At 70.6% G+C, this 114650-nt stretch carries 97 protein-coding genes, 1 tRNA gene and 2 pseudogenes (1 of these 100 only partly in view); 48 read left to right on the forward strand and 52 right to left on the reverse strand.

Going from position 1 to position 114650, the window contains the following annotated elements; genetic code table 11:
- The 7 genes and pseudogenes from ACZ68L_RS14040 to ACZ68L_RS14070 form a co-directional block, all read left to right on the forward strand.
- Positions 1-648: pseudogene (locus ACZ68L_RS14040) on the forward strand (hypothetical protein); the annotation flags it as partial.
- A gap of 173 nt (positions 649-821) precedes the next feature.
- A complete protein-coding gene (locus ACZ68L_RS14045; RefSeq protein WP_469576950.1) occupies positions 822-1181 on the forward strand; it encodes a DUF952 domain-containing protein in 360 nt (119 codons plus the stop codon).
- Positions 1178-2122, forward strand: a complete 945-nt coding sequence (locus ACZ68L_RS14050; RefSeq protein ID WP_469576952.1) for an NmrA family NAD(P)-binding protein — start codon at positions 1178-1180, stop codon at positions 2120-2122. Before ACZ68L_RS14045 ends, ACZ68L_RS14050 begins: the two co-directional genes overlap by 4 nt.
- Positions 2123-2178: 56 nt before the next feature.
- The gene (locus ACZ68L_RS14055; protein ID WP_469576954.1) at positions 2179-2802 is read left to right on the forward strand and encodes a nucleotidyltransferase domain-containing protein; all 624 of its coding nucleotides are present in this window, start codon (positions 2179-2181) and stop codon (positions 2800-2802) included.
- Positions 2803-3106: 304 nt separating this feature from the next.
- A complete protein-coding gene (locus ACZ68L_RS14060) occupies positions 3107-3778 on the forward strand; it encodes a HEAT repeat domain-containing protein (RefSeq protein WP_469576955.1) in 672 nt (223 codons plus the stop codon).
- A 3-nt stretch (positions 3779-3781) separates the two neighbouring features.
- A complete protein-coding gene (locus ACZ68L_RS14065; RefSeq protein WP_469576956.1) occupies positions 3782-4786 on the forward strand; it encodes a MerR family transcriptional regulator in 1005 nt (334 codons plus the stop codon).
- A gap of 26 nt (positions 4787-4812) precedes the next feature.
- The gene (locus ACZ68L_RS14070; protein ID WP_469577247.1) at positions 4813-5508 is read left to right on the forward strand and encodes a recombinase family protein; all 696 of its coding nucleotides are present in this window, start codon (positions 4813-4815) and stop codon (positions 5506-5508) included.
- A 53-nt stretch (positions 5509-5561) separates the two neighbouring features.
- On the opposite strand, the gene ACZ68L_RS14075 is transcribed toward ACZ68L_RS14070, so the two are convergent.
- Entirely contained in the window at positions 5562-6173 is a 612-nt protein-coding gene (locus ACZ68L_RS14075; protein WP_469576957.1) for a TetR/AcrR family transcriptional regulator, read from the reverse strand.
- Positions 6174-6274: 101 nt separating this feature from the next.
- Between ACZ68L_RS14075 and ACZ68L_RS14080 the strand changes: the two genes are divergently transcribed.
- The gene (locus ACZ68L_RS14080; RefSeq protein ID WP_469576959.1) at positions 6275-7804 is read left to right on the forward strand and encodes an MFS transporter; all 1530 of its coding nucleotides are present in this window, start codon (positions 6275-6277) and stop codon (positions 7802-7804) included.
- A 99-nt stretch (positions 7805-7903) separates the two neighbouring features.
- On the opposite strand, the gene ACZ68L_RS14085 is transcribed toward ACZ68L_RS14080, so the two are convergent.
- Entirely contained in the window at positions 7904-8383 is a 480-nt protein-coding gene (locus ACZ68L_RS14085) for a VOC family protein (protein WP_469576960.1), read from the reverse strand.
- A 461-nt stretch (positions 8384-8844) separates the two neighbouring features.
- Here ACZ68L_RS14085 and ACZ68L_RS14090 point away from each other — a divergent pair.
- Positions 8845-8963, forward strand: a tRNA-OTHER gene (locus ACZ68L_RS14090).
- 230 nt (positions 8964-9193) lie between these two features.
- Positions 9194-9607: a hypothetical protein gene (locus tag ACZ68L_RS14095; RefSeq protein ID WP_469576961.1), complete on the forward strand. Its 414-nt coding sequence runs from the start codon at positions 9194-9196 to the stop codon at positions 9605-9607.
- 408 nt (positions 9608-10015) lie between these two features.
- Here ACZ68L_RS14095 and ACZ68L_RS14100 read toward each other — a convergent pair whose 3' ends face one another.
- The 8 genes from ACZ68L_RS14100 to ACZ68L_RS14135 all read right to left on the reverse strand — a co-directional run bounded on the left by ACZ68L_RS14100 (position 10016) and on the right by ACZ68L_RS14135 (position 20316).
- Positions 10016-10585, reverse strand: a complete 570-nt coding sequence (locus ACZ68L_RS14100) for a DinB family protein (protein WP_469576962.1) — start codon at positions 10583-10585, stop codon at positions 10016-10018.
- Positions 10586-10632: 47 nt separating this feature from the next.
- Positions 10633-10914 (reverse strand): hypothetical protein, encoded by a 282-nt coding sequence (locus ACZ68L_RS14105; RefSeq protein WP_469576963.1) that lies wholly within the window; start codon positions 10912-10914, stop codon positions 10633-10635.
- A 171-nt stretch (positions 10915-11085) separates the two neighbouring features.
- Positions 11086-11310 carry a hypothetical protein gene (locus ACZ68L_RS14110; RefSeq protein ID WP_469576964.1) on the reverse strand — a complete coding sequence of 75 codons (225 nt, stop codon included), beginning with the start codon at positions 11308-11310 and terminating at the stop codon, positions 11086-11088.
- Positions 11307-11492 (reverse strand): hypothetical protein, encoded by a 186-nt coding sequence (locus ACZ68L_RS14115; protein WP_469576965.1) that lies wholly within the window; start codon positions 11490-11492, stop codon positions 11307-11309. The genes ACZ68L_RS14110 and ACZ68L_RS14115 overlap by 4 nt, the downstream gene beginning before the upstream one ends.
- Positions 11493-11715: 223 nt before the next feature.
- Entirely contained in the window at positions 11716-12237 is a 522-nt protein-coding gene (locus ACZ68L_RS14120; RefSeq protein WP_469576966.1) for a hypothetical protein, read from the reverse strand.
- A gap of 179 nt (positions 12238-12416) precedes the next feature.
- Positions 12417-18677: a DNRLRE domain-containing protein gene (locus ACZ68L_RS14125; protein ID WP_469577248.1), complete on the reverse strand. Its 6261-nt coding sequence runs from the start codon at positions 18675-18677 to the stop codon at positions 12417-12419.
- 312 nt (positions 18678-18989) lie between these two features.
- A complete protein-coding gene (locus ACZ68L_RS14130) occupies positions 18990-19346 on the reverse strand; it encodes an ASCH domain-containing protein (RefSeq protein ID WP_469576967.1) in 357 nt (118 codons plus the stop codon).
- Between the two features lie 511 nt (positions 19347-19857).
- A complete protein-coding gene (locus ACZ68L_RS14135; RefSeq protein WP_469576968.1) occupies positions 19858-20316 on the reverse strand; it encodes an ATP-binding protein in 459 nt (152 codons plus the stop codon).
- A gap of 104 nt (positions 20317-20420) precedes the next feature.
- On the opposite strand from ACZ68L_RS14135, the gene ACZ68L_RS14140 reads away from it, so the two are divergent.
- Together ACZ68L_RS14140 and ACZ68L_RS14145 are read left to right on the forward strand one after the other, a co-directional pair.
- Positions 20421-21746, forward strand: coding sequence for a helix-turn-helix transcriptional regulator (locus ACZ68L_RS14140; protein WP_469576969.1), 1326 nt, complete (start codon positions 20421-20423; stop codon positions 21744-21746).
- Positions 21743-22567, forward strand: coding sequence for a class I SAM-dependent methyltransferase (locus ACZ68L_RS14145; RefSeq protein WP_469576970.1), 825 nt, complete (start codon positions 21743-21745; stop codon positions 22565-22567). The genes ACZ68L_RS14140 and ACZ68L_RS14145 overlap by 4 nt, the downstream gene beginning before the upstream one ends.
- A 13-nt stretch (positions 22568-22580) precedes the next feature.
- Here the strand turns inward: ACZ68L_RS14145 and ACZ68L_RS14150 are convergent, their stop codons facing one another.
- From ACZ68L_RS14150 to ACZ68L_RS14165, 4 genes are all read right to left on the reverse strand, one after another.
- A complete protein-coding gene (locus ACZ68L_RS14150) occupies positions 22581-24275 on the reverse strand; it encodes a relaxase/mobilization nuclease domain-containing protein (RefSeq protein WP_469576971.1) in 1695 nt (564 codons plus the stop codon).
- Positions 24265-24840, reverse strand: coding sequence for a MobC domain-containing protein (locus ACZ68L_RS14155; protein WP_469576972.1), 576 nt, complete (start codon positions 24838-24840; stop codon positions 24265-24267). Before ACZ68L_RS14155 ends, ACZ68L_RS14150 begins: the two co-directional genes overlap by 11 nt.
- Positions 24841-25155: 315 nt before the next feature.
- Entirely contained in the window at positions 25156-26409 is a 1254-nt protein-coding gene (locus ACZ68L_RS14160; RefSeq protein ID WP_469577249.1) for a DUF3631 domain-containing protein, read from the reverse strand.
- Between the two features lie 565 nt (positions 26410-26974).
- Entirely contained in the window at positions 26975-27172 is a 198-nt protein-coding gene (locus ACZ68L_RS14165; RefSeq protein ID WP_469576974.1) for a helix-turn-helix transcriptional regulator, read from the reverse strand.
- 124 nt (positions 27173-27296) lie between these two features.
- On the opposite strand from ACZ68L_RS14165, the gene ACZ68L_RS14170 reads away from it, so the two are divergent.
- Both ACZ68L_RS14170 and ACZ68L_RS14175 read left to right on the forward strand, forming a co-directional pair.
- Positions 27297-27800: a helix-turn-helix transcriptional regulator gene (locus tag ACZ68L_RS14170; protein ID WP_469576975.1), complete on the forward strand. Its 504-nt coding sequence runs from the start codon at positions 27297-27299 to the stop codon at positions 27798-27800.
- Between the two features lie 21 nt (positions 27801-27821).
- A complete protein-coding gene (locus ACZ68L_RS14175) occupies positions 27822-28976 on the forward strand; it encodes a tyrosine-type recombinase/integrase (RefSeq protein ID WP_469576977.1) in 1155 nt (384 codons plus the stop codon).
- Between the two features lie 7 nt (positions 28977-28983).
- Here the strand turns inward: ACZ68L_RS14175 and sodN are convergent, their stop codons facing one another.
- Entirely contained in the window at positions 28984-29379 is a 396-nt protein-coding gene (gene sodN, locus ACZ68L_RS14180) for a superoxide dismutase, Ni (protein ID WP_327369805.1), read from the reverse strand.
- Positions 29380-29559: 180 nt separating this feature from the next.
- Between sodN and sodX the strand changes: the two genes are divergently transcribed.
- Positions 29560-30018, forward strand: a complete 459-nt coding sequence (gene sodX / locus ACZ68L_RS14185) for a nickel-type superoxide dismutase maturation protease (protein WP_469577250.1) — start codon at positions 29560-29562, stop codon at positions 30016-30018.
- On the opposite strand, the gene ACZ68L_RS14190 is transcribed toward sodX, so the two are convergent.
- Positions 29922-30551: a CGNR zinc finger domain-containing protein gene (locus ACZ68L_RS14190; RefSeq protein ID WP_469576980.1), complete on the reverse strand. Its 630-nt coding sequence runs from the start codon at positions 30549-30551 to the stop codon at positions 29922-29924. The two genes, sodX and ACZ68L_RS14190, sit on opposite strands and share 97 nt — an antisense overlap.
- Before the next feature lie 89 nt (positions 30552-30640).
- Here ACZ68L_RS14190 and ACZ68L_RS14195 point away from each other — a divergent pair, with 89 nt between their 5' ends.
- From ACZ68L_RS14195 to ACZ68L_RS14205, 3 genes are all read left to right on the forward strand, one after another.
- Positions 30641-31402 carry a class I SAM-dependent methyltransferase gene (locus ACZ68L_RS14195; protein ID WP_469576981.1) on the forward strand — a complete coding sequence of 254 codons (762 nt, stop codon included), beginning with the start codon at positions 30641-30643 and terminating at the stop codon, positions 31400-31402.
- A gap of 148 nt (positions 31403-31550) precedes the next feature.
- A complete protein-coding gene (locus ACZ68L_RS14200) occupies positions 31551-32039 on the forward strand; it encodes a sigma-70 family RNA polymerase sigma factor (protein WP_469576983.1) in 489 nt (162 codons plus the stop codon).
- The gene (locus tag ACZ68L_RS14205) at positions 32036-32815 is read left to right on the forward strand and encodes a hypothetical protein (RefSeq protein ID WP_469576985.1); all 780 of its coding nucleotides are present in this window, start codon (positions 32036-32038) and stop codon (positions 32813-32815) included. The genes ACZ68L_RS14200 and ACZ68L_RS14205 overlap by 4 nt, the downstream gene beginning before the upstream one ends.
- 65 nt (positions 32816-32880) lie before the next feature.
- Here the strand turns inward: ACZ68L_RS14205 and ACZ68L_RS14210 are convergent, their stop codons facing one another.
- The 3 genes from ACZ68L_RS14210 to ACZ68L_RS14220 are packed head-to-tail and all read right to left on the reverse strand — an operon-like array spanning position 32881 to position 35563.
- Positions 32881-33645 (reverse strand): amino acid ABC transporter ATP-binding protein, encoded by a 765-nt coding sequence (locus ACZ68L_RS14210; protein WP_361440895.1) that lies wholly within the window; start codon positions 33643-33645, stop codon positions 32881-32883.
- On the reverse strand, positions 33642-34592 hold the full coding sequence (locus ACZ68L_RS14215; RefSeq protein ID WP_469576987.1) for an amino acid ABC transporter permease: 951 nt from the start codon (positions 34590-34592) through the stop codon (positions 33642-33644). The genes ACZ68L_RS14210 and ACZ68L_RS14215 overlap by 4 nt, the downstream gene beginning before the upstream one ends.
- Positions 34593-34621: 29 nt before the next feature.
- Positions 34622-35563, reverse strand: coding sequence for an ABC transporter substrate-binding protein (locus ACZ68L_RS14220; protein WP_469576989.1), 942 nt, complete (start codon positions 35561-35563; stop codon positions 34622-34624).
- A gap of 523 nt (positions 35564-36086) precedes the next feature.
- Here ACZ68L_RS14220 and ACZ68L_RS14225 point away from each other — a divergent pair.
- The 5 genes from ACZ68L_RS14225 (at position 36087) to ACZ68L_RS14245 (ending at position 40886) form a co-directional block, all read left to right on the forward strand.
- A complete protein-coding gene (locus ACZ68L_RS14225; RefSeq protein ID WP_361440886.1) occupies positions 36087-37298 on the forward strand; it encodes an NAD(P)-dependent malic enzyme in 1212 nt (403 codons plus the stop codon).
- A gap of 325 nt (positions 37299-37623) precedes the next feature.
- On the forward strand, positions 37624-38589 hold the full coding sequence (locus ACZ68L_RS14230; RefSeq protein ID WP_469576991.1) for a zinc-binding dehydrogenase: 966 nt from the start codon (positions 37624-37626) through the stop codon (positions 38587-38589).
- Between the two features lie 32 nt (positions 38590-38621).
- Positions 38622-40070, forward strand: coding sequence for a cellulase family glycosylhydrolase (locus ACZ68L_RS14235; RefSeq protein ID WP_469576993.1), 1449 nt, complete (start codon positions 38622-38624; stop codon positions 40068-40070).
- A 31-nt stretch (positions 40071-40101) separates the two neighbouring features.
- Positions 40102-40311 carry a helix-turn-helix domain-containing protein gene (locus tag ACZ68L_RS14240; protein WP_351078602.1) on the forward strand — a complete coding sequence of 70 codons (210 nt, stop codon included), beginning with the start codon at positions 40102-40104 and terminating at the stop codon, positions 40309-40311.
- A complete protein-coding gene (locus ACZ68L_RS14245) occupies positions 40311-40886 on the forward strand; it encodes a Clp protease N-terminal domain-containing protein (protein WP_469576995.1) in 576 nt (191 codons plus the stop codon). The genes ACZ68L_RS14240 and ACZ68L_RS14245 overlap by 1 nt, the downstream gene beginning before the upstream one ends.
- Before the next feature lie 205 nt (positions 40887-41091).
- On the opposite strand, the gene ACZ68L_RS14250 is transcribed toward ACZ68L_RS14245, so the two are convergent.
- The gene (locus tag ACZ68L_RS14250; RefSeq protein ID WP_469576996.1) at positions 41092-42087 is read right to left on the reverse strand and encodes a PadR family transcriptional regulator; all 996 of its coding nucleotides are present in this window, start codon (positions 42085-42087) and stop codon (positions 41092-41094) included.
- A gap of 1 nt (position 42088) precedes the next feature.
- Complete coding sequence (locus ACZ68L_RS14255) at positions 42089-42946, reverse strand: DUF4097 family beta strand repeat-containing protein (RefSeq protein ID WP_469576997.1); 858 nt, start codon at positions 42944-42946, stop codon at positions 42089-42091.
- Positions 42947-43110: 164 nt separating this feature from the next.
- On the opposite strand from ACZ68L_RS14255, the gene ACZ68L_RS14260 reads away from it, so the two are divergent.
- Positions 43111-43959 carry a hypothetical protein gene (locus ACZ68L_RS14260; protein WP_469576998.1) on the forward strand — a complete coding sequence of 283 codons (849 nt, stop codon included), beginning with the start codon at positions 43111-43113 and terminating at the stop codon, positions 43957-43959.
- A gap of 106 nt (positions 43960-44065) precedes the next feature.
- On the opposite strand, the gene ACZ68L_RS14265 is transcribed toward ACZ68L_RS14260, so the two are convergent.
- The gene (locus tag ACZ68L_RS14265; RefSeq protein ID WP_003961784.1) at positions 44066-44248 is read right to left on the reverse strand and encodes a DUF6104 family protein; all 183 of its coding nucleotides are present in this window, start codon (positions 44246-44248) and stop codon (positions 44066-44068) included.
- 196 nt (positions 44249-44444) lie between these two features.
- Between ACZ68L_RS14265 and ACZ68L_RS14270 the strand changes: the two genes are divergently transcribed.
- From ACZ68L_RS14270 to fxsT, 8 genes are all read left to right on the forward strand, one after another.
- Positions 44445-45215: a CU044_2847 family protein gene (locus tag ACZ68L_RS14270; protein WP_469576999.1), complete on the forward strand. Its 771-nt coding sequence runs from the start codon at positions 44445-44447 to the stop codon at positions 45213-45215.
- Positions 45212-47323, forward strand: a complete 2112-nt coding sequence (locus ACZ68L_RS14275; protein WP_469577001.1) for a VMAP-C domain-containing protein — start codon at positions 45212-45214, stop codon at positions 47321-47323. The genes ACZ68L_RS14270 and ACZ68L_RS14275 overlap by 4 nt, the downstream gene beginning before the upstream one ends.
- A gap of 106 nt (positions 47324-47429) precedes the next feature.
- Positions 47430-48473 (forward strand): AAA family ATPase, encoded by a 1044-nt coding sequence (locus ACZ68L_RS14280; protein ID WP_469577002.1) that lies wholly within the window; start codon positions 47430-47432, stop codon positions 48471-48473.
- 112 nt (positions 48474-48585) lie between these two features.
- On the forward strand, positions 48586-52119 hold the full coding sequence (locus ACZ68L_RS14285) for an SAV_2336 N-terminal domain-related protein (RefSeq protein WP_469577003.1): 3534 nt from the start codon (positions 48586-48588) through the stop codon (positions 52117-52119).
- 140 nt (positions 52120-52259) lie between these two features.
- Positions 52260-52649 carry an FxSxx-COOH cyclophane-containing RiPP peptide gene (gene fxsA, locus ACZ68L_RS14290; RefSeq protein ID WP_469577005.1) on the forward strand — a complete coding sequence of 130 codons (390 nt, stop codon included), beginning with the start codon at positions 52260-52262 and terminating at the stop codon, positions 52647-52649.
- 232 nt (positions 52650-52881) lie between these two features.
- Positions 52882-54045 carry an FxsB family cyclophane-forming radical SAM/SPASM peptide maturase gene (locus ACZ68L_RS14295; RefSeq protein WP_469577251.1) on the forward strand — a complete coding sequence of 388 codons (1164 nt, stop codon included), beginning with the start codon at positions 52882-52884 and terminating at the stop codon, positions 54043-54045.
- The gene (locus tag ACZ68L_RS14300) at positions 54042-55433 is read left to right on the forward strand and encodes an aKG-HExxH-type peptide beta-hydroxylase (protein ID WP_469577007.1); all 1392 of its coding nucleotides are present in this window, start codon (positions 54042-54044) and stop codon (positions 55431-55433) included. The genes ACZ68L_RS14295 and ACZ68L_RS14300 overlap by 4 nt, the downstream gene beginning before the upstream one ends.
- Before the next feature lie 81 nt (positions 55434-55514).
- The gene (fxsT, locus tag ACZ68L_RS14305; protein ID WP_469577008.1) at positions 55515-58508 is read left to right on the forward strand and encodes an FxSxx-COOH system tetratricopeptide repeat protein; all 2994 of its coding nucleotides are present in this window, start codon (positions 55515-55517) and stop codon (positions 58506-58508) included.
- Positions 58509-58621: 113 nt separating this feature from the next.
- Here the strand turns inward: fxsT and ACZ68L_RS14310 are convergent, their stop codons facing one another.
- The 4 genes from ACZ68L_RS14310 to ACZ68L_RS14325 all read right to left on the reverse strand — a co-directional run bounded on the left by ACZ68L_RS14310 (position 58622) and on the right by ACZ68L_RS14325 (position 65427).
- Positions 58622-62443 (reverse strand): multifunctional oxoglutarate decarboxylase/oxoglutarate dehydrogenase thiamine pyrophosphate-binding subunit/dihydrolipoyllysine-residue succinyltransferase subunit, encoded by a 3822-nt coding sequence (locus ACZ68L_RS14310; protein WP_469577010.1) that lies wholly within the window; start codon positions 62441-62443, stop codon positions 58622-58624.
- A gap of 257 nt (positions 62444-62700) precedes the next feature.
- Positions 62701-63777: a HAMP domain-containing sensor histidine kinase gene (locus ACZ68L_RS14315; protein ID WP_469577011.1), complete on the reverse strand. Its 1077-nt coding sequence runs from the start codon at positions 63775-63777 to the stop codon at positions 62701-62703.
- Positions 63774-64511: a response regulator transcription factor gene (locus tag ACZ68L_RS14320; RefSeq protein ID WP_469577013.1), complete on the reverse strand. Its 738-nt coding sequence runs from the start codon at positions 64509-64511 to the stop codon at positions 63774-63776. Before ACZ68L_RS14320 ends, ACZ68L_RS14315 begins: the two co-directional genes overlap by 4 nt.
- A 220-nt stretch (positions 64512-64731) precedes the next feature.
- Complete coding sequence (locus ACZ68L_RS14325; RefSeq protein ID WP_469577014.1) at positions 64732-65427, reverse strand: spermidine synthase family protein; 696 nt, start codon at positions 65425-65427, stop codon at positions 64732-64734.
- Between the two features lie 329 nt (positions 65428-65756).
- Between ACZ68L_RS14325 and ACZ68L_RS14330 the strand changes: the two genes are divergently transcribed.
- Positions 65757-66611, forward strand: a complete 855-nt coding sequence (locus ACZ68L_RS14330) for a rhomboid-like protein (protein WP_469577015.1) — start codon at positions 65757-65759, stop codon at positions 66609-66611.
- Here the strand turns inward: ACZ68L_RS14330 and ACZ68L_RS14335 are convergent.
- Positions 66538-67377 (reverse strand): nucleotidyltransferase, encoded by an 840-nt coding sequence (locus ACZ68L_RS14335; protein WP_469577016.1) that lies wholly within the window; start codon positions 67375-67377, stop codon positions 66538-66540. The genes ACZ68L_RS14330 and ACZ68L_RS14335 overlap by 74 nt on opposite strands.
- A 190-nt stretch (positions 67378-67567) precedes the next feature.
- Positions 67568-68062, reverse strand: a complete 495-nt coding sequence (locus ACZ68L_RS14340; protein WP_469577018.1) for a DUF6328 family protein — start codon at positions 68060-68062, stop codon at positions 67568-67570.
- 527 nt (positions 68063-68589) lie between these two features.
- Between ACZ68L_RS14340 and ACZ68L_RS14345 the strand changes: the two genes are divergently transcribed.
- Together ACZ68L_RS14345 and ACZ68L_RS14350 are read left to right on the forward strand one after the other, a co-directional pair.
- Entirely contained in the window at positions 68590-69114 is a 525-nt protein-coding gene (locus ACZ68L_RS14345; RefSeq protein WP_469577019.1) for an AAA family ATPase, read from the forward strand.
- A gap of 287 nt (positions 69115-69401) precedes the next feature.
- A complete protein-coding gene (locus ACZ68L_RS14350) occupies positions 69402-69938 on the forward strand; it encodes a GNAT family N-acetyltransferase (RefSeq protein WP_469577021.1) in 537 nt (178 codons plus the stop codon).
- Positions 69939-70049: 111 nt separating this feature from the next.
- Here ACZ68L_RS14350 and ACZ68L_RS14355 read toward each other — a convergent pair whose 3' ends face one another.
- Positions 70050-70967, reverse strand: coding sequence for a DUF4232 domain-containing protein (locus tag ACZ68L_RS14355; RefSeq protein ID WP_469577023.1), 918 nt, complete (start codon positions 70965-70967; stop codon positions 70050-70052).
- Between the two features lie 524 nt (positions 70968-71491).
- Here ACZ68L_RS14355 and lon point away from each other — a divergent pair.
- On the forward strand, positions 71492-73924 hold the full coding sequence (gene lon / locus ACZ68L_RS14360) for an endopeptidase La (RefSeq protein WP_469577024.1): 2433 nt from the start codon (positions 71492-71494) through the stop codon (positions 73922-73924).
- Positions 73925-74214: 290 nt separating this feature from the next.
- Here lon and ACZ68L_RS14365 read toward each other — a convergent pair whose 3' ends face one another.
- On the reverse strand, positions 74215-74973 hold the full coding sequence (locus tag ACZ68L_RS14365; protein ID WP_469577252.1) for a polysaccharide deacetylase family protein: 759 nt from the start codon (positions 74971-74973) through the stop codon (positions 74215-74217).
- 226 nt (positions 74974-75199) lie between these two features.
- Positions 75200-76057 (reverse strand): lysozyme, encoded by an 858-nt coding sequence (locus ACZ68L_RS14370; RefSeq protein WP_469577025.1) that lies wholly within the window; start codon positions 76055-76057, stop codon positions 75200-75202.
- A 227-nt stretch (positions 76058-76284) separates the two neighbouring features.
- On the opposite strand from ACZ68L_RS14370, the gene ACZ68L_RS14375 reads away from it, so the two are divergent.
- On the forward strand, positions 76285-76782 hold the full coding sequence (locus ACZ68L_RS14375) for a MarR family winged helix-turn-helix transcriptional regulator (RefSeq protein WP_469577028.1): 498 nt from the start codon (positions 76285-76287) through the stop codon (positions 76780-76782).
- Between the two features lie 110 nt (positions 76783-76892).
- Here ACZ68L_RS14375 and ACZ68L_RS14380 read toward each other — a convergent pair whose 3' ends face one another.
- Entirely contained in the window at positions 76893-77678 is a 786-nt protein-coding gene (locus ACZ68L_RS14380; RefSeq protein ID WP_469577030.1) for a protein phosphatase 2C domain-containing protein, read from the reverse strand.
- Between the two features lie 364 nt (positions 77679-78042).
- Between ACZ68L_RS14380 and ACZ68L_RS14385 the strand changes: the two genes are divergently transcribed.
- From ACZ68L_RS14385 to ACZ68L_RS14405, 5 genes are read left to right on the forward strand one after another with little or no spacing between them, the layout of a single operon-like run.
- Positions 78043-81051 carry a sensor histidine kinase gene (locus ACZ68L_RS14385; protein ID WP_469577032.1) on the forward strand — a complete coding sequence of 1003 codons (3009 nt, stop codon included), beginning with the start codon at positions 78043-78045 and terminating at the stop codon, positions 81049-81051.
- Positions 81048-81527, forward strand: coding sequence for a roadblock/LC7 domain-containing protein (locus ACZ68L_RS14390; RefSeq protein WP_469577034.1), 480 nt, complete (start codon positions 81048-81050; stop codon positions 81525-81527). Before ACZ68L_RS14385 ends, ACZ68L_RS14390 begins: the two co-directional genes overlap by 4 nt.
- Positions 81524-81937: a DUF742 domain-containing protein gene (locus ACZ68L_RS14395; RefSeq protein WP_351077864.1), complete on the forward strand. Its 414-nt coding sequence runs from the start codon at positions 81524-81526 to the stop codon at positions 81935-81937. The genes ACZ68L_RS14390 and ACZ68L_RS14395 overlap by 4 nt, the downstream gene beginning before the upstream one ends.
- The gene (locus tag ACZ68L_RS14400) at positions 81918-82568 is read left to right on the forward strand and encodes a GTP-binding protein (protein ID WP_469577038.1); all 651 of its coding nucleotides are present in this window, start codon (positions 81918-81920) and stop codon (positions 82566-82568) included. Before ACZ68L_RS14395 ends, ACZ68L_RS14400 begins: the two co-directional genes overlap by 20 nt.
- A gap of 30 nt (positions 82569-82598) precedes the next feature.
- On the forward strand, positions 82599-83846 hold the full coding sequence (locus tag ACZ68L_RS14405; RefSeq protein ID WP_469577040.1) for a styrene monooxygenase/indole monooxygenase family protein: 1248 nt from the start codon (positions 82599-82601) through the stop codon (positions 83844-83846).
- Positions 83847-84015: 169 nt separating this feature from the next.
- Here the strand turns inward: ACZ68L_RS14405 and ACZ68L_RS14410 are convergent, their stop codons facing one another.
- The 5 genes from ACZ68L_RS14410 to ACZ68L_RS14430 form a co-directional block, all read right to left on the reverse strand.
- A complete protein-coding gene (locus tag ACZ68L_RS14410) occupies positions 84016-85197 on the reverse strand; it encodes a C40 family peptidase (protein ID WP_469577042.1) in 1182 nt (393 codons plus the stop codon).
- Between the two features lie 175 nt (positions 85198-85372).
- Positions 85373-87964, reverse strand: a complete 2592-nt coding sequence (locus ACZ68L_RS14415; RefSeq protein ID WP_469577044.1) for an outer membrane protein assembly factor BamB family protein — start codon at positions 87962-87964, stop codon at positions 85373-85375.
- A gap of 108 nt (positions 87965-88072) precedes the next feature.
- On the reverse strand, positions 88073-88339 hold the full coding sequence (locus ACZ68L_RS14420) for a hypothetical protein (RefSeq protein WP_469577046.1): 267 nt from the start codon (positions 88337-88339) through the stop codon (positions 88073-88075).
- A gap of 17 nt (positions 88340-88356) precedes the next feature.
- Positions 88357-89103, reverse strand: a complete 747-nt coding sequence (locus ACZ68L_RS14425) for a TetR/AcrR family transcriptional regulator (RefSeq protein WP_469577048.1) — start codon at positions 89101-89103, stop codon at positions 88357-88359.
- 145 nt (positions 89104-89248) lie between these two features.
- Positions 89249-90184, reverse strand: a complete 936-nt coding sequence (locus ACZ68L_RS14430) for an AurF N-oxygenase family protein (RefSeq protein ID WP_469577051.1) — start codon at positions 90182-90184, stop codon at positions 89249-89251.
- A gap of 177 nt (positions 90185-90361) precedes the next feature.
- Here ACZ68L_RS14430 and ACZ68L_RS14435 point away from each other — a divergent pair, with 177 nt between their 5' ends.
- On the forward strand, positions 90362-91483 hold the full coding sequence (locus ACZ68L_RS14435; protein ID WP_469577054.1) for a ferritin-like domain-containing protein: 1122 nt from the start codon (positions 90362-90364) through the stop codon (positions 91481-91483).
- A gap of 208 nt (positions 91484-91691) precedes the next feature.
- On the opposite strand, the gene ACZ68L_RS14440 is transcribed toward ACZ68L_RS14435, so the two are convergent.
- The 9 genes from ACZ68L_RS14440 to ligD form a co-directional block, all read right to left on the reverse strand.
- Positions 91692-92174 carry a DUF3291 domain-containing protein gene (locus tag ACZ68L_RS14440; RefSeq protein WP_469577057.1) on the reverse strand — a complete coding sequence of 161 codons (483 nt, stop codon included), beginning with the start codon at positions 92172-92174 and terminating at the stop codon, positions 91692-91694.
- Positions 92171-93238 carry an amidase family protein gene (locus tag ACZ68L_RS14445; RefSeq protein WP_469577059.1) on the reverse strand — a complete coding sequence of 356 codons (1068 nt, stop codon included), beginning with the start codon at positions 93236-93238 and terminating at the stop codon, positions 92171-92173. Before ACZ68L_RS14445 ends, ACZ68L_RS14440 begins: the two co-directional genes overlap by 4 nt.
- Before the next feature lie 4 nt (positions 93239-93242).
- Positions 93243-94700, reverse strand: a complete 1458-nt coding sequence (locus tag ACZ68L_RS14450) for a peptidoglycan D,D-transpeptidase FtsI family protein (protein ID WP_469577061.1) — start codon at positions 94698-94700, stop codon at positions 93243-93245.
- Positions 94701-94797: 97 nt separating this feature from the next.
- Complete coding sequence (locus ACZ68L_RS14455) at positions 94798-96177, reverse strand: FtsW/RodA/SpoVE family cell cycle protein (RefSeq protein ID WP_469577062.1); 1380 nt, start codon at positions 96175-96177, stop codon at positions 94798-94800.
- A gap of 117 nt (positions 96178-96294) precedes the next feature.
- Entirely contained in the window at positions 96295-97608 is a 1314-nt protein-coding gene (locus tag ACZ68L_RS14460; RefSeq protein WP_469577253.1) for an ATP-binding protein, read from the reverse strand.
- 32 nt (positions 97609-97640) lie between these two features.
- Positions 97641-98390, reverse strand: a complete 750-nt coding sequence (locus tag ACZ68L_RS14465) for a hypothetical protein (protein ID WP_469577063.1) — start codon at positions 98388-98390, stop codon at positions 97641-97643.
- A 159-nt stretch (positions 98391-98549) separates the two neighbouring features.
- Positions 98550-98891 carry a zinc ribbon domain-containing protein gene (locus ACZ68L_RS14470; RefSeq protein ID WP_469577065.1) on the reverse strand — a complete coding sequence of 114 codons (342 nt, stop codon included), beginning with the start codon at positions 98889-98891 and terminating at the stop codon, positions 98550-98552.
- Positions 98888-101068, reverse strand: a complete 2181-nt coding sequence (locus ACZ68L_RS14475) for a HEAT repeat domain-containing protein (RefSeq protein ID WP_469577069.1) — start codon at positions 101066-101068, stop codon at positions 98888-98890. Before ACZ68L_RS14475 ends, ACZ68L_RS14470 begins: the two co-directional genes overlap by 4 nt.
- Positions 101069-101482: 414 nt before the next feature.
- On the reverse strand, positions 101483-102379 hold the full coding sequence (gene ligD, locus ACZ68L_RS14480; RefSeq protein WP_469577070.1) for a non-homologous end-joining DNA ligase: 897 nt from the start codon (positions 102377-102379) through the stop codon (positions 101483-101485).
- 61 nt (positions 102380-102440) lie between these two features.
- On the opposite strand from ligD, the gene ku reads away from it, so the two are divergent.
- A complete protein-coding gene (gene ku / locus ACZ68L_RS14485) occupies positions 102441-103520 on the forward strand; it encodes a non-homologous end joining protein Ku (RefSeq protein WP_469577073.1) in 1080 nt (359 codons plus the stop codon).
- Between the two features lie 200 nt (positions 103521-103720).
- Here ku and ACZ68L_RS14490 read toward each other — a convergent pair whose 3' ends face one another.
- The 4 genes and pseudogenes from ACZ68L_RS14490 to ACZ68L_RS14505 form a co-directional block, all read right to left on the reverse strand.
- A complete protein-coding gene (locus ACZ68L_RS14490) occupies positions 103721-105985 on the reverse strand; it encodes a HelD family protein (protein WP_469577254.1) in 2265 nt (754 codons plus the stop codon).
- Positions 105986-106438: 453 nt separating this feature from the next.
- Positions 106439-106681, reverse strand: a pseudogene (locus tag ACZ68L_RS14495) (hypothetical protein); the annotation flags it as partial.
- Between the two features lie 327 nt (positions 106682-107008).
- Entirely contained in the window at positions 107009-108958 is a 1950-nt protein-coding gene (locus tag ACZ68L_RS14500) for a S53 family peptidase (RefSeq protein WP_469577074.1), read from the reverse strand.
- A gap of 210 nt (positions 108959-109168) precedes the next feature.
- Positions 109169-110641 carry a hypothetical protein gene (locus tag ACZ68L_RS14505; RefSeq protein WP_469577076.1) on the reverse strand — a complete coding sequence of 491 codons (1473 nt, stop codon included), beginning with the start codon at positions 110639-110641 and terminating at the stop codon, positions 109169-109171.
- A 444-nt stretch (positions 110642-111085) separates the two neighbouring features.
- On the opposite strand from ACZ68L_RS14505, the gene ACZ68L_RS14510 reads away from it, so the two are divergent.
- Positions 111086-112393: a serine hydroxymethyltransferase gene (locus ACZ68L_RS14510; RefSeq protein WP_469577255.1), complete on the forward strand. Its 1308-nt coding sequence runs from the start codon at positions 111086-111088 to the stop codon at positions 112391-112393.
- A 43-nt stretch (positions 112394-112436) separates the two neighbouring features.
- Here ACZ68L_RS14510 and ACZ68L_RS14515 read toward each other — a convergent pair whose 3' ends face one another.
- Positions 112437-112640 carry a DUF397 domain-containing protein gene (locus ACZ68L_RS14515; RefSeq protein ID WP_469577078.1) on the reverse strand — a complete coding sequence of 68 codons (204 nt, stop codon included), beginning with the start codon at positions 112638-112640 and terminating at the stop codon, positions 112437-112439.
- Positions 112637-113509, reverse strand: a complete 873-nt coding sequence (locus tag ACZ68L_RS14520; protein WP_469577079.1) for a helix-turn-helix domain-containing protein — start codon at positions 113507-113509, stop codon at positions 112637-112639. Before ACZ68L_RS14520 ends, ACZ68L_RS14515 begins: the two co-directional genes overlap by 4 nt.
- 186 nt (positions 113510-113695) lie before the next feature.
- Here ACZ68L_RS14520 and ACZ68L_RS14525 point away from each other — a divergent pair, with 186 nt between their 5' ends.
- The 3 genes in view from ACZ68L_RS14525 to ACZ68L_RS14535 are tightly spaced (each overlapping or abutting the next) and all read left to right on the forward strand, a layout consistent with a single transcriptional unit that may run on beyond the window.
- Positions 113696-114358 (forward strand): ATP-binding protein, encoded by a 663-nt coding sequence (locus ACZ68L_RS14525; RefSeq protein ID WP_469577082.1) that lies wholly within the window; start codon positions 113696-113698, stop codon positions 114356-114358.
- The gene (locus ACZ68L_RS14530) at positions 114352-114630 is read left to right on the forward strand and encodes a prevent-host-death protein (RefSeq protein ID WP_469577083.1); all 279 of its coding nucleotides are present in this window, start codon (positions 114352-114354) and stop codon (positions 114628-114630) included. Before ACZ68L_RS14525 ends, ACZ68L_RS14530 begins: the two co-directional genes overlap by 7 nt.
- On the forward strand, positions 114630-114650 hold the 5' end (the start) of the coding sequence (locus ACZ68L_RS14535; protein ID WP_469577084.1) for a type II toxin-antitoxin system VapC family toxin. The gene runs 354 nt beyond the window's last position; 21 of the gene's 375 nt are visible here — the first part of the coding sequence; the start codon lies at positions 114630-114632; the stop codon falls past the right edge of the window. Before ACZ68L_RS14530 ends, ACZ68L_RS14535 begins: the two co-directional genes overlap by 1 nt.

Below are 114650 nucleotides of genomic sequence, written 5' to 3' on the forward strand. Positions count from 1 at the left end.
CCGGACAAGCCGGGCCATGAGGGGCCGGACAAGCCGGGCCACGAGGGGCCGGACAAGCCGGGCCACGAGGGGTCGCAGAAGCCGGGTCATGAGGGGCCGGACAAGCCCGGCCACGAGGGGTCGCACAAGCCGGGTCATGAGGGGCCGGACAAGCCCGGCCACGAGGGGTCGCAGAAGCCTGGCCACGAGTGTTCGCAGAAGCCCGATCACGAGTGGTCGCACAGGCCCGGCCATGAGGGGCCGGACAAGCCGGGTCATGAGTGGTCGCACAAGCCTGGCCACGAGGGGCCGGACAAGCCCGGCCACGAGTGTTCGCAGAAGCCCGATCACGAGGGGCCGGACAAGCCGGGTCATGAGGGGCCGGACAAGCCCGGTCATGAGTGGTCGCACAAGCCGGGTCATGAGGGGCCGGACAAGCCCGATCACGAGTGGTCGCACAAGCCCGGTCATGAGTGGTCGCACAAGCCCGATCACGAGTGGCCGGACAAGCCTGACCACGAGTGGTCGGAGGACCCGGGGCACCGAGGCTCGCTTTCGAACACGGGTTCCTCGGGCGGCGAATGGATTCTCGGCGGTATCGCGGCGGTTCTCCTCGCGGCCGGATCGGCGGCCACGCTGATCGCCCGCAGGGCGCGTCGACGCGGCTAAGGGTCGTCCCGTAATCCCTGGCGGGCGCGCGACGACAGCTACGGCACCTCGCCCCGTTGTCGGAATGTCCGCATGCATTCAGTATGCGGACGTCCCTCCGCCTTGCGATGCACCGCATCTGACGCCGCGCGCTGATCCACCACGGATTGCGGGGCAGCCCTTAGCTTTGGCCCATGGCCGAACTGCTGCTGCACCTCACCGAACGCCCCTTGTGGGAGGCGGCCCGCGGGATCGGGACGTACGAGATGTCCACCCGCGGCCGCACCCTGCACGAAGAGGGCTTCATCCATTGCTCGTTGCCGCACCAGCTCGACGGCGTGGCCGAGATGCTGTACGGCGCCGGGAGCCGGGCCGGGGCCGGAGACCAGGATCTGGTGGTCCTCGTCATCGACCCCGCCCGGCTCCCGGCACCCGTACGGTACGAGTCCGTCGCGCCCGGCGGCGAGGAGTTCCCGCACATCTACGGCCCCGTCCCGGTGGACGCGGTCGTGGAGGTGCGCCCCTGGCTCCGCAAGGAAGGCGACCCCGTATGACCCCCGCACCCCCCACCGGCCCCACGGGTCGCACCGGCCCGGAGCGCGCCGGTACTCCCATCGTCGCCGTCACCGGCGCGAGCGGTGCGGTCGGCGGCCGTGTCGCACGGCGCCTCGCACGGGCCGGAGTGCCCGTGCGACTCCTCGGCCGCGACCCGTCCCGGCTGCCGGAGCTGCCCGGCGCCGTCGCCGCGCCGCCCGCCCCCTACGGCGACGGGGAGGCCATGCGCCGCGCCCTCGCCGGGGCGCACACCCTGTTCCTCGTATCGGCGCACGAGAGCCCCGACCGGGTGCGCCGGCACACGACGGCCGTGGACGCGGCGGTCGCCGCGGGCGTCGGACGCATCGTGTACCTCTCCTTCGTCGGCGCCGCGCCGGAAGCGACGTTCACCTTCGCCCGGGACCACTGGCACACCGAGGCGCACATCCGGGTCGCCGAGGTCCGATACACCTTCCTGCGCGACAACCTGTACCTCGCGGGGCTCCCGGCGATGACCGGCGCCGACGGGGTGCTGCGCGGTCCGGGCGGCGACGGCCGGGTGGCGGCGGTGGGACACGAGGACATCGCGGACGCCGCGACCGCCGTGCTGCTGGCCGACACCGAGACCGACGGCACCCGCCACGACGGGGTCACGTACGACCTCACGGGCCCCGAGGCGTTCACCCTCGCCGAAGCGGCCGAGGAGATCGGCCGGGCCGCCGGACGGACCGTCACCTATGTACCGGAGACCCGCGAGGAGGCCTATGCCTCACGGGCTCGGTACGGTGCCGAGGACTGGGAGGTGGCCGGCTGGGTGACGTCGTACGAGGCCATCGCCGCCGGCGAGATGTCCACGGTCTCGGACGCCGTGCCGCACCTCACCGGGCACCCCGCGACGAGCCTGGCCATGTATCTCAGGGAGAATCCGGAAAGCTACCGGCATCTGCTGAAGACGGACTGAGCTCCGGCGGACCGGGCGCACGGCGGGCGCCACCGCGGGAGGGAGAGCGGGCGGGCATGCGTACGGACACCCCGTGGGGCCCTTGGGACCCGCCCCCGCTCGACGAGGCCGCCCGCCTGTTCGCTCCGGTGCGCGTCCCCTGGTGGATCGCGGGCGGCTACGCGATCGAGCTCGCCGTGGGCCACACCTTCCGGGACCACGGCGACATCGACGTACTCCTGCTGCGCCGTGATCAGCTCACCGCCCAGCGCATCCTGGCGGGCTGGGATTGGTGGGCCGCCGATCCGCCCGGCACCCTGCGCCCCTGGCTCCCGGGCGAGGTGCTGCCGCCGCACGTCCACGACATCTGGTGCCGCCCCGGACCCGCCGAGCCCTGGCGCGTCCAGCTCATGCTCGACGACGCGGAGGGGGCCGACTGGCTGTTCCGCCGCGACCCCCGCATCCGCCTCCCGCTGGACCGGCTCGGCCGGACCTCGAAGGACGGCGTCCCGTACCTCTCTCCCGAGGTGCAGCTCCTGTACAAGGCCAAGTCCCCGCGCCCCAAGGACGAGCAGGACTTCGCGGCTGTGCTGCCGGCCCTCACCTCGGACCAGACCTGCTGGCTGACCGGGGCGATCGCTCTGGCCCACAGCGCCGACCACCCCTGGGCGGCACGTCTGCGCGCTCACGTGGCCGGCTGACGGTCTCTCACGGCTCCGGACTCCTACCTCTGTCCTCAGGGGAAAAGTAACCAGCGGGGTGGCTTTCGGGTAGTCAGGTGAGTGTCGAGCGGCCGGGCCGGATCGAGCGCGTCGTGAATGCGGCCCAGGCACGGGCGGAATGGCGTTCTGTGCCCGCACCATCGAGCGGCCGGACGAGGTGTGCGCCGGGCGGTTGCCGGCACCGGACTCGGTGGGCCGAGGGTGCCTGGCCCTCTCCCGGCCTGGCTCCGCTTGACCTTGACACAGTGACAAGGTCTTCACTGCAGCCAAGGAGGTGGTCCTCATGGCCATGCCGAAAGAGGACACGAACACGATGCGCGTTCTCCAGGGGCTGGAGAACAACAGCTCGTCGGTCCGGCTGCAGGCAGCGCTGGCGGTCGGCTCGACCCCGGCCCCGGGGTTCATCGGCAAGCTCATTGAGCGATGCGCGATCGAACCCGAGTTCCACGTGCGCGAAATGCTGACGTGGGCGCTCACCCGCCACGCGGCATCGATGACGATCCCGGGGCTTCTCGGCGAAGTCCGCTCGGAGCGTGCGCAGGCACGGAGCCAGGCGTTGCACACGCTGTCCAAGATCGGGGATCGGCAAGCGTGGCCGGCGATCACACCGGCGCTGCTGTCCGACGCCGACGACGAGGTGGCCCGGAGCGCCTGGCGGGCAGCGGTCGTGCTCGTGCCCGAAGGTGAGGAGCACGAGTTGGCCGTAGTGTTGGCGACGCAGCTCGGGCGCGGCGAACGCGAGACGCAGCTGAGTCTCAGCCGGGCGCTGATCGCGCTCGGGGAGGTGATGTTGCCGGCGCTGGGCGCCGCGACGACGGATCTCGACCCTCGCGTGCGCGCGCACGCGATCGCCACGGAACGGCTGTGGCGCGACCCGGATGCCGGATTCGAGTTCGCGATCGAGGAGGCGAAGCGCATCGCAGCCCTCGGCGGGGCCGGCCAGGAGGGGCGGTAGGCAGTGTTGATCGGTGATGTCGCGCGACGGGCCGGGGTCAGCGCCCGCATGCTCAGGCATTACGAATCGCTCGGCCTGGTGCGGCCGACGGGTCGTACCGGCTCCGGCTATCGGGAGTACTCCAGCGCGAACATCCGGCGAATCTTCCACATCGAGAGCCTGCGGTCATTGGGGCTGTCGCTGCACGACGTCAGGCGCGCGCTCGACGACCCCGGCTTCGCACCCGCGGGGCTCGTCGACGACCTCATCCGCCAGACGCGAGACCGCATCGCAGCGGAGACGGAACTGCTCACGCGACTCCGTCGGATCGGTGCCGCGGAACCCACCGGCTGGGAGGACGTCCTCCAGATCGTCGCGCTCCTCCAAGCGTTGGGGTCGACGAGCGCGGGGGCGCGGCAGCGCGCGGCCCTGTCCGCGGTCGAGGAAGTCCCCGTGCCGGTGGAAGCACTGGTCGAGGCCGTGCTGAGCGAGTCGGACCCGAACGTGGCCGGAGCCCTTCGTTGGGCTCTGGCGCAATCGGGCGAGGACGGGCCGGCACTGCTGGCGGAGGGCCTCGGCTCACCAGCGGCCGAGGTGCGGAAACGTGCCGTCCGGTCCATCGCCGAGATTCCGAGCGCTCAGGCGACCGCACTGCTGCAGGACGCCCTCACGAACCCCGACATCGTGGTCCGCAGGTACGCGGCTCTGGCGCTCGGGGCACGTGGGGTAGCCGACGCGGTCCCGACGCTCATCGACATGATCGTCGAGGAGAGGAACGACGCCGACGCCGCCGACGCACTGAGCACACTGGCGAGTGATCCCGCGTCGGCGGATCAGATCGCTACTGGGCTCATCGACTGCCTCGATAACAGCACCATGGGATCGTCTGCACGTCTACGGCTGACACAGGCGCTCGCGGACATCCCGGGGATCGCGACGTCACGTGCCCTCGCAGATCTGTCACTTGACGAAGACCGTGCCGTTGCGCTTACCGCGACATACATTCTCAAGCTGCGCGACGCACGATAGCGAAGCCCTCCTGGGGTGCTGTGCGAGTGGACCCCAGTTGTTGCTGGTCGCCGCCGACAGGCCCACGGCATCGCCGAGGCCCCCGGCTGTACGGAGCTTCACGCCACGCGGTACAGGCGTACCGCCCCGGGGCGGGCGGACACCCCATCGAACCCGCGGCGGTTCACCCGCCACTGCTGCCTGGCCGTCCTCCGCCGGATCACCGAAGCCGATCGGATCACTGGCTGTCCGCACGCGCCGACACGCGACCGGTCAACCTTCTCTGGCACACCGTGGCCCACCAGCGGGTGATCCTCACCGTCCGCGAGCTGCGGCGCCTCGGCCGCGGCGCCGCCGAACTCCTCACCATCGCCGAGGACCTGCGGCACTATGACATCCGGCTCGAACTCCTCACTGGCCCGCTCCAAGGCGGCTACGACCCGTCCGGGCGCGGCGCCGCCCTGTTCGCCTTCTTCGCCGGCGTGGCCGAGTCCGAACGCGAGTGCATCCGGGAGAAGTCCCTCGAAAGCCGAGCCTCCGCCCGCGAGCGCGGTCGGTACAGCGGGCGGGCCAAGGTCTTCGACGATGACATGAACGCCTACGCCCGCACCCTGCGGGCCAACGGCGTCCCCGTCCCCGAGATCGCCCGCAAACCTGTCATCCCGTCCGGCAAGGACAAAGGCGAGCACCCCTCGGTCGCCACCGTCTGCCGTGTCCTTGCCGAGGCGGATGGAACTGCCTGATCATCACACAGAGCTACTTTTCTCCTGGGGGCGGAGGCGGGGGTCCGGGCCCCTCACCTCACGTATGCGCCCGCCCGCGCCGCCGCGACCGCGGCTTCGGCGGCGCGGTCCGCCGCCGCCTCGTCGAGCGGGTCGCCGCTGGCCAGCAGCCGGTAGTAGAGAGGGGCCGACACGGCGCGGATCACCTCGTCCGGGTCCGTGCCCGAGGGCAGCTCGCCGCGCCCGACGGCGTCGGTGACGCAGCCGGACCACTCCTTGACACGGATCGCGTAGAAGCGGTGCAGCGCCTCCGAGGTGCGCGGGTCGCAGGTCGCCGCGGCGATCACGGACTTGAACAGGGCGCCCTGCCGCGGATCGCTGAGGGTGGTGACCACCAGCCGGGCGTTGGCCCTGAGGTCCCCGGCCAAGGAACCCGTGTCCGTGCGGGGTGAGGACTGCTCGGCCATGTCGTGGAGGAGGTCCGCGATCAGGCCGGTGGGCGTGGACCAGCGCCGGTAGACGGTGGTCTTGCCGACTTCCGCGCGGCGCGCGACATCGGCGAGGTCCAGGCGGTCGAAGCCGTGCTCGGCCAGGGCGTCGCCCGCGGCCCGCAGGACGGATTCGCGGACCCGGGCGGTACGGCCGCCGGGTCGGACGGTGCCGGGTTCCGCATCCTCGGGCGTCATAACGGGTCTCCAGTTCCATTAGTTGGTCCGACTCTGTTACGGTGACATTCATCTTAACGGAACCTGAGTTCCGTTACGCCTCCCATCGAGGAAGGGCCGTCATGTCCGCACCCAGCCATGCGCCATCATCCGACGCCACTGGCGTTGACGATGCCACCGACGTCGCCGGTACTGACGATGTCACCGATGTCATCGACGCCGCCGCTCCGGCCGCCCCGCCCTCGGGGATCCATATGACCGGGCGGCAGAAGCTCGTCCTGACTCTCCTCCTCGGCGCCCAGTTCATGATCGCCGTGGACTTCTCGATCCTGAACGTCGCGCTGCCGGCCGTCGGCGAGGGCCTCGGCTTCTCCCTCTCCCACCTGCAGTGGATCGCGACCGCGTTCGCGCTCGCCGCCGCCGGATTCACCCTGTTGTTCGGCCGCGTCGCCGACCTCGTCGGCCGCAAGCGGCTGTTCCTGGGCGGCATGGTCGTCCTCGGTCTCTCCTCCGCCCTGGGTGGACTCGCCACCTCGCCCGAAGTCCTGCTCGCCGCACGGGTGTTGCAGGGCCTCGCCACGGCCGCGGTCACCCCGGCCGGACTCGCCCTGCTGACCACGGCCTTCAAGGAAGGCCCACTGCGGGAACGCGCGCTGGGCCTCAACGGCGCTCTGATGTCCGCCGGATTCACCGCCGGGGCCATCCTCGGCGGCCTGCTCACCGATCTGCTCTCCTGGCGCTGGGCCTTCTTCATCAACGTGCCGGTGGCTGCCCTGGTGGTGGCTCTCGCCCCCGCCGTCATCACCGACTCGCGCCCCGCGCACCGCCCCCGGCTCGACATCCCCGGAGCCGTGACCGTCACCGGCGGACTGCTCCTGCTCGTCTACGGACTGACCCAGGCAGGCGAGTCAGGCTGGACCACGCCCACCACCCTGGCCGCACTCCTCGCGGGTCTCGTGCTCCTCGTCGGCTTCTGGCACGTGGAGAAGAGGGCCACCGCGCCGCTGGTTCCCGTACGCATCCTGAAGCAGAGCAGTGTCATCTGGGGCAACACCGCCGGTCTGATCGCCTTCGTCACCGAGACCTCACTGGTCTTCCTGCTCACCCTCTATCTGCAGGAGGTTCTCGGCTACTCACCGCTCGCCACCGGTCTCGCCTTCGGCGTCCTGGGCATCGGCACCGTGATCGGGGGCGCGTCCGGCGGCCGCGCGGTCGGCCGGTTCGGCAGCCGGACGACCATCGCCACGGGAGGCGTCATCCAGGCCGCCGCCACACTTTCCCTGGTGGCGCTCGGGACATCGGGGGCCTGGATCTGGCTCCTGCTGGTGGCCACGTTCATCGGCGGCATCGGCAACATGCTGATGATCGTCGGCTTCATGGTCACCGCGACCTCCGGACTCCCCGATGAGGAACAGGGCCTGGCCACCGGCCTCGCCACCATGACCCAGCAGGTCGGCATCACGATGGGCATCCCGCTGATGAGCGCCGTCGCCACCGCCCGGATGTCCGCCCTCGGCGACACCGGCCCCGAGGGCGTCCTGTCGGGCGTCTCGGTCGCGATCCTGGTCGACTCGGCCCTGGTTCTGGCCGGCGCGCTGCTGGCAGGTGCCTTCCTCGGCCCCCGTCGGGCGAGGGCCGGTTCGCGGCGGTGACACGGGACGCCTCCGCGGTGACACGGACCTGCTGCGTGGGCCCCCGCGGTGGCGCGAGGACGCCGGACGGATCGGTCTCCGTCCGGCTTCTCCGACCTGTCAGCCCTCGTCGTGCGCTCTCCGCAGCGCGGCGATGTCCAGCTTCTTCATGGCCATCATCGCCGCGGTGGTCCGGGCGGCCTTCGTCGCGTCCCGGTCGCCGATCAGATCGATCAGCGCCTCGGGGACGACCTGCCAGGAGATGCCGTACCTGTCCTTCAGCCAGCCGCAGGGCCCCTCTTCGCCCCCGTCGGTCAGACTGCTCCAGTAGTAGTCCACCTCGTCCTGGTCCGCGCAGTGGATCTGGAACGAGATGGACTCGTTGAAGGTGAACTGCGGTCCCCCGTTCAGCCCCACGAATTTCTGGCCGTTGAGCTCGAACTCGACCGCCATCGCCGACCCTGCGGGCCCGGGACCCGCTTCGGTGTAGCGGCCGATCCTGCCGAGGCGGGAGTTCCTGAAGACCGAGAGATAGTACTCCGCCGCCTCCTCGGCCTGCCCGTCGAACCACAGACATGTGGTGAAGCCCTCGGTGGTCATCGCTGTCTCCTGTCGTGAGCGCATGTCTGTCCGTCCTGCGCGCATGTCCACCCATACCGACTGATCCCGTCCCGGAAACTCGTCGGTCACATTTGGGGTATCGGCGACACCCCGGTCGGCGGCCGGCAGTCGCGGATCGGCGCGCGTCCGGTCCGGGCCGGGACCGATCCCGTCCTCCGCGTACGAAGAGGGCAATCAGTACCGTCCGGCTCCATATGGTCCCGGTGGGTGCGGCGAGAGCGACCGCCGGAGCGCACGACGACGGTGGCTGCATGGACGGTGACCGACAGCATCGCAGCTGGGAAGCGGACCGGCGCGACCGCCCCCGGTCCGGACGCGGAGCGGCAGGCTCCTGGTGACGGCGGAGACCGGTCCCGCCCCCGCATCGGACAAATGGCGGATATCCTAAGGGTGTTGACCCTACGCTCCTCGGAACGGGACCGCGCAGTCCCGCAGGTTGTGGGAGCCGTGGCAGAGCGGCCCACTGCAATCGGCGTGCGGAAGGTCCTCCGCACGCCGACTGAGGGGGTTCGGGCGGACGTGCCCTCCCCGTCCGCGGGTTCGCATCCCGCCGGCCCCGCAGCCGCTCGGCCGATCCCGTGCGATCGGCTCGGACGGTCCGACCCTCCGGGCTGTTCCCGGTGCCGCCCTTGGTGCGCCCCCTCGCGCAACGCGCAGCCGCCCGGCGGCAGTCGCATCCGGCGCTTCGGCAACGCCGCGTACCTGCCACCGACTTCGAACCCGGTCGAACGATTCCCGATGCCCAGGGTCGCTGTCCGATCGTCCTGGAGAGGCGTCTACCGTGTGGCCATGGACGCTTCCCCATTCGGCCGACGGGTCGGCAAGGCCTTGATCGTGACAGTGATCGCCACGGCCATATCCCATCTGCTTCTGTCCGATGGGTTGTCCGTGTCCTTGTGGAGCCAGGCGTCGGAGAACATGGGGGAGGCCGTGGCCTTCTCGGATGGTCAGGCGTTCACGATGGCGGTCCTCAACACCGTGATCGCCATGCCGGTCGTCCTCTGGGCCGGCATGCGACTGCTGCGCGAGCGACGCGTCTACCTGATGGTGCTCGTGGGCATCCTCGGCTGGTTCGCCACCGTCGGCCACGGCATCGACCGTATCGACGACCGCCCCGGCGCGCTGCTCTCCCTTGGCACTCTCGCCGCGTTCGCCGCTGTCACCGCGCTGTCTTCCCTCCTCCTGAGGCCCCGTCGCACCTGAGTGGCGCTCAGCCCACCTGCGACCGTACGAAGAAGACCACTCCCCGGTCCGTCATGGACGCCGCGCCCGGCGGCCCGCGGACCGGCGGGCTCACGAGCACGCCGCCGGAGCCGGGGAAAGGGGGCTCCCGGACGTTCCGAACCGGACCGCCAGGCCCTTGGACGCTCCTGCGGCGGCCTGAGTAAGAAAGTCCACCCGGCCGGCGACAACCAGGCGCGCCTCACGCCTGCCTGCATGCCGAACGGCCCGGCGGCGTCAGCTGATGTGGTCGGTGAGCACGCAGCCGTCCACGAGGGCCGGCTCTTCCTTGAAGCCGCTGGGGATTCCAGTCGCGTCGTCACAGAACAGGTGCAGGAGCCCCGCCCTCGTCCTCGACAGGCAGGGGAAACGATCCTCGCTGAGAGGGCCTCACTGGCCCACCCTGCCATCGATGCGCTCGCGCAACAGGTCGGCGTGCCCACAGTGACGGGCGTACTCCTCGATCCTGTGAACCATCAGCTCCCGCACCGCAATTCCGTCCTTCCCCACACGCTCCCCCAGATCCGGGTGCTCGGCCAGTGCGGCGTCGGTCGCGGCCTGCTCGCGCTCCAGGTCGCAGTACGCGGTGTCGACCTCGGCCTGCTCGGCGACAGCGCCGTCGAAGTCCGCGTCACGCTTGCCGTACAGCTTCGGCAGCGGATCGCCGTCGCTGATCCAGTTGCGCCAGTCCCGTTCCACCTCGGCGAGATGCCGAACCAGGCCGAGCAGCGACATCGTCGACGGAGGTACCGACCGACGGGCCAGTTGCTCCGCGTCCAGGCCCTGGCACTTCAGCCGCAGGGTCATGCGGTAGTTCGTCAGGAAGTCCTGCAGCGTCGCCAACTCGCCGTCCGGGCTGACTCCTTCGTTGTCGCGGGGATCGTCGTCCGGGTCGGCCCACATGTCGGGGTAGATGGTTGCCCGGCTCCAGCGTGCAGGTGTGTCGCTCATACGTGTCATGTTGGTCCGTGAGGGCCTGGGTCGGCCAGTGCATTTCTCAACGTTTATCACTTCCGGACTTCGTTGAGGACGAGGGCGAGGACGAGGGCCAGGGCGGCGCAGGCGATGTCGCCGACCCGGTCGGGGGCGAGCACGACGAGCTCGGGGGTTCGCCGGCGTTCCTTCGCGCCGTCATCACGCCGCGGATCCACGCCCACCCGTGCCGGTACGCAGAAGACCGCACCCGGTCTGCCATGGACGCCGTGTTCGGCGGCCAGCGGACCGGGTGCGGTCGGGGTGGGCGATTCGACCCACGCAAGTGAGGGTCGGGCGGCCCGAGCCGGGATCAAGCCTTCTTGGTCTCCTAGTAATGGGCCAGGTCGGTGACCTGCGGAGATCTTCCTGGTGGGTCGCTGACCTGGCCCTTTATCGATTGCTGGCGATGGGGTACGACGGTCTCGATCGGGTGTCCTGCGGACTGTGTGCGGACTGATTGCCGACTCGGGGACTGCCGTTGAGGCTCAGCCGTCCATGGCGTCCTTGATCTCGTCTCGAAGCCTCTCCTGTCTATTTGCGCTGAGCGAGGCACCTTCGGTGACGCGAAGAGCCCACGGCGTATCACACCAACCGTCGTGGTTCGGATCTGGACAGATGGCGTCGACGAAGCGGTCAACGAGGGCGTCCTTCTGCTCCGCTGTGGCCTCCATGGCGATGACTACTTTCCAGAGCTCAGGCGTGTCACTCATTTCTGAGTCCTTGCTTTGCCGTCGAGGTCGTACTGACTGGCTGGATCACCGGATAGCCGTACAGGTTTGCGCCTCCAGGCGCGCGGATTGCGGGCGAAGGCCCGGCGCATCGCGCCGTGCCGCAGCACGTCGGTGTCGTCGATGCTGTCCGTCCTTGCGAGCATTTCGGCGACCAGCGACATCACCTTCGCGTCTGGCGCGGCCCCGATCCAGGTTCAGAGGCAGAAGCTGGCTGCCATCCGCAGCCCTGGTCTGACCGGCTGTCACCTTTCCCCGCATCTCGGGGGACCTCACCCCCGGCCGACCGATGACCGCAATGGTCACCGGCCGTCATCACACGCCCGAAAGCATCACCCAGTGCACGCGGGCTGAATGTTTGCGTTTGGAAGACTCATACGGAAGCCCTCAAGGCAAGAAAGCCCAGACGAAAGCCGCCAGCATCGGGACGATGAGTATGTCGAACCATCCGTAGCGAAGGCTTCTCGTTGCCGGGATTCTTTCGCCCGCTTCAACGGTCTTCTGTGCCCGAAGTACTGCATGCCTGAGATCCCGCCGGGACCCGCTTGCTCTTTTGCCGTCGAAGATGGAACGTGTCATGGACCACGGCATCACCACCCCGATTCCTTCTAGCTCGATTGCGCCGCCCCTGCCCTCTCTGCCGAGCAGGCGCACGGCGTCCAGTCCTGCACGGTATGTGAAGAGAGGGTTGCACACCGTGACTTTGGTGTCACTCCATTCAATGAACGGCGTGATGCCGATGCGAACAAGTATCCAGCTCACCCCGCACGGCAGGGACAGGGCTAGGGATGCCTCCCAGACGTCTTTTGGTGCACCAGAATCAAAGAACAGGAAGTAGACGGCGGCAGCCATCATTGCTGCGACCATTGCGATGGATGTCGAGAAGGTGACCTTGTTCCTGTAGCGCATTTGGTAATCCTCAATGGTGCATGTCCGGCATGGTCGATTGCCTGCCGTTGGCGTGAATTGTGTGATTGAGGAGGCGGTGAGATTTCCTCCTTAATTCTCTTGCAATCCTGAAATGGTAGGAAAGGTGCCAGGGGTGCCGCACAAATCGTACGACACCCCTGGTTGTCATTGGAAGCTGCCTAGCAGTAACGCATCTTCCAGCTCATCCCGCAGGTGAGCGTGCCGGTCCAGGAATTACCCGCGTAGTTCCATGCCGTGCGCCGGTAGGAGACCCTCATTGCGTGGCTGCCCCGGCCTACGGCGTGTCGGCCACCTCGGGAGAATCCGCGACTCGACTTCCACCAGGAGCCGGCGGCGAAACGGCCCGCGCCGACGCCAACTGCGGTCCATGCTGCGGACTTGGCCGTGGACTTCCAGTACTTCTTCGTGCGCCATCGTCCTCCTCGGCCGTCGGCTATGGACGTGGCGGCGAAGACGGCGACGCTGGCGACGGCGCAGGCTCCGGCCGACGCGACGATGCAGGCGGCGGTGGCGCCGTATCCGGCGTAGGTCCGCCAGTTCTTCCGGACGTGGCGGGCGGCGCGCTTGAAACCGCGCTTGACCTTCTTCCAGCTCCACCACTTTCCGTCCAGGTCGTAGCGGTTGAGCGGGTCGCCGTTGACGTACTCGTACGCGTTGGCTCCGCCGCCGTAGACGGGGTCGATGGACAGGAAGCGTCCGGTGGTGGGGTTGTAGAGGCGGACGCCCATGAGGGTGAGCCCGGTGAGGGTCTCGGTGGAGCGTTGCTTGCCTCCCAGCCAGTTGTAGCGGGTAGCGGCCTGGCCGGTGCGGGGGTTGCCGTACTCGTCGCTGTCCAAGGCGACGGGGGCCTTGGAGGTGTCCAGCGGCAGTTGGAGGGCCACATCGCCGTGGATAGTGGTGAGTTGCAGGACGGTGCCGCCGGTTTTGGTGGTGGTGGCGGCGAGGTCTCCGGAGGCGGAGTCGACGTTCCGCGTCAACGCACCGGTGGTGGTGTCCTCGGTGATCCAGCGGGGGTTGTCGCCGTCGCTGTCGTAGTGGTTGACCTTGGACTGTTCCTGTGTCCAGGTGGTGCCACTGCCGGCTTCGACCTTCCATGAGCGGAAACGCAGGTTGGCGTCGAGCTGCCAGGTCTGGCGCTTACCGCCCGACGTCTGCTGATGGGCCAAGTCGTTGGCGTAGTAGCCGATGGTGCCGTGCCCCGCGAGGGCGGTGGTGCGGCCGAACGCGTCGTAGGTGTAGCCGGTGTCGACGATGCGGTCGGCGCTGTCGTAGGTGTGGCTGGTGGTCGTGCCTCCTGATGTGGGGCAGTCGGCGCCGGGCGTACCGGTCGCAGAGGTGAGGGACTTACGGTTCGTGCGCGCGTCGAAGGTGTAGCTGCGACGCGTGCACTCGGTGTTCCACGTGTCCTCGACCGTGGTGAGCCGGCCGGTGGCGTCGTAGCGGTAGGTCTGGTCGGACCAGCCCGCGTGGGATGCGACCTGGCCGTGGATGGACTCGGTCACCGTGTCGGAGTAGACGATCGTGCCGTCGCTGTCGCGGGTGTAGGTCCGGTCAACGGCCGTGCCGGTGGTGTCCTCGGTCTGCTTGAGGGTGTAACCGCCGGGCAGTTTCTCGCTCGACACCGAGCCGTCGGCATCGTAGGTGGCCTGGAAAGTGCCGGCGATGGAGTCAGCGGTCCTGGTGGCCAGGCCGCGCGGCTCGATGGCCGTGTCATAGGTGAAGGTGACGGTGGAGGGCGCGTTGTCGGTGGCCTTGACCGGCCGTCCGAGCAGGTCGTACTCGGTGGTGGTGGTGCCGCCGTCGGCGTCGGTGTAGGAGATTTGGCGGCCGAGCTTGTCGTACGCCTTGGTGATGGTGCCGCCGGTCGGCGAGGTGGTCTTTACGGCCTGGCCGGTGGCCGGGTCGTACTCGGTGGTGGACTCGGGGACCGCCTGGCCGATGCCGCCGGTGATGGCGACCTTGGTCTGACGGCCCGCGTTGTCGTACGTGGTCGTGGTGGTGCGGGTGACGCCGTTGGCGGTTTCGCTGACCTTGCCGGGGTTGCCCCACCAGTCGTATTCGGTGGTGGTGGTCGGCAGTTCGGTCGGGTTGCTGCCGCCGCCGGTGATCGCGCCTGCCGGGCCGGTGGAGCAGACCAGGTCGGCCCACTCCGGGCGCCCGGCACAGGTGCCGCTTCCGGTGGGAGACCAGTACGTTGTCACCCTGGTGGCGGCGTCCGTACCGTTCGCACCCGGAAGGAGTTGCTTGACCGTGCGGCCCTGGGCGTCGTACTCGGTTTTGGTGGTGATGGCCAGCCCGCCCGGGTCCTGGACGGTCTGGGTGGGCAGGCCCTTGGCCCAGTCGTAGACCGTCTGCGACACGCGGGGCTCGCCTTGCACACCGGGGTGCTCACGCACCTGCGCGCCCGTGGTGACCTTGGTGACCTGGTCCTTGACCTTGGCGGTGCCGTCGGTCGGGCGTCCGGCGTCGTACTCGTTGACCGTCCAGGTTCGTGCGGTCACGGAGGTGCCTGCCGGGACGAGGGTGGTGGTGCCTGACTTCAGGTCCGTGGTCAGGTCGATCCGGCGAAGCGGCCCGAACTCTTCGAGTTCCCGTGTACCGGCCTCGTTGTAGACGGAGCGGGTTGCCAGGATGTCGGCGCGTTCGCCTGCAGGGAGCTGGGCGATGCCCAGGTCGGCCTGGACGGCCCTGTCGTCCGTGGTGAGCCCGAGGGCGACGGCCCGGTTGGCGGCCGACAGTTCACGGACGGTGTTGCCGAACTGGTCGTACTCGGTGGTGGAGATGTGTCCGCCGGGAGTGGCGGAGTTGATCTCGCGTCCGGACACTCCGAGGTAGTGCACGTCGGCCCGCTTGTAGTCACCGGAGGTGAGCGAGCTGCCGGTGTGGGACGCCGGGACGGCGTCGGCCGGGAAGACGGCGGCGGCATCGGTGGGTGTGTCCAGCTGGCCCCACGCCTTCACGTCCGCCGCGCCCATCTTGTACGGGGCGGCGGTGCCGGTCAGCGGCACGTCGTAGACGAAGCTGGAGTGGGCCTCGCCTTCGACGGTGTCGACGGTACCCTGCTTCAGCCCAGGACGGGACGCCTTGAGGAGCATGCCGTCACCGGCGGTGGCGGCGTTGCCAGCCTTGCCGTAGGTGAAGGTCCACGGCAGCTCGCCGGGCGGAGTGAACTTGGTGACCCGTCCGGCGATGTCGTAGGCGTATTCGGACTTCTGCGCGGGGCTGATCTGCGGGTTCCACGCCTGGCGCAGGCGGCCCGTGCCGTCGTACCCGTACATCTGGGCGGACTTGGAGGTTGCCGCTGCCGCACCGGGGGCGGTGGACCACAGGCGGATCTCCTTGACCTGTCCGCTGTAGTCGCCGAACACTGAGTCTGTGGCGGTGGTGGAGGTGGCGTAGACGAACTCAACCACGCGGCAGCCCTTGGTCGCCGGATCGGCGGTGCAGACGGCGGCAGTCGTGGCCGAGGTGGCGCCGATGATCCGCTTGGGGCGGGCCAGCTTCTTGCCGTCGACGGTCACGGTCTCGGAGATGACGGTGGTGGTGGAGTTGGACAGGCCGTCCAGCAGGGTGCTGGAGACTTGCCAGGTGGTGGCCGCAGCGTCGGGCTTGGTGAACTCGGTCACCGTGCCCTCGGTGTCGGAGAGCGTGAACGAGCCGGTCACGCTGCCCTTGAGGGTGAGGTCCTCCGATCCGGGCTCGGGGATCCAGCTGGTCTTGCCCGCGTTGGCGGTGAAGTGGGTCTCTTCACCCTCGGAGTCGACGACGGCCACTGCCGTGTCGGACACCCTGCGAATGTGGGAGAAGTCCGAGTCCGTCATCTCCGCGAGGGTGCCGGTCACCCACTCCTTGCCGAAGATCGGCGCCTGGCCTTCCTGCGTCACGCCCTTGTCCGGGGCACGCGACGAAGCGGTACGCGAGACCGAGAGGTCGAACGCGGAGGCGTCGGTGGCGGAGAGGGTGTAGTCGCCAGTGAGCAGGTTCACCGATCCCGGGCCGACGTTCTCCGACGAGGCGCCGGAGGCGTTGCGGTCCACGACGACAGACAGCGGCTCGGTGCTGCTCGAGGCGGAGCTGGGGCCGGTGAAGTCGGCCTTGATCTGCACGCTGCCGTCGGGGTCGACGGTACTGGTCGCGTTCCAGACCAGGGCGGCGTTCTTGCCGCCCGCCATCGGTACCGGCCACGCGGTCAGAGGTGTGCCGCCGGAGGTGACGTCGGCAGCGGGGATCTTCACCCACGGGTCGGCCTCGGACCGGCGCCAGGAGAAGGAGACCTTGTCGTACTTGCCGGCGTCGGCCTCGGCGACCAGGGGCAGGCGGCGTGCGGTGCGCTCACCCTCACCGGGCTGGATGAACCCGCCGGGGCCCGCGTGGAAGGTGTAGTCGATGGCCTCCGACTTGTTGTCGGCCTTGTCGACGGCCCGAACCTGAAGGGTGTGGGTGCCGTCCCTCGGCGGGGCGATGCTGATGCCCTTGTCGGCACTGGAGCCACCGGTGGCGACCTTGGTCCAGGTCACACCGTCGAGGGACCACTCGAGCCAGTTGTGGTCGCTGCCGGTGGGCGGCGTGACGGTGAACGTGCCGGCCTGCCCTGTGCCCTTGACCCATTTGTCCAACGGGTAGTCCGTCGAGGCGATCTTCGTGGGCGCGGACGGTGCCTTGGTGTCGACCGTAAACGTCTTCCACGCAGACCAGCCCACGTTGTAGTGGCTGCCGTCATAGGGGGAGGTGCGGAATTTGTACGTTTTGCCGTCCGCGAGCATACCTGCGGGGAGGGTCACCGAGGCGACCTGCCCGGAGGGCACGTACTTTGAGACGAGGACGTTGCCGACCTGGGTGTTGGTGGAGCTGTCGAAGACCTGGAAGGTGCCGTTGACCTTGTCACCGTCGGCGTCGACGAACGTGTCGCGCAGCGTCGGGGTGAGGGTGTTGACGGTGTAGGCGCCGCCGTAGGAGAAGTACGGCGGGCCCGCTTCCTGCTTCGTACCCGTGCGCGGCCGGTAGTTGTAGGTCACGACCAGCTTCGGCGGGTTGGACGCGGCGTTGGCGGAGTTGACCCGCTTCCACTGCCCCGTGACGTTCTCGTCGGAGGCGCGCAGGCCCATGTGGGACTTGGCCGCCTTGGCCGACGCCCATTCCTGCACCATCGTGGTCACGTCGGCGTTGATCCAGCCGTCCGGCTGCGCGGTGCACGAGGCATTACCCCGTGTCTCCGAGGAGGTGGCCTTCTTCGCGATCCACGCCGGTTGGTTGGGCGCGGCCCAGCGCGACGACGTCGAAGCGGCGCCGGCGGACCACACCTCCCACGGCTGCAAGGGACACGAAGAACCGGTGTAGTTGCCGGAGTGGAAGTTCCACAGCGACAGCTTCGCGTCCATCACCAGCGCGTCGGCGATCGGGGCGGTGTTCCACGAGATGAAGGACCGGGCAGTGCGGTACGTGCCGTCGGCGTTCTTCGTACCCGGGTTGCCCAGGTCCAGCTCGACGTCCGTGGACCAGTCGCGAGTCTCGCCCTGCTGCACGTAGGTGTCGAAGACGTTCGACAGCGCCGATGTCGACGGGTCCACCGTCACCGGGTATTTCGTCGCGGGGTCGGCCAGGAACTTCGCGTCCGGGGTGACCACCAGGTCTATGGTCGAGCCCTTTTTCACGGCCTTCATCGCCACCGGCACGCGGCGGGTGTGCTCGCCGGAGACCGGGTCGACGGTGGCGTCCCACATCACCGGGGCGGGCATCACCGCGGTCTTCTTGTTCTTCTTGTCCGTGAAGAGCACGCTGCCGTCGGACTGTTGCTCGGCCTTCAGGCCCTTGGCCTTCAACGGCAGGATATAGGTGTAGCTGTCCGTCGTCGGCTTCTGCTTGATCTCGACGAACTGCTCGAAACCGGTGCGCGTGGCCTCGACGACCACGTCTGCGCCGGGAACGGCGTTGACATACTCCGCACGTGTCCCGTCGAGCGTCGGTTTCGGCAGGCCGCCCTTCCACTGGAGGGTGATCTGCTGGTCGCCCTCGCCCAGCGTCACCAGGTCGGTGGCCTTGGCCTCGCGAGCGGCCGTGAGAGACTTCGCCGGCGTGCCTGTCTTCCCTGCAAGTCGCAGGCCCTCCGGGTGCGCGACGGGCTCCACGCCTGAGCCGGATTCACGCAATTCCACATCGACGTCGACCCACTTGCCGTCCCGCTCGAACCGGACCGGACCAGCTGCGAACTCGGTTGTGAGGCTGCCGTCCTTGTTCGCCCATGTCGTGGACGTCTCGGTGCGCTCCGAGAGCGCTTCGACCCGCTTGTCGGACAGCCTCGCCGCGACACGGGCGGAGGGTATGTCCGCTGCCTGGGTCGCTGTCGCCTTATTCGGCGCATCTGCGGCCTGAGGCGGCGAGGCTGCTCCGGAACTTGTCACGTCGAGCAGGGTGATGGCCATGGCCAAGGCGAGCCCGCCCGCTGTCCAGCGGACGTTCTCCCCGAGCCAAGGCCGCCCGCGTTGCCAGCGCGCGGGTCTGTGAACCGTCATGATCTCCGACCTCTCACCTTCACTTCGGCATCACTGATGTGATGTCAAAGTGAAGGTATGCGTCAGATAAAGATCGGAAATAGTGACAAGATCACAGAAGATGGACGGGAAACCGTCTATCGCACGCGGTGACATGTGTCACTTTCGCACGTCAACTGGTCTCAGATTCCCCGGTGCTCACCTTGGCTATGGCAAAGATTCGGCCACTGGTGATGCGGGGATTCAGGCGGCTATCTGGGTATGCAAGGGCTGCCCGAAAGGGGCGCGAACCGTCCGTCGGCATCCGCATATGGCATCCCGTGAGACGGGCGTCGATCGCGGAGCGGTGCGCACGATCTCAATGACGAGGGCGCCGAGGGATCCTTCCTTGGGGCCTTTGATGATGCGGATGTTGGTGAACTGCTGTTCCCTGCTGGCCGTAGGGTTGACGTTGGCCTGTTTCTCGCCGTCAGGCAGGGATTCGAAGTCGGGGTACTCGGTGACCCGCTTGACCTCAACGTCGCAGCTCTCGGCGGTGCCCTTGATGCGGAAGCGGATGATGTCGCCTGCGGTGAGATCGGCCAGGTGCGAGTACTCCACCCGCACCTAGGTGCGGCGAGATCGAAGTACTCGGGTCGGGGTTCATTCGGTTCGGGTGTGGCCGAAGAGAAGGCGTTGGCGGAGCGCGGCAAGGTCCAGGTAGCTGTCGATCTCGGCAGGGATGGCGCTGCGGGAGAGCGGGTCGGGGCCCAGGATGACGGCGGCTGGTGTCCGAGGCCAAGTGAAAGCGTCCAGGAGTGGCCTGCTGGGATGCGTTTGCTGTACGGGGTGCCGTCGAAGCTCAGGGTGACTTCGGTCGGCGTAATCGAGCCCAGGCGCGACCCCATGTCCGGCGGGGGCTTGGTGGCGGGGCCGAGATGTAGGGCATCGGCGACCGTGCGCATGCGGTGCTCGATGACGGCTGACGTCTCACCGAGGCTGCGGGGTGGTTGTGGCACGAGCAGGAGGCAGCAGAGGGTGGCTCCAGTCGGGGCTGTATCCAGCCAGGTTGCGGTGGCCACGGAGGCGATCAGGCCGGCGGAGAGGGTGAACGGATCGGCGCGGGCGGGCGTCAGCATGTCGTCACCGAACTGTGGTGGAAGGCAACCCAGACGCATTTGCCGGGGCCCCGGCGCTCTTCCACGCCCCAGTCGTCGGCGACGGCGGAGACGAGCAGCAGACCACGGCCGTCGTCAGCGCTTTCCTGTGTCTGACGCTTCCTGGGCATGCCGTCACCGGCATCGTGTACTTCGATGCGCAGCAGGGCGCCCTCCAGAGCTACGCGTACGAGAACCAGTCCGCCTGCGGGGGCGCCGTGCAGTACGGCGTTGGTGGCGAGTTCGGAGGTGCACAGCTGGATGTCGTCGAGGCGTCCGGTCTGGCCCCATTGCGTAAGGGTCTTTGCGACGAATGCGCGGGCTGCGCCCGGTGTGGACCGGCGTCGAGTGAAGCGCATCGTTTCGTACTTGGCGGCGTCGCTGGGATGGTCTGGAGCGAGGGTGTCTGGCTCCTCGGGCAATCTGCTAGGCATGGCCAATAGCGAACCTGTTTCGCTCGTTTGGGTCGGGAGCCAGCGTGGGGGCCATGCCGGGGGCCAACATGGGGGCCAGAGTCCGCACGCTCAGGGGAGACGGGATGGGCGATACGAGGATCGGTGCCTTGCTCATTCGGCTGCGTACCGCGCGCGGTTGGAGCCAGCAGCAGGTGGCCGATGCGTACAACGCCCTGGAGGGGCGTGCCGCCAAGACGGGTAAGGAGATCGGACGTTATGAGCGCGAGGCGCGAATCCCGGTCCCGTACACCCGGAAATACTTGGCGCGGGTCTTCGACGTCGATGTCGCGGCGCTCGACCGGGCTGTCGCGGTCAGTAAGCGGCACCGTGGCAATGAGGGCTTGCCGGAGGGCTCTACGCGGCAGGCGCCGAAGCAGCGCTCCACGGCTGGTGTCGTGTCAGCTGACGCGTCCCTGTCGGCTGACTTTGCCAGGTTCATTGCGCAACGCAACGCTGACGAGTTCGTCGTCGAGCAGCTCGAAGCCGATGTGGCACGGCTCGCGCGTTCGTATGTCAGTCACCCTCTGCTGGAGCTGTACGTCGAGATCAAGCAGCTGCGAGATGGGGTGTTCGAGCTGCTACGCGGGCGTCAACGACCCCGTCAAACCAGTGACTTGTACGTCTCGGCGGCGCGTCTGTGCGGGCTCTCCGCGCACGTCTGCCTGGACCTGGGGCACTACGAATCGGCGGCCACCCACGCCCGTACCGCTCGCGCGTGTGCCGAGGCTGCCGGGCACGAGGGGCTGCTGGCCTGGGTGAGGGCAGTGGAGTCTCTGATCGCCTACTGGACGGGGCAGTACGAGCAGGCGGCAAGGCTTGCTCAGGCCGGACGCCACCATCGGGCCGGCGGCAGCATCGGCGCCCGGTTGGCGAGCCTGGAGGCACGGGCGCTTGCGATAGCGGGCAATACTGCGGGCGCAGCAGCCGCTCTGGTGGACGCCGAGCGGTCCCGCGAGATGACGGTCGGGCACGACGACGTACCGGGCATCTTCGCCTTCCCGGCCGCCAAGCAGCACGCGTACGCCGGTACGACCCACCTCGCCATCGGCGGGCGTGAGCACGTCCAGCAGGCCATCGCAAGTGCGGACGAGGCAGTTCGGCTCTACCGCAGCGCCGAGGACGACGACCGGTCCGTCGGCGACCTGTTCGCCGCCCATGTCGACCTCGCTCGCGGCCACTTGCTCCTGGCAGATATCGACGGCGCCGAGGCGATGCTCGGCTTCGTACTCGAGGCGCCGCCGTCACGAGTGTCGGCGAGCATCGTGCGGAGGCTGGTTGATCTCGGTCGCGACCTGAGGGGGCCACAGTACGGTGGAGCTGCGCAGGCGACCCAACTGCGTGAACGCCTCCAGCACACGGCCGTCGTTGCGGCCTCAACTGCCGCCCGCCCTCGGGAGCTGCCGACGTGACCGACCTCTCCGCCGCCCACGACGCCGCTGTGACCGACCGCGGTCGCCTGGTCGGCAGCGCCTACAGCGACGACCGCGACCTCGCCGCCCGCCAGTCGCTCTACCAATGGCAGACGCCGCGTTACGACCTGCCTGGCCTTGTCGCCGAGCAACTGAGCGGCGTACGTGAGCGTGGGCGCATCGTCGATGTGGGGTGTGGGAACGGCAAGTTCATCAAGCGCCTGTACCAGGACCGCGCGGACCTGACCCTGCTCGGCCTCGACATTGCACCGGGCATCCTTGCGGATGTCCCGGGACCGGTGGCCGTGGCGGACGTGACCAAGCTCCCGCTGGTCACGGGGAACGTCGACGCCGCCCTGGCGCTGCACATGCTCTACCACGTCCCGGACATCACCCAAGCGATCAACGAACTCTCCCGCGTCGTGACCGCCGACGGCCTGGTCATCGCCTCCACCAACAGCGACCGGGACAAGGCCGAGCTCGACGATCTGTGGCAGCAGGCCGCCGGCGACGTCCTCGGCACTGGACGCGGCGCGGCCCGCATCTCCCTCAGCGCCCGATTCTCGCTGGAGAAGGCGCCGTCCTTCCTGGGCGAGGAGTTCGGCCGCGTCGAGATGATCGAGCTGCCCGGCACCATCGCAGTCCGCCACCCGGATCCGGTGATCGCGCACATGGCCTCGTACCGGGCATGGGCGGACCAGCACGACGTGCCGTTCGAGGCCACGATCGAGCGGGCCCGCGCCATCCTCGTTGATCACATCGCCCGGCAGCGGATGTTCGAGATCACGTGCCTGGGCGGCATTCTCGTCTGCCGCCGCTGAGGGCCGACTGCCGCTATCGGTGTCGACCGCGCTCCGTAGGCCGTTGGCTCGCCGGATAAGGCTCGGGCTGAGGTGTGGGCGTGACGGGCGTGGCGCTGAGTGTGCTACGTGTGCCTGCTGCCTGTGCGCGCCTGTTGGGTTTGGCGGCGAGGCGCCAGTTGAGGACCTCAGCGGGGCGCTCGGCGGTGTCGAGTTCTCGGAGGCCGACGGCTTCGGCGAGGACCAGGCGAGGCAGGTATCCCGCACTTTCAGCCCGGGCGAGGGTGGTGGTCAGCGCGGGCCAGGAGGGGTCGGCGAGGATGCGGTTGGCGTGGTCGGGGAGGGCCACACGAACGTCTTGCTCGAATCGGCTGGCGGTTGCGGCTCGCGGTGCGCGACGGGCCAGGTCCGCCAAGATGGGGGCGGCGGCCTGCTGGTAGCCCGCCTGGAGGTGGCGGAAGGCTTCTTCGGCCGCATCGGCCTGCTGTTCGTGGCCGCGCTGTTCGTGCCACTTGGCGGCGGCGCGGGCCAGATGCACGGTGACGAAGAGCAGGGCGATGGCGAGCCCACCCGGCTCGCTGGAGGCGTAAGCGAGTTCCTTGGCGGCCTTGCGCAGGGCAGTGGCGGCCTGGTGGTCGGCGCGGGTGGCGGAGCGGCGGGCACGGTTGAACGCCACCGCCGCCGCCCGCATTTCTGTCCGGTGCGGGCTGGTCGTGGCGCTGGCGATGTTGTACAGGGCATCGCCGAAGGCGGCCAGGTAGCCCTGGGCGGCGGCATCGTCACCGGAGTCGAGGACGGAGTGCGCCGTCTCTATTGCGGTGGTGGTGTGCCGCCATGGATCGGCGGGGTCCGCCACATATTGAGGGCGGTCGGCCACCTCCTGGTCGGGGAAGCGTTCGCGTAGACGATTGGTGGAGAGGTCAGGGGCGAGTTTCGAGCCGCCGTACCAGACGGGTTCGCCGGCCGCGTTGGTGTCGCCAGGTGCGGCGAGGCTGTAGCCGATCACGTCACCGGTCTCGGGGCCGAGGCGCGTTTTGACCTTGATGCCGAGGGACTGCAGCACGGTGAAGTAGTCGGCTTCGTTGCGTACGGCGGCGGCGACCGCGTACGCCTGCTCGCGCAGCCACTGCCGTGCCGTGACCGACTGGCCCTGGCGCTCGGCCTTCGCGCGTTCGGCGCCGGTGGGGGTGCGGGGCGCGGTGAGGTCGCCGGACTTCAGGCGGCGCAGGCCGAATTCGGCTTCGATCTTGCGGCATTCGGCTTGGGCCCGCTGTCCGTCGCGGTGGGTACGCGGGCGGCGTCCGTCGGCGCGGACGGTGGTGGCCATGATGTGGATATGGTCGTCGGCGTGGCGCACTGCGATCCACCGGCATGCCTTCTCGTCGTCTTCGGGGGCAATGCCGGCGGCGTGAACGATGCGGCGCGCGACCTCGGCCCACTCGGCGTCGGTGAGGTAGCGGTCGCCGGGCGCGGTGCGGACCGGGCAGTGCCAGACATGCTGGGGTGGCTTCTTGCTGCTCAGTTCGCGGGTGCGCAGGTCGACGTGGGGGTCGAGGCGCTTGGCGAGCAGGGTGTAGGTGGCCTCGGGGTCGCGGCCGGGGTCGGGGGCGCCGGCCATGTCCCAGGCGGCGACGATGTGAGGGTCGGTGTGTTCGTCGCGGCGGCCGGGGCCGAAGAGGTAGACGATCAGTCCGCGGGTGTCGGAACCGGTGGAGACGTCAGGAACCATGTGCAGTTCCCTCCGCCAGGAGCTGGTCGATCAGTCGGTAGCTGTTCTGGGCCGCTTGTTCGACGTGGTCCAGCACCGCCTCGGCGCGCTCGGGCACCGCTCCTCGGTGGATGGCTGCGGTGATCTGGTTGAGGTTGCCGCCGATGCGGTTCAACGCGACCGTGTGTGCCTCGACGGCCTCGATCAGCGGGCGGAGAGGATCGTCCTCCGGGCTGCCGACCAGCCCCGCCTTGCCGAGGGCAACGGCGAGGGCAGCGTCCCCGACGAATCCGGCGAACTTCTGACCGCGCTGGTGAGCGGCGGCGCTGATCACGCGGACCGCGGTCCGGGTGAAGCGAATGGTCTTCTCCTGGTCGCGCTTCTCCACGGTGCGCTTGCGGTTCATCAGCGTGGGCAGGACGGGGGCGTCGGGATCCGGCCAGGAGGGCTGCTCGGCGGGCGGTTGGATGTCGGCCGGCGGCTGAGTACGCGGGGTGACGGAGTCGGCCGCGGGCGGACCGCTGGTCTCGGCTGTGCCCTCTTCAGGCTCGGGCGCCCCCTGGCGCCCGGCCTTCGCCTCCGCCACCCCTGGGGCGGGGGCAAGTGCGGACGAAGCCTCGTTAGAGGCTCGTTCGCTCCAGCTTGCTGCTGATCGGCGGGGCAGGCCAAAGAGTCCCTTGCGGCGGCGGGTGGGGGAGTTGTCGGTGCTCGTTTCGGGCATGGTGGTGCTCCGGTAGTCGTGTGGGGTGGGGCTTCGTCACGTCCGTTGCATCCGTCCCGTAGCTGGTCAGGGCAGGTACGGAGACGGTTGCAGGTACGGAGTAATCCGTATCGGCAAGGAACTCCGTCCCCGCGCTGACCTGCGCGGGGACGAATGCGACGGACTGATACGGAGCTGGTGTCAGCGAGTGGGCTTGGCGCCGGCAGGCCCGCCGGGCGGGCCGATGGGCAGCGTCCCGGACGGAGGGGCGGGCGGCTTGCCGTGGGCTGGCCGTGCGAGCGCGGCCTCGCTGGCTGCGGGTGCCGGTTGGGCAGGGTCGGGGCAGTAGCGGGCCCAGGCGTCGAGGAACTGGTTACGGGCGTACGCCTTGGCCTGCCTGCCGTTCTCGAAACGGTGGTTGGCCGGGCTGATGCCGAAGTCCCGTAGCAGGTTGGCCAAGTGGTAGGCGTTCAGGCCCTTGGTGCCGTACTCGGCCCACGGCGCCTCCGCGTCCTGGACGAGCGCGGCGAGCAGGTCCTGGCTCCGCAGAGCCTCCTTGTGACCCTCCTGCTCGAACACGCGGCGAACGTCGCGTAGCAGCCGCGTCTTCAGCGTCGTCTGCTCGTCCTGGACCACCTCGTTGCGCGTCATCGCCAAGCAGGCTGCACGTGCCTGCGCGGGCCAGCGCCCGCCGGCCAGATCGGCGACGATCACCAGCGGCTCCCAGGTGTCCGCAGCGCGGTCTTCGACCGGCATCTTCGGCACGTAGGCCGCAGCGGTGCTACGCAGCGGGGTCAGCCAGGCGGCGAGCCGGTTGCGTACCGCGTTCAGTTCGGGCACGGAGTACCGCGAGCGGAACGGGGTGATCCGCTCGTCAGGCTTGCGCTTCTGCATGCGCAGCACGACCGCCCGGTCCGTGATCGTGTCGGGTAGGTCGCCGATCCCGGCGAGCGCGGCCATGGCGAAAGTGGGAAACGCCGTCGGCTTGTGCTCCGGCCCGGAGATCCGCCAGGCGGGCCGGTTGCGCTGGTGCCCGGCGTTCAGCAGACCGCGCAGGTCCTCCTTCTCGCCCGCTTTGGGGCCGAAGATGGTGTCGGCCTCATCCACCAGCAGCGTCGGCGGGTTCTTGCCGATGACACGGAAGACCACCGCAGGCGACGTGTTCACCGTCATCATCGGCTGGTGCACGGTCTCATGGAGCACGTCCAGGACACGGGACTTGCCGCACCCCTTCGTCGGCCCCACAACCGCCAGCCGTGGCGCATGCTGGAGGGCGGGCTGAATGTGGGAGGCCGCCACCCACAGCGTGACCGCCGTCAGGGCCTCCTCGCTCGGCAGCACCACGTACCGGCCGACTGCCGCACGCAGCTCATCCAGCAGCACGGCTCCTTCGTTGGCCACCTCGCCGCTCACACCGGCGCGGTCCCCGGTCCCCGATCCGCCGTCGGAGACCACGGTCCCCGCAGAGTCGTGGGGACCGTAGTCCCCACCACCTGCTCCGAGCGTGGTCCGCTCGTCCGGAATTCGGGGATCGAGTTCGGGTACCGACTGACCGGAAGTGTCCACCCGGTCCCCGACCCCCAGTCCGCCCGGACCAGCATGGTCCGCACCATTGGGCTTGGTCCGCAGGGCGCTGACCTGCACACTTTCCGCATCGGCCGCGTTCCGGTCCCCGACCGGAACCCCCTTCGGGACATCGTTGGTGGGGCGGTCCGCCCCCTCCGATGCCTGGTTCGGGGTGCGTGTGGCAGGGGACCGCGACTCCGCTTGGTCCCTGTTGCGCCAGGGGATGCCCTGGCCGGGGACTGCAGCGGCGGGCCAGACGACCTTGGGGGATGCGTTCGAGGTGGCGGGGGACGTAGAGTCCTTCATAGACGTTCCTCTCCCGGTGGAGCGGGCTGGGCTAGAGCCCACCCCACCGACTTGATCGTTCAGGTACGGGCGATGAGTTGGGGAATCCTCGGCCCTCGGCGTTGGCTCGCCGGGGGCCGTTGCCATGTCAGGGGATGAGGCCGGCATCTCATGCGGCGGTGCCCCACTCGTCCTGGCCCTGAGCCAGCGCCTGCTCGTAGCGCAGCAGCTCGGCCTCGGGGTACAGCACCCGCTTGCCGATCTTGATGCCGCGCGGGCCTTTCCCGATCTGTCGCCAGTAGCGGACTGTGCTCTCGGCCGTGCGGTAGCGCTCGGCGACCTCGGCGGTGGGCAGGTATTGCGCCATGCAGTTTCCTATTCGACTAGGTGACGATTCGATCTGCATAAGGTGTACTCGACGATCGCGGATTTTCCAAATCGGGAAGCGTGTGTTTCAATTGGGATAGCAAGAATGGGTGATGGGAGACGCGATGGCAGACAGCAAGGCAGGCGGGGCGGAGGTGCCGCTGCTCTATAGCGAGGGGAATGTCGCTGAACGCGTGGCGCTGGAGCGCGAAGTGCGGGGATGGAGCACGACCGAGCTGGCAGAGCGGGTGACCAAGGCCGGCGTGAAGATGAACCAGACCGCGGTCTGGCGCATCGAGAACGGCGAGCCGCGTCGCCGCATCAACCTCGATGAGGCCCTCGCCTTCGCCAGAGTCTTCGAGCTCCCCCTCGAAGAGCTCATGTCTCCGCCGCTCGAAGGCATCGACATGGACGGGCGGCGCCTCGTCCAGGAAGCCGTCGAGGCGTTCTATGAGTCCCGAGACGCCCAGGACCGCCTGCACCAAGCCGTCGTCGCGGCGGTCGAGCACATCCAGGCCCACCCCGACAGCTCACGCGCCATCCATGAGCAGTGCCTCCGCCTTATGGGCGACGAGCGCGATGCCCGCGCCCTCACCGAGTACATCGAGGGCGGCGGCTACTACCGATAACCAACCCAAGGGAGATCCGACTTGGCCAACATTCAGAAGCGCCCCAACGGCAAATGGCGGGCCCGCTACCGCGACCTCGACGGCAAGGAGCACGCTCGCCACTTCGAGCGCAAGGTCGACGCCCAGCGCTGGCTCGACGAGGTCACGACCAGCATGGTCACCGGCCTGTACGTGGACCCGCGCGCAGGCAGGATCTCCTTCGAGAAGTACGCGACGAAGTGGGAGGCTGAGCAGATTGTCGGCGAGGCGGGCGCGCGCATTACCGACAACGCCCTGCGGCTCCACCTCATACCCGCGCTCGGCTCGTACGCGATGGCATCACTGCGCCGCAGCCATATCCAGGCCCTTTTCAAGAAGCTGTGTGAGCAGCTCGGCCCCGGCAGCGTACGCAACGTCTACGAGGTCCTGGTCCGCGTCATGACGGCCGCCGTCGAGGACAAGGTCATCCCCGTGACGCCGTGCAAGCGGATCACCCTCCCGCCCATCCCGGACGACGAGATCACGCCGCCCACCGTGGCTCAGGTCGTGGCGATGTCCGGTGCCATGCCGCCGTACATCCGCTCGGCGATCGTCGTCCTCGCCAGATCGGGCTTGCGTATAGGCGAGTTGCTCGGCCTCAAGGTCTCGGACGTCGACTTCAAGCGGGGCACCATCCGCGTCGAGCGGCAGCGGCTGCAATCCGGCCTGATAGGGCCGCCGAAGACCGGCAAATCACGGCGCACGGTCCCGGTCGGCGAAGTAGTCACCGACGCGCTCCTAGCGCATCTCGCCGCACGGCCCTCGAAAGAGTGGCTGTTCACGATGGAGGAGGGAGAACCCCTCAACTACCGTCGCTGGAAGACCGAATGGAACTGCGCTCGCCGCGCACTCCAGGCAGCAGAAAACGAGGCGGCCGAGCGCGAGGACCGCAAGCCCGTCCAGCTGCCGCACATGGTGACCCACGACCTGCGGCACTTCTACGCCTCCGCGCTCATCGCGGGCGGGGCAAGCGTCAAGCAGGTTCAGATGGTCCTTGGCCACGCGTCCGCCGTCATCACTCTGCGGATCTACGCGCATCTGTGGCCGGGAGAAGAAGACCGCACCCGGTCCGTCATGGACGCCGTTCTCGGCGGCCTGCGGACCGGGTGCGGACAGGTAGGCGACATGACCAGCGAAACCGCAGGTCAGGCGGCCTGACCATAGATCAAGCCTTCTTGGTCTCCCAGAAGATCTTGTCGATCTCGGCGATGTAGTCCAGCGCCTTCTGGCCCGTCGCCGGGTCCGTGGAGGCCTTCGCAGCCGACAGCGCCTTCAGGGCGTCGTTGACCAGCTGGTGCAGCTCCGGGTACTTCTCGAAGTGCGGGGGCTTGAAGTAGTCGCTCCACAGCACCGAGACGTGGTGCTTGGCGAGCTCGGCGCGCTGTTCCTTGATGACCACCGCGCGGGCCCGGAAGTGCGGGTCCTCGTTGGCCTGGTACTTCTCCTGGACGGCCTTGACCGACTCCGCCTCGATGCGGGCCTGGGCCGGGTCGTACACGCCGCAGGGCAGGTCGCAGTGGGCGCTGACCTTCACCTTGGGGGCAAACAGGCGGGAAAGCATTGAGCTGTCCTTCCTCGTGATCGTCTTCTCAGGTGGGACATTACTCCGTGAGAGACGGGTTTTCGTGGGTGCCCCCATGGGCTTAGGCCAAAAGTCCAGGGTGGGAATGGGCCCAGTGGCCGAATGTACGGAACGCTGTACTGGACGTTGTACTGGATGGACCGGGGAGGTACCGGAGAGATGCGGGAGGTGCCGGAGGTGCCGGAGCTGATGCGGGAGCAGCCCGCACGAGGGCTGGCCGGGCGGCTGCCGTTCCAGGTGGTGGAGGTGACCGGGCCGTCGATGGTGCCCACGCTGCATCACGGGGACTGGCTGCTCGTGCAGTACGGGGCGCCGGTGCGCCCCGGGGACGTGGTGATTCTGCGCCATCCGTTCCAGCAGGATCTGCTGGTCGTCAAACGGGCCGCCGAGCGCCGACGGGGCGGCTGGTGGGTGCTGGCCGACAACACCTTCGCGGGTGGCGACAGCACGGATTACGGGACGGTGCCCGACGAGTTCGTGCTGGCCAGGGTCCGGGCGCGGTACCGGCCGTTGAAGAAGGATCAGCGGTCGCTGTGGTCCGTGGTGACCTGGGCGGTCTCCGCGCTGCGGCCGGTGTCGGCGGCGCGTTCCGTCTCCAGGCGTTTGCGGGCCCGGTAGGCGGCCACGTTGGCGCGGGTCGCGCAGCGGTCCGAGCAGTAGCGGCGGGAGCGGTTGGTCGAGGTGTCGAGGTAGGCGTTGCGGCAGGGCGCCGCCTCGCACAGGCCGAGCCGGTCCACGCCGTAGGAGGTGAGGTGGAAGGCGAGGCCCATCGCCGCGATGGCGGCGTACCCGGCCGTCGCGTTCGACGGGTGGTCGGCCAGGTGCATGTGCCAGTCCGGCTTGCCGTCCTCGTCGCGGAGGTCGTGGCCGGAGATCTGCGGGCTGACGGGGAACTCCAGCAGTAGCGAGTTGAGCAGGTCGACGGCGAGCGTCTCGTCACCGCCGTCGGCCGCTTCGAAGACTCCGCGCAGCCGTGCCCGTACGGACCGGAAGCGGGTCACATCGGCGTCGGTCGCCCGCCGGGCCGCCTGCCGGTTGACGCCGAACAGCTCGCGGACCGCCTCGACGGAGGTGAGGGAGTCCTTGTTGCGGGCGGGCTCCTCGGTGTTGACCAGACGCACGGCATAGTCCGAGTAATAGGCCAGTTCCACTTGTAGTCCTTACGGCGTCGGTCTAAAGTCGATGCAGCGAGCGATGTAATGGGCTTTTTCAGTTCCAGGGTATTACATGGAGGTTCCTCGTGACGGAGACGACGACCGGTACTGACTGGGCGGCCTGGCAGGAGAGCTGGGACCGCCAGCAGGAGTGGTACATGCCCGACCGCGAGGAACGGTTCCGGGTGATGCTGGACATGGTCGAGGCCGTGGTGGGGCCCCGGCCGAGAGTGCTCGATCTCGCATGCGGTACGGGAAGTATTACGGACCGGCTCCTCAAGCGGTTCCCGGAGGCCACCAGCACGGGCGTCGACCTCGACCCGGCCCTGCTCGCCATCGCCCGCGGGTACTTCGACGGCGACGCGCGCGTCACCTTCGTCACCGCCGACCTCAAGGACCCCGACTGGGCGGGGGAGTTGCCGTACGACTCGTACGACGCCGTCCTCACCGCCACGGCCCTGCACTGGCTGCACACCGAACCCCTCACCGCGCTCTACCGGCGGATCGGCGGGCTCGTCAGGGACGGCGGGGTGTTCATGAACGCCGACCACATGATCGACACGGAGACGCCCAGGATCAACGCGGCCGAACGTGCCCACCGGCACGCGGCCATGGACCGGGCGAAGGCCGAAGGCGCCCTCGACTGGGCGGACTGGTGGGCTCTGGCGGCCAAGGACCCGGTCCTCGCCGGACCGACCGCCGAGCGGTACAGGATCTACGGCGAGCACGCGGACGGCGACATGCCGTCCGTGCGCTGGCACGCCGACACCCTGCGCGGGGCGGGGTTCGGCGAGGCGCGGGCCGTCTGGGCCTCCCCGTCGGACTCTCTGGTGCTCGCCGTGAAGTAGCGGCGTTGCACGTGCGGGAAGGGGCGGTACGGGCCGGGACCCGTACCGCCCCTTCTTTTTCTCCTCCCCGCTGCAACCCGCCGTGTGTCCCGCCGCACTGGAAGGGTGAGACGGTCCGCGCCCGCGGACCCGGAGAGGGGCGCCGACGATGCGGATCGATGACGATGCCGCGCTGCACGCCTTCGTCGAGGGCAGGCGTACCGCACTGTTCCGCAGCGCGTACCTGCTGTGCGGAGACCGGCACGAGGCCGAGGACCTGGTCCAGGCCACGCTGGTCAAAGTGGTGCTGGGCGGGCGGCGGCACGGGCGGCTCGACAACATCGAGGCGTACGCGCGCAAGACCCTGGTCAACACCTTCATCGCGGCCCGCCGCCGGTTCTGGCGGCGCGAACACGCGTACGGCGAACTGCCCGACCGCGCGGGCCACGCGCTCGACACGGACACCGGCCTCGCGGTGCGGGCGGCCCTCGCCCGGCTCACGGACAGGCAGCGGGCCGTACTGGTGCTGCGCTACTGGGAAGACCTGAGCGTCGAGGCCACGGCCGGACTGCTCGGTATGCGGGAGAACACGGTCAAGAGCCATGCGGCTCGGGGGTTGGCGGCGCTGCGCGCCGAGATGGCGGAGGAATTCGTATGAACGACGTGCGTGAGCTGCTGGGGCGGGTCGCCGAGGACGCGGGGCGGCCGGTCATCTCCACCCAGGCGGTGTACGCCGGGGCCGCCCGGGTACGTCTGCGGCGCCGGCTCACCGTCTCGGCCGCGGCACTCGCCGTGGTCGCTGCGGGAGCGGCGGCCGTACCGGGACTGGTCCCGGGCGAGAACAGCGAGAACAGGCAGAACGCCCCGGTGGCGGCCCCGGCCGAGCTCACGGGCAGCGACGGCCGGGCGCAGCGGCTGGTCGAGCTGCTCCCCGAGGGGGTGGGGAAGGTCGAACAGGTCTCGCTGGCCGTCATCATCAAGGGGGCCACCCCCGGGCAGGCCAGGGAACACCTGGACGGGCCGCTGGACGGGCAGTACTCCGTACGCCGGGACGGCGGCGTCGGCTACCTCGTCATCGGCTTCCTGGACGGCCGACGGGCCGACAAGAAGTTCGGCGGGCAGGACCCGGCCGCCGATCTGTGCCGGCCGAGCAACGGGGAACCGCGTCCGGACGACTGCGTACGCGAGGAACTCCCGGGCGGACGCGTGCTGACGACCTGGAAAGACGCCATGAACTACTCGGGCACGCCCAAGTGGGGACCTGAATTCGTGGGGCGTCTCACCCTGAAGGACGGCGGGGTGCTGGCCGTGCGGGACAGCACCGGGTTCACGAGCGACCGGGCGCAGGGGCCGCTGCTCAAGAACCCGCCACTGACCCGTGCCCAGCTGCGGAGCCTGCTGCTCAGCCAGGAGCTGCTGCCGAAGAAGGGGTGACGCACGGGAGGAGGGCGGTACGGACCGGGTCCGTACCGCCCTCCTCGCGCGTTCCGGTCGCGGCGCTAGAGGACCTTCGACAGGAAGGACTTCGTCCGGTCGTGCTGAGGATTGGTCAGTACGTCGCGCGGGTGGCCCGACTCGACCACCACGCCGTCGTCCATGAAGACCAGCGCGTCGCCGACCTCACGGGCGAAGCCCATCTCATGGGTCACGACGATCATCGTCATGCCGTCCTCCGCGAGCCCGCGCATGACGTCCAGTACGTCGCCCACCAGCTCCGGGTCGAGCGCCGACGTCGGCTCGTCGAAGAGCATCAGCTTCGGCTCCATCGCCAGGGCGCGGGCGATGGCCACCCGCTGCTGCTGGCCGCCGGAGAGCTGGGACGGGTAGTTCTTCGCCTTGTCGGCCAGACCCACCCGGTCCAGCAGCCGCTCGGCCCGTGCCCGCGCGACGGCCTTGGACTCGCCCTTGACCTGGACCGGGGCCTCCATGACGTTCTCGATCGCCGTCATGTGCGGGAAGAGGTTGAAGCGCTGGAAGACCATGCCGATGTCCCGGCGCTTCAGGGCGACCTCGCTGTCCTTGAGCTCGTAGAGCTTGGTGCCCTTCTGGCGGTAGCCCACCAGATCGCCGTCGACGTAGAGCCGGCCGGCGTTGATCTGCTCCAGGTGGTTGATGCACCGCAGGAAGGTCGACTTGCCGGAACCGGACGGGCCGATCAGACAGAAGACCTCGCGCGGGGCGACCTCCAGGTCGATGCCCTTGAGGATGTGCGCGGCGCCGAAGGACTTGTGGACGCCCTCGGCCTTCACCATGGCGGCGGTCATGCCATGCCTCCCTTCGGGCGGCCCAGGGACGTCAGCTGCGCCCGGACCTTCTGCATCGGGGTCGGTGGCAGGCTTCGGCTCGAACCGCGTGCGTAGTACCGCTCCAGGTAGTACTGGCCGATGCTCAGCACCGAGGTCAGGATGATGTACCAGGCCGCTGCCAGGAACAGCATCTCCACCGTGGCGCCCGAGGTCTGCGACACGTTCTGGGTGGCCCTCAGTAGCTCGGTGTACTGGGCGGCCACCGCCAGGGACGAGGTCTTGAGCATGTTGATGACCTCGTTGCCCGTCGGCGGCACGATCACGCGCATCGCCTGCGGGACGACGATCCGGCGCAGCGTCCTGGCGTGGCTCATGCCCAGCGCGTGTGCCGCCTCGGTCTGCCCCTCGTCGACCGACTGGAGGCCGGCCCGGCAGATCTCCGCCATGTACGCGGCCTCGTTGAGGCCGAGGCCGAGCAGCGCGCAGAGGAAGGGCGTCATGAAGGACGACCACTCGTCCTTGTAGATCGGCCCGAGGTTGATGTACTCGAAGACGATGCCGAGGTTGAACCAGACCAGGAGCTGTACGTAGACGGGGGTGCCGCGGAAGAACCAGATGTAGAACCACGCGATGGCGGAGGTCACCGGGTTCTTGGAGAGCCGCATCACCGCGAGGACGATGCCCAGGACCACGCCGAGGATCATCGCCAGCACGGTGATGATCACGGTGTTCTTGACGCCCGTGAGGATCTGGTCGTCGAAGAAGTAGTCCGGGATGGCGCCCCAGTTGACCCTGCCGCGGGCGAACGCGGAGACGAGCAGGGCGAGCAGGCCCACGGCCACGACCGCGGTGACGTACCGGCCGTAGTGCCGGACGGGTATGGCCTTGATCGTCTGCGGTCCTGCGGCAGGTACGGGGGGAGCGAGCGGGGTGGCCGCCGGGTCCGCCTTCTCGATTTCAGTCACAGCTGATGCCTTTCAGCCCTGGACGTCGGTCAGGATCCGCCGTTGAGCTTGGCCTCGGTGACCGCGCCCGCTTCCACGCCCCACTTGGCGACGATCTTTCCGTACTCGCCGTTCTTGATGATCGCGTTCAGGGCCGCCTGGATGGCCTTGGTCAGCTGGTCGTTGCCCTTGGCCACGGCGATGCCGTACGGGGCGGCCTCGACCTGCTCGCCGACGATCTGGAAGTCGTTGCCGCCGCCCGAGGTCTTCACCGCGTACGCGGCCACCGGGAAGTCGGAGGAGCCGGCGTCGGCGCCGCCGCCGCGCAGCCGGGTCTGGGCCTCCAGGTCGTTGTCGAACGCCTCCATGGCGATCGACTTGCCGCCCGTACACTTCTTCGACTCGGACTTGGCGAGGTCGTGCGAGACCGTGCCGCGCTGGACCACGATCTTCTTGCCGCAGAGATCCGCCCAGGTCTTGATGCCCTGGTCGTCGCCCTTCTTGGTGTAGATCGAGACACCGGCGGTGAAGTAGTCGACGAAGTCGACCCCCTCGCCGACCTTCTTCTTGGTGGCCGAGTCGACACCCTCCTGGCGGTCCTTGGTGTCCGTCATGGACGACATGGCGATGTCGTAGCGCTTGGAACGCAGACCCGTGAGCAGCGTGTCGAAGGTGCCGTTCTCGAATTCGAAGGTCACTCCGAGCTGCTTGCCGAGCGCCTCCCCCAGGTCGGGGTCGATGCCGACCGTCTTGCCGGACTTGTCCTTGAACTCGACCGGCGGATAGGCGATGTCCGATCCGACCTTGATGGTGCCCTTGTCCTGGATCGCCTTCGGCAGGAGGTCGGCGAGCGGGGCCTTCGCGGAGCTCTTGGAGCCCTTGTCGGTCTGGTCGCCGCAGGCGGTCAGCAGCAAGGTGCCGGCGACCGCGATGGCGCAGACCGCTGCAATCCGGGACTTTGCGGCCGTACGACGGGTGGTGCTTGCGGTCATGATCAGGTTCCTCCGGCAGATGAGGGCTGTGTTGCCGGGCGGTGAATGACACGCGTCATCGGGTGTCGCCGCCCTGTGCGATTACGGCATCTTGCCATTCGGATTTGCCCAAACAGTGGGCCAGTCATGTCAAAATCGGGTAACGGGCGATTCCGAACCTCAAGCGGCCGGTACACCAAGGCCGGACCATCTGTGGGGATTTCATCTTCACGCCGCAGGATCTGCGGCGCGTCTCGACTGGTGGACGCCAATTCACCGGTAGGCCGACTTGTCCAGATATTCGACTATGAGTCACATCACCGCGCCGGTATGGACTCGTCGGTCACGCGGTCCGTCGGGTAAAAAAGACCTTTACACCCCTCATCCGGGGCTCAGGACGCGTGTGCGGCGCGTCCGCGCGTATGTATCTCTCCCTGCCGGGGCGGGCCAACCGCCGACGTGGGGAACGTACGCGGTGCCCGCCCACCCCTCCTCAACCAGGAGTGGCCACCCTCAAACGATGAAGACTTAAGGGGTCAACACCATGGCAGCGGAGATCGTCAATCCTCGCAGCGACAGCACCACCGACAGCGCCACCGACGAGCCGTTCGATCCGGCTTTCGCGCTGCACCGCGGCGGCAAGATGGCCGTGCAGGCCACCGTTCCCGTCCGCGACAAGGACGACCTGTCCCTCGCGTACACACCTGGCGTCGCCAAGGTGTGCAGCGCCATCGCCGAGAATCCCGAGCTGGTCCACGACTACACCTGGAAATCGCAGGTCGTCGCCGTCGTGACGGACGGCACCGCGGTGCTCGGTCTCGGAGACATCGGTCCCGAGGCATCCCTCCCGGTGATGGAGGGCAAGGCGATTCTCTTCAAGCAGTTCGGCGGTGTCGACGCGGTGCCGATCGCGCTCGCGACCACCGACGCGGACGAGATCGTCGAGACGGTCGTCCGCCTCGCGCCCTCCTTCGGCGGGGTGAACCTGGAGGACATCTCGGCGCCGCGCTGCTTCGAGATCGAGCGCAAGCTGCAGGAGCGGCTCGACATCCCGGTCTTCCACGACGACCAGCACGGCACCGCGGTCGTGACGCTCGCGGCCCTGCGCAACGCCGCGAAGCTGTCCGGCCGGAACCTCGGCGAACTGCGCGCCGTCATCTCCGGCGCCGGTGCGGCCGGAGTGGCCATCGCCAAGTTCCTGCTGGAGGCGGGGCTCGGCGATGTCGCCGTGGCCGACCGCAAGGGTGTCGTCAGCCGGGACCGCGAGGACCTGACCGACGTCAAGCGTGAGCTGGCCGAGCTCACCAACCGGGCCGGGATCTCCGGGACGCTGGAGAGCGCGCTGGCCGGTGCGGACGTCTTCATCGGCGTCTCCGGCGGCACGGTGCCCGAGGCGGCCGTGGCGTCGATGGCGCCCGGCGCGTTCGTCTTCGCGATGGCCAACCCGAACCCCGAGGTCCACCCCGACATCGCGCACAAGTACGCGGCCGTCGTGGCGACCGGGCGTTCGGACTTCCCGAACCAGATCAACAACGTGCTCGCCTTCCCCGGCATCTTCGCCGGTGCCCTCCAGGTCCGGGCCTCCCGGATCACCGAGGGCATGAAGATCGCCGCGGCGAACGCGCTGGCGGACGTCGTGGGCGACGAGCTTGCGGCGGACTACGTGATTCCGTCGCCGTTCGACGAGCGGGTGGCACCGGCCGTGACGGCCGCTGTGGCCGCGGCGGCCCGCGCGGAGGGCGTGGCCCGGCGCTGAGGCTCGGGGCGGGGTGCGGGGCCGGGCGCGGGTACGCCCGCGGCAGGCATGCTCCCCGCCCCGCCCGTTCCCGTAACCGGGGGGTCGTACTCGCCCCTGCTCCCGCCCCTTTCCGTAACCAGGGAGCCGCACCCGGCCCTTCCCGCAATCGGAGGGCGCACCCGGCCCCTTCCCGTAACCCGGGGGCATGCCCGCCTCCTGCTCCCCGTCGCCGCGGTGGCCCGTTGCTGCCGGTACGGAGGGCCCCCCGGCTGCTCCCGCACGCGGTGCGTGTCACACCCCTGGCCGGTTACGCCGGCTCGTGCCCCGGCCTATCGTCGAGGCCATGTTCGCCGCCTACGCATCCCGCATCGACCGCGACCAGCCCCTCAACGGCCTTGAGCTGGGCGAGCGCCCCGCCCCCGAGGCGCGACCGGGCTGGACCACCGTCGACGTCCGGGCCGCCTCCCTCAACCATCACGACCTCTGGTCCCTGCGCGGCGTCGGTCTCGCCGAGGACAAGCTGCCGATGATCCTCGGCTGTGACGCCGCCGGGATCGACGAGGACGGCAACGAGGTCGTCCTGCACTCCGTCATCGGGCAGACGGGGCACGGTGTCGGTCCGAAGGAACCCCGGTCGATCCTCACCGAGCGCTACCAGGGCACTTTCGCCGAGCAGGTCACCGTCCCCAGCTGGAACGTGCTGCCCAAGCCGAAGGAGCTCACCTTCGAGCAGGCCGCCTGTCTACCGACCGCCTGGCTCACCGCGTACCGGATGCTCTTCACCAACGCCGGGGTGCGTCCCGGCGATTCCGTCCTCGTCCAGGGCGCGGGCGGCGGCGTCGCCACCGCCGCGATCGTGCTCGGCCGGGCGGCCGGGCTGCGGGTCCACGCCACCAGCCGCGACGAGGCCAAGCGCAAGCGCGCCGTCGAACTCGGCGCGATCGAGGCGTACGAGCCCGGCGCACGGCTGCCGGAGCGCGTCGACGCGGTCATCGAGACGGTCGGCGCCGCCACCTGGTCCCACTCGGTGAAGTCACTGCGGCCCGGCGGCACGCTCGTCATCTCGGGTGCGACCAGCGGCGACCGGCCCTCGCACGCCGAGCTGACCCGGATCTTCTTCCTGGAGCTGAAGGTCGTCGGCTCGACCATGGGGTCGAAGGACGAGCTGGAGGACCTGCTGGCGTTCTGCGCGACCACCGGCGTGCGGCCCGTCATCGACGAGGTGCTGCCCCTGGACCGGGCCCGCGAGGGCTTCGAACGGCTGGAAACGGGCGGCCAGTTCGGAAAGATTGTGCTCACCTGCTCTTGAGGTGTGCGGGGTGAGCTGTTCTCATCTGCGCCATGCGAATGCGGACGCGGATGCGGATGGGCAGCGTACTCACCTCGGTCGTCACCTCGCTCGTACTCGCGGCGGGGGCGCTCGCCCCCGCCGCCGACGCGCGTTCCGTGCCGCCCGACCGGACCGGCATCCCCCGCCTCACCGACGACGAGGGCCGCACCCTCACGCTGCGCGGCTGGAACGTCGAGGACAAGGCGAACCGCGGTGACCAGGCGCTGACCGCCATCACCGAGAAGCACTTCCGCGATCTGCGCGCCAAGGGCTTCGGCTTCGCCCGGCTGCTCATCTTCTGGGACGACCTGGAGCCGCGCCGGGGCCAGTACAGCGCCGCGTATCTGCGCCGGATCGACCGGGTGCTCGGCTGGGCGCGGAAGTACCGCGTCCAGGTGGTGCTCGACGCCCACCAGGACGTCTTCGGCCCGGCGTTCGGCCACCGCGGCATCCCGGCCTGGGCGACCCGTACCGATGGTCTGCCCTTCACCCCGCACCCCGACGACTGGTTCGCCGAGTACTTCGAGCCCGCCGTGCAGCGGGCCTTCACCCATCTCTACGAGGACCCCGATCTCCAGCGCGCCCAGGCGCGGATGTGGAAGGTCGTCGCCGACCGTTACGCGCACCACCCGGCCGTCCTCGGCTACGACCTGATCAACGAGCCGATGGGGGAGATCGAGGAGGGGGAGGACCTGGCGACGGCCGCCCGGCGCATCGAGTCCCGGCAGCTCACGCCGATGTACAACCGGCTCGCCCGCGCGGTCCGCTCGGTGGACCGGGCCAACTGGCTGTTCGTCGAACCCACCCCCGTCGTCGGCGAGGGCGTCCCCACCGGACTGGGGGCGGTCAGGGACCACCGGACCGTCTACGCACCGCACTTCTACAACACCGCGATGGAGGCGGGCGCCGACTACGACCCGTCGGCGGGCTGGATCGAGTCGTACGAGGCGGCCGTCACCGCGTATCCGGAGCGGCTGCACATCCCGGTCGTCGTCGGCGAATGGGGCCCGCTGAACAACACGCTTCCGCAGATGGGCCGTTTCTACCGGGACGCGATGGCCTCCTTGAGCCGCTACTCCTCGGGCTGGGCCGGCTATGTGTGGTGCTACGGCGGCGGGTACTGCGCACTCGACAAGGACGGGGCCTTCGCGGCGAACAAGGAGCGGACCGCCACGCCGTACGCGCCCGCCGTCGCCGGAACCGTCCACTCCGACACGTACGACGACACCACCGGCGTCTACCGGCTCTCCTACACGGCGGGCCGCCGCGGCACGACGGAGGTCTCCCTGCCGCCGACCGCGGGGAACTGGCGGGTCGCGGTGGGCGGCCGGGCCCAGGTCCGCAGACACGGGGGAGAGGTGCGCATCCGGGCCCGTGAGGGGGCGCGCGTCACGGTCACGGTCACCCGGACGCCGCGTGACCGAACCGGTTTCGGCAGCACGTTTGTCAATGAGGGTTGACGCGGGAGTCGTGTCAACGTAAGTTGACATCATGACCGAAGCAACGGATCTCGCCGCGCGTGCCGGCGACCACGACCCCCGGGTGGGCCTGCGGGCGGTCGCCGCGCTGCGACGGCTGCTGGAGCAACTCGAAGCCGTACAAGTCGCAAGCGCCCGCGCGAAGGGCTGGTCGTGGCAGGAGATCGCGGCCGAGCTGGGGGTCAGCCGGCAGGCCGTGCACAAGAAGTACGGGAGGCATTGATGTTCGAACGATTCACCAGGAGCGCACGGGCGACCGTGACCGGCGCGGTGACCCACGCGGAACGCGCCGACGCCGGATCGATCACCGAGGAGCACCTGCTGCTCGCCCTGCTGGACCAGGAAGGCGGCCGGGCGTCGTTCGCCGCCACGGCGCTGGGGCTCACGGACCGCAGGGCGTCGGTGGAGGCGGCGCTGGCCGATGCGCGCAGACGCGGCGGTATGACCAGGGCCGACGCCGACGCGCTCGCCGGTATCGGCATCGACCTCACCGCGATCGTCGCCCGGGTCGAGGAGGCGCACGGCGAGGGAGCCCTGCGGGGCGACGGCAAGGACCGGCGCCGGCGGGCGGGCAGACGCCCGTTCACCCGGGAGGCCAAGGGAGTCCTGGAGAAGTCGCTGCGGATCGCCCTGGGCCGCGGCGACCGGTTCATCGGCGAGGAGCACCTCCTGCTGGCCATGACCCTCGGTCCCGGCGTGGTCGCCGACGTCCTCGCCGAGCACGGCGCGACCTACGAGACGGTCGACCGCGCGCTGTACGGGGACGGCGGCGCGGGGCGCGTGCGGAAGGCGGGCTGAGGGGCCTCCGGGGGAGACGGGGCGGGAGGGGCCGGAGCGGCGGGCGGCACGGCGGAGCCCGGGGAGTGCCCCGGGCTCCGTGCCGGTCCCTGTCCGTGGCGGTCGCGACTCCGTGCCGGCCCCTGGTCCGCGCCGGTTTCCGTTCCGTGCCGGCCTTTGTTCCTCGCGGTCCCCGTTCCTCGCGGTCCCCGTTCCGCGCCGCTCCCTACTCCGCGCCGTCGGTCTCCTTCCGCAGCAGCGCTCCGATATGGGCCGCCGCCGTCGACAGGTGGCGGCGGGCCTCCGTCAGTTGCTCTTCGGTGACGCCCCGGTCACGGGCCGCGTCGCGGATGTCGTCGCGGAAGCGGTCGAGCAGGCGGTCCAGGTCACGGGCCGGGTCGCCGGTGGCGGCGGTGTCCTTGCCCCACTCCGGGTCGGCACCGGCGGGTTCCGGCTTGATGTACGGGGGCCAGGTGCCCGTCCTGGCGAAGCTGCCCAGCTGGCCGGTGATCTCGGCCAGCCCCTCGCGTACGCCGGAGGGCCAGTCGCCCCGCGCGAAGTGCTCCTGGACCTGGCGGGCCGCGTTCTGCATCTGCTCGCGCGCCCTGTCCTGGGCCTCCTTGGCCTGACGGCGGGCCTGCTGGGCGTCCTCGCGGGCGCGACGGGACTCGTCCTTCGCCCGGCGGGCCTGCTCCTTCCACTCCTGCTTGGCCTTGCGCAGCTCATCCTTCGCGGCGCGCCACGCCTCCTTGTCGCCGAGGTCCCCGAGGTCACCGAAGACGGACTCCCGGTCGCCCGTGCGGCCGGTACCGGTGCCGGTGGAGTTGGAGGTGTGCCGGGTCTCGTGCGCCGCGGCCCGCATCTCGCTGCGCAGCTTGCCCGCGGCGCCGCGTACGTCGTCCCGTATCTCGGCGGCCAGTTCGGAGACGGAGTCCCGGATCTCCATTTCCAGATCGGCCAGTTCGCCCGTGCGGCCGGCCAGTTCGGCGCGGCCCGCGTCGGTGATCGAGTAGACCTTGCGGCCGCCCTCGGTGGCGTGGGTGACGAGACCCTCGGCCTCCAGTTTGGCGAGGCGCGGATAGACCGTGCCCGCCGAGGGCGCGTACAGGCCCTGGAAGCGCTCCTCCAGGAGCCGGATCACCTCGTAGCCGTGGCGCGGGGCCTCGTCGAGCAGCTTCAGCAGATAGAGGCGGAGACGCCCGTGGGCGAATACGGGAGGCATGTCAGAGCACCTTTCCGGTCGGCGCGGCATCGTGCAGATCGTCCTCGGCCGGCGGGCGGCACAGCAGGGCGATCGACCCCGAGACGGTCGTCGCGCGCAGCTTCCCGGTCCCGGCGCCGAGCGTGCCGGTGATCTTCTTCGCCCCCCACTGGCCGCTGACCCGCAGATCCTCGAAGCCGTTGGAGACGGCGCCGCTCGCGGTGTTCGCCTCGACCGTCGCGTCCGCCGGGTGCGGCAGTCGGATGGCGACCTCGCCGGACACAGTGGTCAGCCGGACGTCCGTGGGCTTCCCGGTCGGGTCCAGGTCCAGCACCATGTTGCCGCTGACGGATTCCGCCCGTACCGAGGCGCCCGCGCCCTCGACGACCGTCAGGTCGCCCGAGACCGTCTGGAAGCGCAGCTCACCGGTGACCGACTGGGCCTCCACGCTGCCGGAGACCGTCTCGGCCCGGACCGGGCCGGCGAGCCCGACGAGCGTGGTGTCGCCGGTGACGCCCCGTACGTCCGTACGTCCACGGATTCCGGAGACCACGGCCCCGGCGCCGACCACACCGACCTCCACCGTCGCCCCGGCCGGCACGGCGAGCGAGACGACCGCGCTGCGGTGCCAGCCCTTGCGGTCGAACCAATTGAGGAAGTCGTTCCACGGCAGACCCTCGTACGCGACCGTGAGGGTGCCGCCCTCCTGGGTCACGATCAGCGGCGGGCCCTCGATCGAGGAGACCTCCAGCCGGGCGGTCCGCTCCTCGGTGCCGACGACATTGACGGCGCCCCCGACGATGCGGACATTGAGCGAGTCCACGGGGTCGTCGAAGGTCAGCTTCTGGGGCTCGTTGATGGCCCATGTCGACACAGGCATGGATCTGACCTCCTGGGACACACCGAATGACGCAACATATCGCGTCTCTTGCAGGACACGATATATCGCGGATCGGGGAAGTCAAGGGGAGTCGCGATGGCGCCGATCGCCCCCTGCGCGTCAAATGGCACCAAACAGGGGCGAATTACCCTAGCGTGTGAGGCATGAACGCGACATCCCCCGTGGGGGCGCTGCTGCTGTGCCGTACCGAACCCGAGAACGTACGGACGGTGGCCCATCTGCTGCGCGAGCGGATGCTGCTCGCGCCCGCCGGGGACGGGTGGTCCGTCCTCGTCCCCGAGGGAAGGCCCTGGCGGGACGGTGGCGAGGGGGGTGCGGACACGGAGCCGGTCGACCGGGTCGTGGCGGGCTGGGCCGCCGCGCTCGCTGTCGGCTCGACCTGGCCCGTCCTCGCGCTGTGGTGGGACGGCGACCGGGCCGGCCACACGCTGGCGTACGGATTCCGCCGCCCGGTCGGCTACGTCTGGCTCGCGGACGGCACTCCGGTCGGGGAGGACGAGGCGATGCGTACGTTCGCCGAGCGGTTGGGCCTCGACCCCGTGCTGGATGTCCAGGCGCTCGAAGAGCTCATCCGCCCGGACCCGGACGCCGATGCCCGCATCCGGCTGCGCGGGCTGCTCGCCGTCCTCACCCGGATCGGGCTGAGCCTCCCGCCCGGCCTGGATCCGGACACGCCCGGCGACCGGCTGTACGCGGAGGCCGACGGCCGACCGGAAACCGAATCGATCAGCTGGGCCGGTCGGCGCGAGGCGGTGCGGGCCCAACTCGACGCGGTCGGGAACAGCCGCCTCGGTCCCTGGATGCGGGGCCCCAGGGCTCGCGTACTGGGCGGCGCCCAGGTGGCGGCCGGACTCCCGCTCGCCCTCTGGGGGATCGGGCGCCGCAGCGGCGGCTGGGCCTTGGCCGGAGCGCTGCTGATGGCGCACGGGGCGCTCGGCCTCGCGTACGACCGCTTCAGGGCCGAGAGGACCGGGATCGTCGCAACGGACTGATCAGCGGTCGGAACGGATCGACCAGGGGCCGGAGCGGGCCGATCAGAGGTCGGAAGCGGATCGATCAGGGGTCGGAACGGATCGATCCGGGGTTGGAACGGATCGGTTACTCGTCCTCGTCCTCGTCGTCGAGGCGGGCCAGCCAGGTGGCGAGGCGCTCGACCGGCACCTCGAAGTCGGGATTGAGATCGACGAACGTACGCAGCTGCTCGGCGAGCCACTCGAAAGTGACCTCTTCCTCGCCTCGCCGCTTCTCCAGCTCCTCGATACCGCGGTCGGTGAAGTACATGCGGCAAGCCTAATGCCTGGTGACAGCCCCACGACGGCCGGGAGCGCACCCCCCGGCGCGGTCCGCGACGGCCGCGCGGAGCCACGGCGAACCCGCCGAGAACCGGTCGGCGGCGTTCCGGCGTCATGGTCCATGTGTCTCGCATCGGCCGCGTACTGCCGTTAGCCTGCGGGTAGTTGGGGGAACGGGGGGTTTCATGGGTGACAGCGAGGCCCGTATCACGCGCATCGAGATGCCGGACGGCACACCGGTCTGGGCGCGGATCTCCGGGGCGGAGGAGCTGGCCGAGTCCGCCCGGGGTCCGGCGTTCACGGACATCGGGTACGAGGACTTCGCCGAGCGCGTGCAGGCCCGGGTCGAGAGCCTGCAGGCGGTCGTGACCAGCGTCGCGCGTTCGCTTGCCGAGCCACTGCGAGCGGTGCGGCCCGACGAGGTCAGCGTCGAGTTCGGCATCGAGCTCACCGCGAAGGCGGGCAAGGTCGTCGGCCTCCTCGCGGACGGCGAGGCCAAGGGCGGCATCAAGGTCACGCTGACGTGGAACGGCGGAGGCCCGCCCGTCGATCCGCCGATCCCGGCGCAGAGCGGGGCGCGGGGAGCGGGACAGACCATGGCGCCCCCGCCCCAGCACACCGCGCCGCCCCCCGCTCCCGGCGCGCACACCGCGCCCCGTCCCGCCCCCGGCGCGCAGGCCGCACTGCATGGGCCGCCGCAGCCACAACCCTCCCCGCCCATGCCGCCCCCGCCCTCCTCGCCGCCCGCACATCCGCCCGTGACTGCGGCGCCCCCGGACCCAGGCGTATCCGCGGGGACCCCGAGCACAGGCGTGCCCGGGGCACCCCCGGACGACGGCGAATCCCCGGGGCCCCCGGATGCGGATGCCCTCGCGGGGATCCCGGGCGCCGGTGCATCCACCGGCGCACCGGCGCATCCCGACGGGGCCGGGCCGGGCGCCGGAAGCCGCTCATGACGCAGCCGCCGGGCAGGGGCGCAGGGGGCGGCTCGGAGAGCACGTACCGTGCGCTGGCGGGCCTCGTGATGGCCGCGACCGTACGCATCCATCGCCCGGAGCCCGGGTATGCCCCTGACGGATCCGACCGCGGCTTCCTGGGGAGCGGCTTCTTCATCGCCCCGAGCTGGGTCCTCACGTGCGCGCACGTGGCGATGGAGGGGGAGGGGCGTCAGGTGAGCGTGGTGTTCAAGCCGGACCCGGGCAGCGCCGAGACCGCGGTCGAGGGAATCGTGGTCGCCGCCCTGCCCGAGGGCCGTCACGGCCCGGCCGGGCCGGGCGAGGTGCGGGTTCCGGCGCCCTCGGGCGGCTGGCCGGCCCCCGACCTCGCGCTCATCCGGCTGCTGAGGCCCGTCGAGCACCCCTGCGTGTACGTCACCGAACGCCCGGCGGGCATGTTCGGCGGCGGCTCGGTCCTCTACACCGGGTGGACCGGCGGCGGATCGGGGCAGCTGACCCGGTTCAGCGGGCGCTGCCAGGTGATGGGCACCTTCGGCGACTGGGCCGAGGACGACGAACAGATGCGGCTCGACGGCGACCGGATGTACCCGGGCCTGTCCGGCGGACCCGTGGTGGACCTGGCCCGCGGCGAGGTCGTCGGCGTACTCAAGTCGCGGTCCGACGGCACGACCGGCGGGACCTCGATCGGCGTCGAGCGACTGCGCACGCTGCCCGTGCCGCCCGGGGCCGTCGCCACCGAGTCCGACGACCCCTACCAGGCGGTGTTCCACGCCCACGACCGCTACCATGCCGACCGGCACGGCAGCCCGGTCGGCACCGAGCGGACCTGGGCCGACCTCCAGCGCGAACTGGGCGCCGGAGCCGGGCTCGCACTCAGCCCGCAGCAACGCGTCGACCTGCTCGGCCGGCTCGCCGAACTCCCGCCGCCGCTCAGCACCCGCAGCCTCCTCGACCTCCTGGACCGGCTGCCCGACACCCACCCGACTGAGCACCACGCGGCACCACGCGGCTGGCGCGACGGACTGGGGACGCTGTACGACGCCCCCGGCGGCGACAGCGCGCTGGAACTGATCCTGCGCTACTGCATGAGCGCGCTCTCCGCCGAACGCCCCTACGTGCTGCCGTCCACCCAGCTCGCCGAGGCCTCCCTGTGGGACTGGGTGAAGCGGATGGCCGAGGACCGGCTCTCCCGCAAGTTCCGCCATGAGCTCGCCGGGCTCCGGCACAACGGCCGGCTCACCCCCGACCGCGAGCATCCGCGTATCCCGGCGCCGGCACTCGAACCCACCAGGACCCGCGGCGCTCCGTGCGTCCTGCTGCAGCTGGAGCCGCGCGGCTGGGAACGGGACCGGTACGACTGGCGGATCGGCGTCGTCCAGCACGCCGGGGACGTCCTGCCGGTCGCCGAGGACAGCCGGGGCACCGCACTGGAGGCACTCCCGGCCCGGCTCGCCGGGCCGCTGGCGGAGGCGTTCCGGCGGTGCGACGCACCCGACGACCCCGCGGTGCTCCAGGTCGCCGTCCCGCAGTCCCTCATGGACCTGGAGGTCGACGGATGGCACGTGCCGCCCGACGGGCGGCCGCTCGGAGTGCTGCGCCCCGTGGTCATCCGCCGCCTGGACCAGCGACCGCGGCCGGCCGACGGCGGGCCCGACGAGCGCGAGGCGCGCTGGAACCGGACCATGACGGCCCCGATGCGGGCCGCCGTCGTCGACTGCGAGGACGGAATGCGGGTACCCGTAGCCGTGGCGGAGGAGCTGCGCGCACTGGCGTACGAGACCGTCCCGGTGCTCTGCAGATACGGGGACCGGCCCGACCCGGAGACCGCGGCCGGTCTCGGACGGGTGCTCGACGGGGGTTTCGGGGTGGCCCTGTGGCGGCGCCGGGCGGCCGAGCCCGCCGCCGTCTGTACGGATTTCCACCGGCGCGCCGCCGAGTCGGTCTCCGGGGCCCGCACGGCCGATCAACTGCCGAAGACGGTCCATGAACTGAGACGGGGGGTACGCGCGGCCCGTACGGAGACGTACTGGTCGGACGGCGTCGCCCTCTACTGGGATGATCCGCACCACCCACTGCCCGGCTCCGACCAGTTCCTGGAGGCGCCATGAGGGACGACCGCGCCGGCCGGACCCTTACGGGGCGTACATCGGATCGCTACCGTGATGCACGTTCGACTGCTTCCCCTGGCGGACGAGTGACGACGAGGAACACGCTATGAGTGAACCAGGCGAGTGGCTCATCTACCGAGGGGCCGGCGAACCGCACGAAGGCATCGAGCAGTTGCCGCCCCCGCCGCCGTGGCGGGACTTCGCGGGCCGTGGTGCGTCGGATCCCGACGAGCACGGCGGGGACGGGAGCGCGGACGGATCGGCCGATCGTCGACTCGGGGGCCACCGGCACATCGCCGAACTCCATCGGCCGGGCGCCGAAGAGCTCGAAATGATCAATGCCGCGCTCTATCTGCGTCGTCCGCTGCTGGTCACCGGCAGCCCGGGGGCCGGAAAGAGCACGCTGGCCCACTCCGTCGCCCATGAGCTGGGGCTCGGCCGGGTCCTGCGCTGGCCCATCGTCAGCCGCTCGACGCTCCAGGACGGGCTCTACCACTACGACGCGATCGCCCGGCTCCAGGACGTGCAGATCGCCGCCCACAGCGCGGCGGCCGGGGCGGCCGGCGTCGAATCGGCGGAGAGTGTCGGCAGCTACATCCGGCTCGGTCCGCTGGGCACCGCGCTGCTGCCCTCGGACCGGCCGCGCGTACTGCTCATCGACGAGCTCGACAAGAGCGACATCGATCTGCCCAACGACCTGCTCAACGTGCTGGAGGAGGGCGAGTTCGCCATCCCCGAGCTGGAACGGATCACCGACCGGCTGCCCGGCGGCGAGGCGGAGGTCCTCGACGACGACGGCAACAAGGTGAAGGTGAGGGGAGGCCGGGTGCAATGCCGGTCCTTCCCGTTCGTGGTGCTCACCAGCAATGGCGAGCGGGACTTCCCGGCACCCCTGATGCGCCGCTGTATCCACCTGGAGCTCGGCCGCCCCGACCACCAGCGGCTCGCGACCTTCGTCCGTGCCCACCTCGGCGACGAGGCGGCGCGCTCCGGGGACGATCTCATCGCCCACTTCCTGGAACGCTCCCGCAGCGAACTCCTCGCCACCGACCAGCTGTTGAACGCGATCTACCTCACCGACGCCGCCTCGCCGGCCGGCCGCGACCGCCTCGCCGACCTGCTCATCCAGCGACTCGACCGGCCGAGGTGATGAGCTGATGGCCGGTGGCGCGGCGCGGCACGGACCGGATGGTGGGCCCGGTCCCGACGACGGTCCGGGCGAGGGAGCGGGGCCTCACGGCGGCGAGGCGCCGGGTGAGGCCGTGGGGGATCACGCGGCCCAGGTTTCCGGACCGGCCGCGGGACCGGCCGCGGGACCGGCACCGGAATCGGCGTCGGGACCGGGAGCGGAGTCGGGACCGGCCTCGGGACCGGAAACGGCGTCGGGACCGGCGCGGCACTCGGGTTCTCTGCCGTACGGCGGCGGCCTGCTGCCCGCGTTCGTGGCCCGGCTGCGCGAGGCCGGGCTCGACCCCGATGCCGAACAGCTCTGCGACGCCCTCTGGCTGGCCCGCTGGACCCGTCACCCCGACGCGCCGGACGACGAGGGCGACGAGGCCGGGCCGCCGCTCCACTCCGAGCGGGCGCGGGAGAACCGGGAGGCCGAGCGCCCCACCTTGCCGGTGACCGGCCGCGACGAAGCCCCGGCCCCCGTGGCGGACGACGACGAGCCGGTGGAGGAGCAGGGCCTCGGCGACGACGACCGGCGGATCCACCTCTACCCCGTACCCCGCACGCGGCCACCCGCCGGTCCCCGTCCGGACGGCTCGGGCGGGCGCGGGCGTGGCACCACCGGGGGAGGGCGGGCGAGAGCGCTCGCCCTCGGGGTGCCCGCCGCCCCTGCCCTGCCCGCGCCGCTCGAACTCCAGCGGGCCCTGCGCCCGTTGCAGCGATACCGCCCGGCGGCTCCGCCGCTGCGCCGCACCCTCGACGAGACGGCGACCGCGGAGCTCAGCGCCCGGTCCGGCGGGATGATCATGCCGGTCTTCCGTGGTGCGTCCCGGGGGGAGGCACTCGTGCAGTGCGTCATGGACGCCTCGTCCTCGATGCTGGTGTGGGACCGGATGTTCGGAGAAATCCAGCAGATATTCGGCCAGTTGGGCGCCTTCCGGGATGTGCAGGTGCGCTATCTGCACCAAGGGCCCGACGGTGCGGCCGCGGTGAGCCGCAGCCCTGATCCTGCCGCCGCACCCCTGAACTCCGCGGACCGGCTGAGCGATCCGACCGGTCGCCGTGTCACCGTTCTGGTCAGCGACTGCGCGGGTCCGCTCTGGCACAGCGGCCGGGCCCACCGTCTGCTGCACCAGCTGGCCCGACAGGCGCCGGCGGCCGTGCTCCAGCCCCTGCCGCAGCGGATGTGGAACCGGACCAGGCTGCCGGTCACCTACGGTTCGCTGTCCCGTGGCGAGGGGCCGAGCGGAGCCGCCGTACTGAAGGTCACGGAGCATGCCGGTACGGGGCCCGCCGTGCATCCGGGAGCCCTGGCGATTCCCGTGCTCCCGCCGGTGGAGGGCGCGTTGGCGGCCTGGGCGAGGCTGCTGTCCGGCACCGGCGCGGGGCAGATCTCCGGAGCCGTCGGCTGGGTGCGGGCCGATCAGCCCGCGGCGGCCGCACAGCGTCCCGGTGACGGGCTGTCCTCGCTCCAGTTGGTCAGCCGCTTCCGCTCGGCGGCCTCCCCGGTCGCCGGACAGCTGGCCGTCTATCTCGCGGCGGCCCCGTTGTACCTGCCGGTGATGCAGTTGGTGCAGCGCACGATGCTGCCGCACTCGGGGCCGTCCGAACTCGCCGAGGTGCTGCTGAGCGGACTGCTGTCACGGAGCAAGGGCGAGGACGGAGTCGAGGACGGCGGCCAGTGGTACGAGTTCGCGCCCGGAGTCCGGGAGGCGCTGCTCGGCCCGCTGGGCCGGGACGAGGCGCTGCTCGTGCTCAAGCACTGCTCGCAGTACATCGAGCAGCGGTTCGGCAAGGGCGGGCCGAACTTCCCGGCCCTGGCCTTCGCCCAGCTCGGCGAGGGCCGGTACGGCCCGTCGCGGGCCACCCACACCACGGACACCCTGGGGAACGGCGCGCCCGACGGGGAGTTCGAAGAGGGTGACGAGAACGGGGAGGGCGGCACAGGCGGCGGGTCGCGCGTCCCCCACCCCTTCGCCGAGGTCGCGGTCCGCGTACTGGAGCGATTCATGCCCCTGCCCGAGCAGTTCGTGACGGAGACCGGCCGGGACGCCCACCGAGGCTCCGTCCAGACACCGAACGCGGCGGTGGAGAGCGCCCGCGTCCTGGTACGGCACTTCGAATCGGACAGCATGGTGCAGTACCTGATCGACGCCGTGCAACTGCTGCGGAGCGCCACGGAGCGCGAGGAACAGCCGGGCGCCGACCCCGAGCTGTGGGCGGAGTACTCGCGCTGCGTCCTGCGGCTGTGGGAGGTGCAGGGGGACGCCGAGCTGCTCCGCGAGGCGGAGTACGCCGCCGAACGGGCCGCCGCGCACCCCGGAGCGGTGCGCGAACGCGCCGTCCTGGCCAAGGTGTTGCACGCCGCAGCGGACGACCGGCGGCGGCGCGGCGACCGGCGCGGCGCGCTGGACCTGCTGCGCCGCGCCGACCGCGAGTACACGGCAGCCTGCTCGGACCCCGGTCTGGAACCCGCCGAGGCACTCCGGCTCACCCTGGAGCGGGTCCGGGCCCTGGAGGCGCAGTGGCGGCTCGACGGCGACACCGCTCTGCTGCAGGCCGCGTACGGCATGCTGGAGGCGTTCGCCGACGTCTGGCCCGACCAGGAGAACCGGCCCACCGCCCTGCCGCTGGCTCACGGCCGCACCCTGCTGAAACTGGCCGGGGCCACCGTCGACACCGAACAGTCCCGGGTGTACGCCGGTCAGGCGGCACGCTCCTTGCGGACGGCGTTCGAACAGGGCGGCGGCCGGCACACCATGGGAACCGAGGTGCGCATCCTGCTGGACCTGGTGGACGCCCTGCTCGGCTCGGGCGAGGAACCGGACGAGGCCGCGACGCTGATCGAGCAGGCCCTGGAGACCGTGCGGGAGCAGCGGCAGCGCGCCCTGCTCCAGACCCGCGCGGGCCGAGTCCGCGTCGCGCGTTACGAACACACCGGCGACCCGGACGCTCTCGTCGAGGCGGCCGACTGGTTCGCCCGCGCCGCGCGCGGCGTCCCGCGCGACTCGCAGGCCCACGCCGATCTGCTCGCCGAGTGGGGCGGCACGCTGCTGCGCCGCGCCCGACTGCCCGACGGCCGCGCGTACATCGGTGCCGCGGTACGGGTGTTGCGGGACTGCCGTACGGAGACGGCGACGGGGGGTACACGCCAGGCCGAGCGGCTGCTGATGCTGGGCCGGGCGCTGATGCTGCGGCACCGCGCCACCGAGGACCGGGTCGACCTGCGGGAGGCCGAGCATCTCTTCGGGCTCGCCGCCCAGGAGGCCACCGACCCGCTGACCGCGGCGCGCTGCTGGCTGGAACTGGGCCTGTCCCACCTGGACGCCTCCCGGGTGCTGCGCCGCCCGGCCCGGCTCGACGAGGCGGCCGAGGCGTTCCGGGACGCCGCCGAGGCGGCCCGCACGGCAGAAGCGGAGCTGGATAGTCCGCAACAGCGCCAAGAAGCAGTCGAGTTGGGTGCTACAGCCAACCATTGGCGGGGTATGACCTACGAAAGAGCGGGACGCCCTCGGGCCGCACGCGAGGCGTACCGGGCGGCCCGTCAGGAATGGCGCAAACTGCCGGACGGCGGCGGCGCGGCGGGCGAGTCGACCGCCGGGCGGCTGGCGGAGCTGGAGCGCTGACTGTTCGACGAAGAGCACTCGGCGATCTGATGTCGGGGTGATGCACGCCGTGTGCGACCGGCGTACGACCGACGCCGGTCGGCGGCGCCCGCAGCCAGGCGTATGCCCGGCTGTGCGGGGCATCGGTACAGGAGCGACGGGTGTCCACGGCCCGCATCGACGCCATGGGCGGGCGCGCGGGCACCCTTCGTGAACACGGCAGGGGCGAACGCGGTGCGGGCGCCGGTGCCGTGCGAGCAGGGACACGCGAGTCAGGGACGCGGGCTCGACGGGATGCGCTCAAGGGCGAGCACATCACCGGCGGCTCGATGCGGCGGTTACGGGGAGACATGATGAGCGAGTCGATACGCGACGACGGGCCGGACGAGGGATCGCCCAACGGGCCGGATGCATTGCCGGATCTGCTGGAGCTCGATCTGGAGGCCCTGCGGACACTGAACCACCCGGTGCTCTGCGAAGTGGTCGCGGACCTGCGCGGCCGGGCCGAACAGCCGCGGGAGATGCTGTGGGGATTCACCAACGCCTTCTGAGCCGGGGCGCCGGGCTGCCTCGCCGGAAGGGGCCGCACGATTTCGGTCCGGGGCCCGGTTGAACAGGACATCGTGGTCCGGGACCGGTTTGCCCGCACGGCAGGCCAGGGATACTCGCCACGGGTCGGCAACGGGGGCCGTCCCCGGGGACGTACAGCACGGGGGTGCCGGAGTGTCTCTACAGGCGACGCCGCGCGCGCCCCGGCGCCCGGGGTCCCACGCCGACGGCCGAATACCGCTTCCCTTCGGTCAGTTCATCGTCAAGGTGCACGGGCGCTGCAATCTGGCCTGCACCTACTGCTATCTCTACGAGGGCCCGGACCGGACCTGGCGTGATCGCCCGCCCGCCGCCGCACCCGCCGTTCTGGACCGCGCGGCGGAGCGGATCGCCGAACACGCGGCGGCCCACGGACTGAGCGGCGCGGCCCTCGTCCTGCACGGCGGCGAACCCCTCCTCGCGGGCGTCGACCGGCTGGCCGCCCTCTCCGACCGGGTCCGCGACCTGGTGCCCGCGGGCTGTACCGTCCACGCCACCGTGCAGACCAACGGCACCCTGCTCACCGATGCGCGCGTCGCCGCTCTCGCCCGGCACGGCATACGCGTCGGCATCAGCCTCAACGGCGGTCTGGCCGCCCACAACACCCGGCGTACCGACCGCGCCGGACGCCCCTCCTGGCCCGCCGCCTCGCGTGGCGCCCGGCTGCTGGCCGACCGGTACCCCGGCGCGTACGCCGGCATCCTCACCGTCGTCGACCCCCGGACCGATCCGATCGAGACGTACGAGTCGCTGCTCGCCCTGCGTCCACCGACCCTGGACCTGCTGCTGCCGCACGGCAACTGGACGAACCCCCCGCCGGGCCTGCCCGTCGCGGGGGCACCCCCCGCAGGGCCGGGATCGGGCCGCCCGACCCCGTACGGCGACTGGCTCACCACCGTCTTCGACCGCTGGTGGCGGGCCGGACGCCGGGAGACCCGGGTACGGCTCTTCGAGGAGTGCCTCGCCCTGCTGCTGGGTCTGCCCGCCGCCACCGAATCGCTCGGCCTCCAACCCGTCAACGCCATCGTCGTCGAGACCGACGGGACGATCGAACAGGTGGACTCCCTCAAGTCCGCCTATGACACGGCCGCCGCCACCGGGCTCGACATCTTCCGCCACAGCTTCGACGACGCCCTGCGCCACCCCGGCGTCGCCGCCCGTCAGGCAGGCGCCGACGCGCTCGCCGACGCCTGCCGCGCCTGCCCGCTGCTGACCGTCTGCGGTGGCGGCCACTACGCACACCGCTACCACGCGGCCCATGGCTTCACCAACCCGTCGGTCTACTGCGCCGATCTCGAACGGCTGGTACGCCACATCGCGGGCCGGTTGTCCGACGCGACCGCAGGAGAACACCGATGATCCCCCCACTCCCGGACCACGCGCTCCACGAACTCGGCCGCACCGAGGGCGGGGCCGACACCCTCCGCCTGCTCGTACGCGACCAGGACACCCGACGGCTCCTCCTCCTGCGTGCCGTGCTCGACGCGGCCGAGGCGGCCCCCACGACCGTCCGCCCGCCCCGGCTGCTCGACCGGCTCCGTCAGGACTGGGCTCTGCTGGAGACGGCGGAACGCGCCGACCGGGCCGCCGCGCGCACCGTCCTGCTCCACCCCCTCGTCGGCCCCTGGGCACAGCGCTGCCTGCGCGGCCTCGCCGGTGTCGGCTCCCCTGCCGAACTCCGCGCGGACCTGGACCACTTGAGCGCTCTGGCAGCCGCGGCGGCGATCCGCGCCGGAATCGCGTTCACGGCCCGCCTCGCCGCTCACGGCGGGCTGCTGTCCCTGCCCACCCTGGGCGCCCTGCGCACGGCGTCCGGCCCGGTCGACATCGCCTTCTGCGGCAGTGACCTGACGATGCGTGCGGTCGAGGGCGGGCCGCCCCTGACCGCACACGCGCATCCGGACGGAACGACCTCCTCGGCCGACCCGCGCTGGCTGCCCGTGTTCGCCCTGCCCGCCGTGCCCGGCGGCGTCGGACCCGTACCCCTGGACGACGTCGATCCGTACCGCACCGACGGAGACGGGCTCCGGCGGCACGGACTGAGCGCCGCCACCCACATCGACGACCACGAACGCAAGGCCTGGGCCGAGTCCTGGTCCGGGGTGGGGCCGCTGCTCCGTATCGGCGGCGCACACCGCCTCACCGAAGCGGCCGTCCTGCTGCGCTGTCTGGTGCCGCTCGGCCCGCCCCCCGGCTCCGGGCCCGTCGGCGAGGGCGCGGCGCACTGCAGCGGCACCAGGCGCGAGGCGTTCGGCGCCGTCCTCAGCAGCAGACCGGCCACCCCCGCCTACTTCGTCTCGACCCTCGTCCATGAACTCCAGCACACCAAACTGGCCGCCCTCGGCTCCCTCGCGGCGCTGCACCACGAGGACGCGACACCGCGTCACTTCGCGCCCTGGCGCTCCGACCCGCGGCCCTTCGACGGCCTTCTCCAGGGCGCCTACTCGCACCTCGCGCTCGCCGACTACTGGCAGCGGTTCGCGCTCGCCGCACGGCGTGTCACCCACCGCGACCTGGCGTGGGCCGAGCACGCCCGCTGCCGCGAACAGGTCGGTGCCGTGCTGCCCGTGCTGGCGGGATCGGCGGCACTGACCCGTGAAGGCCGGGTAGTGGTCAACGAGATGATCACGCTCTACCACCGTCTGGACGATTGTCCGCCCCCGACGGGTCATCTCGCGCGGGCGCAGGCGTACGTGGCCACCACCAAGGTGATATGGCAGCAGAGGAACGGCTCGCGAACACAGTGAACAGCCCCCGCGACACCGGCCGGAGCGACCATGCTCCGGTGTATGTTGAAAAGGCTCGCATCGAGGCAGGGAGACGGTTGAATGCCCGGAACGCGTAAGCAAGTTGGAGCAACCGGGACGCAGACCGTCACCATCAGTTCGGCCGGTTTCAACCGTGCCTGGGCGGCGTGGATCGCGGACCGTCTGGAACGGCGTGGAGTGACGGTGGTCCAGCAGCGCTGGGACCCCCCGGTGGAGATCCCGCTGGAGGAGTCCCTGCGGGACCTGACCCTGTCCCGAGGCCAGGTTCTGGTGATCCTCAGCGACTGGTACTTCCAGCTCGGACCCCGTAGCCACGACGAGTGGAACAGGGCCCTGCGTGAGGTCGTCGCCCCTGATCCCGACCGCTTCGCCGCCGTCTCCGTCACCACCTCCGCGCTGCCCGGGGCCACCTCGGTCCTCGGCGCGGCCGACTTCACCAACGTCGGTGCCGACGAGGCCGAGCGGCGGCTGCTGACCCGCCTGGGCCTGCCCACGGACCCGCTGCCCGCCTCCGCCGAGACCCGGCCGGGCCCCCGCTACCCGGCCGACACTCCCGAGGTGTGGGGCGGGGTACCGCGCCGCAACACCCGGTTCACCGGGCGTGAGGAACTGCTCAGCAAGGCGTACCGGGCCCTCCAGGACGCCGGGCCCGGCGCCGGGGTCGTGACCTTGTACGGCATGTCCGGCGTCGGCAAGACCCAGCTGGCCGCGGAGTACGTCTACCGCTTCGGCTCCGAGTACGACGTGGTCTGGTGGGTGCCCGCCGACCGGCGGGCGCTCTACCGCCAGCGGCTCGCCGAACTCGCCCCCGAACTGGGCCTGTCCACCGGCGTCGAGTACGGCGAGCGGCTGCGCGCGGTACGGGACGCGCTGCGCCGCGGCGAACCGCACTCCCACTGGCTCCTCGTCCTCGACGGTGCCGACGAACCCGAACACATCTGGGACCTCGTGCCGACCGGGCCCGGGCACGTCCTCATCACCTCGCGCAACCCGGAGTGGGGCGAGCACAACAGCAACCTCGTCGAGGTACCCGTCTACAGCCGGGACGAGTCGGTCGCCTTCATCCGGCGCCGCGCCCCGCGCCTGACCCCCGCCGAAGCGGACCGGCTCGCCTACACGCTCGAAGACCTCCCGCTGCTCCTCGACCAGACCGCGGGCTGGCTGAACGACTCCGACCTCTCGGTCGAGGAGTACATCGAACTCCTCGAAGGCGGCATCGACCAGGACGTCGTCAAGGTCTCCGCGGACTTTCCGCTCGCCTTCCAGACCGCCTGGTCGATACTGCTGAACAAGCTCAAGGACACCGTCCCCGAGTCCGTCGACCTGCTCCGGCTGTGCAGTTTCTTCGCACCCGGCTCCATCCCCGTGCGGCTGCTGAAGGAAATGCCCGCCGGTGAGCTGCCGGAACAGGTCTCCGGCCTGATGAACGACCCGCTGCTGTGGAACAAGGCGATCGGCCAGCTCCGTCAGTACTCCGTGGTCCGGCTGGAGACCCACGAGTCGGCCGTCGACGAGTCGTCGTCCGGCGAATCGCTCTACATGCACCGCATGGTCCACCAGATCGTCGGCCACGACATGACGGAACGGGACCGTCGGGAGTTCATCGACGTGGTCCGCCGGGCTCTCGCCGCCGCGGACCCCGGCAGGCCCACCGACACCCGGCTGTGGCCCGCCTACGCCGAGATCACCCCGCACCTGAAATGGGCCGACGTGCTCAAGAGCACCGACCCGGCGGTGCAGACCCTGGTGCTCAACTGCCTGCGCTACATGTACCTCTCCGGGGAGTACCGGGCCGGCATCAAGCTGGGCGAACGCGCCATGAAGGCCTGGCGGGAGCTGCTCGGCGAGGATCACCCCAGGATCTGGGACCTCAGCTACCACTACGCCAACCTGCTGCGGGCCGTCGGAGACTACGCCGGCACGGAAGCGATCGAACGCGCCGCCGTGGACCATCTGCGCACCGAGCGCGGCGTACAGGATCTGGAACACCTGCGTGCCGCCGGAGGCCTCGCCGCCGACCTGCGGGGCCTCGGCCGGTACGACGAGGCACTGGAGATGTCCGGCTGGGTCCTCGCCGCCTACCGTGAGCTGCTGGGCGACCAGGACTCACGCACGCTCAACGCCCAGAACAACCTCGCCGTTTCGCTGCGGCTGCTCGGCCGCTACCAGGAGTCGCTGGAGCTCAACCAGCGAACTCTGGAAGCCCGTCGGCAGTTCTTGGGCCAGCGTCACAACTGGACCCTGTCCTCCCAGACCAGCTACGCCACCGACCTGCGCCTGCTCGGCCGCTACGGCGACGCGCTGTCGCTCCAGAACCAGAGCGTCCGGGTGCACCGGCTGGTGCTGGGCCACGACAATCCGCAGACCTTGCGAGCCGAATACAACCTCGCGCTGTGCCACTACCGTTCGGGAGAGCGCGCCACGGCCTCGGCCCTGTTCACCCGGGTGCTGGAGCGATGCGAACGGGTGCTGGGCGAGGACGACCCGCTGACCATGATGTTCTCGGCCGGCCAGAGCTGCTTCGCCCGCGAGCACGCGGACATCGACCAGGCCAGGGGCATAAGCGAGAAGGTCGTCGACGGCTATGTGAACATGCTCGGCGAGGACCACCCCTTCGTGGCGGGAACCCGGGCCAACCACGCCCTGATTCTGCGCAACGTGGGCGAGCGGGACCACGCCCACGCCCTGCTGGAAGGGGCCCTCGCCGCGTTGACACAGGCCGTCGGCGAGTACCACCCCTGGACCCTGGGGTGTGCCATCAACGCCTCGGCGCTGCGCAACCTGGTGGGAGACCCGGAATCCGCGGCCACGCTGACGGACGCGGTCATCACCAGGGCCACCGAGACTCTCGGGCGGACCCACCCGTTGACCCTCTCCGCCCGGATCGCGCACGCCGCGGACCTGCGCGGCGTCCGGGAGCGGCAGCGGGCCGAGAAGGTCGAGAACGAGGCGCTGGGCGACCTGGCGACCACCCTCGGCGCCCAGCATGTCCATACGGTCTCGGCCCGCTCGCGCAACCGCCCGTACTGGGACTTCGAGCCCCCGATCGTCTGAGACGAGGCGCCGTCCGCGCACCGGCGGCGCTCCGCACGGCGCCGACCACAGACCGAAGGGCCCGGCCCCGCGAGCAGCTCGCGGGACCGGGCCCTGGGGCGTACAGCAGCGGGTCAGGCGTCGAAGACCTCGGCGACCAGCTGGGCCTGCTCGGCCTGGTGGCGCTTGGCGGAGCCCACCGCCGGGGACGAGCTGTGCGGCCGCGAGATGCGGCGCAGACGCTCACCGTGCGGGACGTCGGCGCCGACGGCCAGGTCCAGGTGGTCGATCAGGTTCAGGGCGATGAACGGCCAGGCGCCCTGGTTGGCCGGCTCCTCCTGGGTCCAGAGGTACTTCTCGGCGTTCGGGTACTTGGCGATCTCGGCCTGCAGCTCGGCACCCGGCAGCGGGTACAGGCGCTCCAGACGGATGATCGCGGTGTCCGTGACGCCACGCTTCGTACGCTCGGCCTCCAGGTCGTAGTAGACCTTGCCGGAGCAGAAGACGACCTTGCGGACGTCGTCCGCGTTCACCGAGTCGTCGCCGATCACCGGGCGGAAGCCGCCGGTGGTGAACTCCTCCACCTTCGACGCGGCCGCCTTGAGGCGGAGCATCGACTTCGGGGTGAAGACGATCAGCGGCTTGTGGTGCGGGTTGTGCACCTGCCACCGCAGGAGGTGGAAGTAGTTCGACGGCAGGGTCGGCATGGCGACGGTCATGTTGTTCTGCGCGCACAGCGTGAGGAAGCGCTCCGGGCGGGCGGACGAGTGGTCCGGGCCCTGGCCCTCGTAGCCGTGCGGCAGCAGCAGCGTGACGCCGGAGGTCTGACCCCACTTCTGCTCGGCCGAGGAGATGAACTCGTCGACGACGGTCTGCGCGCCGTTGACGAAGTCACCGAACTGGGCCTCCCAGATGACCAGCGACTCCGGACGGGCCAGCGAGTAGCCGTACTCGAAGCCCATCGCCGCGTACTCGCTGAGCAGCGAGTCGTAGACGTTGTAACGGGCCTGGTCGTCGGAGAGGTAGAGCAGCGGGGTGTAGTCCTCGCCGGTCACCTGGTCGACGAGGACCGCGTGGCGCTGGCCGAAGGTGCCGCGGCGGGTGTCCTGGCCGGCGAGCCGGACCGGCGTGCCCTCCATCAGCAGCGAACCGATGGCCAGGGTCTCGCCCATGCCCCAGTCGATCGTGCCGTTCTCCACCGAGGCCGCGCGACGCTGCATCTGCGGCATCAGACGGGGGTGGACGGTGATCCGCTCGGGGATGTTGACCTGCGACTCCGCGATGACCTTCACGAACTCCTGGGAGACCGCGGTGGTCACGGCGACCGGGAACTCGGGCTGGACCTCGGGGGTCTGCGCCGGAGCCGGCAGCGAGGTGGCCTCGCGGACCTCCGCGAAGACCTTCTCCAGCTGGCCCTGGAAGTCCTGGAGCGCCTGTTCGGCCTCTTCCAGCGTGATGTCGCCGCGACCGATGAGGGACTCGGTGTAGAGCTTGCGCACCGAGCGCTTCTTGTCGATCAGGGTGTACATCTGCGGGTTGGTGAACTCCGGGTTGTCGCCCTCGTTGTGACCGCGGCGGCGGTAGCAGATGAGGTCGATCACGACGTCCTTGTTGAACGCCTGCCGGAACTCGAAGGCCAGCCGGGCGACCCGGACGACGGCCTCGGGGTCGTCACCGTTGACGTGGATGATCGGCGCCTCGATCATGCGCGCCACGTCGGTGGCGTACATCGAGGAGCGCGAGGACTCCGGGGCGGCGGTGAAGCCGACCTGGTTGTTGATCACCACGTGCACGGTGCCGCCGGTGCGGTAGCCGCGCAGCTGCGACATGTTGAGCGTCTCGGCGACGACGCCCTGGCCCGCGAAGGCCGCGTCGCCGTGGAGCGCGACCGGCAGGACCGTGAAGTCCGTGCCGCCCTTGTTGATGATGTCCTGCTTGGCGCGGGCGATGCCCTCCAGGACCGGGTCGACCGCCTCCAGGTGCGAGGGGTTGGCGGCCAGCGAGACCTTGATCTGCTCGCCGTCCAGACCGGTGAAGGTGCCCTCGGCGCCCAGGTGGTACTTCACGTCGCCGGAGCCGTGCATCGACCGGGGGTCGAGGTTGCCCTCGAACTCGCGGAAGATCTGTGCGTACGACTTGCCGACGATGTTCGCCAGCACGTTCAGCCGACCGCGGTGGGCCATGCCGATGACGACCTCGTCGAGGCGGGCCTCCGCCGCGGAGTCGATGACCGCGTCGAGCAGCGGGATGACGGACTCGCCGCCCTCCAGCGAGAACCGCTTCTGACCGACGTACTTGGTCTGCAGGAACGTCTCGAACGCCTCGGCGGCGTTGAGGCGGCGCAGGATGCGCAGCTGCTCCTCGCGCTCGGGCTGCTGGGCGCGCGGGCGCTCCACCCGGTCCTGGAGCCACTTGCGCTGCTTCGGGTCCTGGATGTGCATGAACTCGATGCCGGTGGTGCGGCAGTACGACTCACGCAGCACACCGAGGATGTCGCGGAGCTTCATCATCGACTTGCCGGCGAAACCGCCGACCGCGAAGTCGCGCTCCAGGTCCCACAGGGTGAGGCCGTGCTCGGTGATGTCCAGGTCGGGGTGCTTGCGCTGGCGGTACTCCAGCGGGTCGGTGTCGGCCATGACATGGCCGCGGACCCGGTAGGAGTGGATCAGCTCGAAGACCCGCGCGGCCTTGGTCACGTCGTTGTCGTGCGAGGCGTCGATATCTGTCAGCCAGCGGACCGGCTCGTACGGGATGCGCAGCGACTTGAAGATCTCGTCGTAGAACTCGTTCTCGCCGAGCAGGAGCTGGGCGACGATCCGCAGGAACTCGCCGGAGGCGGCGCCCTGGATCACCCGGTGGTCGTACGTCGAGGTCAGCGTCATGACCTTGGAGATGCCCAGCTTGTTCAGGGTGTCCTGGGAGGTGCCCTGGAACTCGGCCGGGTAGTCCATCGCGCCGACGCCCATGATGAGGCCCTGTCCGGGCATCAGGCGGGGCACCGAGTGCACGGTGCCGATGCCGCCGGGGTTGGTCAGCGAGGCGGTGACTCCGGTGAAGTCGTCCATGCCGAGCTTGCCGTTGCGGGCGCGGCGGACGATGTCCTCGTACGCCTGCCAGAACTCGAAGAAGTTGAGCGTCTCGGCCTTCTTGATGGCCGCGACGACCAGCTGGCGGTCGCCGTTCGGCTTCACCAGGTCGATGGCCAGACCGAGGTTGACGTGCTCCGGCTTGACCAGGGTCGGCTTGCCGTCCTTCAGCGCGAAGGAGTGGTTCATCGCCGGCATGGCCTTGAGGGCCTGCACCATCGCGTACCCGATGAGGTGCGTGAAGGAGATCTTCCCGCCCCGGGCGCGCTTGAGGTGGTTGTTGATGACGATGCGGTTGTCGAAGAGCAGCTTCACCGGAACGGCGCGGACGGACGTGGCCGTCGGCAGCTCCAGCGAGGCGTTCATGTTCTTCGCGACGGCGGCCGACGGGCCGCGCAGCGTCACGTACTCGGGGCCGGCCGGGGCCTCGGTGGCCGGCGCCGCCGCGGGCATGGCCGGGGTTTCGGCGGCCTTCGCGGCCGGGGCCGGCGCGGCCTTCGCCGGGGCTGCCGGAGCAGCGGCGGCGGGGGCGGCCTGTGCGGGCGCCGGGGCCGCGGGCGCGGGGGTCTTCGCGGCCGGAGCCGGGACCTGCGCCGGAGTGGCCTGGGGTGCGGCTGCCGGTGCGGCGGCGGCCGGGGTCACCGGGGCCGCGGCGCCGGGAACGGGCTTGTCCGCCGTGCCGGACGTACCCGGCTTGTAGTCGGCGAAGAAGTCCCACCAGGCGCGATCGACCGCATTGGGGTCCTGGAGGTACTGCTGGTAGATCTCGTCGACGAGCCACTCATTGGGGCCGAAAGCCGCGGCCGGGTCGGAACCCGGGCCGGCTTGGTCGGTCGAGATGCTCGAGTTACTGGGGGACTGAGACGACACGGCGGCAACCGCCCTCTTCCGCTTCACAAGGTGATGGACAGCGGAAATCAAGGCTACGCCTCCCCAGCCGTTCCATGCAGGCCGGGCCGCCCTTCGTCGCGCAAGTCACATCGGAAGGCGGGTTTCGGCGCAGGAAATGGCGGGAAACAAGCATGGTTCCGCCTCGCTCCGGGTACGCGGGACCGCGGCTACGACCCCTTGGACCGTACCCCTTGAAGAGAACGCGTAGAACGCGCCCTTCCGGTTCGAACCCTATGTCAACCTCGCGGTTGCGGGACCCCCGGAAGAGTGACCTGAATGCGGCAGCCGCGAGCAGATTCGGCCACACCGATCCGTCCGCCGTGCAGATCCACCGCCCAGCGGGCGATCGCCAGGCCCAGCCCCGTACCGCCGTCGCTGCCGGGGCCGTGCGGGGACGGCACCTCGCCGCGGTTGAAACGCTCGAAGACCCGGTGCCGCTCGGACTCCGGGATGCCGGGACCCTCGTCCAGGACCTCCAGCGCCAGCGACTCCGGCCCGGCGCCCCGCCGGGCCAGCACCGTGACCCGGCCGTGCGGCGGGCTGTGCTTGACAGCGTTGTCGACCAGATTGGCCACCACCTGGTGCAGCCGTTCCGCGTCCGCGTGCGCGGTCAGCTCGGGCGGCGACACGTCCAGATGCAGATGCACGTCCTTGCGGGTGTGGTTCCCGGAGCCGGAGGGCAGCCGGCGGTGCGAGGCGGCGAGATTCGCCTCCTTCAGCACACCCGACAGATACGGCCACACCTCGAAACGGCGGGCCTTCAGCGTGACCACCCCGCTGTCCAGGCGGGACAGGTCCAGCAGCGTCTCCACCAGCCTGCCGAGCCGCTCGGTCTGCTTCAGCGCCGTGCGCATCGTCTCGGGATCGGCCGAGGACACCCCGTCCACGACGTTCTCCAGCACGGCTCTCAGCGCCGCGATGGGCGTCCGCAGCTCGTGCGACACATTGGCCACCAGCTCCTTGCGATGCCGGTCCACGGCCTCCAGGTCGTCCGCCATGCGGTTGATCGTCTGGGCCAGATCGCCGAGCTCGTCACGCCGGTCGGCGCCGCTCACCCGTCTGGTGTAGTCGCCGTGGGAGATGGACCGGGCCACGGTCGTCATCTCGTCCAGCGGTGCCGTCAGACCGTGCGCCACGAACTGGGTGATCAGCAGGGTCGCGATCACCGAGAACACCGTGATGAAGCGCAGCTCGGTCCTGGTGCGCAGGGCCACCATCAGCAGCCCGGTGGTGATGAACACCGACACCACCACGAGCGTGCCCAGCTTGGCCTTGACCGAGAAGGGACGCAGTCCGGAACCGGGCCGGGTCATGGCGCAGGGGTCTCCAGGGCGTAGCCGACACCGTGCACGGTACGGATCCGTTCCGCACCGATCTTCCGGCGCAGCGCCTTGATGTGGCTGTCGACCGTACGGGTGCCGGAGGCGTCCGCCCAGTCCCAGACCTCGGCCAGCAGCTGCTCCCGGGAGAGCACCGCGCGCGGCGTGTTGGCCAGGCAGACCAGCAGGTCGAACTCGGTCGGCGTGAGGTGGACGTCGTCGGCGCGCACCCGGACCCGGCGCTGCGCGTGATCGATCTCCAGCTCGCCGAGGCGCAGTATGCCGCTGCGCGGTGTGACCGCGGCCAGCGCCGCGCGCTCGACCCGGCGCAGCAGGACGTGCACCCGGGCCGCCAGCTCGCGCATCGAGAACGGCTTGGTCATGTAGTCGTCGGCGCCGACCCCGAGGCCGACCAGCATGTCGGTCTCGTCGTCCCTGGCGGTCAGCATCAGCACCGGCACCGGCCGCTGGGCCTGCACGCGGCGGCAGACCTCCAGGCCGTCGAAGCCGGGGAGCATGATGTCGAGCACCATCAGGTCGGGCTGCCACGCCTCGGCCGCGTCCACGGCCGCGGGCCCGTCGAGTGCGGTCTGCACCAGAAAGCCCTCGGCCCGCAGCCGGGCGGAAATGGCATCGACGATCGTGGCGTCGTCCTCGACCACCAGCACCCGGCGCTGCGCGCCCGGGGTGGCCGAGACACCGTTGTGGGTGGTGTGTGTCTGTTCCATCGCCCCGCCCCTGCCCGCTCTCGCGGGGGCCATTCCCCCGGACGCGCGGTCTTCGCTTGTGGATGTCATGGGTGATCCCGTCACCGGTCAGCAGCGTAAAGGCAGCGGACTGCTCTCGGCTACGCAGGGTGTAACGGCTTCGGCGCAATGAAGGTGGCGGAGTGTCGGCCTTGTGACGCTTGACCCCGGGCGTTCGGGGGCATGGCTGGCCGGTGGCGGGCTACCGGTCTGTCCGAAGTGCGAGATGAACCACGTCGGGAACACCTCGGGCAACACTGACCTCTTCGGTCCTTACCCCACTGAATCCGGCATTCCGCAAGGCCTGTTCGAACTCGGCGGACGGTTGTGCGGACCACACTGCGAGAACGCCGCCGGGTGTCAGCCGCTCCCGGCAGTCCGCCAGGCCGGCGGGGGAGTACAGGCTGGTGTTGTCCTCGGTGACGGTCCAGTCCGGTCCGTTGTCGATGTCCAGGCACAGGGCGTCGTAACGGTCCGTAGTCGTGTGCAGGTACGAGACGAGATCCGTCGTCAGGACCGCGGTCCGCGGATCGGCGAGCGCCGCCCCGGAGATCGCGGCCAGTGGCCCCTCCCGGTGCCAGTCCACGATCGCCTGCTCCCGTTCGACGACGGCGATCCGCCCCCACCGCGGCTCGTCGGCGGCCCGGACGAGAGAGAAGCCGACCCCGAGCCCCCCGATGAGCACCGCCGGGGCCGGCCGCTCGGCGGGCAGCGCGGCCAGCGCCGCGTCGATCAGCAGCCGCTCGGAACGTCCGTCCGAGGTGTCCATCAGGAAGCACCCGTTGGCGATGATCTCGAAGTCGTCCCCCCGCTCCCGCAGCACGACCTCGCCGTACGGGCCTTCACGGCGGTCGAGCGTGACAGGGGCGAGGGTGTCGGGGCCGTGGAAGTCGGGCATGGCTCGGATCTCCGGTGCGTGGTGGACACGGTCCCCGCCATCCTGTCCGGTCGACGCGGTCGGCGGCCAGCGGATTGCCGAGTCGGTGCCGGGGCGTGCGCCGGTGGCACCGTCCCGGGCCACGGGGCGTGCGCTGTCGAGGAAACACATCCTTCCGGGGAGCGTAAACGCATATAAGGGGACGGGAGCATGGCGTGGTCGACGCCCGGCGTGAAGCGATCAGCCGTTTTCGGTCACCTCATGTGGCTCAGGCCATGGACGACGTGGGGGAGGATCGCGGAGGGTAGGACGGTGTTTTGGGGGGCTTGTGCGGAAAGGGGCCTCGCGCGGTGCATCAGGGTACGGACGAAGCGGCTGGCGAGGAACACCGCGAGGCGCCGCCGTTCGACGCCATGCCGCGTCAGCGTCGCAAGCGAGAGGACGCCCTTCTTCCGGCCCGAAAGACCCGAAAGGCCCGTGAGGCCCGTGAGGTGCGGAAGACCTGCGAGGCCCGCCGTCGGCTGCGGCTGCTGCCGACGCCCACCGGTACCCCGTTCACCTTCGGCTATCTGCTGGTGCTCGTCGGCACGTCCCTCTTCATGGAGTTCGCCGACCAGGACACCGTCTCCGCGGTCCTGCGTGCGTCGAGCACGGATGTCGCGCATCTCGGCGAGACCCCGCTGCTCGTCCTGGCCGCCAGTGCCCTCTGGGTCGTCGGCGGGCTCACCTCGCCGTACGTCGTCGGCTTCGCCCTCGTGCTGACCGCCCTGGAGCGCCGCATCGGGGGGTGGCGCACGGCCGGGGTGTTCCTGCTCGGCCATGTCGTGGCGACGCTCGCCACGGAGATCCCGGTCGGGCTCTCCGTGGTGGCCGGCCGGCTGCCGGACTCCTCGCTGCACCGGCTCGACTACGGCATCAGCTTCGGGCTGATGGCGAGCGTGGGCGCCCTCGCCGGGCTGCTCGTGCCGTGGCTGCGGGTGCTGGTGCTCGGTGGCGTCGGCGCGATGCTGGTGCACGATCTGTTCGAGCTGAGCAGCCCCCTCACCGACTGGGGGCATCCGCTGGCGTTGCTGCTGGGCGTGGCCTGCTGGCCGCTGTTGCGCAGGGTCGTCGCGGCCCGGGGTGTGCTGATCAGGGGCGCGGGGCCTTCTCGCCGTGCACCGCGAGGTATTCGGCGGCCAGCCAGGGCGCCAGATCGTCGATGAGCATCGCCAGGACGGCCGGGTCGGCGGAGGGTGCGCGGCCCGTGCGCGCGGCCACCCGCATCTGCTCGATCCGCTCCGGGTGGTCCGGAAAGAAGCGGGCGAACACCTCGGCGGACTCCAACAGGTCACTGGTCCAGCCGCCCCACCGAGGCATCACCAGCGTGAACCCCGAACGGACGATGCGACGGGCGACGCCGCGGCTGAGATTGCGGCGTTCGGCGTCGGTGGTGGCCTCGGCGGCCCTCCGGCGCCAGCGGGGGAGCGAGAGGTGGAGGTCCCCGTTGGTCTCGCGGGCGAGCAGCGGGGTGGGGCGGTAGCGCGGCAGCCCTGTGGCGAGGTCCTCGCCCAGCAACGGGGTACAAAGACACGCGAGGAAGAAGCCGAGGTCATGGCGTTCGAGTTCGCTGGTGAGGGTGTCGGCGCCGTACAGGAGAATGCCGACACCGTCGATCCGGCGGAACGAGGCGTCCAGCTCGGCCTCGATGGCGCGGGCCGCCGCCTCGTCCGCCCCGGTGGGCCCGTCACGCAGGGCGAGCAGCAGGTCGAGGTCGGACACACCGGGAACGGCCGTGCCGCGCGGAATGCTGCCGTAGATGTACGCGCTGTGCAGGCGGGAGCCGTCGAACGTCCCGGCGATCCGTGAGCGGGCCGCCTCCACCACGGGGGCGAACGCCGTCGGTACACGGCTCAGCGAGCCCTCCCGCCGGATGGTTCCGTCCGGGTTCAGCCCCCGGTCGTCACTGCGGTCGTCACCGGCGTTGCCCATACCGGCACTCTGCCCGGTGTCCGGTGCGGCCGGCGAGCGCTTTCCGGGTGATTCCCCGGCCGGAGCACTGAGGGATGGGTGATTCCACCGGCCGGAGCACCGACGGATCGATCGAGGACCTCCCGTGGGACCGAAGCGGAGACGCGCGGGGTTCACCACGCACAGGCCGGGGCCGGACCCGGTGAGCGGGTCATGGGATGGGGCGGCGTAGTGCCCTCGGGAGGACGAACCACAGGCCGGTGAACATGACGAGTGTGGCGGCCGTGACCGCGACGGCGGCGGTCCGGCCGAGGACGACATCCATGAGCAGGAGAACAGCGCCGTTGAGCGCGAGGGCGAGGAAGACCAGACCGATTTCGGCGAGCCGCGCGGACAGGGCGACAATGCGGATCTTGGCACCCCGGTGGAACAGGCCACGGTGCAGTGCGACCGGAGTCGCGAGCACGGCCGAGGAGACCACCGTGAGCAGCAGCGTCACCACATAGGTGGTGCGCTCGAAGGTATCGAGGTGCGGAAATTGGCTGGTGAAGGCCACGCCGAGGAGAAAAGCGAAGACGATCTGCACGCCGGTCTGCACGACTCTCAGTTCCTGGAGGAGCTCGACGAGGTTGCGGTCGGCCCGCTCCGCAGGCGTCTCCCGGCCGAGCGGGGACAGACGGCCATCATCCGGCGGGATATGGGACATGAGGCTCATTGTTCTCCGGCAGCCCGGTCACATCGCGCGGCGCACGGCGGCGCGTCCGAACGGGCCAAGCACTTCCGTCGCGTTCACAGCCCTGACCCCACCCGCAGGGGCCCGCGCCGGACGCACCACGGGCTGTTCGTCTGCACTGGGCAGCCCCATGGGCGAGGTCACGTCGGCCTGTGCGAGGTCGGATGCGGCTCAGCGCTGACGAACACGGAGCGAACCCGGGCAGGACAGCGCGTTCGTGTCCAGTGCCGCAGGAGGTTGCATCGGGCGGTGGCCGTGATCAGCGGGACGAAGGTTTTGTCCGCGCGGCCGGCGCAGGAGTTGTGCAGATCAACCTTGCATTTTCGGAGGGTCGAGGTTCCCCCGGTGTGCGGGAGGTTCTGATCAGCTGGCCAGGAGGCGTTGACAGGGTTTCAGGTTCGCTTGTTCGGCCGTCGCCTGGCCGGCGCAGTGCCGGGTGCACGGGTGCCCCGGCCAAAATCACATGCTGCGGTGATCCGGACTCTGTCAGGGTGCGCGCCATGACTGCTTACGAACTGTTGCTCATCGGTGGTGGTGCGGGCGTCGGGAAGACGACTGTCGCATGGGAGGCGTCCGCAGCGCTGCAGCAGAAGAAGACAGCGCACTGTCTGATCGAGGGCGACTACATGGACCAGATCCATCCCGCCCCCCACGACGATCCTCACCGCGCAGCGATCACCGAACGCAACATCGCCGCGATCTGGTCGAACTACGCGGCTCTTGGCCAGCACCGGCTCATCTACACCAACACGGTGAGCATCCTGGAGAAGGCGATGGTCAGCCGGGCCATGAGCGGCGACGCCGTCAGAGCCACCTGCATTCTGCTCACGGTTGAGGAAGCCACCGTGCGACAGCGGCTCGCCCAGCGCGAAATCGGCTCCCAGCTGCAGGCTCACATAGAGCGGAGCCTGCGGATGGCACGCCGACTCGACGAGGAGGCTCCCGTGGGCACCGTCCGTATCCCGACGGACAACCGGTCGGTCCAGGACATCGCCATGCACGTACTGAAGGCCGCCAACTGGTAGAAGTAGGACCACCGTCAAGCTTCGAGAGACCACTGCGTCTACTACCAAACATGTTGGCTCCGCACCAGTAGTGGGACCGGAGCCCGAATCCCGACAGCAGATGTACGGCACTTCGTGAGGCGGCCCGCCGCTGCCGAAGTCGATGTCCACGAGAACGGGTGGCATCCCGTCCCTGGCAGGCGTGGCTAGTAGGGCCCGGCCCCGTCGGTGGGGGTGGGGCGCGGGCCGGTGGCTTGATCGGTCCGCGAGTCTTGATCGCTGCCGAGCCTGCTGATTGGGTGGCCGGCATGACTGAGCTCGGACCCGTCGCCTGGCCACCTGCCCCGATCAGGACCGAGAGGCTCGTGCTCCGTGAGCCCGAGGCCCGGGACCGTGCGGCGTTCATCGAGCTGCTTGCCTCACCGGAGGTGCATACCTACCTCGGTGGCCCTCGACCGCGTGACGAGCTTGAGCACGCGATGCCCGGGGCACCCAGCCGGCGCCCCGGCCATTTCGTGGTCGATCTCGACGGAGCGATGATCGGCCAGATCACGCTCACCAGGGATACGGGGCACCTTCGTCAGGCTGCCGGGAGGGCCGAGCTCGGTTACCTGTTCCTGCCGGAGGCGTGGGGATGCGGGTACGCCGCCGAGGCGTGCGCAGCGGCACTCGACTGGTTCGCCGGCGCGCTTCCCGGCGAATCAGTGGTGCTGGCCACCCAGACCGCCAACGTCCGCTCGATGCGCCTCGCGGCGAAGCTGGGGTTCATCGAGGTGGAGCGGTATGAGGCCTACGGCGCCGAGCAGTGGTTCGGCGTGCGGGCCTCGGCCACACCGTCCGCTTGAGCTCGTGCTCGACAGCGCGGATCCGCAACTCGACAGCACTGCTGGATCAGGCGCCGCTCCCACCAACCCCCCTGTTTGCCGCAGCGAAGGCGCTGAGACCGGACGTAGGTCCTACTTCGGCGGGCGAGTCCAGGCGCGGACGGCCAGCTTGCCGGTGGTGCCGAGATCGAGGTGGGGCGTCACGGTCACCGGATCGGCGCCCTGCTCGGCCCGCACCCTGACGTACGGGACGTTGACGGTGGTGCCGGACTCGGTGGTGTTGCGCCACATCAGGCCCGAAAGGGCGCTCTCGCCCGGCTTCAAGACCAGCGGGCGGGATGGCTCGTCAAATCCGGTACCGGTGCTGATGCCGCCGCTTCCATGCACGATCCGGACGCCTTGGACGGGTGACAGGTCCTTGTCCAGCAGTTCCAGGAGCGGGTAGCCGTCGAGTGAGTAGTCGCGCTTCCCGCAGTTCTCCAGGCGCAGGCCCACCACGCGCAGCCCCATCGCGGCGTTGCCGTCATCGGTGATGAGGCGGATGCCGGAGGGCGGGCACTCTCCGGACGCGGGCGGCGCCTCGGCGGCGGGCACCTTGGTCACCTGGGCGACCTCGACGCGGGTCACCGGGGACGCTCCGGGGGCCAGCACCCCCAGCCGGACCGTGCCGCGCACGGTCGCGCCGGGGCCGACCGAGCGCACGGTCTCGTGGCTGTTGCTCATGACCTCGCCGGCGTCCGTGGTGAAGTCGAACAGGATCGTGTACGTCAGCGCCTCGGTGCCGCTGTTGGTGACTTCGTAGGCGGCCGAGATTCCGGAGTCACCGGTGGGGAAGCGGTCGGCGTGGACGGTGAACCCGTCGGAGCTGGGGGTGGGCGTGCCTAAGGGGATGGTCACCGAAGTGATCCGGACACCGTCCACGGGCGGGGCGGTGACGGCGGTCCCGGACGCGGGGGCGGCTGCGCCGGGGGTGCCCGCCTGTTCGGATCCGCACGCCGTGAGCAGGAGAAGTGCCGCGAGGCCCGGAAGAAGGGAGATGACTTTGCGCATCAGGTCACCCCATCAGGGGCGCGAGCGTCGAGCCATGGTGTACGTCACAGTTCCGGTCACAGGCGCGTCACGGGCAGCCTGCCGAGTGGGCGGCTGCAGCCCACGGATACGCGGTTCCGGACAGGAGCAGGGGCAGGGCGTTCACTGCGGTTGCCTGTTCCGGCCGTGTTCGGCCCCCGCTGAAGGCGCATCGCCGCTCCCGGCCCGGAACGGTAGAAGCTCGACCGCTCCACGCGGCCATCAGTCCCCATCAGGACGCTCGCCTTCCCGGACAGCAAGGTCATAACTCACGGGCGAAGCCTGCCCTCCCGCACCGACAGCGGCAGCGACGGACCAGACCGCTTGAGACGAGGAGTGAATCAGACCGGATCAACGGAGATCGGAGCCAGACCGCAGAAGACGCCGTTCGTTTGACAGACCCACACGTCCGGATGATCGCTCACAGCGAACGCACCCCGGGGAACAACGGGCGGCTCAGGAGCATTGAGTCTGCATAGCTCAACTTGACTGCCGAAGGGGAGATCATGGCTACCGATTCCGATGCGGTCACTCCGCTCGCCCTGCCCGTGCTGCCGCTCGACGACGAGGTCGTGCTGCCCGGGATGGTGGTGCCTCTGGACCTGTCCGAAACCGATGTGCGTGCCGCCGTGGAGGCCGCGCAGGCCGCGGCCCGCGAGGGCGGCGGCAAGCCCGAGGTGCTCCTGGTGCCGCGGATCGACGGGACGTACACCGGCACCGGTGTCATCGGCACCGTCGAGCAGGTCGGACGGCTTTCGGACGGGGATCCGGGCGCGCTCATCCGCGGCCGTGGCCGGGTGCGGATCGGGGCCGGGACCAGCGGACCGGGGGCCGCCCTCTGGGTGGAGGGGACCCGGGTCGACGCGGTCGTCCCCGACCCCATTCCCGGAGCCGCCGCCGAGCTGGTCAAGGAGTACAAGGCACTCGCCACCAGCTGGCTGAAGAAGCGCGGCGCCTGGCAGGTCGTGGACCGGGTCCAGCAGATCGAGGACATTTCCGCGCTCGCCGATAATTCCGGATATTCACCCTTCCTCACCACCGCCCAGAAGGTGCAGCTCCTGGAGACCGTGGACGCGGTCGCCCGGCTGAAGCTCGCCATCCAGTGGCTCGGTGAACACCTCGCCGAGCAGGACGTCGCCGAGTCCATCGCCAAGGACGTCCAGGAGGGCGTCGACAAGCAGCAGCGCGAATTCCTGCTGCGGCGCCAGCTCGAAGCCGTGCGCAAGGAGCTCTCCGATCTCAACGGCGGGTCCGGTTCCGCCGCGGACGAGTCCGACGACTACCGGGCGCGCGTCGAGGCCGCCGATCTTCCCGAGCACGTCCGCGAGGCGGCGCTCAAGGAGGTCGACAAGCTGGAGCGCTCCTCCGACCAGAGCCCCGAGGGCTCCTGGATCAGGACCTGGCTCGACACCGTCCTCGAACTGCCGTGGACGGAACGGACCGAGGACGCGTACGACATCCGGGGCGCCCAGGAGATCCTCGACGCCGAGCACTCCGGCCTGCAGGACGTGAAGGAGCGGATCACCGAGTACCTGGCGGTCCGCAAGCGGCGTTCCGACCGCGGCCTCGGCGTCGTCGGCGGGCGGCGCGGCGGTGCCGTGCTGGCGCTGGTGGGTCCTCCGGGCGTGGGCAAGACCTCACTCGGCGAGTCCGTCGCGCACGCCATGGGGCGCAAGTTCGTCCGCGTCGCCCTCGGTGGTGTGCGGGACGAGGCGGAGATCCGCGGCCACCGGCGTACCTACGTCGGCGCCCTGCCGGGGCGTATCGTGCGGGCGGTCAAGGAGGCCGGTTCGATGAACCCGGTCGTCCTGCTCGACGAGATCGACAAGGTCGGCTCGGACTTTCGGGGCGACCCGGCCGCCGCCCTCCTCGAAGTCCTCGACCCGGCGCAGAACCACACCTTCCGCGACCACTACCTGGAGGTTGAACTCGACCTCAGCGACGTCGTGTTCCTGGCCACGGCCAATGTGCTCGAAGCCATCCCGGAGGCCCTGCTGGACCGGATGGAACTGGTCCGGCTCGACGGCTACACCGAGGACGAGAAGGTCGTCATCGCCCGCGACCACCTGCTCCCGCGCCAGCTGGAACGGGCCGGTCTGGAGAAGGGCGAGGTGACGCTCGACGAGTCCGCGCTGCGCAAGCTGGCCGGCGAGTACACCCGTGAAGCGGGCGTACGGAACCTGGAGCGGGCCGTCGCCCGGCTGCTCCGCAAGGTCGCGGCCCAGCACGAACTGGGCGACCGGGAGCTGCCGTTCACGGTCACCGAGGCGGATCTGCGCGGCCTGATCGGACGGCCGCACCACGTCCCCGAGTCCGCCCAGGACCCGGCCGAGCGCCGGACCTCGGTGCCGGGCGTGGCCACCGGGCTCGCGGTGACCGGGGCGGGCGGCGACGTGCTGTTCGTGGAGGCGTCGTTGGCCGACCCGGAGACCGGGGCGTCCGGACTGACCCTCACCGGTCAGCTCGGCGACGTGATGAAGGAGTCCGCGCAGATCGCGCTGAGCTTCCTGCGGTCGCACGGCGCGGAGCTGGAGCTGCCGGTCGCGGACCTGAAGGACCGCGGCGTGCACATCCACTTCCCGGCGGGCGCGGTCCCCAAGGACGGCCCGAGCGCCGGTATCACGATGACGACGGCGCTGGCCTCGCTGCTCTCCGGACGGCTGGTCCGTACGGATGTGGCGATGACCGGTGAGGTCTCGCTGACCGGAAGGGTGCTGCCGATCGGCGGGCTGAAGCAGAAGCTGCTGGCCGCGCACCGGGCCGGGATCACCACCGTGGTGATCCCGAAGCGGAACGAGGCCGACCTGGACGACGTTCCGGCCGAGGTCCTGGACTCCCTGGAGGTCCACCCGGTGACGGACGTCCGCCAGGTGCTGGAGATCGCCCTCGCGCCGGCCGCCGCGGCCAGGCCCGAGGAGAGGATCCCGGCCGCGGCGTAGCCGCCACGGCGTGACGGACGTGGCGCCGCGTGCGCGACCGGTACGGACGGCCCGCCTCCCCGGCAACGGGTGGGCGGGCCGTTCCGCGTGTGCCGGCGGGCGGGCCCGCGAAGGCCGCCCAGCAGCCCCCGCGAGCGGCGCGCCGGAGGCCGCGACGGCCGACGAGTCGACTCCGACAAGCTCTTCGGCAAGCTCAGCACCGCCCTTCGGCAAGCTCAGCACCGTCGGTACGGGCACCGGCGGCGGGTGGCGGCTGGTGGGCCCCGTCGCCGTCGGCCGCGGAGCCGGGATCAGGGGCGGTAGATCGTCCCTGGGACGGGCTCGGCGGGCGCCATCAGCTGCGGGACGGTGACAAAGGTGTAGCCCTGCTTCTTCAGCGCGTCGATGATGCCGGGCACCGCGGGCACCGTGCCCTTGTAGATGTCGTGCAGCAGGATGACGCCGTCCTTGCTCGCCTGGTCCAGGATGCGCTTCTTGATCAGCGCCGAGTCGGTGGTGGAGTAGTCCTTGGCGGTGGCGCTCCACAGGATCTGAGAGAGTCCCAGGTCCTTGCTGATCCCCGAGACGGTGTCGTCGGTACGGCCCTGCGGCGGACGCATCAGCCGAGGCTTCTTGCCGGTGATCTCCGCTATCGCGTCCTGCGTCTTCTCCAGCTCGGCGCGTATCTCGGCGGGCTTCTTGTCCGTCAGGATCTCGTGGGACCAGGTGTGGTTGGCCACCTCGTGCCCCTCGGCGGCGAGCCTGCGCACGGTGTCGGGGTGCTTCTTGACGTGGTTCTTGCCCAGCAGGAAGAAGGTCGCGTGCACCTTCTTCTCCTTGAGGATGTCCAGCAGATGCGGGGTGTCCTCACCCGGTCCCGCGTCGAAGGTCAGGGCTATGCACTTGGCCTTGCGGCAGTCCACCGGGCCGAAGGAGCCCTTGGCGTCGGAGCCCGCGTCACCGCGCGCCGAGGCCGGTGCGGTGGTCTGCATGGAGCAGCCGCTGAGCGTCAGAGTGAGTGCCGTCACAAGGGCAGTGGCCAACCCCGCACCGATCGACTTCGTCTTCATGGGCAAGGCGGGTCACTCCTCCGTGGCTGAACAGGGCACGCGATGTGCGGCGGAGAAGGACTATACACACGGCGTATACACCGGATGGATAGGGGTGTCCGGTGCCCGCTCGGAGGCTGAATGACCTGGTCAGGGTCGTGAACAGGGCAGAGCCCCCGGTGATTGGGTGGGTCACCGGGGGCTCGGTCGTGCGAAGCGGTGTGCCGCGCGGCAGCGGCGGGCCGGCTCAGCCGTTGGCGAGGGCCTGTACGCGGTCGAGCGCGCCGTTGAAGTGGCTGTGGTCGCCGACGTACGGGCCGGACGAGGTGTACTGCCACATCGTGTAGTAGCCCCAGCCGGCCGGGAGCTCGCCGACCGTGCTGCTGTAGCGAGCCACCCACAGCGGGTTGGTGGCGCCGAAGCTCGCGTTGTTCCCGGTGCAGGCCTGCCACCAGCTGGTCGCGGTGTAAATGACCGCGTCGCGTCCGGTGCGTGCCTTGTAGGTGTTCACGAAGTCGCGGATCCAGGAGACCATGGCGGCCTGGCTCAGGCCGTAGCACTGGGCGCCGTACGGGTTCCACTCGATGTCGAGCGCGCCCGGCAGGGTCTTGCCGTCCTTGGACCAGCCGCCCCCGTGGTCCACGAAGTAGTTGGCCTGGACGGCGCCGCTCGTGGTGTTCGGGGTGGCGAAGTGGTACGAGCCCCGGATCATGCCGACGTTGTACGAGCCGTTGTACTGCTGGGCGAAGTACGGGTTCGTGTAGTAAGTGCCCTCCGTGGCCTTGGTGTAGGCCCACTTCACGCCACTGTTCCAGAGGGTCGGCCAGTCGACGTTGCCCTGGTAGCTGGCGACGTCCACGCCTTCGGTCTGGGCGGCGAGGGTGTCGCGCGGCAGTCCGCCCTGGCCGTCGTGGGCGACGACGCCCATGCCCATCGTGGCCGTGCCCCGTGCGGGCTTCTTGGCCGCGGCGGCGGAGTCGTGGGTGTCCGCGGCGCTCGCCGCGCCGGGCAGGGTGAGGAGGAGGGAAAGGGCTGCGAGCAGGGTTCCGGCCGCGGCGAAGCGCGAGCGGCGGGACGTTCCGGATCCGGATCTGAGCACGGGCATGTGAGTGCCTCCGAGGCCTTGGTGGGGGGACGCGCTGATCCCAGGGGGACGCCGGGCGCACCCCTGCCGGCATGTCATGGTGTGAACATGCCATGCATGACGCTACGCACGTAGACCTGTACTGCGGAAGGGGGCCTGGGTGCCGCCGTTGGTCTATGCCTGCGAAATACTGGCCAAGCTGCGGCGATGACCAGCGGCGAAAGAAACTTTCAGCGGCAGGAAAGCTTATGAGGGGTGTTGACGTGCACGGGAGCGAAAGCGGTAGTGAACCCGGCGCGACCGGAGAAAATGGTGTGGACCACGCATTCCTGTCCCTGGAGCGGGAGTTGGCCGTCTTTCTGCGGCGGGCGCGGGCCAACTCCGGGGAAATGGCGCGCGAGGTCCACCCCGAACTGGAGGCCGCCGCGTACGGACTTCTCGTCCGGCTGGAGTCGGCCGGACCGCAACGTGCCACCGATCTCGCTGCCTACTTCGGCGTCGGCAAGGCGACCATGAGCCGTCAACTCCGCGCCCTGGAAGACCTCGGACTGGTGGTGCGCGAGCCCGACCCGGCCGACGGCCGCGCCTTTCTCGTCCACCTCACCACCGAGGGGCTGGCCCGCTATCGCAGCGTCCGCGACGCCCGCCGCGAGCGCTATGTGCGCAAGCTCGCCGACTGGGACCGGGCCGAGGTGGCCGAGCTGGCCCGGCTGTTGCATCACCTGAACGCCCGCGCCGAGGGCTGACGCCCGCGCCGAGGGCTGACGCCCGCAGGCCGTCACGTGTCCGGGCCTGTCCCGAAGGCTGACGCCCGCGTCGGCGCTCTCTCGGCGGCGCCTCTCGTCCCGGCGCGGCGTCACAGCACCGCGTAGACCGCCGTCGCGTCGTCATGGGTCTTGCTTCGGCGCAGACGCGTGCGCTCCGTGTCCGCGTCCTCCAGGACCCGGACGCGGTCGATCAGCCCCTGCGTCCCTTCCTTGTGGAGCACCCCGAGGCAGTCCGCCCAGTCGCCTTCGTGGAACATCTCGGTCCAGCGGGCCGCCCCGTCGGTCAGCGCGGCGAGCGCCCGCACCCGGCCGACCGGGGTGCGCCCGGTGACCGCACGGGCCGCCACGGACGGGTCCGCGGCGGCGGTGAAGAAGCCGCCCTCCTTGTTCCGCGCCTGTGCGTCGGCGATCGCCTCGCTGGCCAGTGTGCCCGGCGGCAGGTGGTCCAGCCGGTCGTCGAGCAGGGGGCGCACGCTCCCGTCGGGTGCCTCGAACAGCATTACAGAATCGGACAGTACGAGGTGCTCGATCTCGCGTTCGTCCCAGCGCGCCATGACGACCGTCGCCTGCGGCGTCCGCACGTGAGAAAGGTCACACAGGGAGCGGTGCGTGTCGGCGGTGCGCCGAATGGCATCGGCCAGGATCTCCTGGAGGGTCAGGTCCCGTCGCGAACCAGACAGTTCGACCAGTGCGCCGCCCAGCCGTGCGGTGAACCAGGGCACCGAGTGCACACAACCGTCGTCGCCCTGCGGCGGGGTCACCCCGTCGAGCAGGACCAGCGCCCCGCCCTGGCCCGAGGCGGGCACGGTCGTGGCCGCCCAGTCCTCGTTCGGGCGGTCGGGGCTGCCTGCGACGGTGGCGAGTTCGATGCGCATGCGGTCAGTCTGCACGATGTCTTCACGAGCCCTGCATCAGCCGGAATTGGCCTGTACCGGCAGGTCAGACGGGTGTCCCGAGCGGAAGGAATGGCTCCGGGCGGCGTGCGGGTGGGCATCCTGCCAAAGCCGGGGCGGAAGTTCCAGCCGAAGCTCCAGGTGTGCCGGACCTGCCCCGAGGGGAGACTTGTTCGTCAACTCCGGAGTGATGTTCACTCGTTCAGGTGGCGGAGTGGTTGATGCGCGCCCCCCTCTCAAAAGCGCTGGAATGGTCAGAAGCCGTACAGGGGTCGGGGTGCTCGTTCACATGTGATCGTGCGTCACCTCTGCTTCAAGGGCGGACGAGTCAAGATTGCGAGCACCGGTGCAGAAGAAGCGGCCTCGGAGCAAGGGCAGCAAGCACAGCGGTTCCGGGGTGACGCCTCCGGTACCCGCCGAGAGCGAGGGCACCCGGCGCACCGTGCGCGTACGCAGGCGGCTGGTCGCCGGCGTGGCGGTGGTCGGTATCACCGTCATCGCCGCGGGCACGCCCGCGGCCCTCAGCGCTTCCTCGGACCTGAACGAGTCGCAGCGGCTGGTCACTCTCGCCGAGCTGAACCAGCAGGCCATCGCGCTCGCGCACGCCCTGGCGGACGAGCGTGACGAGGTCACCGCCCACATCGCGGCCGGCCGTGACGAGCAGTCCGGCCCGGCGGCGGAGGGCAAGGGCGACTCCGGCAGCCGGAGTGCCCGCGTCGACCAGCAGGTGGACGAGATCAGGGACGCGGCCCCGGCCGCACTGCGCCGCGATCTCTCGACCATCCCCTCGCTGCGTCGCGACGCGCTCAGCGGCAAGGGCTCGGCGCTGCAGGCCCATCAGGCGTACTCCGAGGTCATCGCCAAGCTCCACGACCTCGCCGACGAGCTCGCCGGGAAGACCCCGCCGCGCGCCGCCGAGTCCACCCGTGCGCCGCTCGCGCTCGGCCGGGCCACCGAGCAGGCCTCCGCCACTCGCGGGCTGCTGCTCGCCGCGCTCTCCGTGCCCCGTCCCGTCACGACCACGCAGATCGACCAGATCACCGGACTGCCCGTCCAGACCCAGGACCAGGGCAGCAGCAAGGACGACCGCACCCGTGACGAGCTGAGCGCCGCCGCCCAGCAGGCCCGGGTCCGCGAACTCGCCTCGCTCGCCGACTTCGACCAGACCGCGGGCACCACCGCCCGCGACAAGCTGTCGTCCACCGTCACCGGTCCCGAGGTCAACAGCGCGGAGAAGTACCTCAACTCCCTCACCGACCGCCCCGAGCTGTCCGAATCCGACCGGCAGACCAGCGGCAAGAAGGTCGAGGCGGCCCTCTCCGCCCGGATCGACCGGATGCGGAGCGTCGAATCCGCCCTCGGCACCGCGCAGGTCCAGCGCCTGGAGCAACTGCGCGACGACGACGTCACCGCGCTGGAACTGCGGATCGCGCTGCTCGGCGGCTGTCTGCTGATCGCCGTCGGCGTCTCCACCGCCGTGGCCCGCACCCTCACCCAGCCGCTCGCCGTCCTGCGGATCGGTGCCGCCCGCCTCGTCGCCGAGCCCGACAGCGCCGAACGGATCCGCTACACCGGCCGCAACGACGAGTTCGCCCAGGTCGTGCGGTCCATCAACGCCCTGCACGGGAAGCTGCACGGACTGCTCCACGAGTTCAACGGCCGCTTCGAGAGCCTGCAGACCGAGCGCGCCGAGCTGATCGCCGGACGCGAGGCGCTCACCGTCCAGCGCGCCGAGCTCCAGGTCATGACCACCGACCTGACCGCCCAGCTGGAGCGGCTGACGGACACGGTCAACCACACCTTCGTCAACCTCTCGCTGCGCACCCTCGGCCTCGTCGAGCGCCAGCTCGGCGTCATCGAGAGCCTGGAGGAGAAGGAGCACGACCCGGACCGGCTGGCCACCCTCTTCAAGCTCGACCACATGGCCACGGTCATGCGCCGGCACAGCGAGAACATGCTGGTACTCGCGGGCGCCGAGCACGGACACGGGCACGCGGGCCCGATCCCGCTGGTCGATGTGGCGCGCGCGGCCGTCTCCGAGATCGAGCGGTACGAGCGGGTCACCATCCAGTCCCTGCCGCCGCACGCCCAGATCGCCGGCTTCGCCGCCGACGACCTCAGCCACCTCGTCGCCGAACTCCTGGAGAACGCGACCTCCTTCTCGCCGCCGGACTCCCATGTCCAGCTCTCCGGCTGGCTGCTGGAGACGGGCGAGGTGATGCTCTCCGTCCAGGACGAGGGCATCGGAATGTCGGCCGTACGCATGGGCGAGCTCAACGCGCGGCTCGGCGATCCGACGCTCTTCGACATGGGCGAGGGGGACGACAAGGGAGCGCCGGGGGCCGGCCTCGGCCTCCAGGTCACCTCGCTGCTGGCCGCGCGCCACGGCGTACGGGTCCAGCTGCGCGACCACAAGGGCAGCGGGGTCACGGCCGTCGTCGTCCTGCCCAAGGTCCTGCTGCCGAAGGCGCCGCCGGCCGCCACACCGCCGCCGGTGAAGGTGCCCGGGGAAGCGCCCGCGCTGAACCTGCCGGGGTCGGTCGCCGAGGCCAACTCCAACGCCCTGCCGGAGCGGACGCTCGCCCTGCCCGGCGACCCGCTGATCGCCGCGGCCGAGCAGACGATCCGCGAGTCCGGCGTCGCAGTCGAGCCCGAGGCCGGGCCCGGGTCCGGACAGGCGGCGGACACCGCGCCCGCTCCGGCCGCCGCCGAGACCGAGGCCGAGATCACGATGCAGGTCCGGCTCCCGGTGGTGCCGGAGTTCACGGACAGCCCTGAGTTCACGGACAGCCCTGAGTTCACGGCGCCCGACCCGTACGCCATCGGCTCCGACCGCCACGAGCGCACCGCCGACGAGTCCACGGAGCCCCGTACCGCCCCGGAGCCGGCGGCACACACCGCACCGGCCCCCGCGCCCGCACCGGCCTTCACGCCCGGCCCGGCCCCCGCGCCCGCCCCGGAGCCATACACCGCCCCCGCGGCCGTCGCCGACGCCCTGCCGGGCCCCCGGCAGCCGGAGCAGCAGTCGCAGCCACAGCAGGAACGCATCACCGACAAGGGGCTGCCCAAGCGCACCCCCAAGGTCGTGAAGCCCACCACGGCACCCGCCTCCGAACCCAAGGGCGGCCTGGACAAGGACGCCCTGCGCCGCCGGCTCGGCGGCTTCCACCAGGGCGCGAAGGACGGCCGCCGGGACGTCGAGGCGGAAATCGCCGAGATGACGGCGACCCAGCCGTTCCCCGCAGCCGCCGCACACGCCGGGCGCCCCGCACATACCGACCGCAGTGACCCGGCCTACCGCAATGACGGCCGAACCGATGAGACGGGGGACACAGTCGAGGAGGCACGCAGTTGACTGCGCCCAGCACATTCGGGCTGAGTACCGAAGCCCGGAACCTTCACTGGCTGCTGAGCAATCTGGTGGAGGAGGTGCCAGGGGTCCACTCGGTCACCGTCGTCTCGTCCGACGGACTGATGCTGCTCTCCTCCGACCCCGGCCACCAGACCACCCCCGTCACCGGTCGGCAGGACGGTCCCAGGGGCTCCAGCGCCGACCTGGCGACCATCGTCTCCGGCATCGGCAGCCTCACCGCCGGCGCCGCCAAGCTGATGGACGGCGGCGGCGTCAAGCAGACCATGGTCGCCATGGACGAGGGCAGCGTCTTCGTCATGTCGATCAGCGACGGCTCGCTGCTCGGTGTGCACGCCACCCCGGACTGCGACATGAGCGTCATCGCGTACCACATGGCGCTCTTCGTCGGCCGAGCCGGACACGTACTCACCCCCGAACTCCGCAGTGAACTGCGCAAATCGATGGAGAGCACCCAGTGACGTCCGCTGCTGAACCCGCCCGCAGGCTGCCCGTCCGCGGGTCCGACCGAAGGCCCGCACGGGTCCGCCCGTACTCCCTCACCGGCGGCCGTACCCGCTTCGGACATGTCCTGCTCGTCGAGACGTTCGTCGCCGCGCTCGAAGCACCCGAGGAACGCCGTGAACTGACCAACGGCAACCTGGCCACCCGCGTCATGCCGGAACTCCAGGCCATCGTCGAACTCTGCCGCCGGATGCGTACGGTCGCGGAGATCTCCGCCCTGTTGAAGATGCCGCTCGGCGTGGTCCGGGTGCTGCTCAGCGACTTGGCCGACCAGGGAAAGATCCGCGTGTACGGGACCGGTCACGGCACCGGCCAGCCCGACCGCGCACTGCTCGAAAGGGTGCTCAATGGACTCCGCCGTCTCTGAGTCGCCACTCTTCGCCCCGCGCCAGCCCGGGGCCAAGGACCAGGCCGAAGAATCGCTGCAGGCCTGGCAGCTGGATCACACCAGGGCCCCCATCGCCACGAAGGTCGTGGTCGCGGGCGGGTTCGGCGTGGGCAAGACGACCTTCGTGGGGTCGGTCTCCGAGATCACTCCGCTGCAGACCGAAGCGATGATGACGCAGGCCAGCGAGGAGACCGACGATCTCTCCGCGACGCCCGACAAGGTCACCACGACCGTCGCGATGGACTTCGGCAGGCTCACGCTCGACGACGACCTGGTGCTCTACGTGTTCGGCACACCGGGCCAGCAGCGTTTCTGGTTCATGTGGGACGACCTGGTGCGCGGTGCCATCGGCGCGGTCGTGCTCGCCGACACCCGGCGGCTCGCCGACTGCTTCCCCGCGCTCGACTACTTCGAGAGCTGCGGACTGCCGTACATCGTCGCCGTCAACCACTTCGAGGACACGCCGGGGTACGAGGCCGAGGACGTCCGGGAGGCCCTGACCGTGCCCCCGCACGTACCGATTGTGATCATGGACGCGCGTAACAGGATCACCGTCGTCGAGTCGCTGCTGGCCCTCGTCGGCCACGCCCTCGACGCCACCCCGGCATAGCTCGCACGTCACATACAACGGAGAGCCGCGATGCGGAAGATACTCATAGTCGGAGCCGGTCAGTCCGGTCTCCAGCTCGCCCTCGGACTGCAGTCCAGAGGCTACGAAGTCACCCTCATGTCCAACCGGACCGCCGACGAGATCCGCTCCGGCCGGGTCATGTCGACGCAGTGTATGTTCCACACGGCACTGCAGTACGAGCGCGACTACCAGCTCAACTTCTGGGAGTCCCAGGCCCCGCGCATCGAGGGCCTCGGCGTCTCGGTCGCCGCGCCGGACTCCTCGCGCGCCGTCGACTGGGTCGGCAAGCTGGACGGCTTCGCCCAGTCCATCGACCAGCGCGTGAAGATGGCCGGCTGGATGGACACCTTCGCCCAGCGCGGCGGACAGCTCGTCATCCACGGCGCCGCCGTCTCCGACCTGGACTACTTCTCCCGCACCTATGACCTGGTGATGGTCTCGGCGGGCAAGGGCGAGCTGGTCTCCATGTTCGGCCGGGACGCGTCCCGTTCGCCGTTCGACGCCCCGCAGCGCGCCCTGGCCGTCGCATACGTCCACGGCATGGGCCCCCGCCCCGAGCACCCCGAGTTCGACGCGGTCCGCTGCAACCTGGTCCCGGGCGTCGGTGAGCTCTTCGTGATGCCGACCCTGACCACGTCCGGCCGCGCCGACATCCTGTTCTGGGAGGGCGTCCCGGGCGGCCCGCTCGACGCGTTCCAGGGCATCAAGGACCCCTCCGAGCACCTCGCCAAGACGCTGGAGCTCATGGAGCGGTTCCTGCCGTGGGAGTACGCCCGCGCCACCAAGGTCGAGCTGACCGACGCCAACGGCACCCTGGCGGGCCGTTACGCCCCGACCGTCCGCAAGCCGATCGGCCGACTGCCCAGCGGCGGTCTGGTGCTCGGCGTGGGGGACGTGGTCGTCGCCAACGACCCGATCACCGGCCAGGGCTCCAACACGGCCTCCAAGTGCGCGAACTCCTACCTGAACTCGATCATCGAGCACGGCGACCGCGAGTTCGACGCGGAGTGGATGCAGGCCACGTTCGACCGGCACTGGGAGACCACGCAGCACGTCGTGAAGTGGACCAACGCGATGCTCGGCGTCCCGCCGGAGCACGTGCTGAACCTGATCGGCGCCGCCGGCCAGCTCCAGCCGGTCGCCGACCGCTTCGCCAACGGCTTCAACAACCCGGCGGACTTCGACAACTTCTTCTTCGACCCGGAGAAGACGAACGCGTACCTCGCCGAGGTCTCGGGCGCCGCGTCGGCCGTCTGACCGCGACACCCGGGCCGGCCCCGTCGGCGATCCGACGGGGACCCGGCCCGGCTGTCATGTGCGGGCGCCCCGAGCGCCCTCTCCGCGGGGTGGTCCAGGGGCTTTCGACCGGATCGGGCCGGATCGGCGGCCGGGGCACGCGAGCCCGGCGTGATCCGGGCAAGAGGCCCTAATCCTGGGGCGCCGACGACGAGGCGTACCCCGCGTCCGAGCCGGCGGACGCGCTCTGCGGGAGCTGCGGCAGCTGGTACGCGGAGAGCGGCGTGCTCTGCGGATCCGGCCGTACGGCGCCCAGCAGCGGATTCGACGCCATGGGCGAGACCTTCACCTGGGAGCCGGGCCGCGGCGCCTGCACCACCAGCCCGTTGCCGATGTACAGCGCCACATGAGTGGCCTCCGGGAAGTAGATCACCAGGTCACCGGGGCGCAGCGCGTTCAGCGGCACCTTCGGCAGCTGCTGCCACTGCTCCTGCGAGGTCCGCGGAATGATCCGGCCCGCCTTGGCCCAGGCCTGCGAGGTGAGTCCCGAGCAGTCGAACGAGTCCGGCCCCTCCGCGCCCCACACGTACGGCTTTCCGATCTGCCCGATCGCGTACTCCACCGCCGCGCCGCCCGCCTCGGACGGCGGCCTGGTCGAGGACAGGGCGCCCGAGGTGACCAGGGCGCCCTGAGCCTTCGCCGTGCCCTGCTGTTCCAGCCGGGACAGCTCGGCGAGCTGCGCGGCGGAGAGCGTGGCCAGCTTCGCCTCGACGGTCCTGAGCCGCGACCGTACGTCGTCCCGCTGCTTCCGCTGCCTCGCGGCCAGGACCTGCTGCCGGTCCAGTACCTTGCGGGACTCGGCCGCCAGGTCGTGGGCGCGCTTCTCGGCGCCGGTGAGCCGCTTCACGGTCGCCGCCCGCTCGGCCGCCGCACGCCGCAGCACATGCTCCTGGTCCAGGAGGTGCTGGGGATCGCGGGCCAGCAGCAGCTGCATGTACGAGGAGAAGTCGGACCGTCCCTGGTACTGCTCCCGGGCCAGCTGCCCCGCCTGATCGTGGCTGTCGGACAGCGCGGTCCGGGCGGCGGCGAGGGAGGCGCCGAGCCGCTTTGACTCCGCCGCGCGCCGCTTCAGCTCCGCCGCGGTCCCGTTGTACGTCTCGGTGGCCTCCTCGGCCTGCTGGTACAGCTTCCGGAGCTGGGTCAGCAGCTGGGCGACGCTCTTGTTCGCGGCCGCCGGGGCCGGGGCGGCGGACGGCTTCGCGGTGCCGCTTGTCACGGGGTCCGGGACCACGGGCGCGGCGACTGCCTGCGGGGTCACGAGGAGCGTGGCCAGGGCCGCGGTGCCGACCGCACACAGGACTCTGCCTGACACGACATCACCTCCGGTGGCGGGGCGAATGATGGGAGTACCCCATAAGTGAGCGCAACGGATCAATACGGTCACTCGGTGTCAGGAGATGCAAGAACCCCGCGGTGTGGCGGGCTGCGGGTTCGCCCGGAAGGCGGTGGCCGGATGCGGACCCCAGGGGTTCCCCACGGGACAGCCCTCAGGCCACCGGGAACGCGTAGAAGATCCGGTCGCGCTGGACGACGACCGTTCTCCCGGTCGCCAGCACCCGGTACGGCGCGGTGACCGTGGGTCCCTTCGGGTCCTGGGACCCGATGTCCTGGAACTTCCACAGCCGCCGCCCGTCCTCCGCCGCGAACGCGGTGACCTGGGCCGTGTCCGCGGCCAGCAGTGTCCTGCCGGACGCGCTGAGCGTGACCGCGGGGGCGGCGGGGCCGGGTGCCGCCTCCGTCGAGCGCCGCCAGCGCAGCCGCCCCGACTCCCGCTCGACCGCGCCCACTTCCTGATCGCGGTTGGTGGTGTGCAGCAGGGTTCCGGAGGCGACGGAGGTGCCGTACGCGGTCCCGGTGGTGCCGTTCACCGTCCACTTCGGCTTGCCGTCGGGGAGTGCGAACGCCTGGAGGTCGTCGCCCACCGCCGCGTACAGCAGGCCGCGGTCGTCACCCATGGCCGCACCGTCGGGCGCGACCGTGCCGAACGACCTGCTCCACAGCAGCTTCCCGGTCTTCCGGTCGAAGCCCCGGAAGACGGCCTTCCCCTTGGCGGACTTCACGTCGCCGGAGGTGAGCGTGGCCGGGCTCTGACGTACGACGAGGTCGTCCTGCCCGACCGCGATCAGCCGGTAGACGGGGGCGGCGGGACCGCGCCCGGTGGGCACGGGGGTCCGCCACAGCTCCTTGCGCCGCAGGACGTCGTAGGCGAAGAGGTAGGACGTGACGGCCTTGTGGTCCTTGCCGCGCTTCTTGCCCTTCTTCGGGGGCGGGGCCTTGACGGTGACTTCGTTGGAGCCGGTGAACCAGACCACCGGCCCGGAGCCGCCGACGATCTCCGCCACCGCGAGATTCGGCACCCCGGTGAACTGGTCCGCGTAGCCGACCCGGTGGGCCACCTTGCCGTCCTTCGGCGACAGCCACAGGAACTCGGACGGACCGGCGACGAAGCAGAGGTCCTTCCCGGCCGGCAGCGCGGCCTGTCCCTTGGCCGCGTCAGCGTTCTCCCAGGCCCGGCGCCCGGTGCGCAGATCGACACCGGTGGCCCCGTTCTCGCCGGTCAGCACGAGCAGCCGATCGTTCCAGAGGGCGGCGGTGAGTGGTGACGGTTCGGCCGCCGGGTGCGTGTACACCCAGCGCGGCTGCGGGGGCAGCCCCGCGACGGCGGGGCCGCTGCGGCGCGGCGCGGGCTTGGGATCGTCCGTCGTACCGCCGTCCCCGGACCCGAGCGCGAGCGCCCCGCCTCCGCCGACGATCAGCCCCGCGGCCCCGGCGGCGAGCCCGATGAACAGACCGCGCCGGTCGACGGTGGGGGAGGGAGTGGGCCGTACGGGGACCGGCAGCGGTACCGGCGGGAGCACGGCGGGGAGCGCGGCCGGGGGTTCGGCGGCCGTCCCCGTGCCGGGTCCGGTGAGCTCGCGCGGAACGGACAGCTGGGTCGTGGGCCGGTCGGTCCTCGATGCCTGGCGCCCGATGCCCCCGAGCTGCGCGGTACGGGTGTCCCGGGCGGGGAGGAGCTCACCGGCCGGGGCGGGTACGTGGGCAGCCGGGCCGGCCGTCGCGTCCAAGGGTGCGGCGACGGGCGCGTCGGCCGGCCCGGCTGCCGGGGTGGCATCCTCGGGTCCGTCGACGGCCCCGTCGGCCGGTCCGCCCACCGGAGCGTCGACCGGATGACCGGGAGCTACCAACTCCCTTACCTGTACGGCCTGTTCCGCCACCGCGGCTGCCACCCGCTCAGACAGCCAGCCGTCCTTCGCCGAATCCGCCGCCCCCTCCGGGGCCAGCTCCGCCGCGACCGTCCCCGCGCTCGGCCGGTCGGCCGGGTCCTTCGCCAGGCACCGCGCGATCAGATCGCGCAATTGCGCCGGGACCGCGCCGAGTTCGGGGTCGGTGCGGGCGATCCGCTCGGCGCCCTCGGCGGCCGGACCGTCGGCGAGCGGGGTCGTGCCGGTCGCCGCGTACGCCAACAGCAGGCCCAGTACGAAGAGATCGGAGGCCGGCCCGGGGTCCTCGCCTTCGACCTGTTCCGGGGTGAGATAGCCGAGCCGTACGGACAACTGCCCACCGGGCCGGGCCTCGGCGGCGGCCGCGGCGCCCAGCGGGCCGAACGCGGTGAGCCGCGGCCCGTCCTCGGCCAGCAGCACCGTCCGGGGGGCGAGGCCCTGGAGCACGGCTCCGGTGTCGTGCACCCGGGCGAGCGTCTCGGCGATGCCCGCGCCCAGTATCCGGACGGCACGCTCGGGGAGCGGACCCATGACCTCGATCGCCTCGGAGAGCGTCAGAGCGGGTGTGTAGGGGACGGCCGTCCACGGCGGGACGTCGTCCGCGTCTTCGGCGGAGGCGTCCAGCGACGGCTGGACCCAGCCGCCGGCCAGCCGCTCCGCGGTGCGGGCCTCCGCCTGGAAACGGCGCCGGAAGGCGGGCAGTGCGGCGAGTCCGGGACGGGCGGCGGTGATCACCACGGGTCTGCCGCCGGTCGCGTCGTGCGCGAGGTACTGCTCGGCGCTCGCGGTCTCGCGGAGCCGCGCCAGTACGGCGTACGGACCGATACGGCGTGGATCGTCCTGACGCAGCGCCTCCATGGCGCACCCCCCTTGCTGACCGTGCCCGGCACCAGAGCGTCGATCTTAGACCGGCCGGTCCGGACCGGCCGGTCTCCCCGCCCCACGGCCACGCGGGGCCGCCACCCCTCAGTCCGGCTTCGACCAGGGCCACTTGGGGCTGTGCCGCTCACGGCCCTCGGGGGCGTACTCGTACACCCAGCCACGCGGGAGCCCCAGCCGCTTGGAGTGACCGGCCGGGATCCTGCGGTACGCGTACACGGTGGCGGGCCCGCCGTCGGCGGCCGGTACCGGGACCTCGTACCACTTGGGCGGATGACCGGTCGGGCCGACGAGGACGGGCAGGACCCGCCCGTCCAGGGGGCCGCCGGTGAAGTGTGTGTTCTCGCTTCGCACCGCCCCAGTCTGACCGATCAGCCCTCGGGCAGCAGATGGGCGGCTCCGCCGACCACCGGGATCAGCCGCTCCGCCAGCCGTCCGGCCGGGCCCGCTGCGGTCTCCTGCGGCAGCAGTTCCGTCACCGCCGAGGCGGTCTCCGGGTCCGTCGCCGCCGTGGCGGCCAGCAGCACGATCAGCTGGTCGACCAGCCAGTCGCGCAGATCGGCCGTGGCGGGCCGCTTCCCCTCGTCCAGCCAGATCAGGGACGCCGCCTCGACGGCCGCGATCCAGGTGCGCACCATCATCCGCAGCCGGGGCCCGGGAGCCGTGCCGCCCCGGCCCAGGTGCAGCAGGATCTGCTCGGCCGCCGCCCGCCGTACCTCGTCGACGATCGCCGTCGTACGGGAGGTCCCGACGACACTGCCGCCGCGCAACAGTGCGCTGAACCCGGCGTCGTGCTCGTCCACGAAGGCGAGATAACGGTCGAGCACCCGCTGCACCCGCTCGGTGGGCGGTCCCACGGGCGGCTCGCCGAAGCACAGGATCAGCTTCTCGGCGGCGGACCGGAGCGCCGCCTCGTACAACTGCTGCCGCCCGCCCGGGAAGTAGCGGTAGACGAGCGGGCGGGAGACTCCGGCGACCGTCGCCACCTCGTCCAGTGAGACCTCGTCGGGGGCCCGGTGGGCGAAGAGGGTGAGCGCCGCACCGAGGAGCTGGGTGCGGCGTTCCTCGACGCTGAGCCTTCGGTAGGCGCGGGTCGGCGGGGCTGCGGCGGAGGTCATACGCCGAAGCCTAGGACCTCTCCGGCGGAGCAGGCGTGGCCCCGGCCGTGATCCGCCGGACGGGCCCCGGCCGTGATCCGCCGGACGGGCCCCGGCCGTGATCCGCCGGACGGGCCCCGGCCGTGATCCTCCCCGAGGGGACGGTTCAGGCCAGCAGGCCCGAGCTCTTCCACAGCCTGCGTCCCACTCCGTTGAGCACCCCGATGTCGTCGAGGAAGTCCGTCAGCCGCTTCGCGCCGCTCTGCATGACCTCCGCCCGGTGGCCGCTCGCCTTCACCTGGGCGACGGCCTCGCGACGGTCCAGGCCGACGTTCTCGTAGGCCTGCGGATTGATGAAGCAGACGGAGAAGACCCGGGCCGCCTCGCCGCAGCTCACCCGGGTGAGTTCGCGCTCCCAGCGCGGGGCGGTCACCATCTGGCGGCGCAGCTCCTCACGGGCGTACCGGACGTGCCGGGCCTCCTCGACGACATGGATGCGGGTCACCCCGCGCACCAGTGTCTGGACGCGCTCGTCCGGGAACGTCAGCCGCTGCATCCAGTCGAGGATCTCCTCGCCGAGCAGGGTCGCCGCGAACGAACCGGGCGTGGTGGAGATGGTCTTCAGCACCCGTGCGAGGTTGTGATAGACGCGCGGCACGGGGTAGTCGGGCGCCTGGCTCCACTTGATCATGCGGCCGAACATCATCGAGTGCCGGCACTCGTCGGCTATCTCGGTGAGCGCGTAACGGACGTGGTTGCTGGTCGGCGGCTTGTCGTAGATGTGCCGGACCAGCAGCTGCATGAGGATGATCTCGAACCAGATGCCCAGCGAGGCCAGTGACGCCGCCTCGTGCCTGGACAGGTCCATCCGCTGTTCCTCGGACATCTTCCGCCACAGCGGGGTGTCGTAGAGCGAGACGAGCTCGGGCGGCCAGAACCATGTGCCGTCCTCGGCCCCCGCGTCCCAGTCGAGTTCCTTGTCCGGGTCGAAGGAGTGCTTGGCCGAGGATTCGAGCAGCCGCTCGGCGATCTGTTCACGGTCCCGGAGCGGGCCGAGTGCGTCGCGGAGCAACTGCACGTCGCGTTCGGTCACGGTCGTCATGGCTGGAGGCACCTCACATGTGGGTTACCGACGGTCATCCCTTATGAGACTGCTTGTCAGCAAGGCCGTCAATCCCTTGCGCGTTACTTGTTGACCCGGTGTCTAGCAGCGTGTGAACCTGCCAACTGAGGCAACCGCCGCGGAACTTATCGGAAACGCAAGGCGAAGGAGCCGTCCGTGTCGACACACGACCTCTACACCACCGCCCCCGACACGCCGCTGTGGCAGGTGCCCGCCTCCGGTGCGGCCCGCTTCAGCTGGGACTACGACGACGGCCGCGAACGCCTGCTCGCCCTCTACCAGAAGGGCAAGGACAAGCAATGGGACGGCAACAAGCGCATCGACTGGTCCCTGGAGGTCGACCCCGCCGACCCGCTCGGCACCCCCGACGACGCCCTCACCCTGTACGACACCCCGCACTGGGCGAAGATGACCGAGAAGGACCGGGGAGAGCTGCGCAAGCACTACACCGCCTGGCAGTTCAGCCAGTTCCTCCACGGTGAGCAGGGCGCCATGGTCTGTGCGGCCAGGATCGTGGAGTCCGTGCCCGACCTGGACGCGAAGTTCTACTCCGCGACCCAGACCATGGACGAGGCCCGGCACGCGGAGATCTACGCCCGGTTCCTGCACGAGAAGATCGGGATGCTCTACCCGATCAACGACAACCTCCAGGGGCTGCTCGGCGACACTCTGCGCGACTCGCGCTGGGACATGCCGTACCTCGGCATGCAGGTCCTCATCGAAGGGCTCGCCCTGGCCGCGTTCGGCATGATCCGTGACACGACGAACAAGCCGCTGCCCCAGCAGATCCTGGCGTACGTCATGCAGGACGAGGCCCGGCACGTCGCCTTCGGGCGGATGGCGCTGCGGGACTACTACAAGCAGCTGAGCGACGCCGAACTGCGCGAACGCGAGGAGTTCGTCATCGAGGGCTGCTACCTGATGCGGGACCGGCTCCGGGGCGTCGAGGTGCTGGAGAACTTCGGCGTCGGCAGGAAGGAGGCCCATGACCTCTCGGAGCAGTCGCCGTTTCTGCAGCTCTTCCGCAAGCTGCTGTTCAGCCGGATCGTGCCGTGCGTCAAGGACATCGGTCTGTGGGGCGAACGGCTCCAGAAGGCCTACGTCGACATGGGCGTCTTCGAGCTCGGCGACTCCAGCCTGGACCTGCTCATGGCCCAGGACGAGGAGACCGCCGAGCAACTCGACCGCGACCGGTTCGCGGCCGAGGAGCGGGCCAGGGTCGCCGAGGTCGAAGAGGCGATGGCGCAGGGCGGCGCGGCGGGCCCGTCGGCGGAATGAGGGGGCGGGCGCGGCCGCCGGGGACGGCAGGGGGCGGTGGGGTGCCGGCGCGACGGCTGTGAGCCGCGCGCCGGTGAACCGGGGCGTCAGGGCTTTCGTGACCAGTGCCGTTCGCCCTGTCCGCCCTGCCCGGCGGGGCCCGTCACGACCGGCACCGTTCGCCGGGCCCGGTCGCCCCTTGGTGGCAGGCGCCCCTCGCCCCGCCGGCTCAACCCGTCGCGAACGGCGCCGGGAAGGGCTTCCGCAGGGTGAACGCCCGCTCCGTGGGCCCGTGTTCGCGCAGATGGCGCAGGCGTTCCTCGGCGTCCCGCACTGTCGGGCGCTCGCCCGCCGGTACCCACCACAGGGCCGTCATCGCCTCCTCCACGCGCTCGAACCACTCGCGCCGCCGCGCCAGCAGTTCGCGGTGCTGTCCCTGGTACATGAACGCCGTCAGCGCGTCCGTGTCGCGCCACACCGACATGTTCACGATCAGCCAGCTGTCCCCGAGGACCGGTACGTCGGTGGCGTTGCCGGTCTCGCTCTGCAGCCGCCAGACGAAGCCGGCCGCCTCGTCGGCGACCGCGTTCACCGGGTCGAGCGCGTCGACGAAGTCCTTCAGTTCGGGGGAGTCCAGAGGGAATCTGAGGCGGGCTATGTTCACCTGGGCCAGTTCGTGGCCGGTGCCGGTCTGCCGGTCGCTGAATGTCATGGCCGCACGATAATCAGTGCGCTCTCGACCGCACGGGCCATTCCGAGCAGCGAGCCGTCCGCCCCGCGCTCCGCGACCAACTGGAGTCCGACCGGGCAGCCATCCGCCGTGAATCCCGCGGGCACACTCGCGGCGGGATGTCCGCTGAGGTTGAACGCCCAGGTCAGCGCGGTCGAGTAGAGCTCGCCCGGACCGTCGTGCCCGTGCGGGCGGTTGGGGGTGGCCGGGGTGAGCAGCAGGGGCGTACGGGCGAACAGGGCGTCGAGCCGCAGGTCGTTCTCGCGTCGGATCTCCGAGGCGGCCGGGGTCGGCTCCCCGCCGCGGACCGCCTGCCACGCGTCTCGCGGATCGAGCAGCCCGCACGTACGGTCCACGAGCCGCACCACTCCGGCCGTCACGAGCCGCCGCACCGCCCGCCGGACGACGGACCCGACCTCCGGATCGACCTGCGCGTACCCCAGATCGGGGCTGAGCACGGCGGGGATGGGGAGGGCCGTGGTCGCCGGTTCGTAACCGTCCAGGACACAGCGCAGGAACGTCTGGGCGTGCACCGCCGAACGGGCCAGCACCCCGGCGGACGCGAGCCCGGACCGGTCGGGCGACGGCAGCAGGCCGTTCGTCGTCTTCAGGCCGAACACCCCGCACCACGCCGCCGGGATCCGGACCGACCCCGCCCCGTCGCTGCCGGTCGCCAGGTCCACCAGATCCGCCGCGACCGCCACCGCCGCACCCGCCGAGGAGCCGCCCGGGGTGCGGTCGGGGCGCCATGGGTTGACCGTACGGCCGTGCGCGCCCAGCCCCCACGTCCGCCAGGGCGTACCGGGGCCGGGCACCGAGGTCGCGCCGACCGGGAGGCCACCGGCGGCGATCAGCCGCCGGGCCGTGTACGAACGGATGCCGGCAGGACCCTTGACCGCGAACGGCATTCCGCCCAGCGGGCGCCGGCGGGCGGATTCGGCCCCGGCGGCCACCCTCTCGTGCCACACCTCGATGAACGCGCACAGGCGCGGATCCTCCCGACCGATCCGCTCCAGCGCCAGATCCGCCGCACCCGCATCCGTCACGCGCTCAGCCTCCCAGAGCCGCCCGCATGACGGAACGGGCGATCGGGGCCGCGCTGCCACCGCCGCTGATGTCGGCCCGGTCGGCGGCGGCGTCCTCGACGACCACGGCGACCGCGACGGCCGGCTGCCCCGAATCCGGCGCCTGCGCCCAGGAGATGAACCAGGCGTACGGCCTGCCCGAGTTGTCGATGCCGTGCTGTGCGGTGCCGGTCTTGCCGCCGACCGTCACCCCGTCGATGGCGGCGTTGGACCCGGTGCCCTGCTCCACCACGTCGACCATCATCCTCCGCAGCCGCGAGGCCGTCCGCGGGTCCATGGCCCGGTGGTAGGTGCGCGTGCCTCCGCGGTGGACGGTCGAGCCGCCTCTCGTGGTCGTACGGTCCACCAGATACGGGTACTTGAGGTCGCCGCCGTTGGCCACGGCCGAGGCCACCATCGCCATCTGGAGCGGTGTCGCCGTCGTGTCGAACTGGCCGATCGACGAGAGCGCCAGCTGGTCGTCCGACATGTGTGTGTCGAAGTTGCTCTTCGCCACCCCTGACGGGATCTTCAGCCCGGTGTCGTTGAAGCCGAACTTCCGCACCGCGTCCACCATGCCCTTCAGCCCGACCCGCACCCCCAGTTCCGCCATCACCGTGTTGCAGGAGACCCGGATCGCCTCGGCGAGCGAGGCGTTCTCGCAGCCTTCCGCCTCGTTGGGCAGCACGGTCGTCGTGCCCGGCAGCACATAGGGGGACGGGGTGTCGGTCTCGGCGTCGGGATCGGTGACGACGCCCGTGTCGAGCGCCGCCGCCGCGGTCACGATCTTGAAGGTGGAGCCCGGCGGATAAGTCTGCCGGATCGCCCGGTTGAGCATGGGCTGGCTCCTGTCCGCGTTCAACCGCCGCCAGACGTCGGTCACGGAAGAACCGGTGCCGGAGAGCAGCCCGGGATCGTACGAGGGGGACGAGACCAGCGCCAGGATCCGGCCGGTCGTCGGTTCGACGGCGGCGACCGCGCCCCGCCGCCCGCCGAGCCCGTCGTAGGCGGCGCGCTGCATCGTGTCCTTGATGGTCGTGACGACGTTGCCGCCGGGCTGCCGGCCGCGGGTGATCTCGTTCCACAGGGGGAGCGGGGCGAGCATCGGGTCGGTGCCGGAGAGGATGTCGTCCTCGGCGTGCTCGATCAGGGTCGTGCCGTACGTCTGCGAGGCGTAGCCGGTCACCGGCGCGTACAGCGCGCCGTCCTTGTACGTGCGCTCGTACGCGAGCTGCTCACCGGTGTTGTCGGAACCGGTCACGGACGCGCCGCCGACCAGGATGTTGCCGCGCGCCTGATGGTAACGGGCGATCGTGAGACGGCGGTTGGCCGGGTTGTCGTCCAGACTGTCGGCCTCGAAGACCTGGATGCGCGCGGCGTTCAGCAGCAGCGCGACGAGGAGCACCAGACAGAGCGCGGCGGCCCGGCGGATGTAGCGGATCACGGCCTGTCCTCCGGGGCCGGCGGCGGGTGGGGGGTCACGGCTCGCGGGTACGGCGGCACCGCCTGCTCGTGCGTGCGCACCGCTCGCGGGTATGGGGTCACGGCTCGTCCTCCACCATCCGTGCGACGATTCCGGTCTCCACGTGTTCGGGGTGCGGTCTGCGGGCCTGGTCGCTGACCCGGATCAGCAGCGCCACGATGATCCAGTTGGTGACGACGGACGAACCGCCCTGGGCGAGGAACGGCATCGCCATGCCGGTCAGCGGGATCAGCCCCATCACCCCGCCCGCGATCACGAACACCTGGAGGGCCAGGATCGAGGCGAGACCGATCGAGAGCAGCCGCCCGAAGGGGTCGCGCAGGGCGAGGCCGGCCCGGTAGCCGCGGGCGACGAGCAGCGCGTACAGCAGGAAGATCGCGGTCAGCCCGGTCAGCCCGAGCTCCTCGCCCGCGGTCGCCAGAATGAAGTCGGACTTGGCGGCGAAGCCGATGAGGATGGAGTGGCCGAGCCCGAGTCCGGTACCGAGCATCCCGCCGGCGGCGAACGCGAACAGCGACTGGGCCAGCTGACTGGGGCCCTGGCCCGCCTTGATGGTGGCGAACGGGTCGAGCCAGTCCTCGACCCGGCTGTGCACATGCGGTTCCAAGGAGCCGACCACGAACGCGCCGACGGCGGCGAGCAGCAGGCCGACGGCGATCCAGCCGGTCCGGCCGGTCGCCACGTACAGCATGATCACGAAGAGGCCGAAGAACAGCAGTGACGTGCCCAGATCGCGCTCCAGGACCAGCACACCGACGCTGAGCAGCCAGATCGCCACGATCGGGCCGAGCACCCGCCCGGTGGGGAGCTGGAGCTTCCAGATCCTGCGGCCGGTGTACGCGAGGGCGTTGCGGTTCGCGGCGAGATACGCGGCGAAGAACACGGCGAGCAGGATCTTGGCGAACTCGCCCGGCTGGAAGGAGAATCCGCCGACCCGGATCCAGATCTTGGCGCCGTTCACCGCGGGGAAGAAGATCGGCACGATCATCAGGACCAGGGCGGTGGCGACCGAGAGATAGGCGTACCGCTGGAGCACCCGGTGGTCGTGGAGGAAGACGACCACCACGATGAAGAGCGCCACTCCGAGCGTGGACCAGATCAGCTGGGTGGGGGCCGCCTGGTCCTTCGGGGTCTCCAGATCGAGCCGGTAGATCAGCACCAGGCCGAGCCCGTTGAGCAGTACGGCGATCGGCAGCAGCAGCGGATCGGCGTACGGGGCCCGGAAGCGGACCGCGAGATGGGCCAGGAGGGCGAGCAGCCCCAGGCCGGCGCCGTATCCGGCCACATCGGGCGGGACCGCGCCGTTCTTGGCCAGGCCGACGGCGACGTAGCCGTAGACGGGGATGAGGACGGCCCCGATGAGAAGCAGAAGCTCGACGCCGCGCCGCTTGGGCAGACGTAGATCGGGCGGGGGCGCGTCCGACGTCGTTGCGGTCATGCCCGCAACGTAGCAAGAGGTGGTGTCTATTTCCCTTATGTCATAGCGGGTATGTCCGGATGTCCGTAAAGGCGCGCTCGGCGTCCGGCAGCGGCGGGGTACGACGCCGAAGCGCCGTCACTTCTCCCGGTGCGGAGAGAAATCCGGATCGTCGCGGCTCTCCGCGGCCCCGTCGTCGAGCAGTACGTACTCGGGGAGCGTCAGCCGCGCCACCGCTCCGCCGTCCGGGGCGTTGGAGAAGACGAGACCGGCGCCGATCTCCGCCGCCTGCCCGACGGCGATGGTCAGCCCGAGACCGTGTCCCGTGCCGCCCTCGGTCCGGAACCGCTGCGGACCGTCCTCCAGCAGATAGTCCGGAAAGCCCGGCCCGTGGTCGCGTACGGTCACCGTCGGCCCGTCGACCGTCACCACCACCGGGGGCCGGCCGTGCTTGTGCGCGTTGGTGATCAGATTGCCCAGCACCCGCTCCAGGCGGCGCTTGTCGGTCTCGACCCGCACGGGCGCGTGCGGGCCTTCCCGGCCGCCCTCCACGCAACGGATCTCGGCCTCCGTCCCGGACGCGCGCACCACGCGCTCGACGAGCGGCGCCAGCTCGTGCACGTCGAGATCGACCTGTTCCGTACGGGCGTCGAGCCGGGAGATCTCCAGCAGGTCCTCCGTCAGCGCCCGCATCGTCCGGACCCGGTCCTGCACCAGCTCCGACGGCCGCCCCGGCGGCAGCAGTTCGGCGGCGGCCGAGAGGCCGGTCAGCGGGGTGCGGAGCTCATGCGCCACATCGGCGGTGAACCGCTGTTCGGTCTGCAGCTTGCGCTGGAGCGTGGACGCCATCGTGTCCAGCGCGCCCGCGACGATCGCCACCTCGTCCTGGGGGCGCGAGGGGTCCGCCGTGCGCGGGTCGTCGACGCGGGCGTCGAGGTCGCCCGCGCTGATCCGGCCGGCCACCCTGGCCGTCTGGTGCAGTCTCCGGGTGACCCGGGTGACGGCGAGCGCGCCGACCAGCAGCGTGGCGCCGGTGGCCAGCAGGGAGGAACCTACGATCGCCCCGTCGAGATCGTTGATCGTGCGGGCGCTCTGGCTGTAGTCCACCGCCGTGGCCAGCGCGCGGCCGTCGGCCGGAGCCGCCGCCCACATGGCCGGACGCCCGTCCTGATAGGCGACGAGCGTGCCGCGTCGACCGTCCACGGCCAGTGCGCGCAGGGAGGCGGGCAGCCCCGGCGGATCGATGCCGGAACCCGGTGGGAGCGCCTCGCCCGTCTCGTACGCGACGGTGACGTCCTCCAGTCGTGACAGCGCCTTCTCGCGGGCCTGGCTGACGGTCTGATGCGTGACCTCGCCGTGGACCAGCACGCTCAGCAGTGCGGCGAGGGCGCAGCACATCACGGTGATGAAGACGGCCGACTTCCAGGTGAGCGTCGCGGTCCAGGAAGGCATGCGCGGCCCGCGCCGGGCCGTCCTGTGCCGGCTCACCGGCGCTCCGCGGAGATGCCGACGGACGGCGTGGCGGTCGGCGGGGCGGTCGTGGTGTGCGGGCGCGGGGCCGGGGACGGAGGTGTCCGCAGGATCTCGTCCTGGGTGGGCAGCATCGCGCGCTGCCGGCTGTCCCAGGACCAGGCGGTGCGGTACTCGTAGCCGATGATGGCCGACGGGGCCCGCATGATCAGATCCCGCCCGGCCAGCTGGACACTGATCACGGCGTCCGAGGTGGACAGGATCCGGGTCAGACCGCCCGCCTCCGGCATGTAGACCCGTACGGAGAGCTGGTGGTCCGGCAGCTGGATGCCGACCACCATCTCGTCCTTGCCGTCGCCCGTCAGGTCACGGAAGTAGGGCTGCAGCACGGGACAGGAAGCCGGATCGGAATGGCACGCGTCGATGCGGCGGACCGTTTCGGCGGGCAGCTCGGCGGTGCCGCTGGACCGGTCGGGCCGGGCCTTCAGGCCGGCCTGCACCACCGCCACCGGATCCAGACGGTGCACATTGCCGTCCGGGACCTTGATCCCGGGGATGCGCGCGGTCTCGCCCTCGCCGTAGTCGTACGGCGCGGCGGAGGCGGGCGGCAGCTCGGGCCAGAGCAGGGCGGGCCCGACGGCGTTCGGGGCCGGCCCGGCGCTCTTCAGCCCGCCGCCGACACCGCAACCGGCCAGCAGTGCCGCGCCGACGACGGCCCCGACGGCCGCCGCCGTGCGGTTCCGTATCCGGCGCTCCCGACGCATGACAGCCTCCCTTTCCGTGGTCCATACCTCATAGACCTTATTCGGAAGGAAGTACTTTATGTCTATTTAGTGCCGAGAGGCTGCTGGAAGCGGCAGTCCCATCGGTGCGCGACCGGTGCCGGAAACGGCTGTCCGCGGCACCGGCGCGGAAGTGACGATTCAGCGCTGGTAGGGGTTCTGGCCCTGTCCGCCCGGCGCGTACCCCGGCTGTCCCTGGCCCTGTCCCTGAGCCGGCGCCTGCCCGAACGGATTGCCGCCCTGCGAGGCGGCGTGCTGCGCCAGCAGCTGCTCGGCCTGCTCCTTCGCGATCTGCTGCTCCCCGCCGCAGAACGTGCACTGGGTCGCGAACTTCGTCGAGAACGGGAACAGGGGCACGAAGAACAGCGTGAACTTGGTGACCCGCTTGCGCAGCGTGTGCGCGGCCGGATTGCCGCACCAGCCGCAGACCAGCGTCAGAATGGCCAGCTGGTACAGATAACCGCGCGTACCGAAAATGATCACGTGGTGGGTCCCTTCCCCGTCTTCCCCAGAAGTGCCTGCCGGCAGAGCGCCAGCAGCCTTTCGTCCTCGTATGTGTCGTGACTGCCGTATCCGCCGTCCATCGCGTTGTGACGGCGTACGGAGGCGAGCTCGGCACGCAGTGCGTGTGCCGCGTCCGACCCTGCACCAGCGACCCCCTTCCGCGCCAGACATTCCGCCACCCGGACCCGCACATGGCGGTTCTGCTCCCAGGCCGCCAGGAGCACCGGAACGGATTCCCCGGCCCGCCCGGACACGTCCCACAGCGCGATCGCCGCGTCCACCCGGAGCCACGGGTCCTCGTGCCGGAGCAGTGCGCGCAGCCGGGGCGCCGTCACCGCCGCCCGGGTCCCGAGCCCGCCCAGCGCGTTCAGCGCGGAGCGCCGCTCGTGGCCGCGCTCCGCCTGCAGGCCCTCGATCAGCACCGGCAGCACGGCGTCGGCGTCCCCGTCGACCGCCCACAGGGCCTGGGCCACCTCCGTCGCCGAGGCGGCTCCCGGACGGTGCAGCAGCGCGCGCAGCTCGGGTGCGACGGAGTGCGCCGCGGGCCCGAACGACTCCAGCGCCCGCAGCGCCGCCGTGCGCAGCCACCCGCCCCGGTGGTCCGGCGCGCCGCGCAGCATCCGCAGCACCTCCGGCATCGCCTCGTCCGCCCGCAGCGCGGTGAGCCCCGCGAGCAGCGGACCGGCCCGGTCGTACGCCCCCTCGTCGAGCCGGACCTCACCGAGCCTGCGGCGCAGCACGGCGGTCAACGGGACGGCCGCCGCTCCCATATGACCGATGGCGAAGCCCACGTCGTGCGGCACCTCGGGCCGCTCCAGCGCCGCGGCCAGTGCGGGCACGGCACGGGGGTCGCCCAGCCGGGCCAGCGCCTTCACGGCGCTGCCGAGCCCCGGAGGCCCGCTCGGCCAGTTCTGCACCCAGGCACCGGGGTCGGCCGCCACCCGCGCCGCCAGCGCGTCGGCGGCGGGCGCGGCGAGCCCGAACAGCTCCTCCAGCACATGCGCGGCGGCCTCGGCCAGCCGTGGCTCAGGGGTGGCGAGCTGCTCACCGACCAGCCGGACCAGCTCCTCGTACGAGCCGCGCCAGGCCCTGATCAGCCCGCTGCTCATCCGGAGGGCGTCGATCCGCTGCCGGCGGTCGGGACTGCGCAGCTGATCGGTCAGCAGCGCCGTCCGCTCGGCGACCCGGTCGTCGAGCCCGACGTGCAGGGTCCGCAGCAGATCCGCCGTCCAGGGGGCGGAGCGCCCGGAGGTCTCCTCGTCGGACAGTGCCCGCAACTGTCCCACCATGGTCGCCGGCGCGACCCGCTCCTCGCCGGGCGGCTCACCGGTCCCGGGCGCCTCGGTGTGCGCGTCGACGGCCGCGACCGCTTCGGCCGGACCGGCCTGCGCGCCGGCCGCGGGGGCCGCCCCGGAGCGGCGCCGGGGCGTGGAGCGCAGCTGACGCAGCAGCCCCGACACCACCCGTACGACATCGCCCGGCAGCGCGTCCGGCGCGCACCGGGCCAGCTGTGCCAGCGCGGCGAGCCGCAATCCCGGGGGAAAGCCCTCACCGGCCAGCCGGGTCAGCCAGTCGGCCGCCTGCCCCGCCAGCCCACGATGCCGCAGCGCGACCCGTCCGGCCGCCTCGACCAGCGCGAGCCGCACCTCCTCGGCCGGCTCCACCGGGAGCCGCTCCCGCAGCAGCGCGAGCACCCGCGCCGGGTGGCTGTGGAGCGTGGCGAGTGCCAGGGGCGCGGCGAGCCGAACCCCCGGGTCCTCGTCGGCCATCAGCTCGCAGAACACCCCGGAGCCCGCCGTGACGGCGGTCGCCGCCATCGCGTAGTTCGCCGCGCCCTCGATCTCCTCCTCGTCCAGATCGTCCTCGTCGTCCTCGTCCAGATCGATGCCGCCGATGCTGGTGAGCAGCTCGACGATGCTGCCCCGGTCCTGAATCCCCGGGTCCACGGCCAGCTCGAAGAGAAAAGGAATGCAGGCCAGCGTGCAGGCGTACACATCACCCTGGTGGTGAACGGCCCCGTACATGCCGTCCAGCGCCACCTCGCGCTCCGCCGGATCGGCGGACGCCAGACCCCGCAGCATCGTCGGCACATCATCGGCAGGCCCGTAGGCATGCTCCATCGAGGCCCAGTCGACCTCGTCGATCCCTGCGAACACGCCATCGCCTCCCCACGCACTTCCACGAAGCAGTGTCTGCGAGGAGTCTGCACCACCGCTCGGACGATCCGCCCTCCACATGCGGTCATTTCCTTACGGACATGACAAAGATCCCCGCCATGCGATAACGGCGGGTCGATCCGGAGCCTCCGCTTCCGACGACGGTGGCCCGCAGCAGGGCTCGAGAGAATCGCCCCACCCCCGAGCGTTTGCCGAATGGGCGGAGGGTGATCCCTCCAGAGGCGGGAGAGGCGGGAGAGGCGGGAGAGGCGGGAGAGGCGGGAGAGGCGGGAGAGGCGGGAGAGGCCGGAGCGGCCGGAGCGGCGCGAGCGGCGCGAGAGGCCGGCAGAGATGGGGGAGCCGGGAGAGCCGGAGGAGACGGGGAAGCCGGGAGAGACGGAGGCGAGGGAGCGCCTAGCGCGCGATCGGCAGGGGTCGCGCCCGGCCCGGATCGGCGAGCGGCCCGAGCAGGTCCCCGTACCGCTCCAGGCGTGCCCCCATGTCATCCGCCAGGAAGGTCAGCCCCTGTGGCGCCCGGCACTCCTCGATCTCCGTCCAGGTGACGGGCGCGGAGACGGTCGGTTCGGGGCGGGCGCGCAGCGTGTAGGGGGCGGCGGTCGTCTTCGACGCCGCGTTCTGGCTGAAGTCGACGAAGACCTTCCCCGGTCGCAGCGCCCGCTTCATCCGGTGCACGACCAGCTCCGGAAGTTCTTGCTCCGCCTCGACGGCCAGCCCCTTCGCGTAGGCCGACACCCGATCGGCGGGGGTCGGCTCCAGCGGTACGAGCAGATGCAGCCCCTTCGACCCGGAGGTCTTCGTGTACGCGGACAGCCCGTCCACCGCCAGCCGCTCGCGCAGCCACACGGCCACCGCGCAGCACTCCACCACGGTCGCGGGCGCTCCGGGGTCCAGGTCGAACACCATCCGGTCGGCCGCCCCCGGCGCATCGGTCCGCCACTGCGGGGTATGGAACTCCACCACCAGGTTGGCCGCCCACATCAGCGAGGCCAGATCCTGTACGACCACCTGGCGGGCCTGCTTGTCCTCGCCGCGCGGCACCGGGGTGGTCCGTACCCAGGACGGCGTACCCGGCGGCGGGTTCTTGGTGAAGAAGCGCTGCCCGTCCGGCCCGTCCGGATAGCGCAGGAAGGACACCGGCCGGTCGCGCAGATGTGTCAGCAGGGCCTCCGCGGCGGTGGCCGCGTAGTAGTGGAGCACCTCGCCCTTGGTGGTCCCGGTGGCCGGATACAGGACCTTGTCGAGATTGCTGAGCGCCAGCCGCCGCCCCTCCACCTCTGTGATCGCCGTCATACGATAAGAATCATATGCATTTCGGATCTATAGGTGTCTATACGGACGCAAGGGGTGAACAGTGAGGTCCATCTGGAACGGTGCCATCTCCTTCGGGCTGGTCAGCATCCCGATCAAGCTGGTCAACGCCACCGAGAACCACTCGATCTCCTTCCGCCAGATCCACCTCGCCGATGGTGGCCGGATCCGTTACCGGAAGGTCTGCGAGATCGACGAGCAGGAGGTCTCCGCGGCCGAGATCGGCAAGGCGTACGAGGACGCCGACGGCTCGGTGATCCCGATCACCGACGAGGACCTCGGCTCCCTCCCGCTTCCCACCGCCAAGACGATCGAGATCGTCGCCTTCGTGCCGGCCGCCTCGATCGACCCGCTCCAGATGGACGCGGCGTACTACCTCTCGGCCAACGGGGTCCCGGCGGCCAAGCCGTACACCCTGCTGCGTGAGGCGCTGAAGCGGAGCCAGAAGGTCGCGCTGGCGAAGTACGCCCTGCGCGGCCGGGAACGGCTCGGCATGCTGCGGGTGGTCGACGACGTGATCGCCATGCACGGCCTGCTCTGGCCGGACGAGATCCGCAGTCCCGAGGGTGTCGCCCCGGAGATCGAGGTCACGGTCCGCGACGCCGAACTCGACCTGGCCGACGCGTTGATGGCCACGCTCGGCGAGGTCGACATGGACTCGCTCCACGACGACTACCGCGAGGCGGTCGAGGAACTCGTCGCGGCGAAGGCGGAAGGCCGCGCCCTGGAGCCGGCGGAGGCGGACGAGTCCGGCGGCGGCAAGGTCATCGACCTGATCGCGGCCCTGGAGAACAGCGTCCGGGCGGCGAAGGAGGCCCGTGGCGAGGAGCCGGAGGCGGCGGCCGATGAGAAGGGGGAAGCGGCGAACGCCCCTGTCGCGAAGGTCACTTCGCTCACCGGCCGCAAGAAGTCCGGCGGAACCGGGGCGAAGAAGAAGGCGACGCCGGCCGCCAAGAAGACGGCCGCGAAGAAGTCCACGCCGAGCAGGGCACCCGCCAAGACCGCGTCGCGGTCGACGGCGAAGAAGTCGGCCACCAAATCCACGGCGAAGAAGACCACCGCGAAGTCGGACACGAAGTCGACGGCGAAGAAGGCGGCCCCGCGCAAGCGCGCCTCGGCCTGACGGGCGCCTGGCGCGTGGTGATGCCCGCGCTATTCGTGCTGACGGGCGCCTGGCACGTGGTGAGGCTCGCGGCTGTCCGTCCTGACGGGCGCCTGGCACGTGGTGAGCCCCGCGCTATTCGTGCCGACCGGCGCCTGCCGCGTGGTGATGCCCGCGGCTGTCCGTCCTGACCGGCGCCTGCCATGTGGCGACGCCCGCAGCTACCCCTCCTTCTCCTGCTCCTCCGCCTCCGCCGGTGGGAAGCCGATCAGTCCGAGCCGCTGGGTGGCGCGGGTCAGCGCCACGTAAAGGTCGTTGACGCCGCGCGGCGAGCCGGTTCTGATCCGCTCCGGTGCCACGACGATCACCGAGTCGAACTCCAGCCCCTTGGACTGCCGCGCGTCCAGCAGGACGACGGGGCCGGTCAGGTCCGGTTTCGGGCCGTGCGACGCATCCGGCATCGCGTCGGCGAGCGCGGCGTGCAGTTCCGGCGGTGCGATCACCGCGACCTTCCCCTCGGCGCAGCACTCCTTGGCGACGGCTTCGGACGTGGCATGGACCAGCTGTTCCGGTTCGACCGCCATGGTCCACGGTCCGACACCGGTCGAGCGCACCGACCGGGGCGGCTCGAAGGCGGGGTCGGCCTCCCTGCGGACCTCGGCGGCGACCTCCATGATCTCCGCCGGGGTGCGGTAGTTGACGCCGAGACGGGCGTGATGCCAGCGGTCACCGACGTACGGGCCGAGGATCTGCTCCCACGAGTCGGCGCCGGCGGCGGAGCCGGTCTGCGCCGGGTCGCCGACCAGCGTCATCGAGCGCGTGGGGCAGCGGCGCATCAGCAGCCGCCAGGACATCGCGGAGAGCTCCTGCGCCTCATCGACGACTATGTGGCCGAAGGCCCAGGTCCGGTCGGCCGCGGCCCGCTCGGCGGCGCTGCGGTGGTCCGTCTCCTCCTGGCGTTCGGCGAAGCGTTCGGCGTCGATGATGTCGTGGGCGGAGAGCACTTCCGCGTCGTCCTCGTTGTCGAAGTCGGTGCTGCGCGAGCCGAGGGAGAGGTCGAGGACGCCCTGGGCGTAGGCGATCCGTTCCCGGCGCTCGGCCTCCTCGGCGGCGCGCAGGGCACTGTCGTCCTCGCCCAGCAGCTCGGCGGCCTCATCGAGCAGCGGCACGTCGGCGGCCGTCCACTCGGTACGGTCCGTCAGGGCGGTGGGGTCGACACCGGGGCGGCGGATCAACGCGGCCTCTGCGGGCGGCAGATGCGTGGGCCGAGCGAGGAAGTCGGCGACCACCCTTTGAGGGGTGAGCCGAGGCCACAGACTGTCGATCGCGGCGTGCACCTGGTGGTTGGCGGCCACTTCCTTGTGGAGCTGCTCGATGTCGGAGGCGTCGAGCAGGTTGGGGCCGCCGAGCGGGTCGGCGCCGATGCGGTCGGTGAGCTGCTCCGTCAGCGCGTCGATGATCCGGGCGGCGAAGTGGCGGTGGGCGAGGTTGTGGGGCAGTCCGGTGTCACGGGCACCGGCTCGGGCGCGGGCCGCCGTTGCGCGGTCGAGGACCAGGTTCTCCCGGCCGTGGCCGACCTCGATGGCGGGGTCGGGCAGTTGCTGCCGGTCGGCCACCGCCGTGCGCAGGATGCCTGCCATCCGGACATCACCCTTGACAGCGGCGGCCTCCGGGCTGTCCGTGCCGGTGGCCTGTACGCCGGGAAAGAGCTCGCCCACGGTCGCCAGCAGTACGCCCGTCTCACCGAGAGAGGGCAGCACATTGCCGATGTAGCCGAGGAAAGCGGGGTTGGGGCCGACGATCAGCACCGCGCGACGGGCCAGCTGCTCGCGGTGGGCGTACAGGAGGTAGGCGGCACGGTGCAGGGCGACCGCCGTCTTGCCGGTGCCGGGGCCGCCCTCGACGACGAGGACGCCTCGGTGCGGAGCGCGGATGATGTGGTCCTGCTCGGCCTGAATGGTGCGCACGATGTCGGTCATGCGCCCGGTACGGGTCGCGTTCACGGCGGCGAGCAGGACGGCGTCGTCGTTGGGGTCCTCGAAGCCGGTGCGGAGGCCGGGCTCGGTCTCCTGGAGATCCAGGATCTCGTCGTGCAGAGCGGTGACCCGGCGCCCGCGCGTGGTCAGGTGCCTGCGGCGGCGCAGGCCCATCGGTGTGTGGCCGGTCGCGAGATAGAACGGGCGGGCCACCGGTGCGCGCCAGTCGATGAGCAGCGGCGTGTGCTCCTCGTCGCTGATTCCCAGACGGCCGATGTGATGGTGTTCGCCGTTCCGCAGATCGATCCTGCCGAAGCAGAGCCCGTTCTCCACGGCGTTCAGCGCGGCGAGGCGGTCGGACTGCTCCGCGACCGCGATATCCCGCTCCAGCCGGGCCTGCCGTCCTTCGGCGGCCTGGCCCAATGAGGTCCGGACGGCTCCTTCGGCCCGTTCCCGGAGTACGTCGACACGCATGTGGAGCAGGGTGATGAATTCCTGTTCCCGCACCATTTCTTCGCTTGACAATTGCACTCCAGACCCGATATCATGCGGATGTTGAATAGCTCTGCGATCTCATCGTGCAAGCCATATAAATATTCAATATACGCAGACAGTCGACCCGGACGTCAATTTCGTCCGGGATTTTTTATGAATCCTGCTCGGGTGCCCGGCCCTTACGGGCCCGAGCAGGGCCCGGCGCGGTACTCCGAGCGCTATCCGCGCACCCGCGCGTGGACGACGCGGGACAGGTCGATCGGCGCGAGTGCGTCCTGGCGGTCCCGCGGGGCGGCGTCGGGCATCTCGTGCCGGCGGACGCTCTTCATGACATCGAAGCGCAGTCGGACAGCAGAGCGGCAAGGCCGTCCGGCGTGAAGAACGTCCGCCACGACTCGCCCTTAGGCCGGAACGGTGGGCGAGCGTGTCCAGGCCGGCTCCGGGAACGACGCACTGGCGAATGCCGGAATCAAAAGCGCGCATGGCGCGGTCCTCGGTGTATCGGCTGCGGCAGATGGTCTGGGCCCGGTCGGCGGCCAGTGCCGGTTGGTCTCCGTAGAGGCGGTGGTGGCCCAGAAGCTCGCCGGCTTCACTATCCAGCAGGAGTTTCGCCGGCGGGTCGGAGAAAATCAGTGGCGGCCGGTCGACGACGAGGTGGGCGGCACGTGCGGCGGCGGGCCATCGGGGCGGTGCCGTTCGAGTTCTTCGCATTCACCCGGGCGGCATATCCGCGACAACTGACATCATATCAGAAACAGTGAATTTTGTAAATGCTCCGGCGATTGCGATGTGATTTCAATCGACGGTGGCGATTGTTGATTCTCCGGCGTGAAATGGGTGTCGGAAGTCGCCTTTCGGCTGTACGTCTCCCACGGGCGCCCGGCAGCCCCCGCGATCCCCGCAGGGAGGCGGCATCGCGGGGGCGGGGGCGCGAAGGCGGGGCGCGGGGGAGCACGGCGGGCCGTACACACGGGACCGCCCCGGAGCGGCAGCCCCGGGGCGGTCCTCACATCGTGGCGGTATGCCGTGGTCCGGACGTCAGTGCCGCCGGTACGAGTTCACGTAACCGGCCGCCGGAGTCCCGACACCCGTCACGTCGTCGTATCCCTTGACCGCCTTGAGGGAGGCGTCCTTGCCGAGGCTGCGCAACGAGGTCAGTACGCCGTCCGCGGCGTCGACGCCGTTGGCGAAGTCGACCCGGGCCACCGCGAGATCGCGGTTCGGACCCAGCGGGTGGTCGGTGACGTCGTGGTACGCCTTCGAGCCGTACCGGGCGTAGATCGCCGGGTTGGCGAAGCCGATCGGCAGACCGTGCCGGGCCTGCTGCGCGAGCGCCTGGACACCGGCGATGACCGGCGCGGCCAGTGACGTACCGCCGATGCGGTACTCGTCGTAGCCGAGCGAGCCGTCGGGCAGCGTCTGGGTCTGGCCGACCAGGAAGCCGGTGTTCGGGTCGGCGACGGCCGCGATGTCCGGGGCCGTGCGCATCCGCTGCTTGCCGTTCGCCCGCGCGAGCGAGTCCGGGACGACGCCCCGCTGGTAGAACGGCTGCTTCACGGACGAGCTGGTGCCGCCGCCCGCGCCGGAGGTGTACGCGCCCGGGAAGCCGGTCCAGCTCCTGCCGTCGCCGGAGAGGCCCGCCTTCAGCGTGCCCCAGCCGGTCTCCCACTGGTACGTGTCGTTCTTGCCGACGGCCAGCGCGGTACCGCCGACCGAGGTCACCCAGGCGGAGTTGGACGGGACGTCGATCTGCTTCGTACCCGTGGACGCGACGTTGTCGCCGTCGTCGCCGGAGGAGAAGTAGAAGCCGATGCCCTCGATCGCGCCCATCTTGAAGACCTGGTCGTACGCGGCCGCGATGTCCGGGGTCTCATTGGCCTCGACGTCGCCCCAGGAGTTGGAGACGATGTCCGCGAGCCGGTGGTCGACGACCTTGTTCAGCGAGTCCAGCAGATCGGCGTCGTAGCAGGAGGCGCCGCCCACGTACACGATGTCGGCGGCGGGCGCGACCGCGTGCACGGCCTCGACGTCGAGGGTCTCCTCGCCGTACCAGCCGGAGGCCCCGCACTCCTCGGTCTTCGTGTAGTCGGCCGGCAGCACCTGGCTGAGCTGCCCGCGACGGTAGGGGGCGTCGCCGTTGCGCTTGGCGTACTCGGCGGCGTCCTTCGCGATGGTCGGCGAGGCGTACGCGTCGGTGATCGCGACGGTGACGCCCTTGCCGGTCCAGTCACCCGCACCGTACGCGGCGCGCAGCTGCTTGCCCGTGTACCCCTTGACGGCGTACGGCACCTTGGAACCGTAGGCGCTCGGCAACGACGACGCGGTCTTCGAGCCGTAGTACGAGGAGAAGGGGCCGGAGTTGCGGAACACGGCGTCCGGCGGCGGCAGCGTCTCGTCGTGGCTCGACTTGTGCGGCGCGTTGTCCAGGCCGGACACGGCGAGGACGGCGTCGCTCAGCCCGGCGGGCACGGAGGCGGTGGAGGCGGGGGCGCGGTAGGTCCGGTTGCCCTTGCGGTAGTTGCGCAGCTGGGTGCCGAACGTCTTCTCGGCGGCGGCGACATCACCGGTGGCCGAGACGTAGTGCCGGTTGGTGCCGGTGACGGTCAGTCCGTTCGACCTCAGCCACTCGCTGACCTGGTCGATCTGCTGCTGAGTGGCTCCGAACCGGGCCTGCGCCCGCTCGGCGCTCAGGTACTTCCCGTACGAGGCGGACCGCGGGTCGGACACGGCGGCGGCGTACGCGGCCAGCCCCTTCGCGTCCCGTCCGGCCAGATGCACCCGGACGCTGACCTTGCCGCTGTCGGACGTGGCCCCCCGGTCGGCCGCGGCGGTCGCCCAGGCGGGCTTGGTGCCCTGCAGTGCGTCCCGCCCGCTCGGCGCGGAGTCCGCGCTGGCGTTCGGTATCCCGAGGGCGAGCGCGCCGGCAAGCAGCGGGAGTGTCGCCGCCATGCTCAGCGCGGCGCGACTTCTCGCGCGGCTGGTTCTCATATAACCCCCTGCGATGTGGGTCTTCGCGTGTGGAGCATGTGCCGGATGATGTGCACATGTAATGCGCCACTCTGGCGAGGAACGCCTCATGTAAGGGGCATGCATTCACCAAGAATCGACCAAGTGAACGCATGTGCAGGGCAGTTCGCAGAGAACGTGCCCAATTGCGCCGACCCGCCGACGGGTGGGCGGGTGGCGCGTACTCCCGCCTCAGGTGCCCTTCGGTTCGTAGCCGAGTCCGGGAGACCTGCTCACGTACGTACAGCCGGTGTACCGGTATCCGGGCTGGATCTTCGAACCGTCCGCGTAGCTCGTCACGCCTGTGCCGGACGAGGCCCCTCGGTGCTTGTACAGGAAGTGGTACTCACCCGCGGGCAGCCGGAGCGTCACCTTCGGGTAGCTCTTCCCCGTGGCCTTGCAGGCCGAGGCGGCCCCGCTCACCCAGGAGTACGACGTGCAACCGCCGCACCCCTTGATGCTGGTCCTTCCCGTCACCGGCCCGGTGTACAGGATCTCGACCCCGTCGGGGGCGTCGTTGCTGATGACGAGCTCCATCCGGCCCCCGCCCGGCGGGCCCGAGGGCGGCAGGTGCTTTCCGGCGGCCGGCCGTTCGGCGGCGATCTCGGCGGCGACGGCGATGTCCCGGGCCCGCGCCCGGCGCTTGTCCTTCTTGTACGTGGCGGCGAACTCCGTCAACGTCTGCCGCGCTTCGTCGAACCGCTTGTCCTCGAACTCCGAGAGCCCACAGGCGTAGACGCCGTTCTCGATGCCGCCGTCGGCCTTTCCGGCCAGCGCCGAGACCGACTTGTCCGGCAGTGCGAGTGCCGTCGCACGGAGCCGGCGCAGTGTGTCCGTGGCCGCGCAGGGATCGTTCCCGTGTACGGCCCCGCTCCGCTCCGAGATCTTCCTGGAGACCGCCGGTCCCACCTTCTTGGCCTGGGCCGATCCGGGGAAGGTGCGCAGCAGCTCGCCCAGCTCCTGGTTCTCCGTGCCGCTCTTCGTGTCGCCCAGCCTGGACACCCCGCACTCGTACAGTGACGTGGCCAGTGGTTCGTCCGGATAGCCGACGAGACCGCCCAGCAGCTTCGGATCGATGGCCTTCGGCACGGTCCGCAGATAGGTCAGCGGCTCGATGGCCTCGCAGTGCTTCTTCAGCCGGTACGGCGACGAGACCGCCCTGTAGTACGTGTCGAGCCGCTTCGGTACGAGCTTCCCGGCCCTCGACCCGGCGTGCTCCTCGCCGAGTTCGCGATAGACGGCGAGCGCGGACCGGTAGTCGTCCCGCGCCGCATCGAAGGACTTGGCCGACGCGGCCTCGACCGACCTGTCCCCCTGGTCCAGCTGGTCGAGCAGCATCCGCTCGACCGCCTCGTCCTGCGCGGAGCCGTAGAACACCACGCCCCCCGCAGGCGCCGCCAGCAGCACCAGGCCGGCTCCCGCCGCCACCATCGGTCGCCACGACCCGCCGACGGTGCGACGCCGTGCGGCCCTCGCCCCGTCCACGGCCGCCAGGACCAGCACGACGAGATACGCGACGACCAGCCCGCTTGCGACCCCGTCGGGATCGGCCGGGAGGGCGGCCAGCAGCAGCGCACCGGTCGCCGCCCAGCAGAGGACCGCCCTGAACCAGCACCGCATCAGCGCGTAGCCGAGGCCGAACCCGCTCAGGTTGAGCAGTCCCACGGCCACGGAGCGAAGAACGCCTCCCGGCGGCGGCGGCCCGACGGTGGGCGGCCGGCTCGGGGGAGGCGGCGAGGGTGGCGAGGCGGACGGAGGCGAAGGGCTCGCCCCTGCCCCGAAGCGCTGATCGTCCCAACTCACGTCGGCCCCCCAACCGTTGAGCTATACGGGCCTCGATCCGCACCCGGTTGGATTACCTTCCACGACGCCCCGAACCGTGTCAATCCGGACCGGTCGTCCGGACGGTCGACGGCCGACGAATCGACCCATATCGAGGCGGTCCGACGCCGCACCCGGTAAAGTGCCCAGTGCCGCGACTGGCGCGTGCCCCGGCAGGGGCGCTCCGTGGAATCGACCACGAGGGAGCGGCACACCCCGGGCCCGCGCCCGCCCGGGGGCGTCATCGCCGGAGAGCCGTCCGCCTGGGCATCCGGGTCCACCGCAGCAATGCGACCGACCCGGGAGGACCCCGTGACCGCAGCCGTACCCCCGCACCCCCGCCACCCCGCCCTGGCGGCGGCCGATCCGGAACTCGCCGCACTGGTGGGGGCCGAGGAGCAGCTCCAGGCCGACACCCTGCGCCTGATCCCCAGTGAGAACTACGTCTCCGCCGCCGTGCTCGAAGCATCCGGCACCGTGCTCCAGAACAAGTATTCCGAGGGCTATCCGGGCAAGCGGTACTACGAGGGCCAGCAGAACATCGACCAGGTGGAGACGCTCGCCGCCGAACGGGCCGAGGCGCTCTTCGCGATGGACCACGCCAATGTGCAGCCGTACTCCGGCTCACCGGCCAACCTCGCCGTGTACCTGGCGTTCCTGAAGCCCGGCGACACCGTGCTCGGCATGTCACTGCCGATGGGCGGCCATCTCACGCACGGCTGGGGCGTCTCCGCCACCGGTACCTGGTTCCGCGGGGTGCAGTACGGCGTACGCCGTGACACCGGCCGCATCGACCTGGACGAGGTACGCGACCTGGCCCTGGCCGAGCGCCCCAGGCTCATCTTCTGCGGCGGTACGGCCGTGCCCCGCACGATCGACTTCGCGGGCTTCGCCGAGATCGCCCGGGAGGTCGGAGCGGTCCTGGTCGCCGATGTCGCCCACATCGCCGGCCTGATCGCGGGAGGCGCCCACCCGTCGCCCGCCCCGTACGCCGACGTGGTCTCCACCACCACCCACAAGACCCTGCGCGGCCCGCGCGGCGCGATGCTGCTGAGCAGGGCGGAACACGCACGCGCCATCGACCGCGCCGTCTTCCCCGGCCTCCAGGGCGGCCCCCACAACCAGACGACGGCGGCGATCGCGGTAGCGCTGAAGGAGGCCGCCCGCCCCGAGTTCAGCGCCTACGCCCACCAGGTGGTCACCAACGCCCGCAGTCTGGGCGAGGAGTTGGCGTCCCGAGGCTTCGACCTGGTCTCCGGCGGCACGGACAACCACCTCCTGCTGATCGACCTGACCTCGCGCGGCGTCCCCGGCAAGATCGCGGCCAAGGCCCTGGACCGGGCAGGCATCGTCGTCAACCACAACACCGTCCCCTACGACCCCCGCAAGCCCTTCGACCCCTCCGGTATCCGCATCGGCACCCCGGCCCTGACCTCCCGGGGCGTCCCGGCCTCGGAGATGGCCACGATCGCGGAGTGGATCACCCGCGTGGTCGAGGCGGCGCGCACCGACGACGAGGCCACGGTCGAGAAGGTGCGCACGGAGGTGAAGGCCCTGATGGACGGCTACCCGGCACCGGGGTTGCCGGTGGGCTGACGGACGCGGGTGCACCGGCCGGGGCGGTGACCTCGGCTACGGGTTACCCGAGGTCCCGGACGAAGGCCTGCCAGGCGTCCCGCCCGAACCCGATCACGGGCCCGGCGGGACGCTTGCTGTCGCGGACGGGGACGAGGTGGGGGAGGTTGTCGGCGACCTCGACGCAGTCGCCCTGACCGCCGCTGTAGCTGCTCGTGCGCCACGCCGCCTCGGTCATGTCGGGCGCTGTGCCTATGGCAGGGGTCATTGCTGATGCTCCTTGGCAATGCGATGGATCAAGGCGAGCGACTCGGTCTGCGGCAGTGCCGCCGTGCGCGCGTCGTCGAAGAGTGCGCGGTAGCGGGCTACATCGGGCTCCCGTTCCGTCCAGATGTTGCCCGTCGGTGTCTCCGACAACGCCAGGTCGAGGGACGAGACCTGCGGAAAGCTGAGCAGCAGGTACGGGCCGAACATACCTGAGTGCGCGCCGCGTTCGAACGGCAGGACCTGGACGGTGACGTTCGGCAGATCGGCCATGACGGCCAGGTGTTCCAGTTGGGCGCGCATCACAGCAGCCCCTCCCACCCGCTGCCGCAGCACCGCTTCGGCAACCACTGCCCACAGCTCCATGGGGGTGTCGTCGGTGAGCCGCCGCTGCCTGGCGAGTCGCACCTCCACGAATTGGTCGATCTCCTGGGGTGTCTGCCAGGCCCGTGAAGCCACTGTCACCGCACGTCCGTACTCAGCGGTCTGGAGAAGCCCCGGCACCAGTTGTACCTGGTACGTGCGAATGCGGTCGCAGATCGCTTCCATCTCGATCTGGTCCCGATAGGTATCGCTGAGCACATCCGCGTACTGGTGCCACCAGCCGTCGCGACGGCGTCGGTTGGCCCTGCGCGCCAGGGCCTCCAAGCGTTCACGAGCGGCCTGTTCCGTCACCTCGTAGACCTGCATCAGCGCGACGAGATCAGGCGTTCGGACGGGAACGTGGCCATTCTCTATGCGGCTGATCTTGCCCTTGGTGCAGTCCAGGGCCTCCGCCGCGATCGCAGTGGTGAGGCCTGCGGCTTCACGGAATCGCCGGAGTTCATCGCCGAGTTGTCGCCCGAGCACAGTGGACGGTTTCACGTATGGCATAGCTCTCTCCTACCAGAGCCCGGAGGGATGCTTCCTCTTGTTCTCCCGAAAGGATGAATTGTTCTCTGGATATCGATTCAACGTTGCGCGAGTAGCTGTTTCTCGACACGCTCGTGCTGCCTGGAAGGTGAAGTCCCGCCATTGCCGGGCCTCTTGAATCACGACTGCCTATCTCCCGGGAGAGCCATGTCGCAACCTGCCCTCCAAGAAGCCGCCATGCGGCTGCCGCATCACCGCAGCAGCGTCCCCCGGGCCCGAGCCGCTCTGCGTGCCAGACTCGGCGAGTGGCGGGCCCGGCAAGACGTCGGTGAGACAGGCGAGTTGGTGCTCTCGGAGCTGGTGACCAACGCTGTCCGCGTGCCCGTCCCCGCCGACCGGATGGTCGGCGTACGCATCATCTGCCGGGAACGTGGCGCCCTGCTGCGGCTGGAGGTGAGCGACGCGGGGGAGGGGCGCCCGGAGGTACGGCGCCCCGGTGTACTCGAAACGACCGGTCGCGGACTTCAACTCGTCGACGCGCTGGCGGACCGGTGGGGCGTGGAGGAGCGGCGGCCCGGCATCGGGAAGACGGTATGGGCGGAGCTGCTGGCCCCGGGCACCGTTCTCGTGCCCACGCCCTCGGAGAGGGAGATCGCGGCGGTGAACGTCCGGCCGGGGCAGACGGTACGGGTGTGGGGCGTCTGGCACACCGCTCGCAGTGTGCGCAGCGAGCGGTACGCCTCCGGTGGTCTCGCCGTCGTCATCGGTCCGGACGAGGGCCCGGCCCTCCGGCTGCCCGCGGCGGAGCCGGTGACGGTGCGGACCGGCGACGAGGCGGCGCCCCGGATCGGCCCGGTGCCCCCGTGCTGAGTAAGTGGTGGAGCGGGCTCCGTCACGGCAAGGCGCACCGCTCCGGACCGCGCTTCACCGGAACCCTGCTCCTGCTGGCTGCCGGGGAGCTGGTGGTGATCGGCGAGAGGGGCCGGCCGACGGCAGGACCGCTGTCCCGGCAGCCCGCCGTGCTGGTCGCGCGACCCACGGCGCGGCGACCGGGACGCGGATCCCTGCGGGGCCGTATCCGCGTCCGCCCGGACTTCGACGACGTACCGGCCGATCTGACGGACGCCGTGGGGATGCGCTGATGCGACTTCTGCTCGACACG

This window comes from Streptomyces sp. NPDC104309 (assembly GCF_055584025.1).

Bases quoted from the DNA above. Each gene is read 5' to 3' on its own strand.
- ACZ68L_RS14115 (WP_469576965.1), bottom strand. From the start codon at position 11,492: ATGTCGCTGGTCGCCGAAATGCTCGCAAGGACGGACAGCATCGACGAC.
- ACZ68L_RS14460 (WP_469577253.1), bottom strand. From the start codon at position 97,608: ATGCCTTCCTGGACCGCGACGCTCACCTGGAAGTCGGCCGTCTTCATC.
- ACZ68L_RS14280 (WP_469577002.1), top strand. From the start codon at position 47,430: ATGAGTGAACCAGGCGAGTGGCTCATCTACCGAGGGGCCGGCGAACCG.
- ACZ68L_RS14055 (WP_469576954.1), top strand. From the start codon at position 2,179: ATGCGTACGGACACCCCGTGGGGCCCTTGGGACCCGCCCCCGCTCGAC.
- ACZ68L_RS14430 (WP_469577051.1), bottom strand. From the start codon at position 90,184: ATGACGACCGTGACCGAACGCGACGTGCAGTTGCTCCGCGACGCACTC.
- ACZ68L_RS14405 (WP_469577040.1), top strand. From the start codon at position 82,599: ATGCGGAAGATACTCATAGTCGGAGCCGGTCAGTCCGGTCTCCAGCTC.
- sodN (WP_327369805.1), bottom strand. From the start codon at position 29,379: ATGCTTTCCCGCCTGTTTGCCCCCAAGGTGAAGGTCAGCGCCCACTGC.
- ACZ68L_RS14110 (WP_469576964.1), bottom strand. From the start codon at position 11,310: ATGAGTGACACGCCTGAGCTCTGGAAAGTAGTCATCGCCATGGAGGCC.
- ACZ68L_RS14275 (WP_469577001.1), top strand. From the start codon at position 45,212: ATGACGCAGCCGCCGGGCAGGGGCGCAGGGGGCGGCTCGGAGAGCACG.
- ACZ68L_RS14415 (WP_469577044.1), bottom strand. From the start codon at position 87,964: ATGGAGGCGCTGCGTCAGGACGATCCACGCCGTATCGGTCCGTACGCC.
- ACZ68L_RS14100 (WP_469576962.1), bottom strand. From the start codon at position 10,585: ATGACACGTATGAGCGACACACCTGCACGCTGGAGCCGGGCAACCATC.
- ACZ68L_RS14250 (WP_469576996.1), bottom strand. From the start codon at position 42,087: ATGCCTCCCGTATTCGCCCACGGGCGTCTCCGCCTCTATCTGCTGAAG.
- ACZ68L_RS14245 (WP_469576995.1), top strand. From the start codon at position 40,311: ATGTTCGAACGATTCACCAGGAGCGCACGGGCGACCGTGACCGGCGCG.
- ACZ68L_RS14225 (WP_361440886.1), top strand. From the start codon at position 36,087: ATGGCAGCGGAGATCGTCAATCCTCGCAGCGACAGCACCACCGACAGC.
- ACZ68L_RS14300 (WP_469577007.1), top strand. From the start codon at position 54,042: ATGATCCCCCCACTCCCGGACCACGCGCTCCACGAACTCGGCCGCACC.
- ACZ68L_RS14205 (WP_469576985.1), top strand. From the start codon at position 32,036: ATGAACGACGTGCGTGAGCTGCTGGGGCGGGTCGCCGAGGACGCGGGG.
- ACZ68L_RS14375 (WP_469577028.1), top strand. From the start codon at position 76,285: ATGAGGGGTGTTGACGTGCACGGGAGCGAAAGCGGTAGTGAACCCGGC.
- ACZ68L_RS14365 (WP_469577252.1), bottom strand. From the start codon at position 74,973: ATGAAGACGAAGTCGATCGGTGCGGGGTTGGCCACTGCCCTTGTGACG.
- ACZ68L_RS14455 (WP_469577062.1), bottom strand. From the start codon at position 96,177: ATGACCGCAACGACGTCGGACGCGCCCCCGCCCGATCTACGTCTGCCC.
- ACZ68L_RS14520 (WP_469577079.1), bottom strand. From the start codon at position 113,509: ATGCCATACGTGAAACCGTCCACTGTGCTCGGGCGACAACTCGGCGAT.
- ACZ68L_RS14150 (WP_469576971.1), bottom strand. From the start codon at position 24,275: ATGGTTCCTGACGTCTCCACCGGTTCCGACACCCGCGGACTGATCGTC.
- ACZ68L_RS14355 (WP_469577023.1), bottom strand. From the start codon at position 70,967: ATGCGCAAAGTCATCTCCCTTCTTCCGGGCCTCGCGGCACTTCTCCTG.
- ACZ68L_RS14200 (WP_469576983.1), top strand. From the start codon at position 31,551: ATGCGGATCGATGACGATGCCGCGCTGCACGCCTTCGTCGAGGGCAGG.
- ACZ68L_RS14350 (WP_469577021.1), top strand. From the start codon at position 69,402: ATGACTGAGCTCGGACCCGTCGCCTGGCCACCTGCCCCGATCAGGACC.
- ACZ68L_RS14170 (WP_469576975.1), top strand. From the start codon at position 27,297: ATGGCAGACAGCAAGGCAGGCGGGGCGGAGGTGCCGCTGCTCTATAGC.
- ACZ68L_RS14165 (WP_469576974.1), bottom strand. From the start codon at position 27,172: ATGGCGCAATACCTGCCCACCGCCGAGGTCGCCGAGCGCTACCGCACG.
- ACZ68L_RS14210 (WP_361440895.1), bottom strand. From the start codon at position 33,645: ATGACCGCCGCCATGGTGAAGGCCGAGGGCGTCCACAAGTCCTTCGGC.
- ACZ68L_RS14265 (WP_003961784.1), bottom strand. From the start codon at position 44,248: ATGTACTTCACCGACCGCGGTATCGAGGAGCTGGAGAAGCGGCGAGGC.
- ACZ68L_RS14095 (WP_469576961.1), top strand. From the start codon at position 9,194: ATGGACGCTTCCCCATTCGGCCGACGGGTCGGCAAGGCCTTGATCGTG.
- ACZ68L_RS14125 (WP_469577248.1), bottom strand. From the start codon at position 18,677: ATGGCCATCACCCTGCTCGACGTGACAAGTTCCGGAGCAGCCTCGCCG.
- ACZ68L_RS14045 (WP_469576950.1), top strand. From the start codon at position 822: ATGGCCGAACTGCTGCTGCACCTCACCGAACGCCCCTTGTGGGAGGCG.
- ACZ68L_RS14400 (WP_469577038.1), top strand. From the start codon at position 81,918: ATGGACTCCGCCGTCTCTGAGTCGCCACTCTTCGCCCCGCGCCAGCCC.
- ACZ68L_RS14315 (WP_469577011.1), bottom strand. From the start codon at position 63,777: ATGACCCGGCCCGGTTCCGGACTGCGTCCCTTCTCGGTCAAGGCCAAG.
- ACZ68L_RS14135 (WP_469576968.1), bottom strand. From the start codon at position 20,316: ATGCCTAGCAGATTGCCCGAGGAGCCAGACACCCTCGCTCCAGACCAT.
- sodX (WP_469577250.1), top strand. From the start codon at position 29,560: ATGCGGGAGGTGCCGGAGGTGCCGGAGCTGATGCGGGAGCAGCCCGCA.
- ACZ68L_RS14255 (WP_469576997.1), bottom strand. From the start codon at position 42,946: ATGCCTGTGTCGACATGGGCCATCAACGAGCCCCAGAAGCTGACCTTC.
- fxsT (WP_469577008.1), top strand. From the start codon at position 55,515: ATGCCCGGAACGCGTAAGCAAGTTGGAGCAACCGGGACGCAGACCGTC.
- ACZ68L_RS14340 (WP_469577018.1), bottom strand. From the start codon at position 68,062: ATGTCCCATATCCCGCCGGATGATGGCCGTCTGTCCCCGCTCGGCCGG.
- ACZ68L_RS14335 (WP_469577016.1), bottom strand. From the start codon at position 67,377: ATGGGCAACGCCGGTGACGACCGCAGTGACGACCGGGGGCTGAACCCG.
- ACZ68L_RS14425 (WP_469577048.1), bottom strand. From the start codon at position 89,103: ATGACCTCCGCCGCAGCCCCGCCGACCCGCGCCTACCGAAGGCTCAGC.
- ACZ68L_RS14270 (WP_469576999.1), top strand. From the start codon at position 44,445: ATGGGTGACAGCGAGGCCCGTATCACGCGCATCGAGATGCCGGACGGC.
- ACZ68L_RS14260 (WP_469576998.1), top strand. From the start codon at position 43,111: ATGAACGCGACATCCCCCGTGGGGGCGCTGCTGCTGTGCCGTACCGAA.
- ACZ68L_RS14220 (WP_469576989.1), bottom strand. From the start codon at position 35,563: ATGACCGCAAGCACCACCCGTCGTACGGCCGCAAAGTCCCGGATTGCA.
- ACZ68L_RS14465 (WP_469577063.1), bottom strand. From the start codon at position 98,390: ATGCGTCGGGAGCGCCGGATACGGAACCGCACGGCGGCGGCCGTCGGG.
- ACZ68L_RS14085 (WP_469576960.1), bottom strand. From the start codon at position 8,383: ATGACCACCGAGGGCTTCACCACATGTCTGTGGTTCGACGGGCAGGCC.
- ACZ68L_RS14230 (WP_469576991.1), top strand. From the start codon at position 37,624: ATGTTCGCCGCCTACGCATCCCGCATCGACCGCGACCAGCCCCTCAAC.
- ACZ68L_RS14515 (WP_469577078.1), bottom strand. From the start codon at position 112,640: ATGACCCCTGCCATAGGCACAGCGCCCGACATGACCGAGGCGGCGTGG.
- ACZ68L_RS14325 (WP_469577014.1), bottom strand. From the start codon at position 65,427: ATGCCCGACTTCCACGGCCCCGACACCCTCGCCCCTGTCACGCTCGAC.
- lon (WP_469577024.1), top strand. From the start codon at position 71,492: ATGGCTACCGATTCCGATGCGGTCACTCCGCTCGCCCTGCCCGTGCTG.
- ACZ68L_RS14525 (WP_469577082.1), top strand. From the start codon at position 113,696: ATGTCGCAACCTGCCCTCCAAGAAGCCGCCATGCGGCTGCCGCATCAC.
- ACZ68L_RS14490 (WP_469577254.1), bottom strand. From the start codon at position 105,985: ATGGTGCGGGAACAGGAATTCATCACCCTGCTCCACATGCGTGTCGAC.
- ACZ68L_RS14075 (WP_469576957.1), bottom strand. From the start codon at position 6,173: ATGACGCCCGAGGATGCGGAACCCGGCACCGTCCGACCCGGCGGCCGT.
- ACZ68L_RS14060 (WP_469576955.1), top strand. From the start codon at position 3,107: ATGGCCATGCCGAAAGAGGACACGAACACGATGCGCGTTCTCCAGGGG.
- ACZ68L_RS14120 (WP_469576966.1), bottom strand. From the start codon at position 12,237: ATGCGCTACAGGAACAAGGTCACCTTCTCGACATCCATCGCAATGGTC.
- ACZ68L_RS14240 (WP_351078602.1), top strand. From the start codon at position 40,102: ATGACCGAAGCAACGGATCTCGCCGCGCGTGCCGGCGACCACGACCCC.
- ACZ68L_RS14140 (WP_469576969.1), top strand. From the start codon at position 20,421: ATGGGCGATACGAGGATCGGTGCCTTGCTCATTCGGCTGCGTACCGCG.
- ACZ68L_RS14380 (WP_469577030.1), bottom strand. From the start codon at position 77,678: ATGCGCATCGAACTCGCCACCGTCGCAGGCAGCCCCGACCGCCCGAAC.
- ACZ68L_RS14050 (WP_469576952.1), top strand. From the start codon at position 1,178: ATGACCCCCGCACCCCCCACCGGCCCCACGGGTCGCACCGGCCCGGAG.
- ACZ68L_RS14320 (WP_469577013.1), bottom strand. From the start codon at position 64,511: ATGGAACAGACACACACCACCCACAACGGTGTCTCGGCCACCCCGGGC.
- ACZ68L_RS14235 (WP_469576993.1), top strand. From the start codon at position 38,622: ATGCGAATGCGGACGCGGATGCGGATGGGCAGCGTACTCACCTCGGTC.
- ACZ68L_RS14500 (WP_469577074.1), bottom strand. From the start codon at position 108,958: ATGAGAACCAGCCGCGCGAGAAGTCGCGCCGCGCTGAGCATGGCGGCG.
- ligD (WP_469577070.1), bottom strand. From the start codon at position 102,379: ATGACGGCGATCACAGAGGTGGAGGGGCGGCGGCTGGCGCTCAGCAAT.
- ACZ68L_RS14440 (WP_469577057.1), bottom strand. From the start codon at position 92,174: ATGACATTCAGCGACCGGCAGACCGGCACCGGCCACGAACTGGCCCAG.
- ACZ68L_RS14080 (WP_469576959.1), top strand. From the start codon at position 6,275: ATGTCCGCACCCAGCCATGCGCCATCATCCGACGCCACTGGCGTTGAC.
- ACZ68L_RS14510 (WP_469577255.1), top strand. From the start codon at position 111,086: ATGCGACCGACCCGGGAGGACCCCGTGACCGCAGCCGTACCCCCGCAC.
- ACZ68L_RS14370 (WP_469577025.1), bottom strand. From the start codon at position 76,057: ATGCCCGTGCTCAGATCCGGATCCGGAACGTCCCGCCGCTCGCGCTTC.
- ACZ68L_RS14345 (WP_469577019.1), top strand. From the start codon at position 68,590: ATGACTGCTTACGAACTGTTGCTCATCGGTGGTGGTGCGGGCGTCGGG.